The 115,343-nt window shown below is 67.8% G+C and carries 64 protein-coding genes and 1 pseudogene (1 of these 65 running past the window's edge); 29 read left to right on the top strand and 36 right to left on the bottom strand.

Annotated features, from left to right (window positions below; translation table 11 throughout):
• Both ABLE92_RS14640 and ABLE92_RS14645 read left to right on the top strand, forming a co-directional pair.
• Positions 1-469: HNH endonuclease (locus tag ABLE92_RS14640; RefSeq protein WP_348805520.1), on the top strand; the 469-nt coding region annotated here is incomplete at its 5' end.
• A gap of 207 nt (positions 470-676) precedes the next feature.
• Positions 677-1,591 (top strand): annotated as a pseudogene (locus ABLE92_RS14645) (esterase/lipase family protein); the annotation flags it as partial.
• Positions 1,592-1,855: 264 nt separating this feature from the next.
• Here ABLE92_RS14645 and istB read toward each other — a convergent pair.
• The 8 genes from istB to rplN form a co-directional block, all read right to left on the bottom strand.
• A complete protein-coding gene (gene istB / locus ABLE92_RS14650; RefSeq protein WP_348805641.1) occupies positions 1,856-2,623 on the bottom strand; it encodes an IS21-like element helper ATPase IstB in 768 nt (255 codons plus the stop codon).
• Positions 2,620-4,146 (bottom strand): IS21 family transposase, encoded by a 1,527-nt coding sequence (gene istA, locus ABLE92_RS14655; RefSeq protein WP_348805521.1) that lies wholly within the window; start codon positions 4,144-4,146, stop codon positions 2,620-2,622. The genes istB and istA overlap by 4 nt, the downstream gene beginning before the upstream one ends.
• A gap of 433 nt (positions 4,147-4,579) precedes the next feature.
• On the bottom strand, positions 4,580-6,679 hold the full coding sequence (locus tag ABLE92_RS14660; protein WP_348805522.1) for a protein kinase domain-containing protein: 2,100 nt from the start codon (positions 6,677-6,679) through the stop codon (positions 4,580-4,582).
• Between the two features lie 40 nt (positions 6,680-6,719).
• On the bottom strand, positions 6,720-8,897 hold the full coding sequence (locus ABLE92_RS14665; protein ID WP_348805523.1) for a protein kinase domain-containing protein: 2,178 nt from the start codon (positions 8,895-8,897) through the stop codon (positions 6,720-6,722).
• Between the two features lie 391 nt (positions 8,898-9,288).
• A complete protein-coding gene (locus tag ABLE92_RS14670) occupies positions 9,289-9,474 on the bottom strand; it encodes a type Z 30S ribosomal protein S14 (RefSeq protein ID WP_006370432.1) in 186 nt (61 codons plus the stop codon).
• A 1-nt stretch (position 9,475) separates the two neighbouring features.
• Positions 9,476-10,054: a 50S ribosomal protein L5 gene (gene rplE, locus ABLE92_RS14675; protein WP_348805524.1), complete on the bottom strand. Its 579-nt coding sequence runs from the start codon at positions 10,052-10,054 to the stop codon at positions 9,476-9,478.
• A 2-nt stretch (positions 10,055-10,056) separates the two neighbouring features.
• Complete coding sequence (gene rplX / locus ABLE92_RS14680; RefSeq protein WP_348805525.1) at positions 10,057-10,374, bottom strand: 50S ribosomal protein L24; 318 nt, start codon at positions 10,372-10,374, stop codon at positions 10,057-10,059.
• A 1-nt stretch (position 10,375) separates the two neighbouring features.
• The gene (gene rplN, locus ABLE92_RS14685) at positions 10,376-10,744 is read right to left on the bottom strand and encodes a 50S ribosomal protein L14 (RefSeq protein ID WP_348805526.1); all 369 of its coding nucleotides are present in this window, start codon (positions 10,742-10,744) and stop codon (positions 10,376-10,378) included.
• 369 nt (positions 10,745-11,113) lie between these two features.
• On the opposite strand from rplN, the gene ABLE92_RS14690 reads away from it, so the two are divergent.
• From ABLE92_RS14690 to ABLE92_RS14715, 6 genes are all read left to right on the top strand, one after another.
• Positions 11,114-24,880, top strand: a complete 13,767-nt coding sequence (locus tag ABLE92_RS14690) for a non-ribosomal peptide synthetase (protein WP_348805527.1) — start codon at positions 11,114-11,116, stop codon at positions 24,878-24,880.
• A complete protein-coding gene (locus ABLE92_RS14695; RefSeq protein WP_348805528.1) occupies positions 24,877-25,128 on the top strand; it encodes an MbtH family protein in 252 nt (83 codons plus the stop codon). Before ABLE92_RS14690 ends, ABLE92_RS14695 begins: the two co-directional genes overlap by 4 nt.
• Positions 25,125-26,189, top strand: coding sequence for an ABC transporter ATP-binding protein (locus ABLE92_RS14700; protein WP_348805529.1), 1,065 nt, complete (start codon positions 25,125-25,127; stop codon positions 26,187-26,189). The genes ABLE92_RS14695 and ABLE92_RS14700 overlap by 4 nt, the downstream gene beginning before the upstream one ends.
• Positions 26,179-26,961 carry an ABC transporter permease gene (locus ABLE92_RS14705; RefSeq protein ID WP_348805530.1) on the top strand — a complete coding sequence of 261 codons (783 nt, stop codon included), beginning with the start codon at positions 26,179-26,181 and terminating at the stop codon, positions 26,959-26,961. Before ABLE92_RS14700 ends, ABLE92_RS14705 begins: the two co-directional genes overlap by 11 nt.
• An 89-nt stretch (positions 26,962-27,050) precedes the next feature.
• Positions 27,051-27,593, top strand: coding sequence for an ECF RNA polymerase sigma factor SigK (sigK, locus tag ABLE92_RS14710; RefSeq protein ID WP_348805643.1), 543 nt, complete (start codon positions 27,051-27,053; stop codon positions 27,591-27,593).
• Positions 27,586-28,467 carry an anti-sigma factor gene (locus ABLE92_RS14715; protein ID WP_348805531.1) on the top strand — a complete coding sequence of 294 codons (882 nt, stop codon included), beginning with the start codon at positions 27,586-27,588 and terminating at the stop codon, positions 28,465-28,467. The genes sigK and ABLE92_RS14715 overlap by 8 nt, the downstream gene beginning before the upstream one ends.
• A gap of 36 nt (positions 28,468-28,503) precedes the next feature.
• On the opposite strand, the gene ABLE92_RS26170 is transcribed toward ABLE92_RS14715, so the two are convergent.
• The 4 genes from ABLE92_RS26170 to ABLE92_RS14735 all read right to left on the bottom strand — a co-directional run bounded on the left by ABLE92_RS26170 (position 28,504) and on the right by ABLE92_RS14735 (position 32,147).
• The gene (locus ABLE92_RS26170) at positions 28,504-29,028 is read right to left on the bottom strand and encodes a response regulator transcription factor (RefSeq protein ID WP_496560809.1); all 525 of its coding nucleotides are present in this window, start codon (positions 29,026-29,028) and stop codon (positions 28,504-28,506) included.
• 169 nt (positions 29,029-29,197) lie between these two features.
• Positions 29,198-30,298 carry a DUF8320 family protein gene (locus ABLE92_RS14725; protein ID WP_348805532.1) on the bottom strand — a complete coding sequence of 367 codons (1,101 nt, stop codon included), beginning with the start codon at positions 30,296-30,298 and terminating at the stop codon, positions 29,198-29,200.
• Positions 30,295-31,440, bottom strand: a complete 1,146-nt coding sequence (locus ABLE92_RS14730; RefSeq protein ID WP_348805533.1) for a sensor histidine kinase — start codon at positions 31,438-31,440, stop codon at positions 30,295-30,297. The genes ABLE92_RS14725 and ABLE92_RS14730 overlap by 4 nt, the downstream gene beginning before the upstream one ends.
• A gap of 38 nt (positions 31,441-31,478) precedes the next feature.
• A complete protein-coding gene (locus ABLE92_RS14735) occupies positions 31,479-32,147 on the bottom strand; it encodes a LuxR C-terminal-related transcriptional regulator (protein WP_348805534.1) in 669 nt (222 codons plus the stop codon).
• Between the two features lie 195 nt (positions 32,148-32,342).
• Between ABLE92_RS14735 and ABLE92_RS14740 the strand changes: the two genes are divergently transcribed.
• The gene (locus ABLE92_RS14740; RefSeq protein ID WP_348805535.1) at positions 32,343-33,098 is read left to right on the top strand and encodes an acetoacetate decarboxylase family protein; all 756 of its coding nucleotides are present in this window, start codon (positions 32,343-32,345) and stop codon (positions 33,096-33,098) included.
• Between the two features lie 71 nt (positions 33,099-33,169).
• Positions 33,170-34,186 (top strand): pirin family protein, encoded by a 1,017-nt coding sequence (locus ABLE92_RS14745; protein ID WP_348805536.1) that lies wholly within the window; start codon positions 33,170-33,172, stop codon positions 34,184-34,186.
• A 9-nt stretch (positions 34,187-34,195) separates the two neighbouring features.
• On the opposite strand, the gene ABLE92_RS14750 is transcribed toward ABLE92_RS14745, so the two are convergent.
• Positions 34,196-34,840, bottom strand: coding sequence for a CE1759 family FMN reductase (locus tag ABLE92_RS14750; protein WP_348805537.1), 645 nt, complete (start codon positions 34,838-34,840; stop codon positions 34,196-34,198).
• The gene (locus tag ABLE92_RS14755) at positions 34,837-35,949 is read right to left on the bottom strand and encodes an LLM class flavin-dependent oxidoreductase (RefSeq protein WP_348805538.1); all 1,113 of its coding nucleotides are present in this window, start codon (positions 35,947-35,949) and stop codon (positions 34,837-34,839) included. Before ABLE92_RS14755 ends, ABLE92_RS14750 begins: the two co-directional genes overlap by 4 nt.
• Before the next feature lie 164 nt (positions 35,950-36,113).
• Between ABLE92_RS14755 and ABLE92_RS14760 the strand changes: the two genes are divergently transcribed.
• Together ABLE92_RS14760 and ABLE92_RS14765 are read left to right on the top strand one after the other, a co-directional pair.
• The gene (locus ABLE92_RS14760; protein ID WP_348805539.1) at positions 36,114-36,623 is read left to right on the top strand and encodes an MTB12 C-terminal domain-containing protein; all 510 of its coding nucleotides are present in this window, start codon (positions 36,114-36,116) and stop codon (positions 36,621-36,623) included.
• Between the two features lie 125 nt (positions 36,624-36,748).
• Positions 36,749-37,297, top strand: a complete 549-nt coding sequence (locus tag ABLE92_RS14765) for a DUF4190 domain-containing protein (protein WP_348805540.1) — start codon at positions 36,749-36,751, stop codon at positions 37,295-37,297.
• Between the two features lie 13 nt (positions 37,298-37,310).
• Here ABLE92_RS14765 and ABLE92_RS14770 read toward each other — a convergent pair whose 3' ends face one another.
• The 4 genes from ABLE92_RS14770 to ABLE92_RS14785 all read right to left on the bottom strand — a co-directional run bounded on the left by ABLE92_RS14770 (position 37,311) and on the right by ABLE92_RS14785 (position 81,052).
• Positions 37,311-37,646 carry a hypothetical protein gene (locus tag ABLE92_RS14770; RefSeq protein ID WP_348805541.1) on the bottom strand — a complete coding sequence of 112 codons (336 nt, stop codon included), beginning with the start codon at positions 37,644-37,646 and terminating at the stop codon, positions 37,311-37,313.
• 207 nt (positions 37,647-37,853) lie between these two features.
• Entirely contained in the window at positions 37,854-38,087 is a 234-nt protein-coding gene (locus ABLE92_RS14775; protein ID WP_348805542.1) for an MbtH family protein, read from the bottom strand.
• A 142-nt stretch (positions 38,088-38,229) separates the two neighbouring features.
• Entirely contained in the window at positions 38,230-72,906 is a 34,677-nt protein-coding gene (locus tag ABLE92_RS14780; protein ID WP_348805543.1) for a non-ribosomal peptide synthase/polyketide synthase, read from the bottom strand.
• A 91-nt stretch (positions 72,907-72,997) separates the two neighbouring features.
• Positions 72,998-81,052, bottom strand: a complete 8,055-nt coding sequence (locus ABLE92_RS14785; RefSeq protein ID WP_348805544.1) for a non-ribosomal peptide synthetase — start codon at positions 81,050-81,052, stop codon at positions 72,998-73,000.
• 518 nt (positions 81,053-81,570) lie between these two features.
• Between ABLE92_RS14785 and ABLE92_RS14790 the strand changes: the two genes are divergently transcribed.
• Genes ABLE92_RS14790 through ABLE92_RS14800 form a run of 3 tightly spaced genes read left to right on the top strand, consistent with a single transcriptional unit; the run spans position 81,571 to position 84,727 of the window.
• Positions 81,571-83,076: an ATP-binding cassette domain-containing protein gene (locus ABLE92_RS14790; protein WP_348805545.1), complete on the top strand. Its 1,506-nt coding sequence runs from the start codon at positions 81,571-81,573 to the stop codon at positions 83,074-83,076.
• 14 nt (positions 83,077-83,090) lie between these two features.
• A complete protein-coding gene (locus ABLE92_RS14795) occupies positions 83,091-83,885 on the top strand; it encodes an ABC transporter permease (RefSeq protein WP_348805546.1) in 795 nt (264 codons plus the stop codon).
• Complete coding sequence (locus tag ABLE92_RS14800; protein ID WP_348805547.1) at positions 83,882-84,727, top strand: ABC transporter permease; 846 nt, start codon at positions 83,882-83,884, stop codon at positions 84,725-84,727. Before ABLE92_RS14795 ends, ABLE92_RS14800 begins: the two co-directional genes overlap by 4 nt.
• 26 nt (positions 84,728-84,753) lie before the next feature.
• Here the strand turns inward: ABLE92_RS14800 and ABLE92_RS14805 are convergent, their stop codons facing one another.
• Entirely contained in the window at positions 84,754-85,632 is an 879-nt protein-coding gene (locus tag ABLE92_RS14805; protein ID WP_348805548.1) for a glycosyltransferase family 2 protein, read from the bottom strand.
• A gap of 492 nt (positions 85,633-86,124) precedes the next feature.
• On the opposite strand from ABLE92_RS14805, the gene ABLE92_RS14810 reads away from it, so the two are divergent.
• Complete coding sequence (locus ABLE92_RS14810) at positions 86,125-86,481, top strand: GNAT family N-acetyltransferase (RefSeq protein WP_348805549.1); 357 nt, start codon at positions 86,125-86,127, stop codon at positions 86,479-86,481.
• A gap of 247 nt (positions 86,482-86,728) precedes the next feature.
• Positions 86,729-88,135 carry a protein kinase domain-containing protein gene (locus ABLE92_RS14815; protein ID WP_348805550.1) on the top strand — a complete coding sequence of 469 codons (1,407 nt, stop codon included), beginning with the start codon at positions 86,729-86,731 and terminating at the stop codon, positions 88,133-88,135.
• Between the two features lie 16 nt (positions 88,136-88,151).
• Here ABLE92_RS14815 and ABLE92_RS14820 read toward each other — a convergent pair whose 3' ends face one another.
• From ABLE92_RS14820 to rpsJ, 13 genes are all read right to left on the bottom strand, one after another.
• Positions 88,152-89,291: an ABC transporter permease gene (locus tag ABLE92_RS14820; RefSeq protein ID WP_348805551.1), complete on the bottom strand. Its 1,140-nt coding sequence runs from the start codon at positions 89,289-89,291 to the stop codon at positions 88,152-88,154.
• 266 nt (positions 89,292-89,557) lie between these two features.
• The gene (locus ABLE92_RS14825; RefSeq protein ID WP_348805552.1) at positions 89,558-89,737 is read right to left on the bottom strand and encodes a hypothetical protein; all 180 of its coding nucleotides are present in this window, start codon (positions 89,735-89,737) and stop codon (positions 89,558-89,560) included.
• A 241-nt stretch (positions 89,738-89,978) separates the two neighbouring features.
• Positions 89,979-90,269 carry a 30S ribosomal protein S17 gene (gene rpsQ, locus ABLE92_RS14830; protein WP_348805553.1) on the bottom strand — a complete coding sequence of 97 codons (291 nt, stop codon included), beginning with the start codon at positions 90,267-90,269 and terminating at the stop codon, positions 89,979-89,981.
• A complete protein-coding gene (gene rpmC, locus ABLE92_RS14835) occupies positions 90,266-90,499 on the bottom strand; it encodes a 50S ribosomal protein L29 (RefSeq protein ID WP_094600886.1) in 234 nt (77 codons plus the stop codon). The genes rpsQ and rpmC overlap by 4 nt, the downstream gene beginning before the upstream one ends.
• Positions 90,499-90,915, bottom strand: a complete 417-nt coding sequence (gene rplP, locus ABLE92_RS14840) for a 50S ribosomal protein L16 (RefSeq protein WP_348805554.1) — start codon at positions 90,913-90,915, stop codon at positions 90,499-90,501. Before rplP ends, rpmC begins: the two co-directional genes overlap by 1 nt.
• A gap of 3 nt (positions 90,916-90,918) precedes the next feature.
• Positions 90,919-91,725 (bottom strand): 30S ribosomal protein S3, encoded by an 807-nt coding sequence (gene rpsC, locus ABLE92_RS14845; RefSeq protein ID WP_348805555.1) that lies wholly within the window; start codon positions 91,723-91,725, stop codon positions 90,919-90,921.
• Positions 91,726-91,727: 2 nt separating this feature from the next.
• The gene (gene rplV, locus ABLE92_RS14850) at positions 91,728-92,138 is read right to left on the bottom strand and encodes a 50S ribosomal protein L22 (RefSeq protein WP_348805556.1); all 411 of its coding nucleotides are present in this window, start codon (positions 92,136-92,138) and stop codon (positions 91,728-91,730) included.
• A complete protein-coding gene (gene rpsS / locus ABLE92_RS14855) occupies positions 92,138-92,419 on the bottom strand; it encodes a 30S ribosomal protein S19 (protein WP_348805557.1) in 282 nt (93 codons plus the stop codon). Before rpsS ends, rplV begins: the two co-directional genes overlap by 1 nt.
• A 21-nt stretch (positions 92,420-92,440) precedes the next feature.
• Positions 92,441-93,277 (bottom strand): 50S ribosomal protein L2, encoded by an 837-nt coding sequence (gene rplB / locus ABLE92_RS14860; protein WP_348805558.1) that lies wholly within the window; start codon positions 93,275-93,277, stop codon positions 92,441-92,443.
• 30 nt (positions 93,278-93,307) lie between these two features.
• Positions 93,308-93,613: a 50S ribosomal protein L23 gene (rplW, locus tag ABLE92_RS14865; protein WP_348805559.1), complete on the bottom strand. Its 306-nt coding sequence runs from the start codon at positions 93,611-93,613 to the stop codon at positions 93,308-93,310.
• Between the two features lie 2 nt (positions 93,614-93,615).
• Positions 93,616-94,278 (bottom strand): 50S ribosomal protein L4, encoded by a 663-nt coding sequence (gene rplD / locus ABLE92_RS14870; protein WP_348805560.1) that lies wholly within the window; start codon positions 94,276-94,278, stop codon positions 93,616-93,618.
• Positions 94,275-94,931 (bottom strand): 50S ribosomal protein L3, encoded by a 657-nt coding sequence (gene rplC / locus ABLE92_RS14875; RefSeq protein ID WP_348805561.1) that lies wholly within the window; start codon positions 94,929-94,931, stop codon positions 94,275-94,277. Before rplC ends, rplD begins: the two co-directional genes overlap by 4 nt.
• 19 nt (positions 94,932-94,950) lie before the next feature.
• Positions 94,951-95,256: a 30S ribosomal protein S10 gene (rpsJ, locus tag ABLE92_RS14880; protein ID WP_003938093.1), complete on the bottom strand. Its 306-nt coding sequence runs from the start codon at positions 95,254-95,256 to the stop codon at positions 94,951-94,953.
• Positions 95,257-95,792: 536 nt separating this feature from the next.
• On the opposite strand from rpsJ, the gene ABLE92_RS14885 reads away from it, so the two are divergent.
• From ABLE92_RS14885 to ABLE92_RS14895, 3 genes are read left to right on the top strand one after another with little or no spacing between them, the layout of a single operon-like run.
• Positions 95,793-96,578: a succinate dehydrogenase cytochrome b subunit gene (locus tag ABLE92_RS14885; RefSeq protein ID WP_348805562.1), complete on the top strand. Its 786-nt coding sequence runs from the start codon at positions 95,793-95,795 to the stop codon at positions 96,576-96,578.
• A 1-nt stretch (position 96,579) separates the two neighbouring features.
• Positions 96,580-98,550 carry a fumarate reductase/succinate dehydrogenase flavoprotein subunit gene (locus ABLE92_RS14890; protein WP_348805563.1) on the top strand — a complete coding sequence of 657 codons (1,971 nt, stop codon included), beginning with the start codon at positions 96,580-96,582 and terminating at the stop codon, positions 98,548-98,550.
• Between the two features lie 10 nt (positions 98,551-98,560).
• Positions 98,561-99,310 carry a succinate dehydrogenase/fumarate reductase iron-sulfur subunit gene (locus ABLE92_RS14895; RefSeq protein ID WP_348805564.1) on the top strand — a complete coding sequence of 250 codons (750 nt, stop codon included), beginning with the start codon at positions 98,561-98,563 and terminating at the stop codon, positions 99,308-99,310.
• A 37-nt stretch (positions 99,311-99,347) separates the two neighbouring features.
• Here ABLE92_RS14895 and ABLE92_RS14900 read toward each other — a convergent pair whose 3' ends face one another.
• Together ABLE92_RS14900 and ABLE92_RS14905 are read right to left on the bottom strand one after the other, a co-directional pair.
• Complete coding sequence (locus tag ABLE92_RS14900; RefSeq protein ID WP_348805565.1) at positions 99,348-100,856, bottom strand: anion permease; 1,509 nt, start codon at positions 100,854-100,856, stop codon at positions 99,348-99,350.
• Positions 100,857-100,883: 27 nt separating this feature from the next.
• On the bottom strand, positions 100,884-101,162 hold the full coding sequence (locus ABLE92_RS14905; protein WP_348805566.1) for a hypothetical protein: 279 nt from the start codon (positions 101,160-101,162) through the stop codon (positions 100,884-100,886).
• A 226-nt stretch (positions 101,163-101,388) separates the two neighbouring features.
• On the opposite strand from ABLE92_RS14905, the gene ABLE92_RS14910 reads away from it, so the two are divergent.
• From ABLE92_RS14910 to ABLE92_RS14945, 8 genes are all read left to right on the top strand, one after another.
• Positions 101,389-101,874: a hotdog fold domain-containing protein gene (locus ABLE92_RS14910; RefSeq protein WP_348805567.1), complete on the top strand. Its 486-nt coding sequence runs from the start codon at positions 101,389-101,391 to the stop codon at positions 101,872-101,874.
• Positions 101,875-101,976: 102 nt separating this feature from the next.
• Positions 101,977-103,779 carry an N-acetylglutaminylglutamine amidotransferase gene (locus ABLE92_RS14915; RefSeq protein ID WP_348805569.1) on the top strand — a complete coding sequence of 601 codons (1,803 nt, stop codon included), beginning with the start codon at positions 101,977-101,979 and terminating at the stop codon, positions 103,777-103,779.
• Positions 103,776-105,962 carry an alpha/beta hydrolase family protein gene (locus ABLE92_RS14920; protein ID WP_348805570.1) on the top strand — a complete coding sequence of 729 codons (2,187 nt, stop codon included), beginning with the start codon at positions 103,776-103,778 and terminating at the stop codon, positions 105,960-105,962. Before ABLE92_RS14915 ends, ABLE92_RS14920 begins: the two co-directional genes overlap by 4 nt.
• Positions 105,959-106,648 (top strand): GntR family transcriptional regulator, encoded by a 690-nt coding sequence (locus tag ABLE92_RS14925; protein WP_348805571.1) that lies wholly within the window; start codon positions 105,959-105,961, stop codon positions 106,646-106,648. The genes ABLE92_RS14920 and ABLE92_RS14925 overlap by 4 nt, the downstream gene beginning before the upstream one ends.
• Positions 106,649-107,037: 389 nt before the next feature.
• The gene (locus ABLE92_RS14930; RefSeq protein WP_348805572.1) at positions 107,038-108,663 is read left to right on the top strand and encodes an NCS1 family nucleobase:cation symporter-1; all 1,626 of its coding nucleotides are present in this window, start codon (positions 107,038-107,040) and stop codon (positions 108,661-108,663) included.
• Positions 108,664-108,674: 11 nt separating this feature from the next.
• Positions 108,675-109,415, top strand: a complete 741-nt coding sequence (locus tag ABLE92_RS14935; RefSeq protein ID WP_348805573.1) for an aspartate/glutamate racemase family protein — start codon at positions 108,675-108,677, stop codon at positions 109,413-109,415.
• Positions 109,416-109,454: 39 nt separating this feature from the next.
• Positions 109,455-110,036: a sigma-70 family RNA polymerase sigma factor gene (locus ABLE92_RS14940; RefSeq protein WP_348805574.1), complete on the top strand. Its 582-nt coding sequence runs from the start codon at positions 109,455-109,457 to the stop codon at positions 110,034-110,036.
• A gap of 189 nt (positions 110,037-110,225) precedes the next feature.
• Complete coding sequence (locus ABLE92_RS14945; protein WP_496560810.1) at positions 110,226-112,499, top strand: heavy metal translocating P-type ATPase; 2,274 nt, start codon at positions 110,226-110,228, stop codon at positions 112,497-112,499.
• A gap of 56 nt (positions 112,500-112,555) precedes the next feature.
• Here ABLE92_RS14945 and ABLE92_RS26175 read toward each other — a convergent pair whose 3' ends face one another.
• Positions 112,556-112,975, bottom strand: a complete 420-nt coding sequence (locus ABLE92_RS26175; RefSeq protein ID WP_425476211.1) for a zf-HC2 domain-containing protein — start codon at positions 112,973-112,975, stop codon at positions 112,556-112,558.
• 35 nt (positions 112,976-113,010) lie between these two features.
• Entirely contained in the window at positions 113,011-115,026 is a 2,016-nt protein-coding gene (locus ABLE92_RS14955) for a cytochrome c oxidase assembly protein (protein WP_425476210.1), read from the bottom strand.
• 210 nt (positions 115,027-115,236) lie between these two features.
• On the opposite strand from ABLE92_RS14955, the gene ABLE92_RS14960 reads away from it, so the two are divergent.
• Positions 115,237-115,343 carry the 5' portion of a DsbA family protein gene (locus ABLE92_RS14960; RefSeq protein WP_348805575.1) on the top strand. 646 nt of this gene lie beyond the right edge of the window, so 107 of the gene's 753 nt are visible here — the first part of the coding sequence; it begins with the start codon at positions 115,237-115,239; its stop codon lies beyond the right edge, outside the window.

Consider the following 115,343-nt stretch of genomic DNA (forward strand, 5'->3'; position numbering starts at 1 on the left):
CCGACGCGGCGTCGTCGCCCTCTGGGGCCGCAAACGCCGCTCACCCAATGCCGCGATGATGCGCATCATCCTCGACCGCGACCACACCTGCCGCTACCCCGGCTGCGGACGCACCCGCCACCTGCACGCCCACCACGTCACCTGGTGGTCCCGCGGCGGCGACACCCACCCCGACAACCTCATCCTGCTCTGCTCCACCCACCATCGCGCCCTCCACCAAGGAGCGTTCTCCATCACCACCCACGCCCTGCAACACTTCACCTTCCACCGCACCGACGGCACCGAAATACTCACCGCCCCAACACAACACACACCCAACGGCTGGCAACCCGCACCCATCCCCCACGACGCCGTGGTACCCATCAACCCCGGAAAACTCGACCTCGGCTACACCACCGAAGTCCTCTACACCATCTGGGACCACCGCCACCGAGAACAACGCACCACCGAACTCGCCCACGCCGCCTAGCCGACAATCCCCAGCGTTCCGCGGAACGCTGAAGACTGCCGGCAACCGACCCGCGGCCGGTACTCAAAGCCCGGTCGCGCGTGACCGATCAACCGGCGAATCGGAGGTTCGTTGCACTCGCAGGGACGTGATAACTTACGTCGACATCTGCGATGCACAGCACTGGCTCGCCTGCATCGTGAAGCACATCACCACGAGGGAGTGGCGATGCCGTCACGTACGCAGACGTCACCGCGGACGATTACCGGACCGCGCCGACACTGGACGCGCCGAGTTCTATCCGGTATCGGGGCCGTGGCCACCGGCGTTTGCCTCACTCTCACACTGGCGGGTCCGGCGACCGCAACGACCCAACAGGATCTGCTCAACGCCATCGACGACGGGAGCAGGCCCGCTGCGGCCGCGACCGAGACATTTCTTCTCAACGGGGAAAGCAGTTGGCGCACGCCGACCGGTTCTGGTCCCGAGCAGACCTCATTTTTGCCCGCCTTCGCCTACGGCCTGACCAACCCCGATGTGGCGCCGCCCGGTTCGAACGATTGGTCATGCAAGCCCAAGGCCGGTCAGGAACCCGTCGTGCTCGTGCATGGCACCTGGGAGAATGCCGTCAACAACTGGGCGATGATCTCGCCGGCACTCAAGCGCGCAGGATTCTGCGTGTACGCACTCAACTACGGTATTCAGCCGCTGACGCAGGGCGGCGGCCTCGGAGCGGTGGTGCCCGGCGTCTACGCCACCGGCGACATCGTGAAATCCGGGAAACAAATCGGCATCTTCGTCGACAAGGTTCTGGCGTCCTCCGGCGCCACCAAGGTCAATATGGTCGGTCATTCCCAAGGCGGCATCTCCCTGCGCCAGTACATCCGATTCAACGGCGGCGAGAACAAGGTCGCCAACGTCGTCACCCTCGGTGCCACGAACAACGGCACCACCCTCGACGGCATCGCCACCCTGGGCCGGACCATCAACAATCTGGGTATCGACGTCTTGGGACCGATCACTTTGGGCGTGGGTGTGGCGGGTATTCAGCAGGTGTACGACTCACCGTTCATCAACAACCTGAACAGCGGCGGCGTCTACGCCATCGGCGACATCAAGTACACCATCGTGGGTACGCGCTACGACGAGGTGACCACCCCGTACACCTCGACGTTCTTTCCACCCGGGACAAAGAACACCCGCAACATCACGTTGCAGGACGGGTGCCCGCAGGACACGTCCGATCACCTCGCGCTGAGCTATTCACCGCGCGCGACGTCAATCGTGTGTCAAGGGACATCGGGAAGTGCCCACAGGCGGACGTGGGAACTGCCCGTAGGCGGTCACGGGGGGGTGCCCGGTGGCGGACATGAATGTGCCCACCGTTGGTCCGCCACCGGGGGTGTGTCAGTTCAGGGCGGTGACCCCCTTCCCGGCGAGTGCTTGGGCCAGGCGCACGGAGTCGCCGGTGGTCTGGCAGAGGTGGGCGTGGTGCAGCAGCCGGTCCACGGTGGCAGTGGCCAGTGTTTTGGGCATGAGTTCGTCGAAACCGGATGGGTGCAGGTTGGAGGACACGGCCACCGATTTGCGTTCGTAGGCGGCTTCTACGACCCGGTAGAGCCCTTCTGCGGCGTCAGCACCTACTGGCAGCAGGCCGACGTCGTCGATGACGACGAGTTCGGCGCGCACGATCTTGGCGATGGCCTTGCCCAGGGTGTCATCGGCGCGGTGCGCGCGGACCAGGGTGCCGAGTTGCTCGAGGCTGAACCACGCAACGGGCATGCCGGCCTCGATCGCTTTCTGGCCGAGGGCTTCGAGGAAGAATGTTTTGCCGGTGCCGGCGGGTCCGCACACCACGAGGTTCTCGCGTCGCTGCACCCATTCGAGGGTTTGCAGGGCGTGCTGGGTGGGTACGGGGATCGAGGAGGCGGTTTCGTCCCACACGTCGAAGGTTTTGCCGGTCGGGAAGTTCGCCGATTTGCGGCGTGAGGCCAACATCGATCGGGCGCGGCCTGCGGATTCTTCGGCGAGCAATGCTTTGACGACTTCGGCGGGGTCCCAGCGTTGTGCCCGTGCGGTTGCCAGCACGTCACCGGCGATCGCGCGGGCATGGGGCAGCCGCAGTTGCCGCATCAACGTTTCGACTTCTGCAGGCAACATCGTTGTTGTGGTCATCGTGTTTCCTCCTCGCCGAGATAGGCGTCGTCGATAGTGTTGTTGCCCAACATGTTCCAGACTTTGGTTCCTTGTGCCAGCGAGGTGTTCTCCGAGGCCTGGTGCCGCGTGTGGTCGAGGTCTTTGGCGGCCAGGATGGAGTCGAGATCACCGGTGGCGAATCGGCCGTGTACCGCGGCATGGCCCAACGCCCAGTCCACATCCGAGGTGGTGTGCAGGGCGGCCAGCGACACGGCATGGCGCATCTTCTCCCGCATGCGTTCGGTGCCGACGGCGGCGGCTTCTTTCAACCACAATCCGGCGCCCTCGCCGATCGCCAGGAACGCGTGGTCGTCGGTGTTGCGTGCCCGAATCCGATAGTCACCCGGGATTTTCGGTTCATGGTCGGGGAAGTGGGCGTCATCGATCGCCGGGGTACCGCGGCTGGTACGGCGGTGTCGGGCCACCTCGGTCGGGCCGCCGTCATCGAGCGCGCACACGATCACCTCATCGGTGGCGGGGTGATGACGCACCCACACCGATTGACCCAACAGTGTTGCCGGAACAGAGTATTGACAGTGTTCGAACGAGATCATCGGCGTGTTGCGGGGGACCTGGCGAGTCACCCCCAACCCGGTGGTGTGCGGCAGATCGGGGATCGGATGCAGTCGGGTGCGTTCGGCGGCGAGCATCTCGATCGGACGTCGTCCGGTGGTGCGGTGCTCCCGGTCGTTGATCTCACCCATGAACTGCTCACACGCGGCCACGACATCGCCGAAGGTCTCGTAGGCGTCGAGCAGATTGGTGTCGGTCGGCACGATATCGGCCTTGGCCAGTTTCACCGCGTTCTCCACCCCGCCCTTGGTGGCCGGGTCGGCCGGCTCGCAGGTGAGCACTGTGACGCCGTAGTAGCGGCCAAAACTGACCGCCTGCCGGTTGCGGATCGGTACCCCGGCGATATGGCCAGTGGTGACCGTTTTCTCGTTGTCGGTCAACACATACGACGGGGCGCCACCGAGAATGCGGAACACCCGATCCAGACCGGCGAACACGCTCGGCGCGGTCCGGTCGTGCAGCGCGATCACCACCCGGTAGCGGCACCACGCCAGCCACGCCACCAGTAACACCACCTTGCGGCCATCAACAACCGGCCCGTCGCCGAAGTCGTACTGCACCCACAGGCCGGGTTCGGTCACCCACGGCCGGTGCACTCGCGTATTACCCACGCGCCATTGCGCTTTCATTTCCGCGACCGCACGCCGTGTGGTACGTTCATTCCCTGTATAGCCAAGGGCCACAAGCTTTTCGTGTGCCTTGTCGGCGCGGATCTTTCCTTTCGTATCCACCACCCACCCCTCGATATGAGGCAGGTAGTCGTCGATCAATCGGGCGCGGCGCACCACCGGCGCCAGCCCGGCGGCACGGTCGTCAACCGCCCGTTTCACCGTGTGATGGCTGCAGCCGCACAACTCGGCCGCAGCCCGATACGACCCCGTCAGGTCGTAGGCATTGAGTATGTCCATGAGTTCTCCGTCAGACTTCAAGATGGGTCTCTCCCGTGAGTGAGTTCGATACGACTAGGCATCGCTATCGAAGCCACGGGAGAGGCCCGCACAGCGCAGACGCGCCGCCGGATGAGACAGGTGTGGGCAAAATCGTGTCCGCCGACGGGCACTTTCCTGACCGCCGATGGGCAGTCCTTATTGGCCGTCAGCGGGCACTTTCGTGACCGCCCATGGGCAGTTTTTCATGTCCGCTGACAATCGTGCTGCGCGCATTTGGCGCGAATGTCCCGCTGGTGTGTACACCCAACCTGTGGCTGGTGGGGTAGCCGCACAATTCCAGCGACACGGCGCGGCAGTGAATGTCGACGACGGCGAGACCTGTTGGCACGCAGCCCAACGCAGTGGCGTCTCAAGGCGCTGAGCAGACCCGCCCAGCGTTCCGCGGAACGCTGAACGTGAACGCGACAGGCGCTCAGATGCCGTTGACCCGAACCGGAGTCGCGCGGATGTCCGTACCACCGTCGCCGAGTTGACCCTTGCTGCCGTCTCCCCAGCAGTACACGCCGCCATTGGCGACGGCGCACGCGTGCAGCGTGCCGACGGCGACCGCACTTGCGTCCGAGATCCCGGAGGGAGCCGCGGTCAGTTCGCCGTCGGCGAGTGTCGTCGAACCGCTGCCCAGCTGGCCCGAGTTGCCATCGCCCCAACACCGCAGTCCGTTCGAAGCGATTGCGCAGGAGGAGTATCCGCCGGATGCAAGGACCGTCACGCCGGTGAGTCCGAACTCAGGCTTGGCCAGCGGGTTGGACCAATCGGCCCCGATCACGTACGGACCCTGCCATCGTCCCCAGCACTCCAGAGGCCCCGACTGCGAACCGGCGCAGAAGCCGTTGTGGACGCTGCCCAGTTCCGATACATCGCCGAGCCCGGCCACCGGAACGGGCTGCAGCCGATTTACTGTCGTACCGTCACCGACGTTGCCTTCCTTGTTGTAGCCCCAACACGACACCCGGTCGCCCACGAGAGCGCACGTCGTCGCATACGCCAACGCAACGCTGCGTACTCCAGTCAGACCCGGCACCTTCGTCGGAGTGCCGCGGCTGGTGGTGGAGCCGTCGCCGAGTTGCCCGGCTTTGTTCTCTCCCCAGCAGTACAGTTCACCGTCGGCGACAGCGCAGATGCCGTCATTCTGCATCGACACCGCGGTCACCCCGGCCAGCCCGTCCACCTTGGTGGGGATGGATGTATGCGGCCGATTGTCTTCTGAGCCAGACATTTCCGCGCTGACGTCGACACCCCAACAGAACAGGTTCCCCTCGGACACCGCGCACACGCTGTCGTTGATCGCCGAGATCACCGACACCTTCGATATCCCGGCGACCTGCACCGGTGTCGGCGACGTCGTCCTCGCAGCAGTACCCAGGACGCCGCCTTCGCTGGCTCCCCAGCAGTACACATCTCCGTCGCGCACCGCACAGCTGAACGACGTCCCGGCAGCCACCTGTGACACACCGTTCTGCACGGCAGCCGCAACCGGTCCCGGACCGGACGACGAGTCGCGGTTCTGCACCACCGCAATCACCGCGCCGACAAGCACGGCGACCAAGGCCACCGCGCCCACTGCCACCGCCAGTCGTGTGATGCGACGACGAGGCCGACCGGGCACCGGGTGCGACGGTCCGATCTGGGTCGGGTCATAGTGGTGGGCCACGTGCGGGAAAGCGGGTGTGGGTCGGGTCGCGCCGGCGTGGTGCGCCACCGACATCGCCTGTGCGAGTGCAGCAACGAATTCACGGCAGGACGCATACCGCTGTGTCGGGATCTTCGCCAGTGCACGTTGAAAGACCGGATCGAGCACAGCGAGATCCGGACGTAGCGCACTCACCGAGGGTGTCGCGTGGAAGTGGCCCATCATCACCATCGACGGGCTGTCGCCCGGGAACGGTACGCTGCCGGTCATCAAGAGGAATAGCGTGCAGGCGAGACTATATTGGTCCGATGCCGGGGACGCCTCGACGCCGTCGAGTACCTCGGGTGCCGAGTACGAGATCGTCCCGATGAATGCTCCGGTTCCGGTCATCCCGGTGGCGGCGGACAGCTTCGCGACGCCGAAATCGAGGACGGTGACGCGCTCGAGTTCGCCACGTGTTCCACGGCCCACCTGAATGTTCGCCGGCTTGATGTCGCGGTGCACGACGCCACGGGAGTGGGCGTAGTCGAGAGCATCGGCAACCCGCATCGCCACGTCGACGACCTCTCGGTCCGGCAGCCGAACACCGGACAAGTCCGACCCGGCGAGGTATTCCATCGAGAACCACGGTGCGTCGTCCTCCACCCCGTACCGGTACAGCCGGATGATCGACGGATGATCCAGTGCCGCAGTGGTTTGCGCCTCGCGGGCGAAGCGCGCCGCGAACTGCGGGTCCGCACTGACCGCACTCCCGATCACCTTGAGGGCTTCTTGCCGCCGGAGTTGCGGATTCTCGACGAGGTAGACCTCACCCATGCCACCGCGACCCAACCGCCGAATCACCTGATAGCCCGCGAAGTTCGAGCCGGGAGTCAATGACATGAAGATGTCCTCCTCAATAGGAAGTCGACGGTCCGTGCGCTCACGGGAAGACCACTTGGGTGGGCGCACTCCGGCTGGCGCCTCGGGTTCCATCCCCCAGTTCGCCGTAATCGTTGTCGCCCCAACAGCTGACGCCATCGGCCACGCCCACACACACCGTTTCGTTGCCGACACTCACGTCCGAGAGGGCGGTCAACCCAGGGACTGCGGTCGGCACCAGCCGATCGGTGAAGGTTCCATCGCCGATCTGGCCCTTGTCATTGGAGCCCCAACACGACACCTGGCCACCGCTAACCGCGCAGGTGTTGGCGTATCCGGCGCTGACCGCGGCAACATCGGTCAGGTTCAGCACTGACCGAGGCGAGTTGGTGCCTGCCGCAGTGCCACCGTCGCCCAGTTGCCCGTTGTCGCCGTCTCCCCAGCACCACAGGCGATCGCCGTCGGTCGCGCAGGCATGCCACGTCCCCACCGAGACCTGGGTGATACCGCTCAGGCCGGACACACGCGCGGGACTCGGTGAATCCCCGGAGTGGCCGACGCCCAATTGTCCGTATTCGTTATCACCCCAGCAGAAGAGCGACCCACCGGCCACGGCGCACGTGCTCCCCCATCCGGCCGAGATCGCATCGACGCTCTCGAGCCCGCGAACCTCCGACACGGGCGCGACGTCGGCGGTGCTGCCGTCCCCGAGTTGACCATTCTTGTTCTCACCCCAGCAGTAGGCCTGCTCGTCGACGAGTGCGCACGCATGCCATTTTCCCACCGTTAGTCCAGTGGCCTCGCCGAGCAGCGGCACCTGAACCGGCGTGCGGCGGTCGGGGCCACCACCATCGCCCATCGCGCCGTCTTCCCCGCCGCCCCAACAGAAGACCTTTCCACCCGCCAACGCGCAGCTGAAGGACCAACCCACGCCGACCGCGGTCACATCGGTCAGTCCGGCCACCCGGACTGGCTTGGTGCGCGCAATGGTCGTCCCGTCGCCGACCTCTCCTTTGTCATTTCCACCCCAGCAGAATGCGGAACCGTCCCGGACCGAGCAGGTGTGCTGCTGCGCGGTGGCGACGGTGCCGAGTCTGATCGGCACGACCTGCGCAGCGGCACGTTCGGTGCCATCTCCAGGTTGGTCCGTTCCGGTACTCCTGTTCAGAACGACGGCCGTGCCGACGACGACGATGAGGAGGGCGAACACGACGGCTCCGACGACGATGAGTCGCCGTCGCACTCCCTGCTTGTGACGGCCGACGGGATCGACCGAGCTAAAGGCCGCTCGAGTGGTCGTCGCGCGTACGGCCTCGGGTGGGTATCCGGTCGGTGATGTACCGGCGATCGTGGCCGTCCCGGGCGGACGACTACCCGGAGTTGGTGGTCGGACCGTCGACTGCGTCGGCCGCCCGGGTGCAGCACCGGCCAGCGCTGGATCGACGAGAGCGCGGGCGAAGCTCCGACAGTCCGGGAACCGCAGGCCGGGATCCTTGGACAGGGCACGGGCGAAGACCGGATCGAGCGCACGCAGGGCCGGACGGCGAGTGCCGATCGGCGGAGCGGGTCGCGACAGGTGGGCAACCATCAGGACCGACGGGACGCGGGCCTCGAAAGGTGGTGTCCCCGTGAGCAGTTCGTAGGCGGTGCACGCCAGGCTGTACTGGTCTGAGGCCGGCAGCAGCCCGCGGCCGTCGATGACCTCGGGCGCGGAGTAGGTGAGCGTGCCGATGAAGGCACCGGTACTGGTCAATCCGGTCTCGGTGGTGAGTTTGGCGATGCCGAAGTCGAGGACCGTGACCCGGTCCACCCGGCCGTCGGCGCCACGGCCGAGATGGATGTTGGCCGGCTTGACGTCGCGGTGAATCACGTTGTTCCGGTGCGCATGGTCGAGCGCGTCGGCCACGCGGGCGATCACCCCCAGCGTCTCGTCGACGGTGGGGCGGTCCTCGGTGAGATCGTGACCGTTCAGGACCGGCATGGTGAACCAGGGCAGTCCGTCCTCGATGCCGTGGTGATTCACCGCCACGATGCCGGAATGACTCAGTGCCCCGGCGACTCGCGCCTCTCGGGTGAACCGCTGCTGGAACTGGTGGTCATCGTCGGCGATGGAGATGATCTTGAGCGCCTCAGGCCGATCGAGTGCGAGGTTGGTGACCAGGTACACCGCACCCATCCCGCCTTGCCCGAGCAGACGCTCGATCCGATATCCGGCGAATGTCGAACCGGGACTCAGCATGTCGGACGTCCTTCGGCGTGGTACACGGCTGGGTTCCGTCGTGTCAGGACGCCGCGGTAGCGATCGATGAGAGTTTGAATTGTATGGTCCGGCGCCGCCCATGGCCTGGACCCGCGACGGTCATCGCCGAACATTCCTCCGGACGAGGGACACTCGAGCGATCAGCACGGGTGACCACCGATGCCGCCTCTACCAATCGAGACGAAACTTCCTCCCCCACCTTCGGGTTCCTCCCCCAGCACTTTCCCGAGAACGAAATGACAAGTGGGGGAGGAACATTCTTCCCCCACTTTCAGCAGCTCCCGAGAGCACGCAAGACCCCGCCTCCACGTGGGAGACGGGGTCTTGGGTTCAGTTGTGCTGTGCTGCCGGTGAGATCACCGGCAGGAAGTCACCAGCTCGACTTCTGCACACCCGGCAGCTCGCCGGCGTGTGCCATTTCGCGCAGGCACACGCGGCACAGGCCGAACTTGCGGTACACCGAGTGCGGGCGACCGCACTTGTTGCAGCGGGTGTAGGCGCGCACGGCGAACTTCGGCTTCTTGTTGGCCTTGTTGATCAGAGCCTTCTTGGCCATCTTAGTTGTCCTTCGCGTTGTTGTCCTTGAACGGGAAGCCCAGGTGGCGCAGCAGTGCGCGGCCTTCCTCGTCGTTGGTGGCCGAGGTGACGACGGTGATGTCCATGCCGCGCGGCCGGTCGATGTTGTCGATGTTGATCTCGTGGAACATCGACTGCTCGTTGAGACCGAAGGTGTAGTTGCCGTTGCCGTCGAACTGGCGGTCGCTCAGACCACGGAAGTCGCGGATACGGGGAAGTGCGATCGACACGAGACGGTCGAGGAACTCCCACATGCGGTCGCCGCGCAGCGTGACGCGCGCGCCGATCGGCATGCCCTCACGCAGCTTGAACTGCGCGATGGACTTACGAGCACGACGGATCTCCGGCTTCTGGCCGGTGATCAGGGCGAGGTCGGCGACCGCGCCGTTGATCAGCTTGGCGTCGCGGGCGGCGTCACCGACACCCATGTTGACGACGACCTTGACGACGCCCGGGATCTGCATCACGTTGGCGTAGTCGAACTCGCTGTTCAGTGCGTCCTTGATCTCGGCGCGGTAGCGCTGCTTGAGCCGAGGCTGGACCTTCTCAGTTGTGGTCATGATCAGATGTCCTTCCCGGTCTTGCGCGAGATCCGGACCTTCTTGCCGGTTTCCTCGTCGACGCGGTATCCGACGCGGGTCGGGTTGCCGTCGGAGTCCACGACCATCACGTTGGACACGTGGATGGGGGCCTCCTGGGTCACGATGCCGCCGGACGATGCGCCACGCTCGCCGGCCGAGGCCGCGGTGTGCTTCTTGATGCGGTTGACGCCCTCGACCAGAACACGCTCGTCCTTCGGGAAGGCCTGGATGACCTTACCCTTGGCGCCCTTGTCCTTGCCCGAGATGACGATCACGGTGTCACCCTTGTGCACCTTCATGTCAGATCACCTCCGGTGCCAGCGACACGATTTTCATGAACTTCTTCTCACGCAGCTCGCGGCCGACCGGGCCGAAGATGCGGGTTCCACGGGGATCGCTCTCACCCTTGAGGATGACGGCAGCGTTCTCGTCGAAACGGATGTAGCTTCCGTCCTGGCGACGGCGCTCCTTGGTGGTGCGCACGATGACGGCCTTGACGACCTCACCCTTTTTGACGTTGCCGCCGGGGATGGCGTCCTTGACGGTGGCGACGATGACGTCACCGATGCTGGCGTAGCGCCGCGACGAACCGCCGAGCACACGGATGCACAAGATCTCCTTGGCACCGGTGTTGTCGGCGACCCGCAGGCGAGACTCCTGCTGAATCACTCGATTCTCTCCTTGACCTGGATGGTTATGTCCGCCGGATTTCCGACCCGACGCACACGGTCTGTCACCACCGGACACACGCCTGCCTGGGCTTTTCCGCTTGCGCGGGACCTCCCAGTGGGTTCGTGAGCCGATTCGCGGCACATGCGTGCTGCGGGCAACCCGTCAAGTGTAGGTGAAACCGCAGGTGGGAACCAAATCCGTGCCTGCGACAAAACTTTTTCGCCGTCTCACCCATCTGCGCCCATCCCCCGGACGAAGCACCGCGCGAGTCACCACCGGGCACGGCTGCAGCACGTCGGCCGAGCCCGGGCCCGTCCACCAGAGACTCCCGTCCACAGACTCCCGTCCACGTCAGGAGGCTCCCCTGTGAGTATCGACGACTTGATCACCGACACGATCGAGACTGCCGAGACCATCCCGATGACCGCGGCCCAGCGCGGCATCTACTACGCACAGCAGCTCGATCCCGACGTCCCCATGTCGGTGGCCGCATACGCCGAGTTCCGCGACGCGGTCGACGGCGAGGTGATGCGCCGCGCGGTCGCGGCGACGGCCGCCGAGACCGAGTCGGGCCTGCTGAGGCTCGTCGACACCGAGGACGGCGAGCCGCTGGTGCACGTCGATCGGGATCGCGTGATCCCACTCGGACGGCGTGACTTCTCGACCGAACCCGATCCGCGGGCGGCGGCCCTGGCCTGGATCGACGACCATCGCTCCCGGTCGACCGATCTCATGACCGACTCCCTGCTGGAGACGTATCTGCTGACGCTCGGACCCCGACACCACATCTGGTACTGCTGGGGCCACCACCTGGCGTTCGACGGCTACGCCGCGATGTACATGATGCTGCGCGTCGCCGCCCACTACACCGCACTGTCGGGCGATGTCCCGGTCGCTCCGGCGACCACCGCCTCGATGTCACAGGTCGCCGAGATCGATCGCACCTGGCGTGACTCCGACCGGTACGCCGCGGCCCGCGAGCACTGGGCCGCCGTCCTGCACGACCCGTCCGGCGAGCCCGCCGAGATCACCTCCCTGACCTCCCATACCGCGGCCGCGGCGCGAGTGGCCACCGTCCATCCGGCAGAGCTGACCGAGCCCCTCGTTGCTGCGATCCGCTCTGCCGGCACGGCTCACGGGGTGCGTCCCGCCTCCGTCATCAGCGCCGCGGCCGCTCTCTATCTCGCCCTGCTCAACGACCGCGATGAGGCGATGTTCTCGCTGCCGGTCGCCTGCCGTGACGCCGACATCCTGCGCACCTCGGCGGGTCTGACCTCCAATGTGGTGCCGATCCGGGTATCGCTGCACGGCGACGGCGGACCCCGTTCGGTGGCGGAGTTGATGGGCGCCACCAACACCGAGATCAAGCACGCCCTGCGGCATCAGCGATTCCGCCACGAGGAGATCACCGGCGATGTCCTCGGCAACACCGGCGGGCGACGCGGTTTCTTCGGCCCGATGGTCAACGTGATGCTGTTCTTCGAGCACATCGACTTCGGTTCGCTGCGTGGCGAATTGAACGTCCTGTCGACCGGGCCGGTCGAGGACGCTTCGATCAACGTCTACGACGGCTTCACCGGCGGCATGCGCCTGGATCTCGAGGCGAACCCGAACCTGTACTCCAAGGCCGAGATCGCCACGCATCATCGGCGATTCATCGACTTTCTCGAGCGTTTCGTGCGCGCCGATCCGCAATGCCCGGTCACCGCCATCGCGCTGCCGGGCGTCGACGAACGCTCCGCGATCACCGCGGCGTCGACGGGTGAGTATCTCGATCTCGGCGAGCAGACCGTCCTCGACCTCGTCGACGACGCCGCCGCGCGGTTCCCCGACCACCCGGCGCTCATCGATGCGACGACCGGCACCACCCTGACCTACGCGCAGTTCACCGAGCGTGCCGACGCCGCGGCCGCCGGCCTCGCCGCCCATGGAATCGGACCGGAATCGGTTGTCGCGGTGGCCCTTGCGCGCGGAATCGACCAACTCGTCGCGCTGCACGCCACCATCCGGGCCGGGGCGGCGTTCCTGCCGGTCAATCCCGACGAACCAGCCGAGCGACTCGCCCACATCCTCGACACCGCGCGGCCGACCACGGCCATCGTCGGGAACGCGGCACCACTTCGGTCCGTCGGCGATCTGTCCACCACAACCCTCGACGACCTCACCACGACCGCACCCGCGGCGGTGACCCGTCCCCGCCCCGATCAGCCGGCCTATGTCCTGTTCACCTCCGGTTCCACCGGAAAGCCCAAGGGTGTCATCGTCTCTCATCGCGCGCTGGTCAACCGCTTGCGCTGGACGCAACACTCCTACCCGCTGGGCGCCGACGACCGGGTGCTGCAGAAGACACCGGCCACCTTCGACGTGTCGGTCTGGGAGTTCTTCTGGCCGTTGATCACCGGCGCCACCCTGGTGCTGCCGACCCCCGACGGCCATCGCGATCCGTGGTATCTGCAGCAGGTCATCGACGATGCACAGATCACCACGACGCACTTCGTTCCGTCGATGCTCGCGGCATTCGCCGAGGCCCTCGGTTCGGCCGGCAATGAGAGGACCGACGACGAGAGCCTGTCGAGCCTGCGCCGGATCATCACCAGTGGCGAAGCGCTCACCCCTGCGACCGTCGCGGCCACCGCCCGCCTGTCCGGCGCGCCGATCCACAACCTCTACGGCCCTACCGAGGCCGCCATCGACGTCACCCACCACGACTTCTGTTCACCCGACGCCGATATCATCCCCATCGGCACACCGGTGTGGAACACCACCGTCGCGGTCCTCGATCGGCGCCTGAACCCGCAACCGGCGGGGGCGATCGGCGAGCTGTACCTCGGCGGTGTGCAACTCGCCCGCGGGTACGCGGCCCGCCCGGATCTGACCGCGTCGCGGTTCGTCGCCGGCCCGGACGGCGCACGCCTGTACCGCACCGGTGATCTGGTGCGGCGCCGCGCCGACGGATCGCTGGAGTACCTCGGACGCAGCGACTCCCAGATCAAGATCCGGGGCCAGCGCGTCGAACTCGGTGAGATCGAGGCGGCGCTCGCCCGGATCGACGGGGTCACCTCGTCCGGTGCCGTGCTCCGCGACGACGTCGTCGACGGTGAACCGTCGATCGTCGGATACGTCAGTGGCAGTACCGAACTGCATGATCAGGACCTGCGGTCGATGCTGCGCGACCGGTTGCCCGACCACATGATCCCGACGGCGATCGTCGTGCTGGACACGTTACCGGTGAACGCCAACGGCAAACTCGACCGTCGCGCACTCCCCGCACCGGAGATCACCACCGACGAACTCACCGCACGGTTCGTCGCCCCCACCGGGCCGGCCGAGCAACTCGTCGCCGACACCGTCGTCGCCGTGCTCGGCCGCGACTCGGTGTCCATGTCGCACAACTTCTTCGACCTGGGCGGTAACTCGCTGTCGGCGACCCGCGTCTCGGCACGGCTGTCCCGTATCACCGGTCACCGCATCGGCATTCGTGACATCTTCGACGCCGGCGACCTCGCTGCGATCGCCGCCCACGTCACCGAGGCCGGAGGCGCTCGCCGCGACGAGGAAACGCAGACCCATGGCCCGGTACCGCTGTCCCCCGCCCAGCATCGCCTGTGGCTGGCCAGCAAACTGGCCTCCGGTGCCACCGCGAGCTACCACATCCCGTTCACCGTCCGCCTCGTCGGCGATCTCGACGTGCCCGCCCTGCACGCCGCGCTGGGCGACGTGATCGCCCGGCATGAACCGTTGCACAGCACCGTCCGCGAGGAGGCCGGTACGGCCTACATCGAGGTGCGCGATCCGGCCGAGGTCGCCACACCCCTGTCGGTCGCCGACGCCGCAGAGGAGAGCTCCGACATCGAGTTCGCCGGGCTGCCTTTCGATCTGGAGAACGAGATCCCGATCCGGGCCCGCCTGCTGCGGATCGCCGACGGTGATCACCGGCTCACCGTGGTGGTCCACCACATCGCCGCCGACGGATGGTCACTGGGCCCGCTGGCCGACGACCTGGCCACCGCCTACCGCAGCCGCTGCGCCGGGAACGCGCCGCACTGGACACCCCTGCCGGTGACCTACTCCCAGATCAGCGCCGCCCGCCACGCCGCCCTGGACTCCGCGGACGGTGCCGCCGATCTGCGCTTCTGGACCGACGCCCTCGACGGCGCGCCGGCCGAGACCGAACTCCCCGTCGATCGACCCCGCCCCCGGTCGGCCACCCTGCGTGGCACGACGACGACCGCCACCCTGCCGGCGGCCACCCATGCGGCTCTGTGCCGTGTCGCCGACGACGGTGGCGCGAGCGTGTTCATGACGCTGCACGCGATCGTCGCGACCCTGCTGCGCACCGTGTCCACCCAATCCGACCTGATCGTCGGCACTCCCGTGTCGGGTCGTGGCGACGCCGACGTGGACGGTCTGATCGGCATGTTCGTCAACACCCTCCCGTTGCGCACCACCGTCGACAAGCACATGACCTTCGACTCGCTGCTCACCGCCGTCCGCGAGGTCGACCTCGACGCCTTCGACCACGCCGCCCTGCCGTTCGACCGGATGGTGTCGGAGTGCAACCCGGCCCGCACGACCGGCGTCCATCCGTTCTTCGCGGTGTCGATCGCACTCGAGGATCCGATGGTCGGCGCCCGCGACACCGGTGGAGCGGTCGATCTGGACTTCGCCGGCCTGTCGGCGACCGCATCGCGCGTCGACACCGGACTGGCCAAGTTCGACCTCGCGTTCACCTTCACCGAACATCGGGACGCCGCCGGCGCACCGGCCGGCATCTCTGCCGAACTCGGTTATGCCACCGCCCTTTTCGACGATTCGACGGCACAGTTGCTGCTCTCGCGGTTGCGTCGCATCACCGATGCCGTGATCGACGCACCGGCCACCCCGATCGGCGACATCATGGTGCTCGATCCCACCGAACGCCTGGGACTGGTCCCGGCGGTCGGCGACGCCGCCCGCCCGGTCGAACACCTCACCACCCTGCTGGCCGACGCGGTGCGCGCCGAACCGGATCGGATCGCGGTCAGCGACGCCGACACCGCGCTGACCTACCGCGAGCTCGATCAGCGCGCCAATGCGCTGGCCCGGGAACTGCTGCAGCGCGGCGCCGGACCGGAACGCTTTGTCGCAGTAGCACTGTCGCGCGGCGTCAACTGGATCACCGCGGTGTGGGCGGTCGCCCGCACCGGTGCTGCGTGGGTGCCCGTCGATCCCTCGTATCCCGCGGCGCGGATCTCCTTCATGCTCACCGACTCTGATGCGATCCTGCTGGTCACCGATGCGGCCGCGCGGTCTGCCGTCGCCGAGGCGGCCGGGACCCGGCCGATCCTCACCGTCGACGACACGCGCGAGACCGCGGCATCCGCGACCGGTCCGGTGGGCGATCACGAACTCACCGCGCCACTGTCGGTGGATCAGCCCGCCTACCTGATCTACACCTCCGGAACCACCGGCACACCCAAGGGTGTCGTGGTCAACCACCGTGGGCTCGCCGACTTTGCCGCACACCAGGTTTCCCACTTCGGACTCAGTCCGCAGGCGCGGACCCTGCACCTGGCCTCCCCGAGCTTCGACGCCTCCGTCCTGGAGATGGTGATGGCCATCTCGGCGGCCGCCACCATGCACATCGCACCCCCCGGCACCGTCGGTGGGCGTGAGCTCGCCGAGCTGATGAACGAGCGCGGCATCACCCACGCCTTCCTCACCCCCTCACTGCTCACCACCATGTCCCCCGACGACGTCCCGGGTCTGCGTGCCCTGGTGATCGGCGGCGAACATCCCAACCCTGAAGCGGTGCAGGACTGGTCGCGCGGACCGGCACTGTTCAACGCCTACGGCCCCACCGAGACCACGGTGGTCGCCACCGTCTCGTCGGAGATCCTGCCCAACAGTCCGCTCACCATCGGCCGGCCGATCCGCGGTATCGAGGCCATGGTCCTCGACGAACGGCTGTGCCCCGTCGCGCCGGGCACCGTCGGTGAGCTCTACATCGCCGGCGATCACCTCGCACGTGGCTATCACGGCATCCGGCCCCTCACCTCGAAGCGGTTCATCGCCAACCCGTATGGGTCCCCCGGTGACCGGATGTATCGCACCGGCGACCTCGTGCGCTGGACCGGCGACCACGAACTCGAGTTCCGGGGTCGCGCCGATTCGCAGGCCAAGGTCCGCGGACATCGCATCGAACTCGGCGAGATCGACGCCGCGCTGAGCGCCGACCCCGCGGTCACCGCCGCGGTGACCGTGGTCGACGGGGAGAACGAACACGCCCGTCTCACCTCCCACGTGACCCTCGCCGACGACGTCACCGACACCTCGGCAACCCTGCGGACGTTGCGGACGCAACTGTCCGACCGGCTGCCGTCGCATATGGTTCCCGCGAACATCGTTGCGGTGAGCCGAATCCCGACGACACCGATGGGTAAGATCGATCGCCGCGCGCTCTCCGATCCGGCGGTCATCGGCGAACTGACCCTGGGCACCGCCGGTGCCGAGGCCACCGACGAGCCACCGGCCACCGACACCGAACGTGCCGTCGCCGGCCTCATCGCCGATCGACTGGGTCTCGACCCGGCCACCGTCGGCCGGGACGCCGACTTCTTCGCACTCGGCGGCAACTCGTTGCTGGCCACCCAGATCGTCGGCACCCTCGAGCACCTCGGGGGTCGGCGTATCGACGTCCGCGACGTCTTCGACCATCCCACCGTCACCGGCCTGGCACGCCTGGCCGGTGATGATGGCAGCGACACCGGTGGCGCAACCCCCGGCACCATGGCCGCCATGGACACCGTCGACACCGACGACGTTCCGTTGACCATCCCCGTCGGGCTCGACACCCCGGTGGTCCCGGGTCCCGCACAGCAGCAACTGTGGTTCCTCAACCGGCTGGCCGCCGACGCCGCCGACTCCTCGGACAACCCGGCGTCGTACTCGATCGCATTCGCACTCGATCTCGTCGGCCCGCTGGATGTGGCCTCGCTGGAGGGTGCGGTGCGCTGGGCGGTGGATCGGCACGAACCGCTGCGCACCATCTACCCCGAGAACGACGGACGACCCGAGATGGTCGTGGTGTCGGTGGACGAGGCGGCACCTGCGCTGACGCCGGAACCCGTGGAGGCGCCCCGCTGGCACCACGAGGCCACCGAACTGGCGCGCCGGCCGTTCGATCTGACCCGCCAGAGCCCGTTCCGCACTGCACTGCACCGGATCTCAGGAGATCCCGACCATCACAAACTCACCGTCGTGGTGCATCACATCGCCGCCGACGGTTGGTCCATGGCGCCTCTCGCGAAGGACATCGCGAGCGCCTACGGGCGGCTGCGCGACGGTCGATCACCGTCGCCGGCGCCCCTGCCGGTCAGCTACCGCGACCATCTGCGGTGGCAGGCCGAGCGTCTCGGCGTCGATGCGGGCGTGGCACTCTCCGCGCACCGCATCGACGACCGGGACAGCCGACTGGCGCAACTGTCGGACTGGTGGCGCGACACCCTCGCCGACCTCGACCACACGCCGACCCTCCGTCCCGATGTCATCCGGTCCGATGCCGCCGAGGCGAACGCCGGCGACTCCACCGGCGCCGTCCTCCGGGTGCCGTTCGACCGCACCCTGCGGAGCCGCCTGCAGCGACTGGGCGACGGTCACATCACCGAATTCACGGTGCTGCACGCGCTTCTGGCCGCCACCCTGCACCGGCATGACGCCCGGACCGAGGTCCACCTCGACGGCGCGGTCTCCGACATCGTCATCGGCACCCCGGTCTCCGGACGCAATGATCCGCGGCTGGCCGCGACGGTCGGCATGTTCGTCAACTCCGTGGTGCTGCGCACCCCGGTCGACGGCCGGTCCGGATTCCGCGAACTGCTCAACGACGTCCGCACCCGCGACCTCGCGGCACTCGCCCACTCCGACATGCCCTTCGAACACCTGGTGGGGTTGCTCAATCCGCCCCGCACCGCACGTCACCCACTGTTCTCCATCGCGTTGGCCGCCGACGCCACCGCGGCCGACGGTGCCGCCGCACTGCCGGTGCCCACCCTCGATGGCATCACGGTGACCCCGGAGGCACTCGACACCGGTGCGGCGCGGTTTGACCTGGAGATCCGGGCCCGCGGCGACGAACTCGAGATCACTTACGCGACCGCCGTCTTCGGCGCCGCCCGGGTACGGGCGTTCGCCGACGACCTGGTGACGATGGCACGGGCGAGCGTCGAGAACGCCGATCGGGCCATCGACGAAGTCGATCTCGTCACCACAGACGAAGTCGATCTCGTCACCACAGACGAAGTCGCCGCACTCGCCCCCGCCCCCCGCCACCTCGCCGACCTGCTCGACGAGACCGCCGCCGCCCACCCCGATGAGGTCGCGGTGATCGACGGGGAACGCGCACTCAACTACCGCGAGTTGGCCTCTCGTGCCCAGGTCTGGGCGGGTCACCTATCCGACCTCGGTATCGGCGAGGAGGATGTGGTCGCGGTGGCCCTGCCGCGTTCCCTCGAATCGGTACTGGCCACCTGGGCCATCACCCTCGCCGGTGCCGTCGTCCTGCCCATCGACGTCCGCCATCCGGCGGACCGGATCGCGCACATGCTCGCCGACTCCGGCGCACTGGCCGGCATCACCGCCGGTGATCGCATCCCGGCCCTCCCACACCTCGTGTGGTGGGTCGACACCGACGCACTGAACTCGTGGCCGGTCGACTCCATCACCGTGCCACCTCGCGACCGACGCCACCCGGACTCGCTGGCCTATGTCATCTACACCTCCGGGTCCACCGGAGAACCCAAGGGCGTCAGTGTGTCCCACGCCGGTATCGCCGCCTTCGCCGATGCGCAGCGCCGGCGTCACGGCGTGCGCCCGGGGCATCGCACCCTGCACTTCGCCTCCCCGGCCTTCGACGCCTCGATGCTGGAGTTCCTGCTCGCATTCACCACCGGCGCGACGATGGTGATCACCCCCACCGACATCGTGGGTGGGGACGAACTCGTCGAGTTCATCGCGGCCACCGAGGTCACCCACGCCTTCGTCACGCCCGCCGCCCTGGCCACCGCCGAGTACCGGGAGTTGCCGGCGCTGGACACGCTCGCGGTCGGCGGCGAAACCGTTCCGGCCGAACTGGTGTCGCGGTGGTCGGCCGATCTCCGGTTGCTCAACTGCTACGGCCCGACGGAGACCACCATCGTCGCCACCATGTCGCAGCCGCTGTTGGTCGACGACGAGATCACCATCGGCGCACCGATTCCCGGATGTCGTGCGCTCGTGCTCGACCACCGTCTGCGCCCGGTACCCGATCACGTGCCCGGCGAGTTGTATCTCGCCTCGCCCGGCGTCGCCCGCGGCTATCTGTCTCGGCCCGCTCTGACCGCTTCTCGTTTCGTCGCGGCCCCCGGTGCGGTCGGTGGCGTCATGTACCGGACCGGTGACGTGGTACACCGCCGAGCGGACGGCGCGCTGATCTTCCACGGGCGCGGCGACAATCAGGTCAAGGTGCGGGGTTTCCGCATCGAACTCGACGAGGTGTCCGCCGCGCTCGGCGCCCACCCGGAGGTCGACTTCGCCGCCGCCGCCGTCTCCGGCACCGGAGCGCAGGCCACCGTCGTCGGCTACGTCCGGCTACGCGGCGAGAATGCGCCCACCGCCGAACAACTCCGCGGATTCGTGAGTCGTCGGCTGCCCACGCCGATGGTGCCGTCGGCGGTCGTCATGCTCGACGACGTCCCGCTGACACCGAACGGGAAACTCGACCGCACCGCGCTTCCCACCGCGGCGCAGGCCGTGATCGAAGAGGCCCCGCAACCGCCGCGGGCCCGAACGGCCACCGAACTGGTGGCCACCACTCTGGCCGGGGTTCTCGACCTCACAGCGTCGAGCGTCACCGACGACGCCGACTTCTTCGACCTCGGTGGTACCTCGCTGCAGGCGACCACCGTGATCAGCCGACTCAACCGGGCACACAGCGGTACCCCGCTGCGCGTGCGTGACCTCTTCGACCATCCGACGGTGAGCGGATTGGCCGCACTCGTCGGTCCGGTGGCGGGTACCACCGACGCCCTCGCATCCGACGCCCCGGTGCCGGCGACCGCACCACGGCCGCAACAGGTTCCGGCGGCACCGGTGCAACGAGGACTGTGGACACTGGCCCGCTCCCAGCCCGGGTCGGCGGAGTATCTGATCCCGCTGGCCATCCGCCTCGACGGCGATCTCGACGTGGCGATTCTGCGCGGCTGCCTCGTCGACCTCGTCACCCGGCATGTCACCCTGCGGACCGTGTTCCCTGCGGTCGCCGGACGGCCGATCGGCGTGGTCCTCGACGACGCCGAACAGGTGATCGGCGAACTGCGACCCGAGTGGGTCGACGACCTGGCGGCCGCAGCGCTCGAACGGGCCACCACGCCACTGGATCCCACCGCGACCGCACCAATCCGGGCACACCTGCTCACCACCGCCGGCACCGACACCGACGACCCCGCCGAACAGGTGCTGCTGCTGGTGATGCATCACATCGCCGTCGACGGTGCGTCACTGCCGATCATCGCCGCCGACCTGGCACAGGCCTACACCGAACGCCTGGCCGGACGCACCGAGCCGTGGCCGCAGGCCGCGTCGGACTACCGCGACTACGCCCTGCGCGCCGCCACCGTCGCCGACACCGAGGTGTCGTATTGGACCGCGCGACTGGCGGATTCGCCTCCCGAGACCACGGTGACCCCGAGCCTCGGCGACGCCGGCCCCGACGAGATCACCGGCAATTCCGGTGACGTCCGCATCGCGATCGACGACGTGCTGCGCGGCAACATCCTCGACTGGGCACGGCACCACGACACGACACCGTTCACCGTGCTGCACACGGCACTGGCGATCCTGCTGCATCGACTCGGCGCCGGCGACGACCTCGTGATCGGTACGCCGGTCGCCAACCGCGCCGGACCGGCCGACGGCGGGACACCGCTCGACTGTGAACCGATGGTCGGCATGTTCGTCAACACCCTCGCGCTGCGCACCGAACTCGGCGCGGCCGAGACCGTCACCGATGTCCTCGCGCGGACCCGCGACGACGACCTCGACGCGCTCGATCACAGCGGCGCACCCTTCGGTGATGTGGTCGATGCCCTCAACCCGCAACGCACCCCCGGCCGTCATCCCCTGTTCCAGGTGGCATTGTCGGTCCACGACTTCGGCGAGGGACTCACCGGGGCACGGATTCCGTTGTCGGAGAACCTGACCGCGTCGGTGATGGATGCCGGTGTGGCGGCGGCGAAGTTCGACCTGCAGTTCACCGCGACCGGACTGCGTCGGGCCCGCACCGAGGACCCCGAACACGCGCCGGCGTCACTGGAGGTCACCTTCGACCCGTCCCGATACCGGGCCGCCGACGCCGAGACCCTCGCGATCCGCCTGCTGCGGGTCGTCCGGGCGATGATCACCGACCCGGATCGCCCGGTCGGCGACATCCGGATCACCGATCCGCTCGAGGTCGCCGAGGTCAGCCCGCAGCGCGGGCCGGACGCCCAGTCCCCGATGACCCTCGGGGAGTTGTTCGACGACGCCGTGAGCCGCAATCCCGAAGGCCTCGCCGCGCTCGCCGAAACCCCGGACGGAGACCCCGATTTCATCACCTACGCCACCCTCGACGCCCGGGCCAACCGGCTCGCGCGGGTGCTGCTCGGCCGGGGCATCGGGGATCGGGACACCGGTCACGAGAACACCGGTCATCAGGACGCCGAATCGGTGGTCGCGATGGCGATCCCCCGCTCCATCGATGCACTGGTGGCCATCTGGGCGATCGTGCGGTCCGGGGCGGCCTATGTGCCGATCGATCCCACCTATCCGGCCGATCGGATCGCGCACATGCTCGCCGATTCCGGCGCGCAACTGGTCGTGACGACCACCGCGGTCGCCGATCGACTCGACACCGCGGTGCCCACGGTGATCCTCGACGCACCCTCGACACGCTCGCGGCTCGGCCACTCCTCACCGCGTGCGATCAGCGACACCGAACGAATCCCGGTGCGCCGCAACGACGCCCTCGCCTACGTCATCTACACCTCCGGCTCCACCGGACGCCCCAAGGGTGTGCTGGTACCGCACTCGGGCCTGCGTGCCGTGCACGACGAGCTGCGCACACAGATGAGTCCCGACAGCAGTTCCCGCGTCCTGCATTTCGCGTCGCCGAGCTTCGATGCGTCGGTGCTGGAGTTCCTGCTGGCCGCCGCCGGGGCGTCGGCGCTGGCGATCGTGCCGCCCGATGTCTTCGGTGGGACGGCGCTGTCCGACTTCATCTCCCGCCATCGGGTCACCCACGCGTTCATCACCCCCGCGGCGGTCGCGAGTATGGATCCCGCCGAGGTACCGAGGCTGACGCAGTTGGCGATCGGCGGCGAGGCCTACGGAACGGAACTTGTCCGGCAGTGGGCGCCGGGACGCACACTGCGCAACGTCTACGGTCCCACCGAGACCACGATCATCACCACCGGCAGCCAACCCCTGGACGCCACCACCGATCTGACCATCGGCACACCCAACAACGGTGTGGGTGCGTTGGTGCTGGACGCGCGGTTGCATCCGGTCCCGGCGGGCGTCACCGGTGAGCTCTACCTCCTCGGCGATCAGGTGACGCGCGGCTATCACCGTCGGCCCGGCCTGACCTCCGGCCGATTCGTCGCCGCACCGATGGTCACCGGGCCGCAGAGCGCGGGCGCCCGGATGTATCGCACCGGCGATCTGGTGCGACGTGACGACACCGGACGCCTCCGGTACGTTGCGCGTGCCGACAACCAGGTCCAGGTGCGCGGTTTCCGTATCGAGCTCGGCGAGATCGACGACGCCCTCAGCGAATGCGCCGCAGTCGATTTCGCGGTGACGACGGTGCGCGACGACGGCCATGGCGCCACGCTCGTGGCCTATGTGAAGGCGGCGCCGAACGCGACGATCGACACCGAGCGCCTCGCCCGGCACCTCGCTCGCCGCCTTCCGCGGCACATGATCCCGGCCGCCATCACCGTCCTCGACGAGATCCCGCTGACCCCGGTGGGCAAACTCGATCGGTCCGCGCTGCCCGACCCCGGTCGTGGCGCGCGCTCCGGCCGGGCCCCGCGGGCGGGCACCGAGGCCCTGATCGCCGCGGTCTTCGCCGACGTCCTGGGCCTGAGCTCCGAGGAGGTGCACGCCGACGACGGCTTCTTCGATCTCGGCGGAAACTCGTTGTCGGCCACCGAGGTCGCCGCGACGCTGTCCACCCGGACCGGCTCGGACCTACGCGTCAACGACCTGTTCGCCAATCCGACCCCGGCCGCGCTCGCCGACGTGATCGACGACGTCGCCGGCCCGGCGGCCCACAAGGCCGGCGCGCTGGCCACCGTGCTCCCACTGCGGCGCACACCGCACCCCACCGGTGCGGCCCCCCTGTTCGTCGTGCACCCGGCGATCGGGCTGTCCTGGAGCTTCGGTTCGCTGCTCCCCCACGTGCCCACCGACCGCGAGGTCTACGGTCTGCAGCATCCCGGACTGTCGGGCGCAGGGGCACCACGGGCACTGGACGATCCGGGGAGTCTGGACGAGCTGGCCGCCCACTACGTCGAGCAGATCCGGCGCATCCAGCCCCACGGCCCCTATCACCTGTTGGGGTGGTCGCTCGGCGGCCTGATCGCGCAGGAGATGGCGGTGGCACTGACCGACGCCGGAGAATCGCTGGGCCAGTTGATGATCCTCGATTCGTTCGTCGTCGCCGAGCGCCCCGACCTGGACACCACCCCCGACATCGGTGCGCTGATGGCCGAGTTCGGGATCACCGTTCCCGGCGACCACACCGACCCGACGCCGCGGCAGGCGTGGGAAACCCTGAGGGCAACGGGCGGCCCGTTGGCCTCGCTGGACTTCGACGAGTTCAGCCGGGTGCACGAGACATTCGTGTCGGCTTCCCGGCTCGCCGAGGACTGGCATCCCCGTCCGTATGACGGCGACGCGGTCTTCGTGACCGCGACACGCGACGCACCACCCGGACCGTCGGCGCTGCACGGCTGGCGCGACACCCTGCGGGGGCCGGTCACCGAGATTTCTCTGGACTGCACCCACGCACGAATGTTGCTCGGCGAGAACGTCACCGGGTTCACCCCCGCGATCCGCGAGAAAGGACGACCATGACCAATCCCTTCGATGACACCAGCGGCACCTTCGCGGTGCTGGTCAATCACGAGAACCAGCATTCGCTCTGGCCCGACTTCGCGCCCGTACCCCGCGGCTGGCGGCAGGTGTTCGGGCCCGCAGGCCACGACGAATGCCTGGACTATGTCGAACACAACTGGCGCGACATGCGCCCGGCAAGCCTGATCGCCGCCATGGAGGCGGCGGAGACCCAGCGAAAGGACCCCACGTGGGACGCCACCGAATGACCGCATCCGAAGCCGCGGCCACCGCCGCAGCTGCGGCCGCCGATTCGACTACCAATGCCCTCGAACTGCGGGGCGTGACAAAGACATTCGGCTCCGGATCGTTCGGTTCCCGGCAGTCGGTGCGCGCACTGGACGGTCTCGACCTGCAGGTCGGGTCCGGGACCGTGCACGCCCTGCTCGGACCCAACGGGGCGGGCAAGACCACGACGGTGCGCGCCGTGGCGACGTTGATGCGTCCCGACGAGGGCAGCGTCACGGTGTGCGGGATCGACGCGCTCGCCGACCCCGACGCCGTGCGTGCCGTGATCGGGGTGTCCGGCCAGTACGCCGCCGTCGATCCCACCCTGACCGGCTTCGAGAATCTCCGGTTGGTGGCGCAACTCTATGGTCATCCGCGCCGGGAGGCGCGTGACCGCGCCCGGGCCATGATCGAGCAACTGGACCTGTCGGCCGCCGCCGACCGCCCGATGCGCACCTACTCCGGCGGCATGCGCCGGCGCCTCGATCTGGCCGGCGCACTGATCAACGACCCGCAACTGATCATCCTCGACGAACCGACCACCGGCCTCGATCCTCGTGGCCGGCGCCAGATCTGGGAGGTGATCGCCGAGCAGGTGGCCACCGGCACCACGGTGCTGCTGACCACGCAGTACCTCGAGGAGGCCGACGAACTCGCCGACGAGATCACCGTGATCGACCACGGCCGGATCTGCGCGCAGGGTTCGGCGTCCGAACTCAAGGAGACCGCGGCGAGTGCGATCCTCACCGTCGAGGTGGCGCCGCGACACGTGCGCGGCGCGGCCGGCGCCACCGAGATCGACGGCACCACCGAGATCATCGCGACCACCCTGGCCGAAATCGGCTTGGGGATGCCCGAACGCGTCGACGAGACACACTGGTCGGTTCCGGTGGCCGACGGCACCCGCAGCGCCGTGTCCGCGGTCCAGGTGTGCAACGAGGTCGGAGTCGAGATCGTCGACGCCGTCGTGGCCACCCCCACCCTCGACGACGTGTTCCTCCGCCTCACCGCCGATCGAAAGGAGCTCAGCAATGTTCGCTGACACCGCTGTCCTGGTCGAGCGAAACCTGCTCACCGTCAAGCGAATCCCCACTCTGCTGCTCAGTGCCACCGTGCAGCCGCTGATGTTCGTGGTGCTGTTCGCCTACGTCTTCGGCGCCACCCTCGGCGGAGCGCCCTACCGCGAGTTCCTGATGGCCGGTATCTTCGCCCAGACCGTGGTGTTCAACGCAGCCTTCACCACCGTCGGCCTCGCCGGTGACATGTCCGCGGGCATCGTCGACCGGCTGCGCTCGCTGCCCATGTCGCGGATCGGGGTCATCGCCGCTCGGGTGGGATCGGACATGCTGCTCGGAGCGCTCGGCGTCGCCGTGATGGTCGCGAGCGGACTGGCCATCGGCTGGCGGATCCGCGGCAGCGTCGGCGACGCGGTGATCGCGTTCGCGGTGATCGCGCTGTTCGCGTTGGCGATGGCCTGGGTGGGTGCGGTCAGCGGCCTGGCGGCGCCCAATGTGGAAGTGGCACAGAGCATCGGATTCCTGTGGATGTTCCCGGTGACCTTCCTCTCGAGCGCCTTCATCTCCGCGCAGAGCCTGCCCGGCCCGCTGCGGACGATCGCCGAGTGGAATCCGGTGACCGCGGTGGCCACGATGGCCCGCGACAAGTTCGGCAACACCGCACCACCGGACTTCCCGCCGCCCACCGGCTGGGTGGCCGATCACGCGATGGCGTATTCGATCGGTGCGAGCGTGGTGATCCTCGCGATCTGTGTGCCGGTGTCGCTGCTGCTGTATCGACGATCGACGAGTCGGTGACGCCCGCCCGATCGGTTTCGGGGGCGCCGCCGCCTCGACGTGGTTACGGTGGACCGGTGACCCCGGGTACCGATGACGCCGAACTGTCGATGCGGGATCTGCTCGCCGCGACGGCCTCCGGGGATCGGGAAGCCTTCACCCACCTCTATGACCTGACCAATCCGCGGATCTACGGGCTGGTGTTGCGGGTGATCCGCGACGCCAACTACGCCGAGGAGGTGGTGCAGGAGGCGTATCTGCAGTACTGGCAGCAGGCCCCCACCTACCGGCCCGACCGCGGGTCGGTGATCACCTGGATGATGACGATCGCGCACCGCCGGGCCATCGATCGGGTCCGCTCCGAGGAGTTGCAACGCCGACGGAGTACCGAGGCGGGTGTGGCGCAGGCGACGGTGTCCGAGCCCCTGCCACTCGAGGTCGTCGTCGACCGCGAGGAAACCCGCACGCTGCGCACCTGCCTCGACGATCTGACCGCCCTGCAGCGCTCCAGCATCGAGATGTCGTATTTCAACGGGATGACCTATCCCGAGGTGGCGAGAGAGACCGACACCCCGTTGCCCACCATCAAATCGCGGATCCGTGACGGACTGCGACGACTGCGCGATTGCGTACGAGGACATGGTCATGGCTGACACCGACTGGCTCGACGATCACGTCGAACTCTTCGCCATCTCGGCGTTGCGTCCCGACGAGAACGCACGATTCGACACCGAATACGCCGGCCTGACACCGCTCGAGCGCACCATCTACGACGGCCGGATCACCGAAATCCACACCACCATGGCCGATTTCGCCAGCAGCTACGCCCTCGCCGCGCCACCGGCGCTGCGTGCGGCGGTGCTGGCCCACGTCTTCGATGCCGACACCGCCGCCGATTCCGACACCGCCGCCGATTCCGACACCGAGTCCGCCACCACCGATTCGGCGGCCCCCGGCACTCCCGGGTCGGCGCCGGAACGCCCGGCCTCGACCGGGGCCACCGACACCGAGACGACCGGGATCGCGGAGGTGACCGACCTCGACGCGCGTCGCGCCCGGCGGCGCCGGATCGCCGTGGGTCTGTCCGCCGCGGCCGTCGCCGTCGTCGTCGCCCTGGGTGCCGGGGTGCTCATCGGGCGGCAACTCGCGCCGTCACCGGCGCCGGAGGTGAGTGCCGATCAGGATGTCCTCGACGTGCTGCAGGCACCCGACGCGACGCTGACCGTGACCCGGCTCTCCGGTGACAACGGGTCGATGTCGGTGGTGGCCTCACGCAGCCGCAACCAGGCGGTGGCCGTGCTGCGGGATCGGAGTACGCCGCTGCCCGACGATCGGACCTACCAGTTGTGGCTGGTCGGCGGGCAGAACGCGGCGCCGGTGTCGGCCGGGCTGGTACCGGGAACGGGTTCGGCGGCTCCCGCGCTCATCGACCGGATCGACACCGCCGACGTGGTGGCGGTGACGATCGAACCGCGCGGCGGGTCGGCGGCGCCGAGCCCACCCATCCTGGCGCAGGTGCAGCTCTGAGGTCGGCGGTCGCGACCGGTCGCGACCGCCTCGAACTCACCAGTCCTCGAGTTGGGTGATCCCGTCCTGAAGTGCGCGGGCCAGCAGATGCGTCTTGGTCGGCGCGGGGCGTCCCACGCCGGAGTACTTCGCGCGGATGCGGGCCAGGTGCGTGCTGACCGTCGACGCCGCGATGAACAGGTGTTCGGCCGCTTCCTCTTTGGACTCGGCCCGCAGCCAGGCCAGCAGCACCTCGACCTCGCGGGGCGACAGGGACGGCCGACGCACAGACGGGGTCTCGACGACCGGGGTGGCGGGTGCCGGGCGCATCGGAGCGCCCGGACCGACCGGCCGGGGATGCGTGGGACGGTAGTCGGCGATGCGCGTCACCGGCGCGGGCGGGCGGTGTCCGGGTCGGACCTGTCCCGGTGCGACCCGTCCGGGCGGAACCGGTGCGGGCTGACCCGCCGCGGGGCGGCCCGGACCGAATCGGCCGGGGACCTGCCGCGCCGGCGCGGGCTGCGCACTCGCGGTCGCGGTGCGGGTCGTCGGTGCGGGGAAATCAGAATGCGCGGTCGTCACCGTGGTTCCTCACTTGTCGGGTGGCCGCGGCGGTCACGAGGTGTGGTGCCGAGCGCACATCATTCAGGTCGTCACAGCAGATCTTAAGGCTCCGCTCAGATACCGAATAGTCCCAACTTGGGGGACGATCCTTCCGTTTGCAAGCACTTTCCCCCTTTTCGGGGACCTCTCAGATCTGCGGATCGCGCTGACCAGGAAGTTTCTCCACGGCACCGTCGTCGACCACCGCGCCGAAGTCGACGCGATGCTGTCCGTCCGCCGTCCGGACGACAATCGTGCCCACCGGATCGCGGCCGACCGGATGAACCCGCGCGGTGATCGAGGTCCCGGCCACGGCGTCGGCCAGCAGGGCGATCAATCGGGCGTGCATCTCCGCGAGCACCGGGTCACGTGACGATTCGGCCGGGACACCCGGCTGGGCGGATGCCGGGCCGGCATCGTCGAGCAGGGTCACCGTGGCGCCACGTTCCCGCGCCGCCCACACCGCGTCGACCACCGCGGGTGTGTCGAGGGCGCGGGCGCGGATACCGTCGCGCAACCGGGCCTCGACGAGGCGGCACCGGAATCGTTGCGCGGGCGTCAGCGTCGCCCCGGTGGCGATCGTCTCGAGCAACTGCCTGGCCTGTTCGTCGAGCCGCGCGAACTGACCGTCGCGCTCGGCCGTCGCCGCCGCCACCGACGCCGCCGCACTCGCCTCGCGCACGGTCTGCGCCCGCAACGCATAGATCTCGCGTGCCGCCGGACGAATGATCGCGGCGAACAGCGTGGCCATCAACAGCACGGCGACACTGCCGATCTGGGCACCCAACCACGGTGTCGCCTCGGGCCACGCCGCTCCCACCGAACCGAGCACCGATGCACCGAACGCGCACCAGGCGGCCACGACGCGCCCCCGCACACACATGAAGGCGCAGGTCGCCGAGACACAGCCGCCGACGGTCCCGAACGCGACGGCCCGCGGCGGGTCGCACGCCACCGTGGCGAGCGCTGGGGCCACCGCCACCATCGTCGCGGTGATGGCCGTCGCGGTGTGACCCATCGGGTCGCCGGGCGCGAGGATCAGCGCCCCGACCCCGGTGAGCACGAGCAACAGGACCACGAGGAACAGCGGCCAGGACCGCACCCCGCCGGCGCCGAATCCGGCGGTGACCATGCATGCACCGACGAACCACGCGATCACCGCGTACACCCAGCGCGACTGCAGCCCGATGATCGTCGACGCGTCGTTGCGTGGGCGTTGCCGGAGCAGAACGCGCACTGCGGCTTTCATGACCGCCGCCACCACAGCTGGACCGTGGTGCCCGCGCCCGCCTCACTGCGGATACGGGACCCGCCGCCGGGGATCGAGTCCATCCGCAGTCGGATGCTCACCTCGATCCCGAGCCGTTCCGGGGGCACCGCGCCGATGTCGAACCCCCGTCCGTCGTCGATGACGGCCGCCTGCAGCGAATCCGGACCGAGCTCGATGACGACCACACATTCGGCGTCCGGGCCGGCGTGGCGGGATGCGTTGCGCACGGCCTCGGCGATCGCCTCCCCGACCGCCGCGATCACCTCGGCCGGATAGTCGGACGGTCCCCGGTCGGTGTCGGCACCCCCGATCCTGGTGAGGTGCACACCGACGTCCTCGGACACCGAGGACACGCTCACCCGCAGACGGGCCGCGGCCTCGTCGCGGGTCACCGGACGGTGCGGACCGACCGCCGCCAGCGAGTCGAGTTCGGACAGCGCGAACCGGGCCTGACCGGCCAGTCGTCCGTCGGCGTCGCCGGACTCCGCCGCCAGCAGGGTGGCGATCACGTGGTCGTGCACCAGCGCGTCGAACCGGGCCCGCTCGACGTCACGCGCGGTGGCGGCGGCGGTCGCCGAGGTGACCCGCAGTGCGGTGGCGCGGGTCTGGTCGAGGGTTTGGCCGGTGCGCCGGATCATGGCGGCGGCGAACAGGAAGATCGAACTGTAGGCGACACCCCAGATGACCTCGGTGATCGTCGAGGCGCCCAACGCACCATGACGGCCGAGATTGGTGACGATCGTCGAGGCACAGATGCAGATCACCAGATGGATCACGCCGACCCACAGCGGGCGGACGAGCACGATGGCCAGACTGGGCAGTCCGCCGAAACTCATCAGCCAGGTCACCCGGTCCGCGCCGCTGGCCACCCCGTTCCAGGCGATCAACCACAGCGCGCAGGCACCGACGTAGCCCACCGAGGTGAGCACCGAGAGTGCGACGAGGACTCGTGGCCTGACCTCGGAAACGAAGCTGTAGGCGAAGATCGTGATGCCGGGGAGAAACGCGGCGACGGCGGCCACCGGGGTGAACCAGGCCGCGACGAACGTCGACGTCGGCGCGAACTCGACGGCGGAGACCAGCAGGTAGGCGAGGAATCCGCCGCCCACGAACCGGGCCATGAGTCGTTGAATGCGGGCTTCCCGGGGCCCCATCGCGGTCATGGGTCGGGCGGGTCGTCGCCGCGGCGCGGCATCGGCAGCCACCCGTCCTCGATGGCCCGTTTGTACAGGTCGATCTTGGTGCGGGTGGGGCGACCGGCGTCGGCATATTTCTGCCGGATCCGCTTGAGGTACTCGTTGACGGTCTCCGCGCTCACCCCGAGCGCGGCACCGACGCCGGCCGAGGTCTCACCCGAGGCGTACAACGCCAGCACCCGCTGCAGTTGCGGGCTGAGGTCGACCGCGGCGAGTTCGGGGTCGCCGTCGATCGCGGCGGCCCACTCGGTGGTGAGCACGGCCCGGCCCTGCCCGGCCGCACGCAGCGCCTCCCGGATCTCGTCCTCGGACGCCGATTTCAGGACCACGCCCAGGGCGCCGGCCCGGGCGGCCGACCGGAGCAACGCCGGATGCTCACCGGAGGTGTAGACCACCGCACCGATGCCCGCGTCGCGCAGCCGGTTGACGTTCTCCCGCGGGGTGGTGCCGTCGTCGAGACGCAGATCGAGCAGCACCAGATCGAGTTCGACGTCGGCGGCCAGCAGTTCGTCGACGGTGGCGGCGGCCCGCACGAGTTCGATGTCGGGTTCGGGCTCGAGGACACGTTCGATCCCCCAGATCGGGGATCGGTGATCGTCGACCATGCCGACCCGAAGAGTTCCGCCGGGCATTGTGACCCCCTTCCCGATCCCTGCGCTGCGTGACGTGTCGTATCACGAGAATCGGACATCGGCCCTCAGGCGTGGGTGTCCACCGCGGGTTTTTCATCCGAACGGGCGTACGCCGGGACGCCGAAAAAGGGGACACCGGGGCGGTCCGTCCGGCAAAATAGAACACGTTCTAGAAACCATACGGCGGGAGTTCGCATGTCCACCCCTACCCGGCATCAGGTCCTCGGCGAGACGGTCACGATGCCCGTCGAGATCCGGACCGCACGCTGTTTCGTCGGCGGATTCTCCGCCGACGTCACCGCCATGCAGCGGGCCATCGACGGTTCGGGCCCCGGAGATCGCCGACTCACCCCGCTGCGGATCCGCCGCGATCGCGGGATGTGCATGCTGGTGTTCGTCGAATACATCGACGGCGACCTCGGACCGTACAACGAGTTCGGGGTGTGTTTCCTGGTGAGCGATCCCGCCGCGCCCGCCCCGTCGCCCGTCGCCGCGCTGCGCTCGCTGTTCGCCGGGGACGCCCGGGCCCTCATCCATCACCTCCCCGTCGACGGCGACTTCACCCTGGCCGCCGGACGCGGCATCTGGGGTTTCCCCAAGACCCTCGCGGACTTCGACGTCGACCACGACTCGGCGACCCGCCACGGCCGCGTCAGCGCCGACGGGGCCCTGATCGCCGACCTCACCGTCAAACCGGGCCTGCCGATGCCGGGCTCGTCGGTGGAGGCGACCCTGCACGCCTACTCCCAGCTCGACGGCGTGCTGCGCAGCACGCCGTGGCGGCTGCGGTCGATCACCGGAACCCGCACCCGGGTCGGCGGCGCGCTCCTCGAGCTCGGCGATCATCCGATCGCCGACGAGCTGCGCACACTGAAGCTGTCCCGGCACGCACTGATGTCGACCTCGGTCCGCAGCCTCGCGATGACCTTCGACGACGCCGAGACCGTGTGACCCGACGGCGCTGTCCGGTGAGTACGTAGACTGGCTCGCAGTCCACCAGCCCCAGTCCAAGGCGGTAGCCCGTGAGCAACATGGAAACCCAGCCGGCGGAAGTCGAATGCCGGACCATCGGTGACGACGCCCGATCCCCGTCCGGTGCGCTGCGGGTGGAGGTGCTCACCGCCCGCGACGTCCCGCTCGGCGGCCCACGGGCGATGACCGTGCATCGCACCCTGCCCCAGCGTGACCGATCACTGATCGGCGCCTGGTGTTTCGCCGATCATTACGGGCCCGACGATGTCTCGAGCACCGGCGGGATGAACGTCCCACCGCACCCGCACACCGGATTGCAAACCGCGAGTTGGCTTTTCACCGGGGAGATCGAGCATCGCGACACCATGGGCAATCATGCGATGGTGCGGCCGGGCGAGCTGAACCTGATGACCGCCGGTCACGGGATCGCACACACCGAGGTCAGCACCCCCGACACCACGGTGCTGCACGGCGTGCAGTTGTGGATCGCGCTACCGGACGAGGCCCGGGACACCACAAGGGATTTCGCGCACTACGAACCACCGCTGGTGACCGTCGGCGAGGTCAGCGCGCTGGTCTTCCTGGGCGAGGTGATGGGTAGCAGTTCACCGGTGCGCACCTTCACCCCATTGCTCGGTGCCGAACTGCACATCCCACCGGGGGCACGGATCACCCTCGACGTGCGCCACGACTTCGAGCACGGCGTCCTCGTCGACTCCGGCGTCGTCGAGATCGCCGACTCGACCGCAGAACCGTTGCGGCGCACCGAACTCGGTTACATCGGCCTCGGCGCCGAGGCGATCACACTGGTCAATGTCGGCAATGAGACCGCCCGCATCGTGCTGCTCGGCGGCGAACCGCTCGACGAGGACATCATCATGTGGTGGAACTTCATCGGCCGCACCCACGACGACATCGTGGCGTTCCGCGAGCAGTGGATGGAACACTCCGAACGCTTCGGCCAGGTGCGGGGTTACGTCGGCGACGTCCAACATCTGCCCGCCCCGGCGCTGCCCGGAACACGGTTGCGCGCCCGGGAGAACACTCCCGGGCGCGCACGTGAGTGACCGATCCGCTCAGACCCCGTTGAGAAGTCGCGCGAAGTTCGCGATGCCCGACGCCTCGGCGGTGGTCGCCGCCGGAGATGCCTCGGTGCCGGTGGGCGCCGACCTCGTGGGCCGATCGCCGGTACCCAGCAGTGCCGCGAGTTCGCGGGCCGCACGATCGATCCGGTCGCCCAGTGTCGCGGTGTCACCGGACCCTCCGGCCCAATCCTGCGCTGCCGCATAGACTCCCGTCGGAATGACCACCATCCGCAGGTAACCGAACAGCGGACGCAGGGCGTGGTCGAGCACCATCGAATGCCGCGGACTGCCGCCGGTGGCCGCGATGAGTACCGGTTTTCCGTTCATCGCGTCGACGTCGACGAGGTCGAAGAAGGTCTTGAACAGACCGGAATACGACGCGTTGAACACCGGTGTGGCCACGATCAGGGCGTCGGCGTCCTGAACCGATGCGATGGCGTCGCGCGCGGCGCCGGTGGCGAAGCCTGCGGCCATCGACCGGCCCAGGTCGACCGCGAGATCGCGAAGGTCGATGATCTGCACATCGACCCGATCGTCGCCGAGCACCGCGGTGGTGGCGGCGGCGAGCCGGTCGACGAGCATCCTCGTCGACGACGGCTCGCTCAGGCCGGCGTTCACCGCGACCAGGCGGATCATGCGTTCACCGTCGTATCCTGTTCCGCTGCAACATCAGCGGCGTCTCGCGCGGCCACCAGCGATGCGTGGGTGGGCGCGTCGGGAACCTCGGCCGGCCGCCCCTCGGCGAAGCCCTTGCGCAGTTCCGGCAGCACCGCGCCGAGTTCGTCGAGCTGCTCGAGCACCGTCTTGAGCGGCAGACCGGCGTGGTCGACGAGGAACAGCTGACGCTGATAGTCGCCGAAGGTCTCGCGGAAGGACAGTGTGCGATCCACGAATTCGGCCGGGCTGCCCACGGTGAGCGGGGTTTCGCGGCTGAAATCCTCCAGCGACGGGCCGTGTCCGTAGACCGGCGCGTTGTCGAAGTAGGGCCGGAACTCGTTGATCGCGTCCTGAGAGTTCTTGCGGATGAAGAACTGTCCGCCGAGACCGACGATCGCCTGGTCGGCCTTGCCGTGTCCGTAGTGCTCGTAGCGCTCGCGGTAGAAGTTGATCAATCGCTGGAAGTGGTCCTTGGGCCAGAAGATGTTGTTGGCGAAGAAACCGTCACCGTAATAGGCGGCCTGCTCGGCGATCTCCGGGCTGCGGATCGATCCGTGCCACACGAAGGGCGCGACGTCGTCGAGGGGACGCGGCGTCGAGGTGAACGATTGCAGCGGCGTGCGGAACTTGCCCTCCCAGTCGACGACGTCCTCGGTCCAGAGCCGATGCAGCAGGTGATAGTTCTCGATCGCGAGGGGAATGCCCTGACGGATGTCCTGGCCGAACCACGGGTACACCGGGCCGGTGTTGCCGCGGCCGAGCATCAGGTCGACGCGGCCGTCGGCGAGATGTTGGAGCATCGCGAAGTCCTCGGCGATCTTCACCGGATCGTTCGTGGTGATCAGCGTGGTCGCGGTCGACAGGTTCAACGTCGAGGTCTGCGCGGCGATGTAGGCCAGCGTGGTGGTCGGCGAGGACGAGAAGAACGGCGGGTTGTGGTGCTCGCCGAGCGCGAACACGTCGAGGCCGATGTCCTGCGCCTTCTTGGCGATCTCGACGATGGCCTTGATGCGCTCGTGTTCGGTGGGCGCGATACCGGTGGTGGGGTCGACGGTGATGTCGCTGACGCTGAAGAGTCCGAACTGCATGTCCTACCTCCTGGAATGGTGGCGAATCGAGCTTCACCCAGACTAACCGGACCATGGTCCGGATAATTCCGAGGCTTTTCCCTCGGTGTGCCGAAGGTCCGTAGGCGCCTCCACCTCGGTGGGTTAGTGTGTGCTTACCCGATCCTCGAATGGGAGTTACCGACATGAACCTTCGGAAGTCCGTCGCCGCGGCCGTCCTGGCCGGCGCCGCCGTCTTCACCGTCGCCGCGTGCTCGAGCGACGACAGTTCATCATCCGCGACGTCGACCGCTGCGAGCAGCGTCGCGGAATCCACCACCGAATCCGCCGCGCCCGCGCCGGCCGATCTCGACGCCGCGCAGGCCCAGGTGATCCTGCGCAAGGCGCTCGATCCCAACACCTCCAGCGACGACCTCGACGCCGTGGTGGACGTGTCGAGCCCGGTGACCAAGCCGGCCCTGCAGGCCTACACCAAGGGCGCCTCCGCCGCCGGCTACGGACCCGAGGTCTACACCGTGAAGTCGGTGTCGGCCGACGGCACCGACAAGGCCGCGGCCACCGTCTCGGTCGCCAGCCCGCACGCTCCGCAGCCGGTCGACATCACCCTGGCGTTCGTCAAGGTCGACGGCACCTGGAAGCTGGCCGGCTCCGCGGTCACCCAGCTCACCTCGATGATGGGCCAGCACGGCGGCTGATCGCCGGCGCACCTCGGCAACACCTGCGCCGCACCGGAGACCTTCCGGCGCGGCGCAGGTGTTTTTTCGTCGGTAGCATGGCCGCCATCAAACCCAGCAGTCCAGCAACACCGACAGGAGCGGCCGTGCGCACCGATCAGCCCACGCATCCGATCGCGCCGACCGCGACGGATCGGCACGTCCGGTGGCCGCAGCACAATGACGATGTCGCACCGATCGTGGAAGCCGCACCGATTGTGGAGGCCGCACCGGTACCAGTGATCGAGCCCGTCGCGCCGATCACCCGATTTCCGCTGCGCAGTCCGCGCGACGAGGGACCGCTACCGGCCGTGGGGGAGTATTGGACAGCCGAGTACTGGACGGCCGACGACTGGGCATCCACCCACATCCGGGGCGGCCATGAAGAGGTGCGCTATCCGCACACATCGGGGTGGGCCAATGCCGCACTGATCGGCGGCCTGGTGTCGGTACCGCTCGTGCTACTGCTGGGCATCGGCGGCGTCCTCGGTGTGCTCGCCGTCATCCTCGGGGTCGTCGGGGTGCGGCAGATCCGGCGAGACCCTCTGGCCCGCGGGACGGGACGTGCGATCACCGGGATCGTGGTCGGTACCGGCAGCGCGGTGATCGGGATACCGATCCTGGCACTGGTCCTGACCATCGGCGCCCTGCTCTGAGGGACGGCCCGGATCAACCGACCGCGCGCAGATCCTGACCGGTCGCGGCGATATGACGGCTGAGCCACTGGACCACCTGATCGAGCGCACGCCCCTGGGCATCCGCGTCGGTGATCTCGGCGAGCGCCGGAATGGAATGCAGGATCGCGGCATAGAAGGCCGACTCCATCGACATCCCGTGCCGCCGCATCACGTCGGAGTACGTCTCGATCGCGCGGTCGAGATCGCCGTAGGTGACCATCTGCCCGGCGTAACGCACCGCCGGGAGCGACGGCGTCACCTGGGCACGCGCCCGCACGTCATTCATCACGTCATACATACGCTGCTCCCCACCGTGTGCGAGTTCCATGTCGACCAACCTCCCCGTCAATCGACGGCCACCTGCCAGCCAAGAATCCACCGGCTCACAACCAAGTGATAACCGGACGGGCCACATTGTGAGGAAGTACACACCCAATCGTGGCAATCCGTCCAGTAATCACGGTATAGCCGATGCCCCTGTAATCCAATGTGATCACTGGGGCTGATGTGAAATGGTGACCGCTATGTGACCCGATCAGCTGCCGTCGCGGGCCGCCTGATCGGCCTCCATCGCGTCGATCAGACTCTGCGGGCGCAGATCCGTCCAGTTCTGCTCGACGTATTCCAGGCACGCCGCCCGGCTGTCCTCACCGAACACCTTGGTCCAGCCGGCCGGGATGTCGGCGAACGTGGGCCACAGCGAATGCTGGTTCTCGTCGTTCACCAGCACGAAGAAACGGCCGTTCTCGTCGTCAAAAGGATTGGTCATCGCCGGATGCCCTCTCTGGTTTCTTGTCGAATCGGCGGTCGCCGAATCGGTGATCCGCCATTTGTGTCGTGTCGTCAAGCCGCGATCACTACAGGCTAGTGGGCCGGTGGCGCCGCGATCCACACCCGCCCCGCCGAACGGGCTACATGTCGTCCTCGGCGTCGTCGAGGGCGACCGACAGGCGCGGACCGATCACCGCGAGGGCCGAGGCGCCGGCCATGCCCAGGTGAGCGGTGTCGACGTCGACGTTGGTGACCTCGGCCGCCAGTGGTCGCCAACTGTCGGAGATCATCGCCGGTTCCGCCTTGTCGGCGGTCGCGGTGAAGACCGTGAGGTCACCACCGAATACTCGCGGTCGATGCTCGGCCATGACGGCCTCCGACAGCCGGAAACTGTCCATGATCCGGTCGATCTGGTCGTCGCCGACCAGACCCGACGCGCCCAGTTGCTCGCGTATCAGCGCGGCGATGTCGTCGGAGCGCACGTCACGGTCCCCGGATCCCTCGGTCGGCGCGGGGTCGAGATCGAACAGCACCCGCCAGGCGCCGAGAAGGTCGGCCGCATCCGGGGCGTTGGACGCCATGTCGTCGGTGATCTGCGAACTGACCATCGCGTCCATCAATGCCACCACACCGACCTCGGCCCCCTCGGCTTCCAGGATGACCGCCATCTCGTGTGCGATCACCCCACCGAGGGACCACCCCAGGAGGTGATAAGGACCCTCGCCACGAATCGACCGGATCTCCTCGACGTATCGTCGCGCCATCTCGGTGATCGACGATGCCGCGGTCTCGCCGGCCACGACATGCGGGTCCTGCACCCCGTAGATGGGACGTCCGGGCAGATGGGTCGCGAGTCCGCCGTAGAGCCACGCCAATCCGCCCGCCGGGTGAATACAGAACAGCGGTGCTCCCCGCCCCTCGGCGCGCAACCCGATGACGATGTCAGCCGATGCCGATTCCATCTGCGGGCCTGCGGCCAGCCGTTGGGCCAGGCCCCGCACGGTCGGATCGGCGAACAACCACGCCAGTTCGATGTCGCGGCCGGTCACTTCCCGAAGGGCCGCGATCACGCGGACCGCCGACAGCGAATTGCCACCCAGGTCGAAGAACGATTCCGTCGCGCCGACCCGATCCGTGCCGAGTACCGACGCGACGGTCTGGGCCACCAGCGTCTCGGTCTCACCCGACGGCGCCACGTACTCGGCCGCCTCGAACACCGGCGACGGCAGTCGGCTGCGATCGATCTTGCCCGCGGTGCTGAGCGGCATGGTGTCGACCACCATCCACGTCGACGGGCACATGTACTTCGGCAATCGGTGTGCCACAAACTCTTTGACGGCATTCAGATCCACCGATGCGAGACCGGCCCGGGGATCGCCACCACTGACGTAGCCGACGAGGCGCTGATCGCCCCGGAGGTCGACGACCGTCGCCGCGGCGTGCACGACCCCCGGCGCGGCGGCCAGCGCGGCCTCGATCTCCCCGAGCTCGATCCGCTGTCCGCGCAGCTTCACCTGGAAGTCGCCGCGACCGAGGTACTCCAACTCCCCGGCGCGGTTCCAGCGAACCAGGTCACCGGTGCGGTAGAGGCGTTCGCCGGGGTTGCCGAACGGGTGTGCGCCGAACGGGTTCGCGACAAATCGGTCGGCGGTCAGATCCGCGCGCGCGGCGTATCCGCGGGCGATCTGCACGCCACCCAGATAGAGTTCCCCGACCACGCCGACGGGCACCGGACGCAGGCGCCGGTCGAGCACGTAGGTGGTGGTGTTCCAGATCGGCACTCCGATCGGGACCGCCTTGTCGCTCGCGCGCACCTCGTGGTGGGTCACATCGACCGCCGCCTCTGTCGGGCCGTACAGGTTGTGCACGGCGGCGTTCGGCAGCGTGCTCAGCGCCGACCGGGACACCGACGATCCCAACGCCTCACCGGAGGTGAACACCTGCCGTAGCGACGTCAACCCGGCCATCGCCTCGGCGCCGACGACATCGACGAACGCCGAGAGCATCGACGGAACGAAGTGCACCGTGGACACCGCCTGTTCGGACATCACAGCGACCAGATACCGCGGATCCCGGTGGCCGTCGGGACGGGCGATGACCAGACGGGCACCGACCATCAACGGCCAGAACAACTCCCACACCGAGACGTCGAAGGTCACCGGCGTCTTCTGCAGCACCACATCGTCACCGGTCAACGGGAACCTCGACTGCATCCATTCGAGTCGATTGACGATCGCGTGATGCGAGACCGTCACTCCCTTGGGGCGTCCGGTGGATCCCGACGTGAACAAGGTGTAGGCCGCCGAGTCCGGGCGCAAGGTCTGCGGTCGGTCGGCGTCGGAGATCGGCGATGCCGGGCCCTGCGGAACGGGGCCCGTGCACTCGATCGGATACACCTCGACGCCCGCGGTCGCTACAGAGTCTGCGCAGGTTTCGGCCGCCACGATCACCAGTTCGACGTCGGCGGTCTCGAGCATGTAGCGGACGCGTTCGACCGGTGCGTCGGTGTCGACCGGCACATAGTGACCACCGGCGGCAACCACCGCATGCACCGCCACCAGAAGCTCGACAGAACGCGGAATCGCCACGCCGACAGCCGTTTCGGCGCCCACTCCCCGATCGATCAACGCTCGCGCCAGCGCGGTCACCCGGGTACCGAACTCCCCGTAGGTCATCTCGGTCTCGCCGAACACCAGCGCCACCGCGTCGGGCGTGGCCGCGATCTGCCGGTCGACACGATCGGTCAGTGTCACCGGCTCGACCTCGACCCGTGCGCCCACCGACGCCGCCACGACCTGGTCGATCTCGCCGTCGATGTAGATCGGTATGTCACCGATCGCCGCCTGCGGATCGCGGGTCAGGGTGTCGATCATCGCGACCAGGCGCCGGGCGAAGGTCACCACGGTCGATTCGTCGAACAGGTCGGTGGCGTAGATGAGGGAACCTCGCCACGGCGAATCTGCTTCGGCCACACTCACTCCGACCGTCAGATCCAGCTTCGCCGGATACTCGATCGGCGGTAGCGGCGTCACCCGCAGGTCGGCGACCTCATCGGCGGGCAGGTCGCCGCCCGCGAGTTCGGGCATCGCGGCTTGTTCGAAGGTCAACATGATCTGCGTCAACGGCGCAAACGCCTGCGAGCGAGTGGGATTGAGCTCGTCGACGATCGACTCGAACGGGACCTCGGAATGCGAGAACGCTTCCAGATCAACAGCTCTCACCTGTGCGACGAGGTCGGCGAACGACAACTGTTGCTCGACCCGGGTACGCAGCACCAACGTGTTGACGAACATGCCGACGAGGTCGTCGAATTCGGGCCGGCCCCGCCCGGCAACCGGTGTGCCGATCGCGATGTCGTCGGTGTCCGACAGCCGCGCCACGAGGGCCGCCAACCCCGCATGCACGACCATGAACGGTGTGACCCCGAACGTCCGCGCCACCTCGGTGATCCGTCGAGCGGTGTCGGCGGGGATCTCGAAGTCGACGTTGTCGCCGATGTGGGAGGCCACCGCGGGGCGAATGCGATCGGCGGGCAGCGCCACCACGTCGGGGAGGCCGGCGAGCTGATCCGCCCAGTACCGGAGTTGGCGGTGCAGGAGCGACGTGGGATCGTCTGCCGCACCGAACATCTCGCGTTGCCACACGGCGACGTCGGCGAACTGCAGCGGCAGCGGTTGCCAGTCCGGCCGACGTCCTGCGTGTCGTGCGTCGTAGGCGACGATCAGATCGCGCACCAGCGGCGCCATCGACTCGCCGTCGGCGGCGATGTGATGCACGACGACCGACAGCAGGTGGCGCGGCTCGTCGCCCGATGGTGACTCGTCGAGCAATCGCACCCGCACCGGCAGATCGGTGGTCACGTCGAACCCGTCGGTGGCCGAGGCGACGACGGAATCGAGATCACCGACCACCGCCCAATCGAGATCGTCGGCGGCGGTCCGCGCATCGATGATCTGCTGTGCCGGGTCGCCGGATGTCGCCGGATAGATGGTGCGCAGGACCTCGTGCCGGGTGATCACGTCGTCGAGCGCCGCGCGCAGGGCCTCGACGTCCAGATCACCCGTCAGCCGCAGGACCGTCGGGATGTTGTACGCCGACGAGGCGGGATCGAGTTGGTTGATGAACCACATCCGCTGCTGCGCCAGTGACAAGGGCACACGATCGGGCCGCCGCCCGACGACGATCGGGGCCGACGGACGTGTTCGCGTGTGATCGAGATGGCCGGCGAGCGACTCCACCGTCGGGTGGTCGAACAGCGTCCGCACACCGACGCGGTCGCCGACGAGGTCGCCGAGCCGGCCGACCACCCGCGTCGCCGACAACGAGTTGCCACCCATGTCGAAGAAGGACTCGATCACCGACACCTCGGCGATCCCGAGGACCTCGCCGAACACCGCGGCGATCGCCTTCTCGGCCGGAGTCCTCGGCGCGACGGTCTCGGTCGCGGTGAACTCGGGCTCCGGCAGGGCCCGACGATCGAGCTTGCCGATGGGACCCAGCGGCATCCGGTCCAGGATCGTCAGACTCGCCGGCACCATGTAGGCGGGTAGCAGCCGGCCGAGATCGGCCAGGATCGTCCGCCGGTCGGGCCGGGCCCCCTCGGCGGGGACCACGTAGGCGGCCAGCGCCGTTCCGGCCGGGCGTTCGACGGCGGTGACCACGGCCGCGGCCACCCCGTCGACGCGCCGCAGCGCCGATTCGATCTCACCCATCTCGATGCGCAGTCCGCGCACCTTGACCTGGAAGTCCGATCGACCGAGATACTCGATGGTGTCGTCGGAGCGCCAGCGCACCAGATCACCGGTGCGGTACATCCGCGATCCGGGCGCGTCGTAGGGATCGGCGACGAATCGCTCGGCGGTCAGCCCACCGTGGTGTGCGTAGCCCCGGGCCAGTGCCGGCCCGGCGAGATACAGTTCGCCGGCGACTCCGGTGGGCACCGGCCGCAACCACTGATCGAGGATGAGGGTGTGCACGCCGGGCAGGGCGTCGCCGATGGTGATCGGTTGACCGCGCATCGCAGCGGAGGTCACCGCGATGATCGTCGTCTCCGTCGGACCGTAGACGTTGTAGAGGGCCCGTGAGGAGTCCGCGGCCGTCCATCGTGCGATCTCGCTCGCCGGGACGGCTTCACCACCCAATAGCAGGTCGGCCAGAGCTCCGTCACCGAAGGTCGGCATCGACGCGGCAACGCTGGGCACCAGGAATGCGTGTGTCACATCGTGTTCGCGGATGAATCGGGCCAGTTCCGGTCCACCGTAGGTGTCGGCCGGCGCCACGACCATCGTGCCGCCCTCGACGTAGGCACCGAGGACCTCCATCATCGAGGCGTCGAACGCCGGGGAACTGACCCCCAGCCACCGGCTCGACGAGTTCGACCGATGCTCGTCACGCAGCCCGGTGGCGACGTTGCGCAGACCGCTGTGGGTGACCATCACGCCCTTGGGCCGTCCGGTCGATCCCGAGGTGAAGATCATGTACGCCGCGTTGTCCGGCCGGATCCCGTGGCCCCGTTCGAGGTCGGAGATCGGTGCGGTGGACCATTGCGCGACAACGGATTCGAGGAACGAATGGTCGACGCCCAGCCATTCCGCGCCGTCGGGCATCTCCGACCGGGCGGATGCGTCGACCAATCCGAGGCGCGCGCCGCTGTCCTCGACCACCATGCGCACACGATCGCTGGGGTACTTGGGGTCGACGGGGGTGAAGACGGCTCCGGTCTTGACCACCGCCCAGAGCACCACCTGCGCCAGATCGGAGCGCGGAAATGCCGCCAGCACAGCCTCTTCCGGCCCGACGCCATGCGAGAGCAACAGCCGCGCGAGCGCATTGCTCTGCTCGTCGAGTTCCCGATACCGCAGCGTGCGATCTCCCCAGATCACCGCGGTGGATTCCGGATGTGCCGCCGCCGACCGCTGCAGCATCTCGGGCAGCGTGAGGGTGTCCTCGGGTTCGGGTCCGCGTCGGGTGAGCCGGCCCGCGGCGGCCCGCGCATCGAGCAGACCGACGGTGCGCAGTAGGCGTCCGGGTTCTGCCGCCATCGTCTCGAGCAGATGCACCAGTGCCGAGGAGAATGCCGACACGGTCGCCTCGTCGAAGACATCCGGCAGGTACTTGAGTGACAGCGTGAGCCCGTCCGGCGTCGGGGAGGTGGCCAGATTCAGTGGGTAGTGCGTGGCATCACGACCGGATGCCGCGCTCACCGTGAGCCCGCCGTCGGCGGTCAGTTCGGCCGCGGCGGAGGTGTCCACCGGGTAGGACTCGTAGACGGTGAGGGTGTCGAAGAGGACGCTCTCCCCCACCGTGGCCGCGATGTCGGCCAAGCCGAGGTGATGATGGTCGAGAACGGCGGTCTTGGACCGGTGCAGTTCGGCGAGTACACCACCGATCGTCATGTCCGAGTCCACCGTCGCCACGACCGGGATGGTGTTGATGAACAGCCCGACGATGGCGGCTGCACCGTCGAGGTCGGCGGGCCGCCCGGAGACGGTCTCACCGAAGACCACGGTCGATTGACCGGTCATCCGCGACAACAGGATCGCCCACGCGCCCTGCACCACGGTCGACATCGTCACGCCGTGCGTCCGGGACAGTTCGGCGAGCGCCGCGGTGGTCGAGCCGTCCAATTCGACGACCAGATCCTGCGGCAGTGGTCGCTGCGATGCCGTCTCGGTCACCGGCGCCACCAGGGTGGGACCGTCGATTGACCGTAGGCATTCCCGCCAGGCGGCAAGCCCGGCATCGGGGTCGGTCCGGCCCAGCCAGCGCAGGAAGGCATCATAGTCGGGCACGTCCCCACGCTCGGCCGTCATGGAGGTGCCGGTCGGATCCGTGTCGGCGCCGGTCAGATACATCGTCAGCAGATCGGTGATCAGCAGGGGGCCCGACCACCCGTCCAACAGGATGTGGTGGTTGGTGATGATGAGGCTGTGTCGCCGATCGCCCTCGATGACGAGGGTGAACCGGATCAGCCCGGGCCGCGACATGTCGAACCGCCGCAGGCGCAGTTCGTCGGCGAGCGCGGCGCGGCGCTCGTCCCGCTCCTGCTCGGCAACCTCCCGGAGGTCGACTGTGGAGAACTCCGCGGCGACCACCGGGGGCACCACGGCCACCACGGTGCCCGCCGAGGTGCGCCGGTACCCCGATCGCAGGATCGCGTGACGCGCCATCACCGCATCGGCCGCCGCCCGCATCCGGTCCGGGTCCACCGCGCCGCGCAGACCGATGGTCGCCTGGGTGATGTACACGTCCGGCAGGTGATCGGCCGCGGCCAGTTCGGCCTGGAAGTACAGACCGTTCTGCAGCGGCGAGAGGGGCCAGATCTGCGCCTCCGGGTGCACCGCATCGATCTCGTCGACATCGATCTGGGTCACACCGGGGGCGAGAACATCCGATGGGGTACGGCCCGGTCGGGCGCCGGCGTCGAGGTGATCGACGATCGCGCCCAGCGCTGCGGTCCACCGCTGCGCGATCCCGGCCACCTCCGACTCCGCGAGAACCGCTGCGGGGAAGGAGAAATCGGCGTGCAGGGTGCGGCGACCATCGATCACCGCGACGGCGGCGTTGACCGACAACGACGCCGGCGCCACCAATGCCCCCGACACCGACGCCGGGAGCTCATATCGCTCAGGCGCAGGGGTGAACGGGGTGGGCGTCGACTCCTGCGCTACCTCGCCACCGGCACCACCGGTACCGACGTTGCCGAGGTAGTTGAAGCCGACGGCCGGCAGCGGTCGCGACCGCAGGGGCGAGGACGGATCGAGGTAGCGCGCGGGCCCGAAGGACAGCCCGCCGTCCGGCATGGCGCGGCGGATCTCCTTGACCGTCTTGACCATTGACAGAAGGGTGTCCGGGTCGTCGATCGCGACGTCGGCGACCTCGACGGTCAGCGGCGCGATGGAGGTGAACCACCCCACCGTTCGTGCCAGGTCGGCTCCGGGTGCGAGTTCCTCCTCGCGGCCGTGTCCCTCGAGCAGCACCGAGATCCGGTCGCCGCCGAGTTGACCGAGAGCGGCCGTCAGCGCGCCCAGCAGGACATCGTCGACGGAGGTGGCGAAAGCCGTTGCGACACGGGTCAGGAGCGCCTCGGTGAGCGACTCGTCCAGATCGACGGCGTGGCTGCACACTGTGGACAGCCGGTCGCGCTCACCGTCGAACGGGCGTCCGATACCGGCCCCGTCGATCGGCAGTTGTCGTTCCCAGAATCGGTGATCCCCGGCGGCGAGCTCACCGAGTACGGCGGCCCAGCGTCGATATGAGGTGCCGACCGGTCGCAGCTCGATGGGTGCGGCGGCCGCGCGCTGCGCCCACGCGGTGGCGAGATCGGTGATGATGGCCTGCCACGACACGGCGTCGACGGCGAGGTGATGCACCACAGCGATGAGCCGTCCCGGCGCATCATGTTCGGGCGCAAAATGTTTTGCCGGAACCACCGCGACGAACTGTGTCATCACACCCGACGACGGGTCGAGACGCGTCAGCGCCTGCGCATGTGCCGTGGTGATCGCCTCGGTGAACTCCGCCGAACCGGGCGCGCCGGCCGCCTCGACGGTGTGGACGCAGCGGGTCGCATCGAACGGGGTGCCGGCGATCAGTTCGGGTGTGCCGGTGTCGTCGACGCGCATGGTCGCCGAGAGCATCGCATGGTGCTCGACGACGGCTGTGATCACCTCGGTCAGGTCACCGGCGTCGATCGTCGTGGGCAGCACCAGCACCGCCGACTGTGAGAAATCATCGAGATCGCCTGGCGTGGTGGCATGTTCGAGCAACCAGTGCGCCATCGGCGGCGTCTGGACAGGCCCCACCGCGCCGCCGGTCAGCTCGGCCAGGGACTCGCCCCGATCGGCCCGCGCGACCGCGGCCAGGCCGCGGACCGTGCGGTGGACGAAGATCTCCCGCGGCGACACCGACAGCCCCGCCGCACGCAGCAGCGAGGACAGCTGGATCGACATGATGCTGTCGCCACCGAGTTCGAAGAACGATTGCGTGACCGACACCCGCTTCTGTCCGAGCACCATGGCGAAGACGTCGGCGATGACCTGTTCGGTCGGGGTCGACGGAGCGTGGTGACCCTCGTCGTCGGACAGCGTCGGCTGCGGGAGCGCGGCCCGGTCGAGTTTTCCGGTCGGGGTGAGCGGGATGGCGTCGAGGGCGACGATCGCCGAGGGCACCATGTACTCGGCGAGACCTCCCGCCACCCGCTCGCGTAGCGCGGCGACGTCGAGATCGGCACTCGCGCCGACGACGTAGGCCACCAGCCGCATGTTGCCCCGCGGCCCCGGCACACCCAGGGTGAAGGCTTGCGCCACAGCGGGATCGGCAACCAGCGCGGCGTCGATCTCGCCGAGCTCCACACGCTGCCCGTTGACCTTGACCTGGAAATCCGAACGTCCGACGTAGTCGAGTTCGGCACCCGGGGTCCAGCGCACGAGGTCGCCGGTCCGGTACATCCGCGTACCGGGCCGCCCGAACGGTGCGGCGACGAACCGCTCCGCGGTGAGCGCAGAACGACCCAGATACCCGCGCGCCAGGCCGTCGGCCATCAGGTAGAGCTCGCCGACCACGCCGACCGGCACCGGATTCAGCCGGTTGTCGAGTACGACGGCGGAGAATCCGTGCACCGGCCGGCCGATGGTGACCGGCCGATCGACCCCCATCGTTGCGACAGTGGCCCACACCGTGGTCTCCGACGGGCCGTACAGATTGGACATCGCCACTCTCGGGGCCCAGCGATCCACCAGTTCGGGCGGGCAGGCCTCGCCGGCGGTGGTCAGGTGCCGCAGCGTCGGCAACCGATCCGGATCGAGCGTCGCGAGCACCGACGGCGTGATCACCATGTCGGTCACCGCGCCGGCCCGGATGACCTGCGTCAGGTCGTCTCCGCCGTAGACCTCTGCGGGTGAGACCACCAAGGTGCCGCCGAGACCGATCGCCCAGATCATCTCGAAGAACGCCGCATCGAAGCTCGGCGATGCCACGTGGAGCACGCGTAGGTCCTCGGCGGACCCGCCCAGGCCACTGAGGGCTCGTTGTTCGGCGACCAGGTCGGCCACGCCGCGGTGTGACACCGCAACGGCCTTGGGGCGGCCGGTCGACCCGGAGGTGTAGATCAAATAGGCCAGCGAGTCGAGCGTCACCGGTCCACGCCGCTCGGCGGCGTCGATGGCCGCGGCCGGGTGCATGGCCGTTCGCGCCCGGGTGCCCTGCTCGTCGGGGCCCTGCTCGTCGGTGCCCTGCTCGTCGGTGCCCCGCTCGTCGAGGACCACCCATTCGGTGGAGGATACGTCGTCGAAGGCGGCTCGGTCGGCGGCCCGGGTCACACCGACGCCAACCCCCGAGTCGGTGAGCATGTGCGCGATCCGCTCGGCCGGGTGACGCGGGTCCACCGGCAGGTACGCCCCGCCCGCCTTGAGTACCGACCAAACCGCGACGACGGACTCCATTGACCGTGAGATCCCGACGGCGACAGGAACCTCCGGACCCACACCGCGGGCGATCAACTCACGCGCCAGCCGATTGGTCCGCTCCTCGAACTCGCGGTGGGAGATCACCTCGTCGCCTTCGATGACGGCCGGACGATCGGCGTCGAGATCGCGGGCGTCGAGCATCTCGATGAGGGTCGCGGCCGTCACGTCGGGATATCGCCGGGACGTCGCCGGCACCAGCCGGTTCCGGGTGTCCGGGTCGACGATGTCGATGTCTCCGACGAGCCGATCCGGGTCGGCCACCATCGCTGCGACGACCGCCCGCAGCACCCCGATGAACCGCTCGACCGTTGAGGTGTCGAACAGGGTTGTGGCGTACTGGATCTCACCGCGCAACTCGGCCGTCTCGGCGCCGTCGGCGAGCGCCGATTCGACGAAGGAGAACGACATGTCGAATTTGGTCGCCGGGGCGGCCGATTCCTCGAATGCGATGCCCAGCGCGCCGAGTGACTCCTGAGCGGTGTCGCCGATGTCGGCGCCGACGAGGTAGTTGAAACCCACCTGGAACAGCGGTGCGTGGGCGGTCGAACGCCGCGGCGCCAACGCCTCGACGACCTGATCGAACGGCACATCGGCATGGGCGAAGGCGTCGAGATCTCGATCACGAACACGTGTCAGCAGGTCGCGCACCCGTTCGGCCGGATCGAGGACGGTGCGCAGGACCACCGTGTTGACGAACATGCCGACCATCTCGTCGAGCGCGGCATCACCACGGCCGGCCACCGCTGTGCCGAGCGCCACGTCGTCGGTGGCGCACAGCCGCGACAATGCGGCCGCCACCGCGGCATGCACCACCATGAAGCGGGTGCCGCCGACCTCCTGTGCGAGATTCGCGATCGACCCGAGCATCTCCGCATCGAAGGTGAAGTCGACGGTCCCCGCCGTCGGATCGAAGACCACCGGACGTCGACGGTCCGCCGGAAGCGCGAGCACCTCGGGGAGATCGGCGAGTTCGTCGCGCCAATGATCGAGTTGTGCCGACAGACGTGACGTCGGATCGTCGATCGATCCCAGAATCCGCCGCTGCCACAACGCGAAGTCGGCGTACTGCACATCGAGCCGAACCCACCGCGGCGTGCGCCCCGCCGCCCGGGCCTCATACGCGGTGATCAGATCTCGCGCGAGGATCGGCGCCGACTCGGCGTCGGATGCGATGTGGTGGGTCACCAGCACGAGGAGGTGTTCGTCGGGGGTGCGGTGCGCGACGCGAACCCGGATCGGTAGGTCGGCGGTGACGTCGAACCCCTCGGTCGCGGCGGCACGCACCGCGTCGACGTCGGCGCCGGCCGCCCAGTCGAGCCGATCCATTGCCTCGCCGACCCCGAGCACACGCTGATACGGCGTTGCGCTGTCGTCGTCTGCCGGGTCGTTGCCCGCCGCCGGGAAGACGGTGCGCAGGATCTCGTGACGGTCCAGCACATCGCCGACGGCGGCGCGCAGTGCGTCGGTGTCGAGGGCGCCGGTCACCCACAGGCCGACCGGGACGTTGTAGGCGGGCGAGGTGGTGTCGAACTGATTGATGAACCACATCCGCTGCTGTGCAAAGGACAGCGGGATGCGCTCGGGTCGCGGCCCGACGACGAGTGGTTCACGATCGTCGACGCCACGACCAGCGACCGCCCGCACCAACCGCCGCACGGTGGGCGCGTCGAAGAGGTCGCGCGCCGCGACGGTGGTGGAGAGCCGATCACTCACCCGGGCAACCACTTTGGTGGCCGACAGCGAATTGCCGCCGAGATCGAAGAAGGAGTCGGTGACCGACACCTCGGCCATCCCGAGCACCTCGCCGAAGATCGCCGCGACCGCGGCCTCGGTGTCGTCGGCCGGGGGCACGTACTCCCCCGCCTCGACGACCGGTTCGGGCAGCGCCGCCTTGTCGAGTTTGCCCACCGGCGTGAGCGGCAGCGCATCGAGGACAGCGATCGACGACGGCACCATGTGGGCGGGCACCCGATCGGCGAGGAACGCCCGCAGCTCGGCGATGTCGATCCGCTCGGTGTCGCCGACCACGTAGGCGGCCAGCGACGTCGCGACCGAACCGCCGACACCGACCACCACGGCCGAGTCCACCGCCTGGTGTGAGGTGAGCGCACTCTCGATCTCGCCGAGTTCGATGCGCAGTCCGCGCAGCTTGACCTGGTCGTCGCTGCGGCCCGAGTACTCGAGCACCTGGTGTCCCGAGCCGTCGGTGCGCCGGCGGACGACATCTCCGGTGCGATACATCCGATCGCCGGGGATGCCATAGGGATTGGCGACGAAACGCGCGGCGGTGAGCGCCGGATGGTGAAGGTATCCGCGGGAGATCGCGTGGCCGACGACGTACAGTTCGCCGGGCACGCCCGGGGGGACCGGCTTGAGGCGGCCGTCGAGCACCAGCAGTCCGACACCGTTGATCGGCCCGCCGAGGTAGACCGGCGTACCCATCTGCATCGGTTCACTGATGGTCACACCGATGGTCGTCTCGGTCGGACCGTACAGGTTCTGGATTCGGCGCATCGCCGACCAGTCGTCCTTGAGTCCCTGTGGCACGGCCTCGCCACCGGCATAGACCACACGCAGCGCCGGTAATGCGCTCGACTGCAGGGTCGACAGCACGGTCGGTGTCAGGAAGGTGTGGGTGACCGCCTGACGCATCATGTGGTCCTGCAGTTCCGGCCCGCCGACCGCGCCGCTCGGACGGTAGATCAGCACTCCACCACTGATGGTGGCCAGCAGATACTCCAGGACGGAGGCATCGAAACTCGGCGACGCGAATCCGAGGACGCGTGCGTACTCGTCGGCGCTGGATCGCCGTCGTTCCTCGGCGGCGAAGTTGGCCAGTCCGGTGTGGGTGACCGACACGCCCTTGGGTCGTCCGGTCGAGCCCGAGGTGAAGATGACGTAGGCGGTGTTGTGCACCCGATCGGGCAGACGACGTTCGGCGTCGGTGAGGGGTTCACCGTCCATCGCCTCGATCTCCGCGGCGATCGCCGGATCGTCGAGCCGCAACCAGCCCGTGGCGGTGGCGGGGAGGTCACCGGCCTCGCTCACCGTCAATCCCAGGACCGCACCGGAATCCTCGACCATCGCCGTCACGCGCTCGGCCGGGTAATCCGGGTCGATGGGGACGTAGGCGCCGCCGGTCTTGGCCACCGCCCAGATGGCGGTCAGCAGCCGGGCGGATCGGCCGATGGCGAGCGCGACCAGCGACTCGGTGCCGATCCGATGTCCGATCAGCCAGCGCGCCAACCGGTTCGAGCGTTCGTCGAGCTGTGCGTAGGTGAGCATCTCGCCGTCGGCATCGATCACTGCCTGCCGGGACCCGAAGTTCGCGGCAGCATCGGCGAACAGTTCACGCAGCAACCGTGGCGCCACCGTGGGACCACTCACCGCGATGGGTTCGGTCGCGATGCCCTCGAGCGGATCCACCACCTGGTATCCGCCTGCTCCGACGGCCACGTCTGCGGCGGCCGGCTCCGCCGCCGCCGAACGATCACGCGTGGCCAGCGGCAGATCTCCCACCGCCATACCGGGATCGGCCACGACGGCCGTCAGGATGTCGACCAGGTGGTCACCGAATTGCACGACGGTGGCGTGATCGAACAGGTCGGTGGCATAGAGCAACGAGACGGTCCATGCCTGCGGTGTCGGGGCCTGCGGTGTCGGGGCCTGCGGTGTCGGGGCGATGCCGACGGTGAGGTCGACTCGGGCGGGCACGGTCTCGGCGGACAACGGTGACACCGTCAGGCCGGCGACTTGTCCCCCGATATCCGAGCCACCAAGATCAGAACCGCCGAAATCAGGCAGCGACGCCTGGTCGAAGGTGAGCCACACCTGCGTGAACGGCGCGAAGGCGTCCGACCTCCTTGGCCGCACCGCGTCGACGACGGCCTCAAACGGCACATCGGAGTGGGACAACGCCTCGACGTCGACGGCTTTCGCCTCCGCGAGCAGGTCGGCAAAGGCGCCGCCCTGATCGACGGTGGTGCGCAAAACCAGGGTGTTGACGAACATCCCGACCAGCGGATCGAGGACCCGTTGCCCTCGCCCGGCGACCGGCGTGCCGACGGCGATGTCGTCGACGGCGGTCAGGCGCGAGATCATCGCGGCCAGTGCCGCGTGTACCAGCATGAACGGGGTGACACCGAATTCTTGTGCGCGGCTGCCGATCTGCCGCACGACCTCGGCCGGGATCTCGACCTCGGCACGATCGCCGCGACCACTGGCCACCGGTGGACGTGGCCGGTCGGTGGGCAGTTCCACCAGGTCCGGCACACCCGCGAGACTGCGCTGCCAGTACGCGAGCTGACGCCCGAAGACCGAGTCGGGATCGTCGGCGTCGCCGAGTACGTCATGTTGCCAGAGAGCGAAGTCCGCGAACTGGACCCCCAGCGGAGCCAGTTCCGGTTCCCGCTCTTGCGCCTCGGCCGCGTAGGCGGAGGTCAGGTCGGTCACGAAGGGACTCATCGATTCACCGTCGAAGGCCATGTGATGGGCCACCACCGCGAGCACATGCTCGTCGGAGGCCTGCTCCCACAGGCGGATTCGGATCGGCCACTGTGTGGTCACGTCGAATCCGGTTTCTGCCGCCTCGGCGATCCCGGACTCGGAGTCGACGACATCCCAGTCCAATCGGGCGGCCACCGACGATGCCCGGGCAATCTTCTGATACGGCTCACCATCGACGGCAGGGAACGTCGTGTGCAGCACCTCGTGCCGCGCCACCACATGCAGCACCGCCGCGTGCAGCGCGTCGACGTCGAGGTCACCACTCAGACGAAGCACCATCGGGATGTTGTAGGCGGCCGACGACGGATCGATTCGGTTGACGTACCACATGCGCCGCTGCGCGAAAGACAACGGGATACGTTGCGGCCGTGGGATCACCGGCACCACCGGGGCGATCCGACTCGTGCCGGATGCGAGCGCGGCGGTCAGTTCACGCACCGACGGGAAATCGAACACGCTTCGCACCGATACCTCGACCGACAAGGCCTCACCGACGCGCGCGGCAAGGCGGGTCGCCGACAGGGAGTTCCCGCCGAGATCGAAGAACGACTCGGTGACACCGAGGTGGTCGATGCCGAGCACCTCCGCGAAGATCTGCAGCACTGCGGCTTCGTCATCGGTCCCGGGTTCGATGAGCTCTGCGTCGCTCTCCATCACCGGTGCCGGCAACGCCCGTCGGTCGAGTTTGCCGTTGGATGTCAACGGAATCGACTCGACGACGGTGATCACGTCCGGAACCATGTACTGGGGCACGAACTCCGCGACCGCCGTGCGTACCGCCTTCGGGTCGAGCGTCCGTGCGCGGTCATCCGACTGCTCGCCGCCCACGACGTAGCCCACCAGGGTGACGTCGGACCCGCTGCCGCGTCGGGTGTCCGCCGCTGCCGCGACGACTCCCGGTACACGGCGTAGTGCCGCCTCCACCTCACCGAGTTCGATGCGGAAACCGCGCAACTGGATCTGTGAGTCGGCGCGGCCGATGTATTCGATGTCATCGCCGACGCGTCGACCCAGATCGCCGGTGCGATACAGCCGGGTTCCGGCGACGTCGCCCGCCCCGGCCGGGGCGGCCACGAATCTCGTCGCCGTGAGCGCCGCACGTCGATGATAGCCCTGCGCGAGTTGTGTTCCCGCGACGTAGATTTCGCCCACCACGCCGGGCGGAACGGGGTGCAGACGTTCGTCCAGAATGGCGATACCCAAGGCACTCAGGGCACGCCCGACGACGCTGGGACCACCGTGGCCCACCATCGACGCGTCCAGCTCGGCGAAGGTGACGTGCACCGTCGTCTCGGTGATCCCGTACATGTTGACCAAGGTCGGCCGGTCATCGGGATCCGTCGAGTACCAGCGGTGAACCTGGTCGAAGCTCAGCTCCTCCCCGCCGAAGACGATGTAACGCAACGGGAGATCGGCGTTCGCACGTTCACGGGCGGTGATGAACTGATAGAAGGCCGAGGGCGTCTGATTGAGGACGGTCACCCCCTCGTCGCGCACCAGGCGGAGGAATTCGTCGGGGTCACGGGCAAGATCACGATCGACGATGACCAGACGTCCGCCGGTGAGCAACGGCCCCCACAGTTCCCACACCGAGAAGTCGAATGCGTAGGAGTGGAACATCGTCCACACATCGGCCTCGGTGAACTCGAACAGTTCGGCGGCGCCATCCATGAGTGCGACGACCTGCCGATGCCCGATGACGACGCCCTTGGGTCGACCTGTCGAGCCCGAGGTGTAGATCATGTATGCGGCGTCGCCGGGGCGCACCGTGACATCGCGGAGGCGGGTGCCGCCATGGGCGGGCAGGTCGTCGATATCCAATCGAGCGGCATCGGTGGCCGGAAGTGACTCCCGCGTCGTCGAATCCACCACGATGCAGGCCGGCGACGCATCGTCGATGATGTGCCGCAGCCGATCGTCGGGATTGCTCACGTCGATCGGGACATAGGCGGCGCCGGTCTTGAGAATCGCGATGATCGCCACCGGAAGCACCGTCGAGCGACGTACCGCCAAGCCCACGAACGAGCCCGGTGTCACCCCGGCATCCAGCAGGGAGGCGGCCAGCCTGGACGACTGCCGATCGAGTTCGGCGTAGGTCAGGCTCTGCCCACCGGCGGTGACGGCGATGCGATCCGGATGACGTACGACAACCTCATCGAGGAGATCGAGTACCGTGGCCGCGGCGTTCGGATTCTGCCGCCCGGGTCGGGGCAACGCCGCGAGGAGCTGCTGCTCCGCACGCGAGGTGATCACGACGTCGCCGACGGCAATGGTCGGGTCGTCGGTGACGGCCTCCAGGATGCGGATCAGACGGTCGACGACGGCGACGATCGTCGACCTGTCGAAGAGATCGGTCGCGTACCGCACACTCGCCTGCCACGGGGACAGATCCCGACCCCGGACGATCTCGAACGTCATGTCCATCTGCGACGGGCGATCCGGTGTCGGCAACGGTTCGATGCTCAGGTCGGTCGACTCGACGATTCCCGGGGTGTCGTCGAGGACGTTGAGCATCACCTGCGCGAGCGGCGCGAACGCCTGGGTACGCACCGGGGCGAGTTTCTCTACCAGATACTCGAATGGTAGGTCGCTGTGCGCGAATGCGTCGAGGTCGGTATCGCGGACGGAGTCCAAGAGCGCGCCGAAGTCCGCCGCCGAGTCGACGTGGGTGCGCAACACCACGGTGTTGACGAACATGCCGACGAGGTCATCGAGCTCCGGACTGCCGCGCCCGGCCACCGGTGACGCGACCACGATGTCGTGGCCGGCCGACAGGCGTGACAGCAACACCGCCAAGGCCGCGTGCACCACCATGAATGTCGTTGCGCCACGGTGATCGGCCAGCGAGACGATTCGACCGACGAGATCGGGATCGAGTTCGAAGTCGACGGTTTCGGTGCGCAGGGTGGCGACCTCGGGCCGGACCCGGTCGGTCGGCAGGGCGATGACATCAGGCAGCGCGGCCAGGGTCTCACGCCAATGGCCCAGTTGTCTGCCGACGACCGAATCGGGTTCGTCGACCTCGCCCAGCACGGCCCGCTGCCAGATCGCGACGTCGGCGAATTGCACTGCGAGCGTTGGCAGTTCGGGTTCGGCACCGGACCGACGAGCTCGATAGGCGGCCACCAGGTCGGTGACGAACGGTCGGATGGACTCTCCGTCGCCGGCGATGTGGTGCCACACGATGAGCAGCACGTGCCGATCGTCCGCTTCGCGCATGACGCGCACGCGCAGCGGAGTCTCGACGGTGACGTCGAAACCGCGGCCGGCCACCGCCGACAACTCGTCGAGATCTGTCACCTGCGCCCAATCAAGCTGCGCGACAGCGTTGTCGGTACTCCAGATCTTCTGGACCGGCTCCTCGTCGACGACGGGGTAGGTGGTGCGCAGGACCTCATGCCTGCTCACCACGTCGGCCACCGCCGAATGCAGGGCATCGACGTCAAGGGCACCGCGCAGGCGCAGCGCCGCCACGATGTTGTACGCCGACGAGTCGGGGTCGAAGCGATTGATGAACCACATGCGGCGCTGCGCGTAGGACAACGGAATGCGCCCAGGGCGCGGTGCCGCGGTGATCGGCGGCAGGACGGAACCGGCTCCGATGTCCAGGTGACGCGCCAGGTCACGGACACTCGGCGAGTCGAAAACCGTCCGCAGCGAGATGTCGGCCGACAGCGCCCTCGACAGGCGTGAGACCAGGCGGGTGGCCGACAGCGAGTTCCCGCCGAGTTCGAAGAAGCCCGCGGTGACCGACACCTGCTCGAGGCCGAGGACGTCGGCGACGATCTCGGCGATGACCGCCTCGACGGGCGACGCGGGTTCGACGATCCCGCTGTCGGCGACCTGTGGTCGGGGCAGTGCGCGACGGTCGATCTTGCCCGAGGAACTCAACGGCATCGGATCGAGCACCATCCAGGCGGTCGGTCGCATGTACGCCGGCAGCCGATCCTCGACCGCCTCCCGGACATCATCCAGATCGATTGTGCCCGAGAGGTAACCGACCAACTGCTGACCACCGGGTCCATCGATCACCGACGCCGCTGCGTGGACGACACCGGGAACGGCGACGAGAACGGCCTCGATCTCGCCCAGTTCGATGCGCTGCCCGCGCAGCTTCACCTGGAAATCGGTACGCCCCAGATACTCGAGGCGGCCCGTGGAGTCCCATCGCACGAGATCACCGGTGCGGTAGAGCCGCGATCCCGCACCACCAAAGGGATTGGCGACGAAGCGATCCGCGGACAGGTCACTGCGGCCCGCGTAGCCGCGCGCGAGCTGGACGCCGCCGAGATACAACTCACCGGCGATGCCGACGGGCACCGGACGCAGACGCCGATCGAGCACGTGGGTGGTCGTGTTCGCGATGGGCACCCCGATCGGCACCACGGTATCCGAGGGCACGACCTCGTGATGCGTGACGTCGACGGCCGCCTCGGTGGGACCGTAGAGATTGTGCAGGCGTGCGGTGGGCAGCGCGGTCAGCGTCTCCTGCGCCACGGCCGCCGGTAGCGCCTCACCGGAGGTGAAGACCTGCCGGACCGCGGTAAGCGCGTGGCGGTCGTCCTCGCCGAGCACGTCGAGGAAGGTGGCGAGCATGGACGGGACGAAGTGCACCGTGGTGACCGCGTGGCGGGCCATCAGCTCCGCGAGATACCGCGGGTCGCGATGTCCGTCCGGCCTGGCGATCACCAGGGTCGCGCCGGACATCAACGGCCAGAACAACTCCCACACCGACACATCGAATGTTGCCGGTGTCTTCTGCACCACCACGTCCGAAGACCCGAGCGCGAACTCGGACTGCATCCACTCGAGACGATTCACGATCGCCGCGTGCGAGACCGTGACTCCCTTGGGTGCTCCGGTCGAGCCGGAGGTGAACAGCGTGTAGGCGGCCGACTCGGGAATCGCCGTTGCCGTTGCCGCCGGCGTCGGTGCGCCGCTCCGGGGAACAGGTCCGGAAGCGTCCACGGCCACCACCGGAATGCCGTGCACGTCTGGTGTTTCCAGTACCACAGTCACCGCCGAGGGCACGTCGGGTCCGGTGAGAATGACACGCACCCCGGCCGTGGAGATCATGTACTGAAGGCGACTCGTCGGTGCGTCGATGTCCAGCGGCACGTAGTGTCCGCCCGCGCGCACGATCGCGTGGATCGCGATCAGCAATTCCGGCGAACGCTCGATGGCCACGGCGACCGCGACGTCGGTCGTGACACCCGTCGCCGCCAGATCGCGCGCCAACGCCTCGACGCGGTCACCGAATTCGCGGTAGGTCATCTCGGCCTGCCCGAAGATCAGAGCCGTCGCATCCGGTGTCGCCCGGACGCTGTCGTCCACGAGGTCCGGCAGGGATCGGGTCGAGGGCGTCGACGTCGCCCCGCGTGACCATGCGAGCACACGATCGACCGAATCCGCCTCGAGCAGAACGAGATCACCGATACGGGCGTCGGGGGTCGCAATGATCTGGCCGAGCAGGGTCACGAATGCATCCCGGTACACCTCGATGTGGTCGGCCGAGATCTCGCCGGGCAGGAACGTGAACGACAGTGTGAGGTCGTCGCCCACCGGCGACGCGCCCAATGCCACGGGGTAGTGCGTGGCGTCGGCCATCTCGACGGCGTTCACCCGCATCCCGGCGGCATCATCGGCGGTTGCCAGTGCCTGCGCCGCGTCGACCGGGTAGGACTCGTAGACGGTCAGGGTGTCGAACAGCGCAGCGAAACCCGAGCGCGTGGTCAACTCGCCGAGCCCGACATGCTGATGGTCGAGCACCGTGAGCTTGCCCTCGTGCAGGCGGCGAAGAGCCTCGGAGATCACCTGTTCGTCGGCCACATCCACGACCACCGGCACGGTGTTGATGAACAGGCCGACGGTGCGATCGACGCCGTCGAGTACCGACGGCCGGCCCGATACGGTCTCACCGAAGGAGACGATCGTCTCGCCGGTGATGCGCGACAGCAGCAGCGCCCAGGCGAACTGGATGATCTCGGCGTTGGTCACCTCGGCCGATCGGGCGAGCCGGGTGAGGGCCGCGGTGGTTTCGGCGCCGAGCGTCACCGTGGATTTCTGCGGCGCCGCCTCGGCGGTGATCGGTCGTCCGGACCCGATGAGGGTGGGCCTCTCGAGCGGCGCCAGCAGCGTGTCCCACGCCTGGAGTCCAGCGGTGATGTCCTGTGCTGCAAGCCATTCCAGATACCGGTCGTACTCGACGACGGGCCGCTCACCAGCGTCGGTGACCGTCGAGCCGGTGCGGTAGGCCGAAATCAGATCGGCGAGTATCAGGGGCGCCGACCATCCGTCGATGATGATGTGATGGTTGGTCAGGACCAGGGTGTGGCGATCACCGGGCATGCGCACCAGCAGGAACCGCAGCAGGGGGCCGCGCGCGAGATCGAACGGCCGGGAGTTCTCCGCACGGCGCATCTCGTCGAGGCGGTCGGCGGCCGCGACGTCGGTCAGGTCCGACAGATCCTCGATCCTCGTCGGTGTGTCCACCGAGGGAGCCACCACCGCGACCGGATGCCCGACGTCGGTCCGCACGAACCCCGAGCGCAGTGCGGCGTGCCGCCGGGTGAGCGCGTCGACGGCCTCGCCCAGGCGCGCCGCATCGACATCTCCGTCGATCCCCACGGTCGACTGCATGACGTAGACGTCCACGTCGCCGCGAGCGGCGGCGAGTTCGGACTCGAAGAGCAGGCCCTTCTGCAGTGGCGAGAGCGCCCAGATCTGCGCACCCGGGTGCTCGGCGCAGAGCCGATCGAGTTCCGATTGCGTCAGGTCGGCACCGGGGATGTCCGACGGCGACGGTCCCACCTCGTCGACGCGTGCGACCAACGCGACCATCTCCGCCAGGGCTTCGGTGAAATACTGCGCAACCGAACCCATCTCGTCATCCGAGAGTGCGTCCGGCTGATGGCGCCAGTCGACCTCCAGGATCCGTCCGGACGACGAGGGGACGGTGGAGACGGTGACGTCGAGCACCCCGGGCGCCACCATGTCTCCCCGAATGGTGCCGGCGAGCCGGTGACGCTGCGGCACCGGTGCAAACGCGACCGTCTCGGTCTGATGCCCCTGTGATCCGTCGGCGTCGAGCGGCGCGCCGCTGACATTGCCGAGATAGTTGAGCGTGATCTCGGGCAGCGGGCGGTCGGCGATCGGGGATCCCGGCATGAGGTATCGGTGGACGCCGAAGCCGATTCCGTGATCGGGTAGGGCGGCGAGTGTCTCCTTCACACCCTTGACGATCGCGATCAGCTCACCATCGGTGGCCGGAGCCGCCACCCCGAAGGTGACCGGCGCGATGCCGGTGAACCATCCGACGGTCAGGGTCAGATCGGCGCCCGCGGCGATGTGCTCTTCGCGGCCGTGTCCCTCGAGCAGCACCGTGACGTCGGTGGGGGCCGCTCCCCGTCCGTCGTCGTCGACGCTCGTCTCACCTCGCGCGCGGAGCCGGGCGAGGGCGATTCCCAACGCCGCGAGCAGCACATCGTGCACCCCGGCACGGAATGCCGCGGCCACCTCGACCAGTACCCGCTCGGCGGTCTCCGCCGGAATCTGCCGGTGCAGAGACCCGAATGCCTTGTCGCGATGCCGGACCGGGTCGAGTTCGCCGACCGGCGATGTCCGCCCGGCCGGCAGCATGCGATCCCAGAGGTCGGCCTCGTGTGCGCGCGAACCCACGAGATCGGTGATGGCCGCCGCCCAGCGGCGCATCGAGGTTCCCTCGGCGGGAAGGCCGATTGCGTCGCCTCGTGCGCGCTGTGCACCTGCACTTGCCAGGTCGGCGATGATGGTCTGCCACGACACCGCATCCACCGCCAGGTGGTGAACAACGATCACCAGCCGACCGCCCTCACCCGATTCCGGTAGCAGCGCAACGCATCTCACCATCGCCCCCGCGGCCGGATCGAGTCGCAGTGCGGCGTCGGCGTGCGCGCTCACGACGTCGTCGGTCCCGGGCGAGACCGGTGTCGGGCGCACCTCGACGGCGGCCGAAGCCTCGAACGGTCCTCCCGCCACCAGCACGGGTTCTTCTCCGTCGGTCTCGGCGAGACGCGCCGACAACATCGGATGTGCGGCGACGACGGCGCCCACCACGTCGCCGATGAGTGCTGCGTCGGCACCCGCGGGCAGGGTCACCACCATGGCCTGGCTGAAGTCGGCGTAGTCCTCGGCGGAATCGGCTCGTTCCAGCATCCACCGGGCGACGGGGAGCAGCGGCATCTCCCCGATCCCACCACCGGGCAACTCGAGCAGGATGTCATCGCCACCAGCGGTGGCCAATGCCGCCAGCCCGCGAACCGTCTTGCGCTCGAAGATGTCTCGCGGACGGATTCCGAGCCCCGCCGCACGCAGCATCGCCGAGAGCTGAATCGACATGATCGAATCCCCGCCGAGCGCGAAGAACGAATCGTTCACCCCGATCCCGGGCAGTCCGAGGATGCCCGAGGTCATCTCGGCGATCAGTGTTTCGGTGGCATTCGTCGGCGCGTCCGGAGCGCCGGAGACCCCGATGACCGGCTCGGGCAGTGCCTTTCGGTCGATCTTGCCCGACACCGTGAGAGGCATCGTGTCGAGCACCGTCCAGGAATCCGGTCGCATGTACTCGGGCAGCCGGTCGCGGGAGAGCTCCTCGAGGAGCTCGACCCGCACCTGTGGTCCGCCGGCCACGTAGGCGGCCAGGATGCGACCGCCACCCGGAGTGGTCACCACCGCGGCGGCCACATGGGTGACGCCGGGTGCGGCGGCCACCACCGACTCGATCTCGCCGAGTTCGATGCGCTGTCCGCGCAGCTTCACCTGGAAGTCGGTGCGCCCCAGATACTCGATCTCACCGGTGGCGTTCCACCGGACCAGATCGCCGGTGCGATACAGGCGCCCGCCCGCCGGACCGAACGGATCGGCGACGAAGCGATCCGCACTCAGATCGGGACGACCGGCGTACCCACGTGCCACCTGGACCCCGCCGAGATACAGCTCACCGGCCACACCCGCCGGTACCGGGCGCAGACGCTGGTCGAGGACGTAGGTTGCGGTGTTCCAGACCGCCGTACCGATCGGGATCACCTCGTCGGTGAGTGCCACCTGATGATGGGTGACGTCGACGGCCGCCTCGGTCGGACCGTACAGGTTGTGCAGCGCAACACCATCCGGCAATCCGGTCAACGCAGCCGTGGCGGTGGCGGCGGTCAGCGCCTCACCAGAGGTGAACAATGAACGCACACTGCGCAGGTCGCCCAGACCGTCTGAGCCGAGCACGTCGCAGAACACCGCCAGCATCGACGGCACGAAGTGCAGTGCCGAGACCCTCTCGGCGGCGATCGTTTCCGCCAGATACTGCGGATCGCGATGCCCGTCGGGGCGGGCGATCACCAGGCGTGCGCCCGTCATCAGCGGCCAGAACAGTTCCCACACCGAGACATCGAAGGTGACCGGGGTCTTCTGCAGCACGACGTCGTCGCCGGTCAAGCCGAAGCGTGATTGCATCCACAGCAGGCGGTTGACGATGGCGCCGTGCGACACCGTCACACCCTTGGGCCGTCCGGTGGAGCCGGAGGTGAACAACGTATACGCCGCCGAGTCCGCGGTGAGAGACCCCCGGCGTTCACTCGGATCGAAGGGTTGCACCTGCGCCGGACGGTGCGCATCGACCTCGACGGTCGCCACGCCGGGAATCTGCGACGGCCACAGCGTATCTCGACCCGCGACCAGCATCAGCCCGGCACCTGCCGTCTCGAGCATGTAGGCCACCCGCTCGACCGGGGCGTCGGGGTCCACCGGCACATAGTGCCCACCCGCGACGACGACCGCGTGGATCGCCACCAGCATCTCGATAGAGCGTGGGATCGCCACCGCCACAGCGGTATCCGGACCAACACCCAGCGTCACCAGACGACGCGCCAACGAGGACACCAGCGCGCCGAACTCACCCCGCGATACCCGACGATCCTCGAAGACCAGGGCCGCTGTATCCGGTGCGTCACCCAGCGCGGCGAGCACCAGATCACCCAGCGCCTCCGGGTTCGCGCCGATCTCGACCGTCTCGCCGTGTGACCAGCCGAGCACGTCGTCGATCTCGGCGAAGATGGGCGCATCACCGACCGCGACGGTCGGATCGGCGGTGACGGTGTCCAGTAGTGCGATCAACCGGGCGATGAACGTCTCGATCCCCGGTTCGTCGAACAGGTCGGTGGCGTAGGTCAGCGCGCCGGCCCAGCCGCGATCGGATTGCCGGATCTCCAGACTCAGATCCACCTGTGCCGGGTGGTCGCCGGTCTCGGCCGGTTCCACTGTCAATCCCGGAAGCGACGCCGTGCCCGCGGTGTCGTCGACGACGTTCAGCATCACCTGGGCCAGTGGCGCAAACGCTTGCGAGCGTGACGGATTGAGGCGCTCGACGAGCAACTCGAAGGGAACGTCGGAGTTGTCGAAGGCCGCCAGATCGGTGGTGCGGACCTCGGCGAGCAGGTCGGTGAACGACGCCGACGGGTCGACCGCGGTGCGCAGCACCAGGGTGTTGACGAACATACCGATGAGCTCGGCGACCTCGGGGCGGCCGCGGCCGGCGATCGGTGTCGCGATCGCGATGTCGTCGGTGGCCGACAGTCGTGACAGCAGCACCGCCAGGGCGGCGTGGACGACCATGAACGGGGTGACGTCGGCGCCGCGTGCCACCTCGGCGATCCGCGCCACGGTGGTGTCCGGGAACGCGAAGGCGGTGGTGCGGCCACGCATCGACGCGACCGGCGGTCGTGGATGATCGGTGGGGATCTCCAGCAGATCCGGAAGATCGGCCAGCGCAGTGCGCCAGTGGTCGAGTTGCCGGCCCAGCACCGACGTCGGATCCGATGCGTCCCCGAGGACCGCACGCTGCCAGATCGCGACATCGGCGAACTGCACCGGCAGCGGGAGCAGACCCGGTTCGCCGCCCGTCAGGCGACTTGTGTAGGCGGACACCAGATCTCGCACGAGCGGTCGAACCGACTCATTGTCCGCGGCGATGTGATGGACGACCACCACCAGGACGTGGCGCGTATCCGACTCGGCGTGCACCCGAATCCGGATCGGCCACTGGTGGCTGACGTCGAATCCGTCACCGGCCGCCTCGACGATGCCTGCGTGATCGGGGCTCACCGCCCAGTCGAGTCGATCGGCGATGAGTTCGGCACTCTCGATGACCTGTACCGGATTGCCGTCACGCCGCGGATAGACGGTGCGCAGGATCTCGTGTCGTCTCACCACGTCACCGAACGCGGCGCGCAGTGCCTCGACGTCGAGATCGCCGGTCAGGCGGAGACCGGACACGATGTTGTAGGCCGCAGAACTCGGGTCGTACTGATTGATGAACCACATCCGGCGTTGCGCGAAGGACAGCGGAAGCGGATCGGGACGGGTCACCGCCACCAGCGGCACCACCGCCGAATCGCCCTCGGTGACAACGGTTTGTGCGATCTCGCGCACCGACGGGGCATCGAACACCATGCGCACCGACACGTCGGCACCCAGCGCGTCGCCGAGTCGTGCCGCCAGCCGGGTCGCCGACAGGGAGTTGCCGCCGAGGTCGAAGAAGGAGTCGACCACACTGACCCGTTCCACACCCAGCACGTCGGCGAACACGTCGGCGACCGCGGATTCCCGATCGGTGGTCGGGGCGACATACTCCGATGACTCGAACGTCGGCTGCGGCAGCGCTTTTCGATCGAGCTTGCCGGCCGTGTTCAGCGGCACCGAGTCCAGCTGCACCCATAGCCCGGGCCGCATGTACTCCGGCAGATCCACCGATACCGCCGACTTCACCGCGTCGAGATCCAGGGTCTGTCCCGGCCGGGCCGCGACATACCCGACGAGATGTTCACCACCGGCCGACGACACCACGGTTGCGGCCGCGTGGACCACGCCCGGAGCGCTTGCGAGGGCGGCCTCGATCTCACCCAGCTCGATCCGTTGGCCGCGCAACTTGACCTGAAAGTCGGTGCGGCCCAGATACTCCAGATCGCCCGCCGGGTTGCGGCGCACCAGATCGCCGGTCCGGTAGAGCCGGGTACCCGGCGCGCCGAACGGGTCGGCCACAAAACGTTCCGAGGTGAGGTCGGCCCGCGAGGCGTAACCGCGCGCCAACTGGACTCCGCCGAGGTACAACTCGCCCACCACGCCGTCGGGGACGATCCGCAGCAGATCATCGAGAACATGGGACGTGGAATTCCACATGGGCTTGCCGATCGGGACGTTGAGCACCCGGTCGGCGTCGAGAACGCGCTGATAGGTGATCTCGACCGCGGCCTCGGTGGGTCCGTACAGGTTGTAGAGATCGGCATCGGGAATCGATTCGAGGGTCTGCGCGGCAACCGCGGGTGGCAGTGCCTCGCCGGTGGTTCCGATGAAACGCAGTCCGGTCAGCGCCGCCAACCGTTGCGGGCCCGCGAGATCGAGGAAGACCGACAGCATCGACGGCACGAAGTGCACCATCGTCGCCTGCTCGGCGGCGATGGTCTCGGCCACATACACCGGGTCGAGGTGCCCGTCGGCCCGCAGGACCACGATCTTCGAGCCCACCAGGAACGGCGCGAAGATCTCCGGCACCGAGCAGTCAAAGGTGTACGGAGTCTTGAGGACGACCAGGTCGGTGGCGTCGATGGGCATCTGATCCAGACCCCACCACAGCCGATTGAGCACCGCGGAGTGACTCAATGTCACACCCTTGGGGCGCCCGGTGGAGCCCGAGGTGAAGATCGTATAGGCGGCGCCCTCGGGGCGCAGAGGTCCGCGCCGATCGGCGTCGACGACGGGCCGGGTGTCACCGACCACCGCCCCGGAGGTGTCGACGGCCAGGATGGCGGCTCCACAACCGCTGACCGCGGTCGGCGTCGGCCCCGGACCGACCAGCACGAGCTCGGCACCCGCGGTCTCGACCATGTACCGGGCCCGATCGATCGGGGCCGCGGTGTCGATGGGCACGTACTGACCGCCGGCGGTGACGATGGCGTGAATGGCGACCACCATCTCCACCGACCGTGGAATACACACTCCGACAGCGGAGTCCGGACCCACACCGCGTCCGATCAGCTCGCGGGCGAGCGCCGAGACCCGGTCGGACAGTTCGCCATGGCTGACCACTCGGCCCTCGTGGATCATCGCGGTGGCCCGGGGCGAACGCGCCATCCCCGCCCCGAGCGCCTCGGGCAGCGTCTGCGGCGCCAGTACGACGGTTTCGCCGGCGGCGCGGGAGATGACGGCGGCGTGCTGCTCGGCGGAGAGCAACTCGACGTCGGCGACCGCCCCCTGTGGGTCCTCGGTCATCCGGCGCAACACCCGGACCAGGTACTCCCCGATCAGTTCGACCGACGAGCGATCGAACAGATCTGTGGCATAGACGATCTGTGCGCGCCAGCTGCCGTCGGGGGTGGCCGTGCCGACCGAGAACGTCAGATCGACCTTGGCCCAGTCGACACCGGGGTCGACCGTCTCGAGGTGAAGGCCCCCCAGCACGGCCGACACGTCGGCTCCGGGCTCACCGGCCAGCCCGAAATCGTGTTGATCGAACGACAGCATCACCTGAGCCAGCGGCGCGAATGCCTCGGACCGAACCGGATCGAGCCGCTCGACCAGATACTCGAACGGCACGTCGGCATGGGCGAACGCATCGAGATCGATGGTGCGCACGCGGTCGAGGAACTCCGCATACGTCTGTCCCGGCTCCTGCCGGGTGCGCAGGAGCAGGGTGTTGACGAACATCCCGACGAGGTCGTCGAGCACCTCACGGCCACGCCCGGCCACCGGGATGGCGACCGCGACGTCGTCGGTGTTGGCCAGCCTCGACAACATCAACGCCAGCGCGGCGTGGGTGATCATGAACTCGGTGACGCCCGCCGTCCGTGCCAGTTGCCGCACACCGTCGGCGACGTCGGCGGGCACGGTGAAGTCGACTGCGGCGCCGGCCATCGACGCCACCGGCGGCCGCGGCCGGTCGGTGGGGAGTTCGAGCACTTCCGGCGAATCGGCCAGCTGGGACTCCCAGTACGCGAGTTGCCGCCCGAGTACCGATGAGTCGTCGTCGACGTTGCCGAGCACCTCATGCTGCCAGATCGCGAAGTCGGCGAACTGTACCGGCAATGGCGAGAATTCCGGGTGACCACCGCGACGGCGCGCGGCATATGCCACCGCCAGGTCGGCCACCAGCGGGCCGAGGGACTCGCCGTCGCCGGCGATGTGGTGGATGACCACGAGCAACAGATGACGCTGCGGCGCCTCACGCAGCAATCGCACCCGGATGGGCAGATCGGCCGTCACGTCGAATCCGGCGACCGCGGCCGCGGTGATGTCGTCCGGGCCGTCGACAACCTGCCAGTCCAGTCGATCGATCGCCTCGCCGACCGGGCGGATGTCCTGATGAGGACGACCATCCACGGAGCCGAACACCGTACGCAGCACCTCGTGACGCGCGATGACATCGCCGATCGCGGCGTGCAATGCCGCGACGTCGAGGTCACCGGTCAGCCGCAGCGCGGCGGGCAGATTGTAGGCGGCCGAGCCTGCGTCGAAACGGTTGATGAACCACATGCGTTGTTGCGCAAAGGACAGCGGAACCGGTGCGGTTCGTGGGCGGACGACGATCGGAGCAAGCGACCCGGTTCCGGGTCGGAGGTTCGCGGCGAGTTCGCGCACCGACGGCGCCTCGAACACGGTGCGCACCGAGACATCGGCATCCAGCGCTTCGCCGACGCGGGCAGCCAGGCGCGTCGCCGACAGCGAGTTGCCTCCCAGGTCGAAAAACGATGCCACGACGCTGATCTCGGAGACGCCGAGCACGTCGGCGAACGCTCCCGCCACCCGGATCTCGGTGTCATCGGCCGCCGGGACAAAGACCTCGGACTTACCGAAATCCGGTTCCGGCAGGGCTTTCCGGTCCACCTTGCCGGTCGGATTCAACGGGATGCGATCGAGAGGCACCACCACCTCGGGCACCATATAGGACGGCAGACGGGCGGCGGTCGCGCTGATGACGTCGGCCGGGGAGATCACGGCGCCGTCGGCAGCGGTGACGTAGGCCGCCAACCGTGTGCCCGCGGCGGATTCGACACCGACGACCACCGCCGAGCCGATCTCGGCGAGGTCCGCCACGGCGGCCTCGACATCGCCCAGTTCGATTCGCAGACCACGGATCTTGACCTGGAAGTCCGACCGGCCGACGTACTCCAGTTCCATGGCCGAGGTCCACCGCACCAGATCACCGGTCCGGTACAGACGTTGCCCGGGTGCGCCGTGGGGATGTGCCACGAAGCGCTCCGCGGTCTTGCCGGGCTGACCGACATAGCCTCGTGCAAGCGGTGGACCGGCGAGGTACAACTCGCCGACGACCCCGATCGGCACCGGTCGCATCCGCTCGTCGAGGACGACCGTGGTGATCCCGTCGACCGGTGCACCGATGGTCACCGGTTCACCCGGGCGCAGCGCGGCAGTGGAGGTGGCGATGATGGTGGTCTCCGACGGGCCATAGAGGTTGTACATCTCTCGGCGACCGTCGGGGCTCACCCACCGTGTCACCTCGGCGGCCGGAAGTGCTTCGCCCGCGGTCATCAAGACCGGCAGTGCCCCGGCGGACAGATCCGGGACCGTGGCGAGCACGCTCGGGACCAGCACCGCGTGGGTGACGTCGTGATCGGTGATCAGAGCCCCGAGTTCAGCGCCTCCGTAGACCTCCGGCGGCGAGATGACCAGGGTGGCGGCATTACCGTAGGCCAGCAGGAATTCAAACACCGACGCGTCGAAGCCGGGGGAACTCACCGCGAGCATCCGCGACGCCGGGGTCAACCCGTACCGGTGCGCCGCCAGGACGGCCACGTTGGCCACCGCGCGCTGGGTGACCGCCACGCCCTTGGGACGACCGGTGGAACCGGAGGTGAAGATGAGATAGGCGGCCGAATCCGGGGTGAGGACGCCTCGACGTTCGGTATCGGTGATCGGCGAGTCACTGCGGTCGGCCGGCCGGTCGTCGAGATCGCTTGGGAGGACGATCCATTCGGGCCCGGTCGGCACCACCGACGCATGCTGCTCGCCGACGACACCGATGCGTGCGCGACTGTCATCGACGATCGCCGCGATCCGCTCGGCGGGATATTGCGGGTCGACGGGGCAGAAGACGGCGCCGGTCTTGGCGACGGCCCACACCACCACCTGCCCGACCAGGCCGCGAGCCAGCACCGACACGACCACCTGTTCCGGTCCGGCTCCGGCCGCGATCAATCGGCGCGCCAGGGCGTTGGACGCCTCGTCGAGCTCGCGGTAGGTCAGTGAGCGGTCACCGCAGACCGCGGCGGTCCGCTGACCCGCACGAGCCGCCGAGGCGAACAACTGCGCCAGCGTGGACGGGGACGCGGCGGACGGACCGGCGACCACCATCGCGTCACGGTGGGCGGGCTCGAGGACATCGAAATCGCGGAGCAACCGATCGGAGGCATCGACGGCCTGGCGCGCGACGTGCTCGAAGTACTCGACCAGCCGCGCGATCGTGACCGGCTCGAACAGATCGGCAGCGAAATCTATCGTGCCGGAGAGGAAGTCGCCGCCACCGGAATCACCGGCCAGACCCTCCACATAGGTGATGTTGAGGTCGTAGTCGGTGAGCGCGCGGGTCTGCTCCACGAATTCTGCTGCCACACCGGGCAATTCGAACCTGTTGGCCGCGGCATCCTGCAACGCGAGGGCCACCTGGAACAAGGGTGCATGTGACTGTGTTCGCGGCGCCTGCACGGCATCGACGACGAGTTCGAAGGGTACGTCCGCATTCGACATGGCCGCGAGGTCGCGGTCGCGGACCATTGCCAGCAGTTCGTCGAAACCGCTGTCGACGTCGAATTCGGTTCGCAGCACCAGCGTGTTGACGAACATGCCGACCAGATCGTCGAGTGCCCGTTCGCCTCGACCGGCATACGGCGTTCCCACACTGATGTCGGTGGCACCGGTGACCCGGTTGAGGACCACCAGCCACAGTGCGTGGAGCACCATGAACAACGAGACCTCGTGGCGGCGGGCGAGATCCTCGAGTTCGGCGGCCATGCCGGCGCCGATCGTGAACGGGTGACGTTCGGAGCGTTTGCTCTGCACGCGCGGCCGCACATGATCTAGTGGCAGGTCGATGAGTTCGGGTGCGCCACTGAGTGTGTCACGCCAGAAGGCCAGTTGCTGACCCGCGACGGAGTCGGGGTCGAGGGGGTCACCGAGGACCGAACGCTGCCACAGTGTGTAGTCCACATACTGCACGGCGAGCTTGTCGAACTCCGGTGCCGAGCCGCTACGGCGGGCGTGGTAGGCGGCCATCACGTCACGGGCCAACGGGGCGATGGACGCACCGTCGGCGATCACGTGGTGGGCGACGAAGACCAGCGTGTAGTCGGTGTCGGACAGTTGCAACAGCCGGATACGCAGGGGCGGGGCGGCGTGGAGGTCGAACGGCGCGCGAACCAGCGCGTCGACCGTGGCGTTGACCTCGTCCATCGCGACCGTAAGCGCCGGATGCACCTCGACGTCGAGCGCGACATCGTCTGCGTCACAGACGACTTGGACCGGGACGCCATCGGTTGCCGGGAAACGTGTGCGCAGCGCCTCGTGGCGGGTGATGACATCGTCGATGGCCTCGGCGAGATGGGCGGTGGAGACCGCACCGGAGAACGTCATCACCAGCGGGATGTTGTAGACGGCACTGTCGGGTTCGAGTTCGGCGAGGAACCACAGACGTTGCTGGGCATAGGACAACGGGATCGCGCCGTCTCGTTCGACCGCGGACAACTCGGGCCGGTCGATGTGACCGCGTCCGACGATGCGCTCGGCCAGTGCCCGGACGGTGCGGCATTCGAAGATGTCGCGCACGCCCACCCGCAGTTCGAGGACCTCGGTCGACCGCGCGGCGATCTGGGCGGCGACAAGCGAATTGCCGCCCAGGTTGAACACCGATTCGGTCGCACCGACCCGATCGACCCCGAGGAGTTCGGCGAAGACCTTGGCGAGGCGATGTTCGAGGCCGCCTTCGGGCTCGACGAAGTCGGCTGCTGCCGTGTGCATCGTCGGCATCGGCAACGCGGCGCGATCGAGTTTGCCGTTGACGTTGAGCGGCAACTGCTCGAGCACCATGATCACGTCGGGGACCATGTAGTCCGGGACGGCGGCGGCCACCGCCGCGCGCACCTCGTCGACGTCGAAAGATGTTCCGTCCGCGGCAGCACCGGTGACGTAGCCGACGAGGTGATCGAGATGATTCTCGCGTTGCCTGACCGCCGCGGCGGCCGCGTGCACACCCGGCGCCGACATCAGTGCCGCCTCGACCTCCCCGAGTTCGATACGGAAGCCACGCAACTTGACCTGGGCATCACTGCGCCCGAGGTATTCCAGCCCGTCGCCGCGGATGATCGCCACGTCTCCGGTGCGATACATCCGCTGACCCGCGACGAACGGATTCGCCACGAAGCGGGTGGCATTGAGCTCCGAGCGCCCGAGATAGCCCCTGGTGACCTGCGGCCCGGCGAGGTAGAGCTCACCGGTCACGCCGTCGGGTACCGGCGCCAGCCTCCGGTCGAGAACATATGTGGTCAATCCGGGTAGTGCGCCACCGATGTCGGAGGCGGCCGTGCCGGCAACGAAGTCGGGCGTCAGATCCCGCCGGGTCGCGTACACGGTCACCTCGGTCGGGCCGTACATGTTGTTCAGCGCCGGCCCGATGGTGCCGTCGATCTCGAGTCGCTCGTCGTACCAGCGTCGCACCTGTTCGAAGTCGAGTGCTTCGCCCATCAGTACGAGATAGCGCAGGGTGCCGGCGAGTCGGCCGAGCGCCGGCGGCCGTAACGCCGCCGACAGCTGATAGAACGCCGAGGGCGTCATGTTGACGAAGGTGATCTGTTCCCGGTTGACGACGTCGACGAAATCGCCGGGCGATCGGGTGGTGAAGAAGTCCAGCACCACCAGCCGGCCACCGAAGCAGAACGCTGCCCAGATCTCGGCCACCGACACGTCGAAGGCGTAGGACTGGAACATCGCCCAGACGTCGGATTCGGAGAGGTCATACATCGCGTCGAGGGCATCCATCAGGTGGATCACGCCCTCGTGCGGAACGACAACACCTTTCGGCTTGCCGGTCGAACCCGAGGTGTACATCACATAGGCGGGGTGGCGCGGATCGATCGTGGCGGGAATCGCGTCGTGGCCGTCGTCGGTGGCCACCTCCTCGACTGTCCGCAGGTCCACGTCGAGGTGATCTCGCCACTGCGCACGCGTGTCGGTGTCGGTGATGACGAGGACCGGTCGCGCGTCGGCGACGATGGTGTGCAGTCGGTCCACCGGATGCGATCGGTCCAGCGGCAGGTACGCCGCCCCGGATTTGAGCACGCCGAGCAGGGCCACGATGAGGCTCGCGTCGCGGTCGAGTGCCACCCCCACGAGTCGCTCGGGACCCGCTCCGGCGGCGACCAGGCCCGCGGCGATGCGATCGGAGAGCCGGTCGAGTTCGCGATAGGTCAGCGTGGTGCCGGCGAGATCGGTCAGCGCGACGGCCTCGGCACACCGATGCGCGGACGCCCGGAAAACCCCGGGCAGCGTTGCGAAGTCAGATGTCCCGGCCACCGCGAGGGCGGCCGAACGCACCTCGGCGACCGCGTTGCGGGTCTTGGTCGCGATCTCCTCGGGAGTGAGCCCGGGCGCCGCGATCAGGCCGGTGACGGTACCGGTGACAGCGGCCTCGGTGTCGAGTCCCTGCGCGGCGAAAATGCCTGCGGTGACCGATATCTGCGCGTCGAGCCGGCCGAACGGGATGGGGCCGGCGGCACCGGTGAAAGCAACAGCGTTCGGGTCGTTGGCAGCGGCCATCGACACCAGGTCGGATGTCGCAGGATCGATACCCCATGGGCGATTAATTGGTGTTCCTCCTGGTGTTGAGCGTCTCGATCGGTGCGAAGCGTCACTGGTGCCGACCGCGCGACGCGGCGCCGTCGACCGCGAGTCCGGCGTTGGTACGCAACATCCCGAGGACCTCGTCGAGACCTTCCGGTCCATCGCCTGCGAGCGTCGGAACGCTGCTCATCAGTGCCATGACCAGAGCCGAGTCGGCATTCGCGTCGGGGAGGACGGCCGCCATCGCCGCCGCCGATGCCGACAGCGCTCCGAAGGAGACGGCCGAACCCTTCCAGGTGACCGCCGGGGCGTCGCCGTCGATGTCTGCCGCGGCTGCCAGCATGTCGCTCAGTGTGCGATTGTCGCCTCGCTCGTCGTCTTCCGCGACGAGCTCCGCCGTCGTGTGGATCACGATGTCGCCGACGATACAGTCGGCGTCGGTGGCCACCGCCTCGAGAACCCGGAGGAACCGAAGCGCCAGAGTCTCCACCGTACTCGCATCGAACAGGTCACTGGCGTAATGGAATTGGCCACGCATCGGATCACCGACCCGCTCGGACGGCGACCCACCCGGGTACAGCGTGAGTTGCAGATCCACCTTCGCCGTGACCAGTTCCTCGGGGATGTGGCCGACTCTGAGGCCCTCGAGTTCGATCGCCGGGAACTCCAGATTCTGAAATGCGAACATCACCTGGTAAATCGGATGGTGCGCGGTCGGCGGCGAATCGAGTATGGCCGAGGCGATCGTCTCGAACGACACGTCGGCGTTGGCCATGTCGGCGAGATCCTCACGGCGTACCCGCTCGAGCAGATCGGCGAACTGCTCGTCGGCGTCGACGTGGGTCCGTAGCGCCAGGGTGTTGACGAACATGCCCACGACGTCGTCCAGTGCTCGATCGTCGCGCCCCGCATAGGGCGTTCCGATCACCACGTCGGTATCGCCGGACAAGCGACTCAGGAGGGTCGCGAATGCCGCATGCGCCACCATGAACAGTGTGCTGTTATGTGCCCGAGCAACTTTCGTGAGCTCCGCGACCAGGTCCGCGTCGATCTCGAACTCATGCACGCCACCGGAATCCGTCGGCGTCTTGGCGCGGGGGCGGTCGGTGGCCAACGAGATGCTCGCCGGCGCGCCGGACAGGCGTGCAGTCCAATAATCCAGCTGGGTCTGGGCCTCGGTCCGGTCGTCGGCGTTGACGCGCTGCAACTTCTCGAGCTGCCACAGCGTGAAGTCGGCGTATTGGACCTCCAGCGGAGCCCACTGCGGGGCATGGCCGCGGTGGCGCGCGGCATACGCGCTCATCAGGTCGCGCGCCATCGGAGCCATCGACGAGCCGTCGCCGCAGATGTGGTGCACGACGAAGACCAGGATGTGATCGGTCGGCGAAACCTCCAGGACCGCCATACGTACCGGCGCCTGGGTGGCGACGTCAAACCCTTCCCCGGTCACTCCGGCGATGGCCGCCTCGACGTCCCCGAGCACGACCGCGGTCCGGTAGTCCAGCTGTTCGATCACCGTGTCGGCGGGAATGATCACCTGGGTCGGTTCACCGCCGATCATCGGATAGGTGGTGCGCAGCGACTCGTGGCGCATCACCAGGTCCACCGCGGCGGCCTTCATGGCGTCGTGGTCGAGTTCGCCCTCGGCGCGCAACGCCAGTGCGACGTTGTAGGCCGACGATTCCGGATTGGCCTGATTGAGCAGCCACATACCGCGCTGCACCGTCGACACCGGGACCAACTCGGCGCGTGCGCGCGGACGCAGACGTGGAACCGTCTCACCACCGGAGGCTCCCGCGAGGTGTTCGGCGAGCTCGCTGACGCTGGCCGCCTCGAACAGCTCGCGGACCGAAACAGAGCGCCCGAGAACCTCACTGAGCTGCGCGGTGACCCTGACCGCCGACAGTGAGGTGCCCCCGATCCCGAAGAAGTCGTCGCGGGCACCGACCCGGTCGCGCCCGGTCACCTCGGCGAACACGCCGGCGATGACGGTTTCGAGTTGGGTGCGCGGGGCCAGATACTCGTCGGAGGATGCCAGATCCACCGACGGCAGTGCCTTGCGGTCGATCTTTCCGACCGGCGTCAGCGGGAATTCGTCGATCAACACCACCGTGTGCGGCACCATGTGCCGAGGCAGTTGCTCAGAAGCGAACCGCAACAACGTATCCGGGCTGACGGCCGAACCCGGCGCCACGGTCGCGTAGGTCACCAGCAACGTCTCGCCACCGGGGGTCGGGGCGCCAAGACTCAAGGCGGTGACCACCTCGGGGTGGGTCTCGAGAACGGCGTCGACCTCACCGGGTTCGATACGCAGGCCGCGGATCTTGATCTGGAAGTCATTGCGGCCGTGGTAGACGATGCGACCGTCGGCCCTGCGTGTCACCCGGTCGCCGGTCCGATACATCCGCCCGGGTCCAAAGGGGTTGGCCACGAACCGAACCGACGTGAGGCCGGTCTGATGCAGATATCCCAGGCCGACCTGGACGCCCGTCAGGTACAACTCGCCCGCCACCCCCGGCGGGGTGGGTCGCAGTGCCGAATCGAGCACGAACGCCCCGACTCCCGGCCACGCGCGGCCGATGGTGACCTGATCGTCACGCGCCATCGGTCCGTCGACGGTGACAATGACGGTGGTCTCGGTGGGACCGTAGGCGTTGAAGAACCTGCGCTCACTCCATCGACGGAGCAACTCGACGGTGCACGCCTCGCCGGCCGCCATCACCGTCCGCAGAGTGGGCACATCGGAGGGATCGACGGTCGAGAGCACCGAGGGGGTCATCATCGCGTGCGTCACCTGCCCCTCGGCGATCACCGAGGTCAATGCGGCTCCGGCGTAGTCGTCGGCGCCGGCGACCACCAGCTCGGCTCCCGCACACAGGGCCAGCAGCAACTCCAGGATGGAGACGTCGAAACTCGGTGAGGCGACGTGGAGCACCTTGCTGTGTGCGTCGACCCCGAACCGCTGGGCCGAACTGACCGCCATATTGGCCACCTGGCGATTGCTGATCGCGGTGGCCTTGGGCTTGCCGGTCGATCCCGAGGTGAAGATCAGATACGCCAGGTGGTCGAGCGTGACCGGCGAACGCAGTTCATCCTCGCCCACCGGGGCCCCGCTGTGACCGGCCATCTGCATCTCGAGGTCCGCGTCGTCGAGTGCGAGCCACTCGATACCGGGATGGGCCGTCGCGGCGTGACCCGCGCCGGTCAGTCCGATGCGTGAACCGACCGCGGCGATCATGGTCTCGCGACGTTCGGTGGGGTACGTCGGGTCGACGAGCACGAAGGCGGCGCCGGACTTGACGACGGCGATGGTCGCGATGACCGAAAGGGTGGATCGCGCGATCTCGATCGCGACCACGTCACCAGCACCGATCCCCAACCGGATGAGTTCTCGGGCAATCTGATTGGTGCGGGCTTCGAAGACCTTACGCGTCACCGTGCAGTCTCCGGACAGGGCGATCGGCGACTGCCCACCACCGGCGACGGCATCGGCGAGCAACGCCCGGAAGGTGCGCGGCGTCGCGGGATCGGTCACCGCAGCGAGTTCGTCGACGGTGGGCTGATCGAGCAGGTCGATGCCACCGATCGGCGCATCGGGACGAGACACCATGGCCGAGAGCACCCGGTTGAACTGATCGGCAACGGACGCGATCGTCGTCTCGTCGAACAGTTCTGTGGCGTAACCGAACTCGACCTGGATCCCGGTTTTCCCGGAACGTTCGACCCGCGTGAAGGCGACGTGCAGGTCGTACTTGGCCGCGGGAACACGCGCATCGAGCAACCGCGCCCCGAAATCACCCTCGACCGCGCCGAGACGGTCATGATTCCACGTCACCATCACCTGGAACAGCGGGGAATGGGCCAGTGAACGATCCGGTGCGAGTGCTTCCACCACCTGCTCGAAGGGCACATGCGCATGTGCCAGTGCCCGTGCGTTCGCCTGCCTGCCGGCCGTCACCACGTCATCGGCGGTGTCATAGGGGCGGACCCGGGTGCGGAGAACGACGGTGTTGACGAACATCCCGACGAGATCGGCAAGGGCGGGATCCTCGCGACCGGCGACCGCGGTGCCCACCGCGACGTCCTCGCCGCCCCACAAGCGGGACAACAGGATCGCGAGTGCGCCGTGCAGCACATGAAAGGATGTGGATCGATTACGCGCGGCGAGCCTCGCGACCGCCTCGGTCAGATCGCCGTCGATCTGACGGTCCAGGTAGGCGCCGGCGCCGGTGGGATGTGCCGGACGCGGACGATCGGTAGGCAAGTCCACCATCTCGTCGAGACCGGAGAGTTCACCGGCCCAGAAGTCCAGTTCCCTGGCCGCGAGCGAATCGGGCTCCTGCGGATCTCCGAGCAGTTCTCGTTGCCACAGCGTGTGATCGGCGTACTGCAGCGGCAGCGGCGAGAACGCCTGCTCCGCACCGTGGGCCCGGTAACTCGTCAGCAGATCACGGACCAACGGCGTCAACGACAGGCCGTCCCCGCAGATGTGGTGCAGCACAATGACGATCACCAGTTCATCGGGCGTTCGCAACAGCGAGAAACGTACCGGGACCTCGGACACGAGGTCGAAGCCACGCGATGACACCTCGCTGATCGCGGCGTCGAGATCATCGGCGGCGACCGACCGCACCGGGTCGATGATCGTGTCGATGACCTCGGCGGCGTCGAGGATCTCCTGGGTGGGCTCACCCATCACCGAGGGATAGCGCGTTCGCAGGGGTTCGTGGCGCCGCACCACCGCACCGAAGGCCGCGACGAGCGCGTCGGCGTCGTGCTCGATGCCCATCGACACCGCGCCGGCCATGTTGTAGGTGGCGGCGGCCGGGTCCATCCGATTGAGGAACCACAGCCGCGACTGCGCGGGCGAGAGCGGCAGGACATCCGGGCGCTCCGAGCGGATCGACAACGGCGGCAATGCACTTGCCTGACTGTCGGTCACCCGGCGAGCGAGTTCGGCAAAATCCTCACTACCGAACAACTCGGTCAGCGGCAGCGACGTGTCGAAGGTGTCACGGATGCGGGCCGCCAGCCGGGCAGCATCGAGCGAGTCGCCGCCGATCGCGAAGAAATTGTCCAGCACACCGACCGCGGACACGTCGAGCACCTCGGCGACAAGATCGACCAGGCGTGCCTCCGTGTCGGTGCGTGGCGCGACGAACCGAGTCCGACTTGCGGCAACCGGAACGGGAAGGGCCCGACGATCCAGTTTTCCGTTGGCGGTCAGTGGAAGTTCGTCGATGATCATCACGACGTCGGGAACCATGTAACCGGGAACCTTCTCGCGCACCGCTTTTCGGATCGCGATCGAGTCGAGGTCATCGTTGTCGACGCTGACGTAGGCGACGAGTTTCATTCCGCCGCTGCCGCCATCGACGACCGACGCCGCCGCAGCCCGCACGCCGTCGACCGCGCGCACCGCGGTCTCCACCTCACCGAGTTCGACCCGGAAACCGCGAAGTTGGATCTGGCTGTCGGCACGACCCTGATATTCGACATCATCGGCGAGTCGACGCCCCAGGTCACCGGTGCGGTACAGCCGAGCACCGGAGCCCGCCGGGTCTGCGATGAATCTGGTTGCGGTGAGCCCGGGTCGATTGCGATAGCCCTGCGCCAGCTGGGCGCCGGTCACGTAGATCTCACCCACGGCACCCACCGGCACCGGGCGGAGCCGGCGGTCGAGGACACTCAACGCCAGCGACGACAGCGGACGGCCGATGAGGCTCGCACTGCGTCCGCGGACCAACTCGGAGTCCAGCGGGCGATAGGTGACGTGCACGGCCGTCTCGGTGATGCCGTACATGTTGACCAGCGCGATGTCGCCACCGAAGGCGTCATACCAGCGGGCCACCTCGTCAAAACGAAGCTCCTCACCACCGAAGACGATGTAGCGCAGGCACAACGGGGTCTGTGTGCGGCGGCGCGCATCGGCCAGGACGTAGAAGGCCGACGGGGTCAGCGACGCCACGGTCACCTGTTCTCGCCGGAGCAGATCGAGGAAGTCCTCGGGTTCACGCGCGACCGCCCGATCGACGATCACCGTGCGTCCGCCGGTCAGCAACGGGCCGAAGAGCTCCCACACCGAGAAATCGAAGGCGTAGGAGTGGAAGACGGTCCACACGTCGTCGTCGCCGAAGTCGAAATCCTCGGCCGCCGCGTCGAGCAACGAGACCAGGTTGCGGTGCGTGACCATCACGCCCTTGGGGCGGCCCGTTGAACCCGATGTATAGATCACATACGCGCCGGTGTCACTGTGCCGCGGCCCCTGCGGAGCCGGCCCCTGCGGGTCCTCCTCGACGAGTTGGGATACCGACACCGAGGGCACATCGGCGAGCCATGCCACGCCGGCCTCGGAACCGATGTCTCCGGTGACGACCTCGTCGGCGATCACACAGACCGGATCGGCGTCGGCGGTGATGTAGGCGAGTCGATCCACCGGATTTGTCGTGTCGAGCGGCAGATATGCGGCACCCACCTTGAGGACACCGACGATCGCGACCACGAGGTCGCAGTCGCGTCGGGCGGCGATTCCGACCAGGTCTCCGGTACCGACCTCGCGTGTGGCCAGGGCACGCGCCACCGCATCCGAACGCTCGGCCAGCCGGCCGTAGGTGAGGGTGCGGCCGTCGGCATCGGTGACCGCACCGTGGTCACCACGGCGTTCGGCCACCTCGGCGAACAGGTCGACCACCGTGCGGTGGGCCCGAGGCGTCGGAACCGTCGGCCGCGGCAGAGCGGAGAGCATCCTGCGGTCCGCGTCGGTGAGCATGTCGATGTCGATGACCGGGCGGTCGATGGCCTCCGGTGCCAGAAACCCGGCGAGGAAGTCGACGAAACGGGCATGGAGCTCATCCAGTTCGTCCTGCGTGTACAGACCGGGGTTGCCGTGCAGATCGATGACCAGCGGCGCTCCCGGACTCCCCTGGTACAGGTTGAGCAGCATGTCCTCGAGAATTCCCGAGGTCAGGATGTGGTACTCCACCTGCGCTCCGACGATCTCGATGGGCTTGTCGAAGAACATCATGTTGACGATCGGCCCGAACGACGAGGACGCCGAGTCCAGCAGACCGGCATCACGGCGGATATCCTCGACCCGGTAGCGCTGGTGACGAAGTGCTCCGGTGAGCTCGACGTGCACCTTCTCGATCAGCTCGCGCACACTGCCGGCGGTGACCTCGGAGGTCCGCACCGGCAGCAGGTTGGCCAGCATGCCGCCGGCCCTCTTGATCTTGGCGGTGGCCCGGCCGGTGACCGGGAGCGTCAGCACCACGTCATCGGAGCCGGTCATTCGGGACAGGAATGCGCTGAAGGCGGCCGTCAGCATGACTGCCGCCGACACTCCGAGTTCCGATCCGACCGATTCCAATCGGCGCTGCCGGTCGGCGGCGAGGGTGGCCGAGGCGACCAGGTTGTCGGGGGTCAACGGCGCGGTTGCCCCGCGGTGGGAGAGCGTGACGCGCTCGGGCAGGTCGGCCACCCGCGATCGCCAGTGTGCGGCGTCGGTCTCGCGTCGGGTGGTGGCGCCGTACGCGTGGTCGTCGGCGACAACCTCGGCCATCGTGGCGAGCGGCTTCTCGATCACCTCGGTGCCCGACACCGCCGCGTTGTAGCGTTCCACGCTCATGCGGATCAGGGTCAGCGCAGAGTAGCCATCGATCACGATGTGGTGCCCACGCATGTACCAGAGCGTGCGATCGTCGTCGATCCGCAGCAACCGGCTGACCACCAGCGGGTCACCGAGCAGGTCAACCGGCTTCTGGTACTCGGCACGCATCCACTCATGAGCCGACACCAACGGATCGGCGACATCACGCAGATCGACCGTATCGACCTGATGGTCCATGTCGCGATCGACGATCTGCCCGACCGCGTCCGCGCTCTCAGAGATCCGGATACACGGCGACTCCATCACCTTGCCGGCCTCGATCAGGCACTCGGACAGCAGATCGTGATCGAGTCCGCCGCCCGGGTGACGGATGTCGAGATACTGCGCAATGTTGACCGAGTAGCCCGGCGACAACCGCTCGGCGAACCACATCCCCCGCTGGGCTGCGGTCAGCTCGAGAACCGAGTCGGCCCTGGCAGAGTCGTCGACCAGCGTCAACGCATCCTCCTTCGTCACTGCGCGATCCCCAACGAACACGAGCTGGAATATCCCATTGAGAATGCACCGATGAGATTGATCTGTATTCCAAATGAAAGCACATCAACCTCATTTCATCTGTTTACCGGACGCACACGAAACCGGCCATATCGAGTCAGTCTCGTGACCTTCGAACGGCAATCATGCGACTTCTTCGAGTGACACACGGGCGTGGACGGGTGCATCACACATGTTTTTCGATTTCGCGGTACCGTCCGTTACATGACAGCCTCGGAGATCCGTTGGTTCCGGATGCCCACTGTGTAACGTTGAGGCGGGCGAAATCGGTCTCATGGAGGAAGGGTGGAGCTTCCGACCACCACCGTAACGCGTATTCGACCACTCGAGGTGAACTACCCCGGAAACCGCCGCTTATCGGACATTTTCGGAGATTCTCCCCGGCAATCCCGCTGGTGTTCCCTCCGGTGCGGCGGAGGTGCGTATGTTCAGGAAGTGAGCGCGCGACCACTGTGACCAGCTTGGCCCGAAGGAGTCCGATGCCCGACCTGCCCGATGGCCCGGGACCCTCCCGCAGGCGTGTGGCCGGACAGCAGGAGGTGCTGCGCGTCAACGGCACCCGTGTCAGTGGCACCCACGGTGAACGCCCGATCCATGGATCGAGGGAGATCGGGAACAACGGCACGCAACGTCCGACGCCCGACACCACCCCGCCACGGGGGCGGCACTCCCGTCCCGACGGCACCGGATCGAGTTGGCTGATCCGGGCCACCGCCCAAGCCGCGCCCCCGCGACCCCGATTGGCTCCCGCGCCGAGACCCGGGCCACCGGCGACACCGCGGCCACAGCCGGTTCCTCCGCGGCCATCGGGAACGCAGGCGCAGCCGGAACGCGGGTTCACGCCGCACCCACATGCCCACCCTGCACCCCGGCCCGATCTTCGTGTCGATCGCGATCTGCCCGAATCCGGCACGCTCGACGATGTTGGTGTCGCGCTCACCACGGGACCGGCCCCGTCGGTGGCCGCACCGTCGCACGCCATCGTGGTCAACGGTTTGCGCAAGCAGTTCAAGGACATGGTGGCCGTCGAGAATGTCAGTTTCGCGGTCCCGGCGGGCTCGATCGTGGCCCTGCTCGGCCCCAACGGAGCGGGTAAGACGACCACGGTCAACATGCTCTGCACGCTGCTCGCACCGGATGGTGGTACCGCCACCGTCGCCGGCCACGACGTGGTGACCGAGGCCGCCGCCGTGCGCCGCTCGATCATGCTGACCGGGCAGTTCGCCGCCCTCGACGAGGCCCTCACCGGCGAGGAGAACCTGGTCCTGTTCGGCAGGCTGCTGGGCCTGACCAAGGCCGAGGCAAAGCAGCGGGCCACCGAACTTCTCGACCAGTTCGGCCTGCGGGCCGCCGCCGGCCGTCGCGTCAGCGAGTACTCCGGCGGCATGCGACGCCGTATCGACATCGCCTGCGGCCTGGTCACCATGCCCAAGGTCGTGTTCTTGGACGAGCCCACCACCGGACTCGACCCGCGTAGCCGGCAAGAGGTGTGGGGACTGGTCGACGGACTGCGGCAGCGCGGCGTCACCACCCTGTTGACCACGCAGTACCTTGAGGAAGCCGACGCACTCAGCGATCGGATCGTCGTCATCGATCGCGGTCGCGTGATCGCCGAGGGCACCTCCGACGAGCTGAAGGCGCAGACCGGCGCGTCCTATTGCCAGGTCACGCCGGTCCATGTCCAGGATCTGCCGCGGCTACGCGATCTGCTGGCCGATCTCATCGGTGGCAACCGGGGCCACCGCCCACGACTTCCCCTGATCGACAGCGATGACACGGGCGGTTTCGCGGTGCTCTCCGACACCACCGGGGAAGACCTTTCCGTTGCCGTTCCCGCACCCGACGGCGCCGACACCCTTGTCGAGGTCGTCCGGCGTACGAGCGGCGCCGGCATCGCGCTTGCCGACATCGCTCTCCGTCGCCCGTCGCTCGACGAGGTGTTCCTGTCGCTCACCGCACCCTCGCGCGGCCGGGAGGATCAGTGACCGCGGAGACATCGGTGCCCTCGCCAACCGTGGTCGCCGGCCCGGCACGCATCAGCGTTGCCGGCCAGTGGTGGGCACTGACGGTACGCGGCGTGTTCGGGATGGTCCGCACCGGCGAGGTGCTCTTCGCACTGATCTCCCCGGTGTTCCTCGCCGTCTGCTTCTACCTGCCACTGCGGTCCATCATGGATTCGGCGCCCGGAATGGACTACGCGCAGTTCCTGATGCCCATCATCATGCTGCAATCGGTGGGCTTCATGGCATCGGCGGCGGCCATGCGCTCATCCCTCGATGGCGCCAAGGGCATCAGCACACGCTTTCGCACTCTGCCGATGCCGACGGCGATCCCGATGCTGGCCCGTCTCGGCACCAATGCCGTGCTGCTCGTGATCTCCCTGGTCTGCGCCACCATCGCCTGCGCCGTGATCGGCTGGCGGCCCGATGGGGGTGTACTGGGCACGTTGGGCCTGTATACGGTCGCTTTTGTGGTGGGCGTCATCGTCGCCCTCATCGCCGATGCGATCGGCCTGATCGCCAGCACCCCGGAATCGACAAGTCAGGCTCTCACCCTCCCCATCCTGATCCTCGGCATGCTGTCGACCGGATTCGTGCCCGAATCGCAGTTTCCCGAGTGGATACAACCGTTCGTCCGCAACCAACCGATCTCCCAGTTCGCCACGGCGATGCGCACGCTCAACGAGGGCACCGCGTCCGCGGAGACGTTGCTGCCGACGCTCTGGTGGTCGCTCGGCCTGCTGGTTCTGGCGTGCGCACTCATGTTCGTCGGCCTGCGGAAGGCCAATCGATGACCGCCACCGATGCCCATGTGAGCGCTGCGGCCCCGTCACCGGTCTCCGGGGCGGCAGACTCCGAACGATCACTCACGGCGTGGGCGGTCCAAAGTCTCGTGCTCACTCATCGACAGCTGTCGGTCCTGATCCGAGACCGCGCGACGGTGGTGCAGATCCTGTTCGTCCCGGCCCTGACCATGGTGATGTTCAAGGTCGTTCTCGGCGACACCATCGGCAGCGCCACCGGCCAGAACAGTGCCTTCGGCACGGTGCCGTTGGTCATCCTGGTGAGTGCGATGTTCGGCTCACTCGCCAGCGGGGTTCGCCTGAACCAGGAGCGTGGTACCGGTCTGCTCGGTCGGCTGTATGTGCTCCCGATCCACCGCGCCGCCGATCTCACCTCGCGTCTGCTGTGCGAGGCGGTCCGGATCCTGCTGACCACCTTCCTGTTACTGATCGCAGGGCTGGGCATCGGGTTTCGCTTCACCCAGGGACCTGTGGCCGTGCTCGGCATTCTCGCCGTCTCACTGATGTTCGGCATGGCCTACTCGATGATGGTGCTGGCCATCGCGGTCAATGTCCGCCCGAGTGCGCCACTCGTGCCGATGCTGTCGCTGCTCTCAAGCGTGCTGATGTTCTTCAACTCCGGATTCAGTCCCGTCGACGCCTATCCGACCTGGTTGCAGCCCATCGTCGCGCACCAGCCGATGACCCCGGCCATCGAGGTCATGCGATCGTTCGCCTCCGGCGGTCCGATCACATCGGACTTCCTCACCGTGGTCGCCTGGACGGTCGCCGCACTGGCGATCTGCACGTATCCGGCGTTGCGCGGTTACCGCAAGGCCGCAACCTCACGCTGAGCCCGTACCGGACACGCGCGTGATCGCTACTCGTCCCGACCTTCGGTGATCAGTGATCGTTCCCGGGCCAGCGGCGTGACCAGCCGATACGGACGCCAGTTCTGCTTCTGTTCGTCCCACGGCCGGAACAGCAGCCACAGGAAGGACGTGAAGACAACCCGGAAGGGGAACTCGATGATCATCATCGCCAGCATCCGACGATCGCGCCGTGCCGACGCCGTGCGCACGCCGCCCAGCATGTACTTGCGATTCGCCCATGGCGAGTGGCGCACCTGGCGCAGCGATGTCCTCACGTTCACCGCAGGGTGGAAGAACACGCGCATGCCTCGCGCCCGCATCTCGAGGCTCAGATCGGCGTCGTCCCAGATATCCGGTCGGTAGGAGAGCCCGTCACGGAGTTGCGGCCAACACCGTGCCCGGATGGCACAGTTGAACCCCACCATCGACGGCACGTAACCACCTTCGCGCATCAGTGTCCCGCGCAGCATCAGCCGCTCGTACCACTGCGTTGCCCGTCCGCCTCCCCAGTACGACGCCGGGCCGGTGACCCCGTCGACCCGAACGCCACCGCGGGCGTCGTCGGAACCGAGCACCTCGACGATCCCCTCCGCCCATGTGGGCCCCACCAAGGTGTCGCCGTCGGTTCGCGCGATGATCTCACCCGTCGCCGCGTCGTAGCCGGTACGTCGGGCGTAGGCAACACCGGGGCGTGGCTCGCCGATGAGTCGCACCTGCGGGAATCTGGCGCGATAGCCCTCGACGATCTGTCGGGTCTGATCCGAGGACGCGTTGTCGACCACGATGATCTCGTCCACGGGACGGGTCTGCTCGAGAAGGTGATCGAGGCATGCACCGATCGTCGCCTCCTCGTTGTAGGCGGGCACGACGACCGTCAGCGTTGCCATACCGAGAACGGTATCGCTGCGCGCGTGTTGGTGGCATGTCGTGGCGGTGCCCGGCCGGACGCTACTGCGACCGATGATCCGGAAGCACCGACAATCTCAGACGGAATCGCTCAGCGCCGACAATGAATGCATCAACCGCAATTCCGGATTCCATCTCACCCCCACCATCCTTCGGATTCCCTGAAAGGAACCTGAGGGTTTTCTGTGCCGCCGAGTCATGGAAATCCGTCCCATATCCCGCCCCGTCGGCGAAAATACCCTCCACCGCATTTCTTGATCAAACGATCGACAAAGCAATAGCGGATTCCATTCCCTGATCGATTGATCAGTTTCATATGCTAAAGATCAATTTCTATTTAAGAAATTGGTCGATCGATCCGCCCCGCCCATCACAACAACTGTCATTGTTGGATCAAGTGATCAAAAATGGACCGCCGCGTCGCGGAATCAACGGACAAAACCAGATGACGCCGATCGCCTACCCTCGAGCACATGCCCCTCGACAAAACCGGCGCCGACGCCACCGTCACCCACGTCCCCGACCACGACCGTTACCAGATCGCCGTCGACGGACAGGTCGCAGGCTTCACGGTGTATCGCGAACGCGAGCACGACGGCGCCCTCGAGCGCATCTTCTTCCACACCGAGGTCGCCGAGGAGTTCGGTGGCCGAGGCCTGGCGACCATCCTGATCACCGCGGCGCTGGCCGATACCCGGGCGCAGGACAAGGTCATCGTGGGTGTCTGCCCCCTGGTCGCCGCCTTCTTGAAGAAGAATCACGAGTTCGATGACGTCACGCGCCCGGTCACCCCGGACACCCTGGCCTGGCTCCAGACTCAGATCAACTGATCAAATCGGGTCCAAAGTCCCTGTCGTCGGACTCACCGGTGACTTACAGTGGGTCTGTGGGCGGGGGTGGACGACCGCTCACCGCGACGGTTGGGAAGACCCGCCGGCCACCTCTCCGGGCGTGGCACCGCAACCGATCACCGGCCCGTCCGACGCTCGCGTCGGACGGGCCGAGTCGCGTTTCGGGCCGGCCTGCACGGATGTCGGGTTCGTCCGGACTGTCGGTCGACCTCGCTAGACTGGCGCCGTGGCTTTGGTCGTGGGACAGGAATTCGCCGGGTACCGGGTCGTCCGGAAGCTGGGTGCGGGCGGCATGGGTGAGGTGTACCTCGTGCAGCATCCGCGACTACCGCGCAGCGACGCGCTGAAGGTTCTCCCGGCGGACCTCTCGGCCGACGAGTCGTTCCGCCGCCGCTTCACCCGCGAGGCCGATCTCGCGGCCTCGCTCGATCACCCCAACATCGTCGACGTCTACGATCGCGGCGAGTTCGACGGCCAGCTGTGGATCACCATGCGCTACATCGAGGGCACCGATGCCGCCGAACTGCTCGCCCCCCATCCGCGGGGCCTGGCCGTCGCCGATGTCGAGCAGATCACCGAGGCGGTGGCCGACGCCCTCGACCACGCCCACGCACGCAATCTGCTGCACCGCGACGTCAAACCCGCCAACATCCTGCTCAGCGATCCGTCGGGGCCGTCGCGACGACGCCGCGTCCTGCTCGCCGACTTCGGCATCGCCCGCCCGATCTTCGACAACACCCGGCTGACCGCCACCAACCTCACGGTCGGCTCGTTCGCCTACTCGTCTCCCGAACAACTCGCCGGCGACACCCTCGACGGCCGCGCCGATCAGTACTCCCTCGCCTGCACCACCTACCAACTCCTCAGTGGTGCAACACCTTTCGAGAGCAGCAGTGCACCGGCCCTGATCCGGTCGCAGTTGTCGACGCCACCTCCGCCGGTCACCGCCCGACGCCCCGACCTGCCGTCCCGCGTCGATCAGGTACTCGCACGTGCGATGGACAAGCAGCCCGACCGGCGTTACGCGTCGTGCTCGGACTTCGCCGCCGATCTACGTGCCGCGCTGGCGGCGAACGCGGCGCCGCCCACCGTGGCACCGCCCGCATACACGCCGCCTGCCCCGGCTCCGGGCGCGCAAGCCGCCCCGAATCTCGCCAAGAACCCCGGTTCGCAGTCCACATCGTCGGGCGCACACACCGGCTACGCGCCACCACAGCAGCCCGAACACTCCCCGCTGCCGCCGGTGTCGCCCGGTGTGACACCCGCGCCCTACTCGGCGACGCCGAATGTCGTTCCGCACCCGGCGGCGGCCCCCTATCCTCCCGGCTATCCGTCCGCGCCCGGCATCGCCGGATTCGCACCGGCCGATCCCAAGATCAAGAACTACGCCACCTGGGCGCTGGTGTGTGGTCTGGTGTCGTTTTTCGCGGTGTGCCTGATCGTCCCGGGATTCGTGACGGCCGGCCTCGCGATCTACCTGGGTCTCAAGAGCATCGGCATGTCCAATGCCCGACCGGACCTTCCGCCGTCGGCACGGTTTCGTGGGGTGGCGATCTCCGGCGTGGTACTCGGTGGCATCGGCCTGCTCTGGAACATCGCCATCGTGATCGCGGCCATCGCCGACACCGTGTGAGCCCAATTCCGCGTCATCACCCCCGTCCCGCCATCTCCCGCGACAACGCCCGACGGATCGGCGGATACTCCGCGCACACCACGGCGAGCACGCTCAGCAGCACCCACACCCCGACCGAACTGGCCAGCACGGCAGCCAAGGCGCCCCATTGCCCACCGGCCAGGTTGTCCGAGGCCGCGTCCTTGGCCCACAGACGCCAGTATATCATCAGGTTCACCGCGAGACCCACGACATAGGACACCGCGAATCCCTGCAGGTAGGCCTTCCAGGTGTCGTCCTTGATCCGCGCCGTCAGCGGTTCGGCGCGCAGCGGATACACCACCGACAGCACATTGCCGACGCCCAGCCAGATGAAGGTCATCGTCAGCAGCTGATCGAACATCGATCCCACCCCGGCGTCGTCGTCCACCCGGTACAGCACCCCGATGACGATCGAACCGACGATCAGCGTGACCGCCAGCATGGCGAGATTCTTACCGATCAGAATGCGCCACAACGGATCTCCGCCCTCGATCTCGTCGCGCACCCGGAGAGAGTCGACGCACAGCGCATTGGTGCAGACGCTGCTGCCGACGACCGCCGACAGCAGGAACAACGCCAACGCGCTGTAGGAGTCGTATTTCTCGCTGAGCCCGGTGACCCGATAGATCACCACGATCGCGATGGACACGCCCAGGGTGATCGCGAGGCGGATCAAGATCTTGTGCGGACGGTCGGCGAACACGTGACCGAGTTCGCCGATCGTCTGCCGCCGCACCTGCGACGACGCGTCACGCATTCCGCCGATCAGTTCACGACCCTCGTCCTCGTCGGTGTCGCCCGACCGAGTTGAGTGTGCCGCCACGAGTGCCGCCTGAGCCAGTGCGGCCTGCGCGACGGATACGGCGATCACGGTGTCCGCGGCGGCCGTGGGACCCGACGACGCGGCCGGCGGAGGCGTCTCGTCATCGAGGAGCCGACGGGCCCGCCCGGCCCAGTACCCGGATGCGCCGGCCGCTCCGACGCCGTTGGCGTCGGCCTTCGCGGCCGTGATCATCTCCTCGGCCGCCTCGGCCAGCGGCGCGATCGACCGCTCACCCCACTCGGATGCGGCGGCCAGCGCACGCAACCGATCCGCGGAGGCGGCCAGGGAACTCAACTCGGCGTCAGCGCTCACCGGACAAGTCAATCCCGTTGATCACGAACCGCAGGCGAGGCGGTTGCGTCCTCGGCGGATTCGGCACGATCTGATGCGGGGACGTCACAAATCCCTTGCGCGCGATCGGTCATGCGGCGCGGAGGAGCGCCACGTCGCGCATCGAAAGTCGAGTGCCGAGCAGCGCGAGCGCCGCCGGGAGCATCCGGAGGACGGTGAGCGCCGGCGCCGCATAGGCCGCCCTCAGCCGATGTCGCCGATCTCGATGACGGGAGGGACGATCGGGATCAGGGTGGCACCGAACACACGATGCCGCTCCCGACACCGAGCAGCGGTTCCTGCACGGCCTCACGCAGCGTGATGCCCTCGGCCCGCACCACGGACGTATCTACGTTGATCGGCAGAATGTGCCAGTGCGGGTTGCCCAGCGCGCAGCCCGCGACCACGAACTGCAGTGGCCCGGTCACATCGGGCCACGTCAACAGCCGCCCACACCAGTACCGGCAGGCACAGCACGGGCACGGTCGCATCCGTCATGCGCGGATCAAGGCACCGTTTGGTCGCCGACAGCGGATGGATCTCTGTCTGCGGTGAGCGCTGCGGCGATTGGAGCGTTCCGCGGAACCCTCGTCGCCGGCAACAAAGCGACCCGCGTCCGGACAATGCCGGAAGCGGGTCGCTTCGATATGAATCTCGTTGGGAGAAGCCTTACTTGGCCTTCTCCATCACCTCGACGAGACGCCAGTGCTTGGTCGCCGACAGCGGGCGGGTCTCCATGATCCGCACGCGGTCGCCGATGCCGGCATCGCCCTTCTCGTCGTGGGCCTTGACCTTCTTGGTGGTCCGGATGATCTTTCCGTACAGCGGATGCCGCGTACGATCTTCCAGCTCGACCACGATGGTCTTCTGCATCTTGTCGCTGACGACGTAACCGATGCGCTCCTTGCGGCGCGCCCGGGTCGTCTCGTTGGTTTCGGTCACCTTCTGGTCCTCACTCATGCGTCATCGCCTTCCGGTCCCGACGCCAGTCCCAGCTCGCGCTCACGCATCACCGTGTAGATGCGCGCGATCTCGCGACGCACGGTACGCAGGCGACGGTTGTTGTCGAGCTGACCGGTGGCCATCTGGAACCGAAGGTTGAAGAGCTCTTCCTTCGACTCTTTCAAGCGGTCGACCAGATCGGTGTCACTGAGGTCACGCAGCTCGGCTGCGGCAACTCCGAGTCCCATCAGAACTTCTCCTCTCTGGTCACGATTCGGGTCTTGATCGGCAGCTTGTGCTGCGCGCGGCGCAGTGCCTCGCGAGCGGTCTGCTCGTCCGGGTAGGTCATCTCGAACAGCACGCGACCCGGCTTGACCGGGGCGACCCACCATTCGGGCGAACCCTTACCCGAACCCATGCGGGTTTCGGCCGGCTTCTTGGTGAGCGGACGGTCCGGGAAGATGTTGATCCAGACCTTGCCGCCACGCTTGATGTGCCGGTTGATGGCGATACGAGCGGACTCGATCTGACGGTTGGTGATGTAGGCGCTCTCCATGGCCTGGATGCCGAAATCACCGAACGTCACCTTGGTGCCGCCCTTGGCCTGACCCTTCAGGCTCGGGTGGTGCTGCTTGCGGTGCTTGACCCGACGTGGGATCAACATTGCCTAGCCCTCCTGCTTCTCGGCGCCGGCACCGGCCGTTGCCTCCGCAGGTGCCTCGGCAGCGCGACCTGCGTCGGTGCTCGTGGCGGTGGTGCCCGAGGCACCGCTGCGGCGGGGACGACTGGGGCGGCGCGGACGACGGTCCTCGGCGGCCGGTGCGGCTGCGGACAGCTCGCGACGTCCACCGACGATGTCGCCCTTGTAGATCCACACCTTCACGCCGATCCGGCCGAAGGTGGTCTTGGCCTCGTGCAGGCCGTAGTCGATGTCGGCGCGCAGGGTGTGCAGCGGCACACGACCTTCGCGGTAGAACTCGCTACGGCTCATCTCTGCGCCGCCCAGGCGACCCGAGCACTGCACCCGGATGCCCTTGACGTTCGGCTGACGCATCGCCGACTGGATCGCCTTGCGCATCGCGCGGCGGAACGCCACACGGTTGCTCAGCTGCTCGGCGACACCCTGGGCCACCAGCTGGGCCTCGGACTCAGGGTTCTTCACCTCGAGGATGTTCAGCTGCACCTGCTTGCCGGTCAGCTTCTCCAGCTCGCCGCGGATGCGATCGGCCTCGGCGCCGCGGCGACCGATGACGATGCCCGGGCGGGCGGTGTGGATGTCGACGCGGACCCGGTCACGGGTGCGCTCGATCTCCACCTTGGCGATGCCGGCCCGCTCCAGCCCCTGCGAGAGGAGCTTGCGGATGGCGACATCCTCTTTCACGTAGTCCGCGTACTGCTTGTCGGCATACCAACGGCTGTTCCAGTCGGTGGTGATGCCCAGACGGAAGCCGTGCGGGTTGATTTTCTGGCCCACTACTAGGCTCCCTTCTTCTTCGGCTGACGCGAACGGCCGCGCGACGCTCCGGCCTTCTCCGGCAAGCTCTCCACGACCACGGTGATGTGGCTGGTGCGCTTGCGGATACGGAACGCACGACCCTGCGCACGCGGCTGGAACCGCTTCATCGTGGGGCCTTCGTCGGCGAACGCGGTGGCGACGACCAGGCTCCGGCGATCCAGATCCTGGTTGTTCTCCGCGTTGGCGACGGCGCTGGCGAGGACCTTGTACACCGGCTCGGAAGCCGACTGCGGGGCGAACCGCAGGATGTCGAGTGCCTCGTCGACGTTCTTGCCGCGGATCAGGTCGATCACGCGACGCGCTTTCATCGGCGTCACGCGAACGAACTTCGCGGTCGCCTGTGCCGTGGGGTTATCGGTCTGAGTGGTCATTACCGGCGCTTCGCTTTCCGGTCATCCTTGATGTGACCCTTGAAGGTGCGGGTGGGCGCGAACTCACCCAGCTTGTGCCCGACCATGTTGTCCGAGATGAACACCGGCACGTGCTTGCGACCGTCGTGGACGGCGAAGGTGTGACCGATGAAGTCCGGGATGATGGTCGAACGACGCGACCAGGTCTTGATGACCTGCTTGGTGCCCTTCTCGTTCTGAACATCGACCTTCTTCAGAAGGTGGTCGTCGACGAACGGGCCCTTCTTGAGGCTGCGTGGCATTCTTCTACCTCCTCCTGTTTCTTATCGCTTGTTCTTACCGGTGCGCCGGCGACGGACGATGAGCTTGTCGCTGGCCTTGTTCTTACGGGTACGGCCTTCCGGCTGACCCCACGGGCTGACCGGGTGGCGACCACCGGAGGTCTTGCCCTCGCCGCCACCGTGCGGGTGGTCGACCGGGTTCATCACGACACCGCGGACGGTCGGGCGCTTGCCCTTCCAGCGCATACGGCCGGCCTTGCCCCAGTTGATGTTGCTCTGCTCGGCATTGCCCACCTCGCCGACGGTGGCGCGGCAGCGCACGTCGACGCGACGGATCTCACCGGAGGGCATACGCAGGGTGGCGTAGGCGCCTTCCTTGCCGAGCAACTGGATCGAGGCACCGGCGCTGCGGGCCATCTTGGCGCCGCCACCCGGACGCAGCTCCACGGCGTGCACCTGGGTACCGGTCGGGATGTTGCGCAGCGGCAGGTTGTTGCCGGGCTTGATGTCGGCGGTCGGACCGCTCTCCACCACGTCGCCCTGGGACAGACCCTTGGGCGCGATGATGTAGCGCTTCTCGCCATCGACGTAGTGCAGCAACGCGATCCGCGCGGTGCGGTTGGGGTCGTACTCGATGTGTGCGACCTTGGCGTTGACGCCGTCCTTGTCGTTGCGACGGAAGTCGATCAGACGGTAGGCGCGCTTGTGACCGCCGCCCTTGTGACGGGTGGTGATGCGACCGTGCGCGTTACGGCCACCGCGGCCGTGCAGCGGACGCACCAGCGACTTCTCCGGGTGGTCGCGGGTGATCTCGGCGAAATCCGAGCCACTCGATCCGCGGCGACCCGGGGTCGTCGGCTTGTACTTACGAATAGCCATGTGAAAGTCCCTCTATTCCAAGAGTCCCGGTCAGCTGACCGAGCCTCCGAAGATCTCGATGGGCTTGCTGTCGGCCGTCAGCGTCACGAAGGCACGCTTGGTCGAGCGGCGCTGGCCGAAGCCGTAGCGGGTCCGCTTACGCTTGCCCTGCCGGTTCGCGGTGTTGACGCTGTCGACACTCACGTCGAAGATCGCCTCGATGGCGATCTTGATCTGCGTCTTGTTGGAGTCCGGGTGCACCAGGAAGGTGTACACGTTCTCCTCCATGAGCCCGTAGGACTTCTCCGAGATCACCGGCGCCAGGATGATGTCGCGCGGGTTGGCCTGGGTAGCCATGCTCACGCCTCCTCTGCGTTGGTCTTGGTGTTTGCGGCGATGAACGCGTTGAGCGTCTCCACGCTGAACACCACATCGTCGGCGTCGAGGACGTCGTAGGTGTTGAGCTGATCGGCGGCGATCGGCAGAACGTTGCCCAGGTTCGCCACGCTCTTCCACGCGGTCAGATCCTCGCGGCCCAGCACGACCAGGAACTTGCGACGGTCGGTCAGGCTCTCCAGGAACTGGCGGGCGGTCTTGGTCGAAGGGACCTGACCGGCAACCAGTTCGGTGATCACGTGGATGCGCTCGTTGCGAGCACGATCGCTCAGCGCGCCGCGCAGGGCGGCCGCCTTCATCTTCTTGGGGGTGCGCTGGCTGTAGTCACGCGGCTGCGGACCGTGCACGGTGCCACCGCCGGCGAACTGCGGTGCGCGGGTCGAACCCTGACGGGCGCGACCGGTGCCCTTCTGCCGGTACGGCTTGGCCCCACCACCGCGGACGTCGCCGCGGGTCTTGGTGGCGTGCGTGCCCTGACGCGCGGCGGCCTGCTGGGCCACCACGACCTGGTGCAGCAACGAGATGTTGGCCGGTGCGTCGAACAGCTCGGCGGGCAGGTCGACGGTGCCGTTGGTCGAACCGTCGGCCGCCTTGACGTCGAGCGTCAGCTTGGTTGCGGTGCTCACTTGGAACCACCCTTCACTGCATCGCGAACCACCACGACGCCGCCCTTGCGACCCGGGATCGCTCCCTTGATCAGCAGCAGGCCGGCCTCGGCGTCCACCTTGTGGACGGTGAGGTTCTGCGTGGTCACCTTGTCGTTACCCATGCGTCCGGCCATCCGCATGCCCTTGAACACGCGGCCCGGGGTGGCACAGCCACCGATCGAGCCCGGTGCGCGGTGCACGCGGTGAGCGCCGTGGCTGGCACCCAGACCGGAGAAGCCGTGACGCTTCATGGCGCCGGCGAAGCCCTTGCCCTTGGAGGTGCCGGTGACATCCACCAGCGCACCATCGGCGAAGATCTCGGCGGTCAGTTCCTGACCGATCTCGAGTTCGCTGACGTCGGCAACACGGATCTCGGCCAGGTGACGGCGCGGGGTGACCCCGGCCTTCGCATACTGACCGGCGACCGGCTTGTTGACCTTGCGGGGATCGATGGCGCCGTAGGCGAGCTGGACGGCGGTGTAGCCGTCACGGTCCGCGGTACGCAGCTGGGTGATGACGTTCGGGCCCGCCGCGATGACGGTGACCGGAACGACACGGTTGTTTTCGTCGAAGACCTGGGTCATGCCGAGCTTGGTGCCCAAAATGCCCTTGGTCGCAGATTGATTGCTCATGATTCTCTTCGCCCCCCGCCTACTGGATGTTGACGTCGACGCTGGCCGGCAGGTCGATGCGCATCAGCGCGTCGACCGTCTTCGGCGTCGGGTCGAGGATGTCGATGAGTCGCTTGTGGGTACGCATCTCGAAGTGTTCGCGGCTGTCCTTGTACTTGTGCGGCGAACGGATGACGCAGTACACGTTCTTCTCGGTGGGCAACGGCACCGGGCCGACGACACGTGCACCCGTACGGGTCACGGTCTCCACGATCTTGCGCGCCGAAGCGTCGATCGCCTCGTGGTCGTAGGCCTTGAGCCTGATGCGGATCTTCTGTCCCGCCACGCTGTGTCCTCTTCCGTCAGTTGTTCTCGACAGACAAACACCGCGTGCTCAGGCGGCGACACACATCGCCGATGGGCACAGAGATCCTCGCGTGAGAGTCGGGGATCGACGCTGTTCATCTGTCGTTGTACGTTGACTCGTCACTGGGACGAGCCTGGTTGCTCCGGCACCCGCGGTCGGGCGTGTCGTGGCCGTGAACCGAATTCGGAGCACGCGTTACACGCCCAGTCCCCGTTGTCCGGGCCTGGGAGTCATTCACCCGCCGGCACACCGAGGTGCAGAAGGCCGCAAGAAATCCCTGCGTCCGCCGTCAGGCAACCCGACAAGTATGCACCACATGCGGGTCGGGATTCAAATCCGGGTCTGAGCTCGGGCGATGGCTCCCCCCGCCGGACGGTCTCACGCGGGCGCGCGTGCAGGCGAGGCCGAGCGAAGCGGCGATTCGCCCGGCAACCCGGCACCGATCCACCTACCGTTGCTCGGTAGGGACCCGTCATCCGGCTCGCCGGCCCCCGAGCCGACTGGGAAGGCCTGACATGAGCACGCTCATCCCACCGCAGTCCGGCGCACCAGCCTCCGGCGCCGACGCGCCCGCGGTCTCCACCCCGCGTGCGGTCACCCCGATGCCGACCGCACCTCGGCCGCGGCCGTCGAACGTCACGCTCAAGGTGACGATGGCCCTGACCGGCACGGTCTTCGCGTTGTTCGTGCTGGTCCACATGATCGGCAACCTGAAGATCTATACAGGCGCGCAGCACTTCGACGACTACGCGCACTGGTTGCGCACCCTGCTCGAGCCGCTGCTCCCCTACGAGGGCGCGCTGTGGATCTTCCGTGCAGTGCTGCTGGTGTGCCTGATCGCACACGTGGGTGCGTCGTTCATGCTGATCGGACGCTCCCACAAGGCCAAGGGCCGATTCCGGCGAAAGGGTATGAGCTGGAAGCGGATTCCGGCGACGATCATGCCGTACACCGGGATCGTGCTGCTGGTCTTCATCGTCATCCACATCCTGGATCTGACGACGGGCACCACACCGGTCGCCTCCGACGGATACGAGGCCGCCACCCGTGACCGCTCCTACGCCTACAACAACGTCATCGACAGTTTCCACCGCTGGCCGATGGCGCTGTTCTACATCCTGGTGATGGTGCTCCTGGGACTGCATCTGCTGCACGGACTGTGGAGCGTGATCAACGACCTCGGCGGCACCGGAAAGCGGTTACGCCAGGTGTGGGCGGTGGTGGGCGCGCTGATCGCCGCGGCCGTCATGCTCGGCAACATCACGATCCCCCTGGCCGTCCTGACCGGAGTGGTGAACTGACATGACCCATGCCGCACCCGCACCCGCTCTTGACCTCGACGCGTTGCGCACCCTCGGCGGCGAGCTGAGTTCCGGCGCCCCCGACGGCGACCCGGCCACCGCCTGGCAGCGCCGAAGAGACGCCTACCGCGTCGTCGGTCCGCTGAACCGGCGCAAGTTCCGGGTGATCGTCGTCGGCACCGGACTGGCCGGTTCCGGCTGCGCCGCAGCATTGGGCGAACTCGGCTACCACGTCTCGTCGTTCACCTTCCACGACGCCCCGCGCCGCGCCCACAGCGTCGCCGCGCAGGGCGGCATCAACGCCGCCCGCGCCCGCAAGGTCGACAACGATTCGATCCACCGCTTCGTCGTCGACACCGTCAAGGGCGGCGACTTCCGCGGCCGCGAGGCCGACGCCTTCCGGCTCGCCGAGGAATCGGTGCGCGTCATCGATCACCTCAACGCCATCGGTGCGCCCTTCGCCCGCGAATACGGGGGCGCGCTGGCCACTCGCAGCTTCGGTGGCGTGCAGGTCTCTCGCACCTACTACACCCGCGGCCAGACCGGGCAGCAGTTGCAGGTGGCCGCATCACAGGCACTGCTGCGGCAGGTGGGCGCCGGATCGGTCACCCTGCACACCCGCCAGGAGATGCTCGACCTGATTGTCGTCGACGGCCGTGCCCAGGGCATCATCACCCGCGACCTGGTGACCGGCGAGATCGGCGCGGAAACCGCCCACGCGGTGGTCTTGGCCACCGGCGGCTACGGCACCGTCTATTTCCAGTCGACCCTCGCCCGCAACTGCAATGCGACGGCGTCGTGGCGCGCGCACCGCCGCGGCGCGCTGCTGGCCTCACCGTCGTTCATCCAGTTCCATCCCACGGCCCTGCCGGTCAGCGCCCCCTGGCAGACCAAGACCACTCTGATGAGTGAGTCGCTGCGCAACGACGGCCGGATCTGGGTGCCGAAGAAGCCCGGTGACGACCGCCCGCCGGGCGACATCCCCGACGCCGAACGCGACTACTACCTCGAACGCAAGTACCCGACCTACGGCAACCTCACCCCGCGTGATGTGGCCTCGCGCGCCGCGCGCGAGCAGATCGAATCCGGCCACGGCGTCGGCCCCCTGCACAACAGCGTCTACCTCGACTTCGCCGACGCCCTGGCACGACTGGGCAAACCGACGATCGCCGAACGCTACGGCAACCTGTTCACGATGTATCGCGACGCCACCGGCGAGGACCCCTACGAGGTGCCGATGCGGATCGCACCGGCGGCACACTTCACCATGGGCGGGCTGTGGTCGGACTTCGATCAGATGACGTCGATCCCCGGACTGTTCGTCGGCGGCGAGGTCGGCTGGGGTTACCACGGGGCCAACCGGCTCGGTGCCAACTCGTTGCTGTCGGCCTGCGTCGACGGGTGGTTCACCCTGCCGTACTCGGTCCCGAACTACCTCGCGCCGCTGCTGGGCGAGGAGCCTCTCGATCTCGGCCATGACGCGGTGCTCGAGACCGCCGAGGCGGTGCGCGACCGCATCTCCCGACTGATTGCCGTCGACGGGACCACCGGCCCGGACCGCTTTCACCGCCGACTCGGCGAGATCCTGTACCGCGGCTGCGGCGTCGCCCGCAGTGTCGACGGCCTGGTCACCGCGATCGGTGACATCCGCGCCCTGCGCGAGGAGTTCTGGTCCGACGTGCGGGTGGTCGGTTCGGGGCGGGCGTTCAATCAGGAGCTCGAACGCGCCGGGCGGGTCGCCGACTTCCTCGAACTCGCCGAGGTGATGTGCGTCGACGCCCTCGACCGCGCCGAATCCGCCGGCGCTCACTTCCGTGTCGATCACCAGACGCCCGGCGGTGAGGCGATGCGCGACGACGAGAACTTCTGCTTCGCCTCCGCGTGGGAGACCACCCCGGAGGGGGCACACATCCGTCATGCCGAACCGTTGTCGTTCAGCGCGGTTCCGCTCCAGACCCGCAATTACAAGTGAGGGCTCGCAGATGAAGATCACCATCGAGGCCTGGCGCCAGTCCGACGCGGATGCCCCGGGCACCTTCGAGACCTACACCCTCGACGACGCCACCCCGGAGATGTCACTGCTCGACGTCCTCGACCGGCTCAACGATCACCTCGTCGCCGACGGCCGGGAACCCATCGCCTTCGACTCCGACTGCCGGGAGGGTGTCTGCGGGTCGTGCGGGATGATGGTCAACGACCGCCCACACGGCCCGACCCCGAACACGCCGTCGTGCCGTCAGCATCTGCGGCATTTCGGTGACATCACCCACCTCAAGCTGGAACCGTTGCGCGCCAAGTCTTTTCCGGTCATCCGCGATCTGGTGGTGGATCGCTCGGCGCTGGACCGGGTGATCGAGGCCGGTGGCCACGTCGCCGTCAACGCCGGGCAGGCCACCGACGCCGATGACCACCTCGTCGATCACGACACCAGTGAGACCGCACTGGATTATGCGGCGTGCATCGGATGCGGCGCGTGTGTGGCGGCTTGCCCGAACGGCGCCGCGCATCTGTTCACCGGCGCCAAACTCCTGCACCTTGCCGCCCTCACCTACGGCAAACGCGAACGCGGCAGGCGGGCCCGGGCGATCACCGGCCAGATGGAGGCCGACTTCGGTCCGTGCTCCACCTACGGCGAATGCGCGACGGTGTGCCCGGCCGGTATCCCGCTCGACGCGGTGGCCGGCGTCAACCGTGAGGCTCTGCGTTTCTCGTTCCGGCACAAGGCCGACTGACCACTACCGCTGACCGCCACGGTGCTCGCCGAGTCCCTCACCACACGCCGATGAGTTTCATCCACGGCGCACCGACCGCGGTCCAGACGACGATGATCACGATCGACATCAGGAATCCGACACGGAACCATTCGGTGGTCTTGATGTAGCCCGATCCGTACATCACTCCCGCTGGCCCGGAGGAGTAGTGCGCGAGACCGCCGAACAGGTTGCCGATGAAGCCGAACACCAACGCCGCGAACAACGGTGGGGCGCCGGCGGTGATGGCCGCGCCGAGGAACACCGCATACATGGCCACGATCTGCGCGGTGTTGGAGGCGAACAGGTAGTGGACGTAGAAGTAGACGAGGGTGAGCACCGCGAAGGCCGCCAACCAGGGCAGCCCGCCGACGCTGTCGGCCACCTTGTCGCCGACCCAGTCGATCACCTTGAGCTTGCGTAGTTCGTCGGCCATGGCGACGAGCACACCGAAGAAGATCAGCGTCTGCCATGCCCCGGTGTCGGTCACCAGATTCTTCCAGGTGAGCACCCCGGTGACGAGCAGGATGGCGATGCCGACGAAGGCGGTCGTCGTCGCGTCCACGTCGAGCTGATCGCCGAGGCACCACAGCACGAGCAGGAGCACGAAGGTGGCGCCCATGATCCATTCGTGCACCGTCATCGCGCCCTGCTCACGCAGTTGCTTCCGCGCGAGCTCCGGGGCCTCCGGGGTCTTCGTCCGCGTCGGCGCGTAGATCTTGCTCATCACCCACGGCACCACGATCAGGCTCACCAGACCCGGGACGAGCGCGGCGAGTGCCCACTGCCCCCAGCTGATCTCGATGCCCTTGTCCTTGGCGGCGTCGACGGCGAGCGGGTTGCCGGCCATCGCGGTGACGAACATCGCCGAGGTGATCACGTTGACCTGCAGCGCGGTCAGCAGCAGGTAGGCGCCCAGCTTGCGCCGCGAGGCATCGGATTCGGGGGTCGAATCCTCCAGGATGGCCAGTGACCGGACGATCGGGTACACCACGCCGCCGGCTCGTGCGGTGTTCGACGGTGTCGCCGGCGCCAGGATGAGATCGGTGACCGCCATGCCGTAGGCCAGTCCGAGACTCGACCTGCCGATCGCCCGGACGAAGAGCAGCGCGATCCGCTTACCGAGGCCGGTGACAATGAATCCCTCGGCGATGAAGAACGACGCCACGATCAGCCAGATGGTGGTGTTGGAGAAGCCGGCGAGGGCGTCGGCGGCCGACATCGTCTTGGTGATCATCGCGACGGCCAATCCCACCAGCGCCACCGAACCGGTGGGCAACGGCTGCAGGATCAGGCCGAGGATGGTGGCGACGAAGATGCCCAGCATCCGCATGCCGCTCGCGTCGACGCCGTCGGGGGCGGGGATGAAGAAGATGATGAGTCCGACGATCACCGGGATCGACGCCGTGTACCAGATCGACGGAACACGACGGCGTCCCGGCGATCCCGACGTCTGGGAGCTCGGGGCCGGGGAGCTCTCCGGGGCCGACGAGCCCTCCGGAGCCGTGGGCGGCTCTGCGGGCGACATGGATCCATGGTCGCCCGCTCAAGCCGATCAGGGCAGCGGAATCCAGAATCCGAAGAACCAGAAACCGTGCGGGGTCGACTGGCGCGGCGCCGGCTGCGGGGTCTGCTGGCGGCGGGGCTGCTGCTGACGCTGAGGCTGTTGTTGTTGCGGCTGCTGCTGTTGCTGTTGCTGCGGCCGGCTCTGGTGGGTTCCCTGCTGCTGCGTCGGCGCGGCGTCGGCCAGGCCGGCGCCCGCGCCGACTCCGGTCACGATGGCTCCGGCGGCGAGAACCCCGGCGGCCGTGCGCTTGAGAGTGAGAGTCGACATATTCCTCAGATCCTTTCGAATGAGCGGCGGCAACGGGAGCACCGCTTCTAAGTGGTTACGCTACAAGCGATTTCGTGATGATTACATGGATGACCGCTGCGAAAACCCTGTGCGCGGGCGTACTGTTTGCCCGTTTTGCCGTCTTTGTCGATGGGCATCTACCAGCCGACGTACAGCCGCGACGCCGGGACCATCAGTCAACTGACCGGCCGGTAAGGTTGTCGCCATGGTCGACTCCACACCCGTCAGCGCCACGTACGCACTGCGTCGCCGCCTGCCCGACAACCTCCTCGGACACGTCTTGTTCTCGGTCGGGATGGTCGCCCGCGTCCCCTACTTCGGCACCGTGCTGCCCCTCGTCGACGACATGCGCCCGGGGTTCTGTCGCGTCATCGCGCCCAAATGGTTCGGCGTCCACAATCACATCGGCACCTTCCACGCGATCGCCGCCTGCAACCTCGCCGAGACCGCGATGGGCATGTTGATGGAGGCGACCCTGCCGACCAGCCACCGGTGGCTGCCCAAGGCGATGTCGACGCAGTATCTGGCGAAGGCCACCACCCGGTTGACGGCGGAGGCGACGTTGACCGCTCCGCTCGACGTCGAGTCCATCACCGAGGGCACCGAGGTGGTGGTGTCGATCCGCATCCTCGACACGCACGGCACCGAGGTCGTCCACGCCGACATCACGACGTGGGTGACACCGCGCTGACCAGCACCGACCCGCCCACCTCGACGTCTTGCACTGACGCACCGCGCCCGACCTCATAGGCTGGGACGATGACCTCGCAGCACCGACGGAAGGACTGATCACATGTGTGGAGTCTGCGGTGAGATCCGCTTCGACGGGTCGGTACCCGACGTCACCGCCGTGGAGGCCATGACCGGCGCGATGATCCGGCGTGGACCCGACGCCGCCGGCGTGTACCTGAAAGGCAATGTCGCGCTGGGCCATCGGCGCCTGAAGATCATCGACCTGTCCGAGCGTGGCAGCCAGCCGATGGTCGATCCGGAGCTCGGTCTGGCGATGGTGTTCAACGGCTGTATCTACAACTATCAGGAGCTGCGCACCGAACTCGAGGGCATGGGGTATCGCTTCTTCTCTCACGCCGACTCCGAGGTCATCCTCAAGGCGTTTCACGCGTGGGGATCGGAGTGCGTCGACCGCCTGATCGGCATGTTCGCCTTCGCGATCACCGACACCGACACCGGGACCACCACCCTGGCCCGCGACCGTCTCGGCATCAAACCGCTCTATCTGGCCGAGTCGCCGGGACGGTTGCGGTTCGCATCGTCGTTGCAGGCGTTGCTGCGTGCCGGTGACGTCGACACCTCCATCGACCGGATCGCGCTGCACCACTATTTCAGCTTCCACGCGGTCGTCCCGGCACCGCACACCATGTACAACGGCATCCGCAAACTGCCGCCGGCCACCGTGCGCATCATCACCCGCGACGGCCGCAGCACCGAACGCCGCTACTGGGAGCCGGCGTTCGAACCGCACCCCGATCGTCTCGACTGGGACGAGAAGCGATGGCAGCACGAGATCCTGGATTCGCTGCGGACCTCGGTGCGGCGCCGGATGGTCGCCGACGTGCCGGTCGGGGTGCTGCTGTCCGGCGGCGTCGACTCCTCGTTGGTGGTGGCTCTGCTGGCCGAACAGGGTCAGCACGACCTCGCTACCTTCAGCATCGGATTCGATTCCGCGGCAGGTGAATCCGGTGACGAGTACGCGTACTCCGATCTCATCGCCGACACCTTCGCGACCAATCATCACAAGATCCACATCGGCACCGACCGCCTGCTGCCGGCGGTGCCCGACACGATCGCCGCGATGAGCGAACCCATGGTCAGCCACGACTGTGTGGCCTTCTATCTGCTCTCCCAGGAGGTCAGCCGCTCGATCAAGGTGGTGCAGTCCGGGCAGGGTGCCGACGAGATCCTCGGCGGTTACTCCTGGTATCCGCCGCTGGCGGGTATCGCCCGCCCGGAGACCACCAAGGCCTACCGGGAGTACTTCTTCGACCGATCCCACGAGGACATCACCGCGATCCTGTCCGATGACTACCTCTTCGGCGACTCCGACTACGACCCGAGCTGGGAGTTCGCCTACGCGCATCAGTCCGCACCCGGCGCCAACACCGCCGTCGACGCCGCCCTGCGCCTGGACACCACGATCATGCTGGTCGACGACCCGGTCAAGCGCGTGGACACCATGACGATGGCCTGGGGCCTGGAGGCTCGCGTGCCATTCCTGGATCACGAGTTCGTCGAGCTCGCCGCCACCTGCCCGCCGGACCTGAAACTCGCTCATGGCGGCAAGGGCGTGCTCAAGGAGGCCAGCCGCGCACTGCTGCCGTCGGCGGTCATCGACCGCACCAAGGGGTACTTCCCGGTGCCCGGTATCCGGCATCTGGAGGGCCCGGTCTTCGATCTGGTGGCCGATGCGCTCAAGACCCGCTCGGCGGTGGACCGTGGACTGTATCGTCCGGCCGCGCTGGATCGACTCTTCGCCGATCCCAACGGGATTCGCACCACCCTCGACGGCAACGAACTGTGGCAGGTCGCCATGCTGGAGATGTGGCTGCAGTCGATGGAAGACATCACCGCGCCGTGACCGCGTCCGTTCCGGATCCGGCCGAGCCCTTCGGGATCGAGGCCGGTCCCACTGATCCCGCGCATTCGGTGCGTTTCGACGAGAACGGCTGGCACACCTATGCGCCGTCGGTGTCCCCGGACGGATCGGCGTTCGCCTACATCGTCGACGACGGCACTGGTTATCCCCGTGCCGCACAACGTATCCTGACCCCGGAGGGCGTCGGCGAGCTGCGCTGGGTGCGCGTCCCGGCCACCGGACCGGTCCGCAAACTCGTTCACTCCAGCGACGGCCAGTGGCTGGCCGTCGAGTTGGCGCCCGGCGGCGGTGAGCATCACCAGGTCTGGGTGGTCACCACCAACCCCGACGACGACACCGCCCACCGGGTGGCCGCCACCCGGTCCGACGGCGATCCGTATTCACCGGGCGGACGATCCTTCGGCACCGTGACCCTCGTCGGCTGGGACACCGACTGGGTGCTGATCACCGCCACCGACACCGACGGCACCGCCCATTCGCTGCGTATCCACCCGAGCACCGGCACCACGCAGACCCTCGACGTCCGCGTCGGTGGCGCGCTCATCGACTCGTGGAAGGGAGCGACACTGCTGCGCGTCGGACCACGTGGTTATCACGACATGCTGCTGCTTCGACGACGCGACAGAGCCGAAGCACAGCACCCCTCGGGAATGAATCCGGGCTCGGGAGAAGGCTTTTCGCCGACCGCATCGCCCCGCCTGCGGTCCGCGGCACGGGTGCAACTCGGTTACGGTGACGATCCCGAGGTCGAGATGACCACCCTGCTGCCCAACGACCCGGGCTCGGTGACCGATGACGGGTACATCCTCGATCAGGGTTTCAACCATCCGTCGCTGGTGTTCGTCCGACCGCCGCAGGACGTCGAACGCGACCTGGACTCGGTGCAGGCGGTGGTGCGCAGCGACTTCGACGCCAAGTTCCCGCGACTGCTCGGGGTGGAGGTCGGCCGCCACGGCACGCGGGTACGCGTGTTGGCGCAGCGCGTCGACGTCGGCCTCGACGGGTTCGCGGTCAGCCACGATCAGTCGACCATCGCCATGCTGTGGAATGTGGACGGCCGCAGCGAATTACAGATCATGACCCTGCCGGATCAGACGCTGCACGATCCGATCCCGCTACCCGGTGAGGTGGGCTCGCAGCTGTCCATCTCGGCGGCGGGCACCCTGATCGCCCTGACGGTGTCGAGCCCGCAACACTCGCCGCTGGTGCACCTCATCAACACCACGTCCCGGGAGGTGACCGCCGTCCGCGACGACGTCGTCGTCGGCACCGGCCCGTCACACGCACTGCGCCCGGAACTGCACACCTTTTCTGCCCGCGACGGAATGGAATTGTCCGGCTGGCTCTTTCGGCCACGCGTCGACGCCAGCGCCGATCCCGATGCCGGGCCGACCCCGTACCTGCTGTACTTCCACGGTGGTCCCGAGGCCCAGACCCGACCCGACTACCACTTCCTGTTCGGTCCCCTCGTCGATGCCGGGATCGGCGTGTTCGCGCCGAATGTCCGCGGCTCGTCGGGGTATGGGCGGCTGTTCTCGCATGCCGACGATCGCTACGGCCGGTACGCCGGCATCGACGACGCCGCCGACTGCGCACTGTACCTGTCCGACAACAATATTGCCGATCCCGATGCGCTTTACGTGTCGGGCCGATCCTACGGCGGCTATCTGACCATGGCGTGTGTGACGTTCCATCCGGAGCTCTTCGCAGCCGGGATCGCCATCTGCGGGATGAGTGATCTGGAGTCGTTCTTCCGCAACACCGAACCGTGGATCGCGGTGGCCGCCTACACCAAATACGGTCACCCCGAATCGGATCGGGAGCTGTTGCGGGACCTGTCGCCAATCCACCGCATCGACGAGGTACGCGCTCCCCTCCTGGTGATCCACGGCGCCCACGACACCAACGTGCCGGTCAGCGAATCCCAACAGATCGTGCACGAACTGCGTGCCCGTGGACTGACCGCCGAGCTGCTGATGTTCGGTGACGAGGGCCACGAGATCGTCATCCGCGACAATCAACAGCGGATGACCGACGCGATCGCCGATTGGGTGCGGCGGCATCCGTCGGCCCGGGAAGCCCACGCCGCGTCGGCCCAGAACGCACGCGCGGCCGGATTCGGCTGGGACGGCGCGGGTTCCGGATTCGGGCGAGGCATCTCATGAACCGCCGACGACCCAACCCGCTCGTCTCCCGGCTCGTCGAGGTCCGTTCCCGCAGTGACCATTCGACCATCGAGGAGGAACTGCGCAGCCTCATCCTGTCCGGCGGCGCACCACCCGGTACCGCGATCCCGCCCGGCGAGGTCGCCGACGCCTACCGGGTGAGCCCCATCCCGGTGCGCGAGGCACTGAAAACCCTTGTCGGCGAAGGCCTCGTGGTGCATCAGCGCAATGCCGGCTACCGGGTGAGCCAGTTGTCCACCGAGGAACTCAAGGAGATCTACTTCGTCCGTGGCGTCCTCGAGCAGGCCGCACTGGCGCAGTCGGTGGAGCGGGTGACCGATGCCGACGTCGCCGCGGCCCGCGAGAGCCACGAGCAGCTGCTGACCGCCACCAAGTGGGGCGACGGGAAGTCCTTTCACGACGTCTCACGGCGATTTCACGCGCACCTCACCGACCCGTGCGGGATGCCGCGACTCCTGTCGATGTTCGAATCGACCTGGAATCTCACCGAACCGTTCCAAGTCATGCGCAGCGTCAGCGCCTCGACACAGACCCTGCTCAACGCCGATCACGAGGCGATGCTCGTGGCATTCGCCGACCGTGACACCGCCGCGGTTCTCCAGGTCGCCCGCGTTCACCATTCCCGGCTCGAGGCGGCCATTCTGGAGACGGCCGACCGCCGGTAGATCGGCCCCGACTGACAGCGCTCTCGTCACCGTTGACAGCGCTCGGTTCTTCACTGACAGCGCTCGGTTCTTCACTGACAGCGCTCTGCCGAGCCTTGATTCGATTGCGCAACAGGCACTCCGGACTCCGGTTCCACCGCGCGACAGCGCCGTCAGTGCGAAAGTGAGCGCTGTCAACGTCGAGGTGAGCGCTGTCAACGGCAGGGAGAGCGCTGTCGGTGACGAGGAAAGCGCTGCCAACGCAGAACGCCGAGCGTCTCGGCGGAACAGTAAAGATTTGTTAAAGTGACCCAGCGGATCCCGGGCCAAAATATATCCACCGATTAATCGGTCGGTAACACGACGTTCCTAGCGTGTTCTTCATCGAAATCCTCGATTGGAGACCCCCCATGTCCACTGAGTCACCCCAGGCCTCGACGCATCACAGCGCCGCCGGCGAAAGTGTCATCAAACCCGAGTACGACCCGTCACTGACCAACGAAGACCTTGCGCCACTGAAGCAGCAGACGTGGACGTGGTACAACATCTTCGCCTTCTGGATGTCGGACGTGCACAGCGTCGGCGGATACGTCTTCGCCGGAAGCCTGTTCGCGCTCGGCATCGCCGCGTGGCAGGTGCTGGTGGCGCTGATCGTCGGCATCGTCGCGGTCAATCTGCTGTGCAACCTGGTCGCCCGACCATCGCAGCAGGCCGGCGTCCCCTACCCGGTCACCACGCGCATTTCCTTCGGTATCAAGGGCGCCAACATCCCGGCCATCATCCGCGGCGTGATCGCGGTGGTCTGGTACGGAATTCAGACATATCTGGCGTCGGTGGCCTTCGGCCTGCTCGCCATCAAGTTCTGGCCGTCACTCGAGCAGTACGCCGACCCGGACATCCACTCCTTCCTCGGCCTGGCGCCGCTGGGCTGGGCGGGCTTCATGCTGATGTGGGTGCTGCAGGCACTGGTGTTCTGGAACGGCATGGACACCATCCGCAAGTTCATCGACTTCTGCGGTCCCGCAGTGTATGTCGTGATGATCCTGCTGGCCGGATACCTGATCGTCGAGGCCGGCTGGTCCAATGTGCACTTCGATCTCTCCGAAGGTTCCGGCACCACCGGATGGGCCTCGGTCACCGCGATGATCAGCGCCTTCGCCCTGGTGGTCTCCTACTTCTCCGGCCCGATGCTCAACTTCGGTGACTTCTCGCGCTACGGCAAGACTTTCGGCGAGGTCAAGAAGGGCAACTTCTGGGGTCTGCCGGTCAACTTCCTGTTCTTCTCGCTGCTGGTGGTCTGCACCGTCTCGGCGGGCGCCACGGTCATCGGCCGCGACGCCGACGGCAAGATCGTCACCGACCCGGTGCACATCGTCGACCAGATCGACAACACCACCGCCGCCGTGCTGGGCGTGCTGACCTTCGCGATCGCCACCATCGGCATCAACATCGTCGCGAACTTCGTCTCCCCTGCCTTCGACTTCTCCAACGTCGCACCCACCAAGATCACCTGGCGGATGGGCGGCATGATCGCCGCGGTCGGCTCGGTGCTGATCACCCCGTGGAATCTGTTCAACAACGCCAGCGCGATCCACTACACGATGGACACCCTCGGCGCGGTGATCGGTCCGCTGTTCGGCATCCTCATCGCCGACTTCTACCTGATCAAGCGCAAGCAGATCGTGGTCGACGACCTGTTCTCCACCAAGCCCACCGGCACCTACTTCTACCGCAACGGCTGGAATCCGGTCGCGGTGGCATCGGTGATCGCGGCGTCGATCATCCCGATCTGTTTCGTGCTTTTCGGCACCGCCTACCAGGCCAGCTTCACCTGGTTCATGGGCGCCGCGGCGGGTCTGGTCTTCTACTACTTCGGCATGCGCTACGCACCGAAGTCGTTCATCTACGGCTCCGGCCTGACCGCGGCCACGACGACCGACATCTCGGTGGCCGCCGACGGCACGACCACCGTCGCCGAGACTCCCACTGTTGTCACCGCCGGCGACGCCGAGGGCGACGGAATGGCGAAGGTCTGAGCGTCTCCGCCATGAAGCTGGTTGTCATCAACCCGAACACCACCGCCGAGATGACCGCGGTGATCGCCGCGGCCGCACGCTCCGTCGCGCGCGCCGATGCACAGATCATCGCGGTCACCTCGGCGATGGGACCGGCGTCCATCGAAAGTCACTACGACGAGGCGCTTGCCGTGCCCGGAGTGCTCGACGCGATCGCCGCGCACCCCGACGCCGACGGTTACCTGCTGGCCTGCTTCGGCGATCCGGGACTCGACGCGGCCCGCGAACTCGCGGACGCGCCGGTCCTCGGTATCGCCGAGGCGGGCATGCACCTCGCCGCCCCACTGGGGCGCGGCTTCTCGGTGGTCACCACGCTCTCACGCACCATCGGCCGAGCCGAGGATCTCGTCGACCACTACGGTTTCTCGAAGCACTGCAACGGTATTCATGCCTGCGACATCCCGGTGCTGGAACTCGAATCCAACCCCGACACCGCCGACATACTCGCCAAGGCCTGCGCCGACGCCCTGCACTCCGACGGTTCCGACGCGATCCTGCTCGGCTGCGCCGGCATGGCCGATCTCGCGCGCCGTATGTCGACACAGATCGGCGCACCGGTCATCGACGGCGTCGCCGCGGGAGTGGGCATGCTCGCGGCGATGGCCGCGATGGGCCTGCGCACCGGGACCGCCAGCGGCGAGTTCGCCCCGCCGCTGCCGAAACGCTACGTCGGCACGCTCGAGGGTTTCGGGATCGCGCCCGATCCCACCTGAGCGTGTGGCCGCAGCCGCGGACCCGATAGGCTCACCGTCATGGAGCCCACCGCCGACACCGACCCGGCCGATCACGAGGCTGCGTTAACTCGTGCGGCGCTGCGGGCTGCCACCGGCGACCGGGCCGCGTTGACGGAGTTCATCGAGGCCACCCACACCGATGTGTGGCGGTTCATCGCCCACCTCGGCCATGCGAGCACCGCCGACGACCTGACCCAGGAGACCTTCCTGCGGGCCATGCGGTCACTGCCCCGCTTCCGCGCCGAGGCCAGCGCCAAGACCTGGCTGCTCTCGATCGCCCGCCGCGTCTGCGCCGACGAGGTCCGCCGCGCGCAGTCGCGACCCCGCGTCAACGCCGACGTCGACTGGGTCAGCGCCGCCGACGCCGCCCATGCGGGCCGGTCCTACGTGCGCTGGGAAGATCTCGTCGAGGTCAACATGCTGCTCGCGGACCTGCCGACCGAACGTCGGGAAGCCCTGGTGCTCACCCAGATCCTCGGACTGTCGTATCAGGAGGTCGCCGAGGTCACCGGCTGCCCGATCGGGACCGTACGTTCCCGCGTGGCCCGCGCCCGCGAATCCCTCGTCGCCGCGTCGTCGGCTCATCGCCGCAGCGTGTAGACCTCCCCGTCGAGTGGGCGCCCCATCTCGTCGAATGGGTAACCAATCAGTGACCCAGATCACCACAACCGCCGGGAACTCTGGGCTCGGCGCATCCGACCTATCCTGAGGACGAGTGCGTATGCGGCCGCCGACGTCATCAGCGTGACCAGCCCCTGATGACCCGGCGCCGGGAATCAAGAGGATCGTGTGACCACCGATGTGACGACCGTGACCGGCTCGGATACCGAATCCGTCGGCCCGCCCGAGCCCCAGCGACTCCAGCTCGATCTCACCGGCATGACGTGTGGGGCGTGTGCGGCCCGCGTGGAACGCAAACTCAACAAGGTCGACGGGGTGAAGGCGTCGGTCAACTACGCCACCCGGGTCGCCACCATCGATGCCGCACCGACGGTCACCACCGACGATCTGTGCGACGTCGTCAACAAGGCCGGCTACGGCGCGACGCCCCGCGATGACGTCCCGCGCGCCATCCCCGACACCGACGCCGCCGAGGCCCGCCGCCTCTTCCGCCGACTCGCCGTCGCGGTGGTGCTGTTCGTGCCGCTCGCCGACCTCTCGATCGTGTTCGCGGTGGTGCCGACGACCCGCTTCCCCGGCTGGCAGTGGCTGCTCATCGCGATGGCCGCACCCATCCTGACGTGGTGCGCGTGGCCGTTCTACAAGGTGGCCGCGAAGAATCTGCGCACCGGCGCGGCGACCATGGAGACGCTGGTGACGCTCGGTGTGCTCGCCGCCACCGGCTGGTCGTTGTACTCGATGTTCACCACCGACCCCGACGCCCGGGCGACCACCGGCGTGTGGGATGCCATCTGGAGTAGCGATTCGATCTACCTCGAGGTGGCCACCGGCGTCACCGTGCTGGTGCTGGCCGGACGGTATTTCGAGGCGCGGGCCCGGTCCCGGGCCGGCGGTGCGTTGCGCGCGCTGGCCGCGATCGGCGCCAAGGATGTCGCCGTCCTGCTGCCCGACGGCCGCGAGATGCGGATCCCGGCCGAGGAGCTGAAGGAACAGCAGCGTTTCGTCGTGCGTCCCGGGGAGACGGTCGGCACCGACGGCCTGGTCATCGAGGGCCACGCCGCCATCGACATGAGTGCGATGACCGGCGAATCCCGGCCCGTCGAGGTCACCGTCGACGAGCCGGTGATCGGCGGCACGACGGTCCTCAACGGACGGATCATCGTGGAGGCCGCGGCGGTCGGTGCGGATACCGCATTCGCAGGCATGATGCGCCTGGTCGAGGAGGCCCAGTCCGGTAAGGCCCGCGCACAACGGCTCGCCGACCGCATCGCCGGTGTCTTCGTCCCGATCGTCGTCGTGTTGTCGCTGGTCACGCTGGCCACCTGGCTGCTCCTCGGGCAGCCCGCCGACCGTGCGGTGTCCGCGGCGCTGGCGGTGCTGATCATCGCCTGCCCGTGCGCACTCGGCCTGGCCACCCCGATCGCGGTGATGGTCGCGACCGGCCGCGGCGCCCAGCTCGGCATCTTCCTCAAGGGCCACCAGACCCTGGACACTTCCCGGCTCATCGACACCGTCGTCTTCGACAAGACCGGCACCGTCACCGAGGGCGCACTGTCGGTGGAGTCGGTGACCGCCGTCGCCGACGCCGATGCCGACGAGGTGCTCGCCCTGGCCGCCGCCGTCGAATCCGCCTCCGAGCATGCCGTCGGCGCGGCGATCGCCGCGGCCGTCGCCGAGGCGGACCGCCGCCCGGTCAGCGACTTCCGCGCCGAACCCGGCCGCGGGGTATTCGGCATCGTCGACGGCCGGCGGGTGCGGGTCGGATCGCCGCGCTGGGCCACCGCGAACACCGTCGTCCCCGCCGACCTCGCGCGCGTCCGACGCGACGCCGAGGCGGCCGGCACCACCGTCGTCTACGTGGTCGTCGATGACGAGCCGGTCGCCGCGATCTGCGTCGCCGACACCGTCAAGGCGTCCGCCCCCACGGCCATCGCCGCGCTGCGTGCCGCCGGTCTCCGCACAATCCTGCTGACCGGAGACAATGCGGGTGCCGCCCGTGCCGTCGCCGACGCGGTGCAGGTCGACGACGTGATCGCCGAGGTCCTGCCCGACCAGAAGGTGGAAACGATCCGCCGTCTGCAGGACGAGGGTCATTCGGTGGCGATGGTCGGCGACGGCATCAACGACGGTCCGGCCCTGGCGACCGCGGATCTGAGCCTGGCCATCGGTGCAGGCACCGACGTCGCGATCGGCGCCGCCGACGTGATCCTGGTGCGCGATGACCTGCGTGCGGTGCCGGCGGCGCTGAGCCTCGCGGGAGCGACGCAGAAGACCATCCGCACCAACCTGGTGTGGGCGTTCGGCTACAACGTGGCCGCGATCCCGATCGCCGCGCTCGGAGTGCTCAACCCGCTGATCGCGGGGGCGGCGATGGCGTTGTCGTCGCTGTTCGTCGTCACCAACAGCCTGCGGCTGCAGCATTTCGGCGAGTCACGCCGCTGAGCTGACCCGCCGAGCTCACCCGCCGAGCCGAGCCGCCGGGCCGACCTGGTCCCGCGTCAGCGGCGTGCTCGCACCGTCAGCCCCACGGTGGCCACGACGGCAATCACGAACAGGGCGATCACGATCACGGAACCGTGCGTGAGAACAAGTGTCACCGCCAGCGCACCGGAGACGAATGCCCCGCCGCCCGCGGCGATCCACCATGCGCCCGAACGCGATTCGCGGTCCGACTCCGACGGTGCGGGCTGCTCGGCACGCGCGGCGAGCATCCGTTCGACCAGATCCGGCCCGGTGTCGGAACCCACCACCCGCAGCGGTTCGCGGATCTGCGGGAGCGCAATCGCGGCCAGCGCGGCGGCAAACTCCGTGCAGTCGGCGCATCCGGCGACGTGCTCGTCGACCCGCACCGACGGAACGGTCTCCCGTTCGCCGTCGGTACGCGCCGACAACGCCTCTCGCGCCACCTCACACCGCATGAATCGATTGTCCCGATCGGGTCAAGCCGGACCTCTCAGCGCCGCGACTTCGCGAGGTCTTCGAGCATCTTGTTGTAATCGTCGAGTTCGGTGTCCTCGTAGGTCTCCGCGTGCCGGTCGGCGCGGCGGGCGGCCCGCCGATCGGATTTGGCCCACTGCGAGACGATCGCGACGACGACGAGGACGACCGGCACCTCACTGGCACCCCAGGCGATCGCACCGCCGAGCCATTGGTCGTGCAACCGGTCGGTCACCCACGGCAGATCGAGCTGACTGTAGAACTTGTCGCCGACCACCGAGGTCATCGTCATCAGTGCGATACCGAAGAACGCGTGAAAGGGCATGACCGCGAACAACAATCCGATCCGTGCCAGGAACGGGATGCGACGCGGGCCCGGATCGATGCCGATGATCACCCAGTAGAAGAGGTAGCCGACGAAGATGAAGTGAATGGTCAATAGGACGTGGCCCCAGTGGTACCGCGCGAATGTCCCGAAGATCGCGGTGAAGTACACCGCGTACAGCGACAGCACGAACAACACCAGAGCGACCGCCGGATGCGACAGGAAGCGGGTGACCTTGGAGTGCAGCGCCCACAGCAACCATTCCCGCGGACCGGGTGGGCGGCGGGAACCGGCGGTCGGCAGGGCTCGCAAGGCGAGGGTGGCGGGTGCCCCGAGCACCAGCAGTACGGGCGCAAACATGTTCAGCGCCATGTGTTCTGCCATGTGGACGCTGAACATCGCCGATCCGTAGGCCCGGATACCCGAGCCGGTGACGATGATCACGCACAGGCAGCCGAGTATCCAGGAGATGGTGCGTCCGACGGGCCAGGCGTCGCCCCGTCGATACAACCGCCATGCTCCCAAGCCATAGAGGATCGCGGCGACGACGAATGCCGTCCCCATCACGAAGTCGAAGCGCCAGAAGGTGGCCAGTCGCCAGGCGTCGGGCGCGCCCGGCAGTTCGTAGCCGAGGAACACATCCCACGCGGTGAAGGTGTGTGCCAGCAGCCCGGGGGCGACGCGGGTGTCCATCACCGTCCAGCACGCGACGACGACGATCATCAGCACCGCGGCGAGGACCTGTGGACGCCAGATCCGGTCGGCACCCGATCCTCGCAGCGCGACGATGCTGCACACCAGCACCGCGGCCAGCGCGATGAGCATCACCATTGCGGCCAGACCGAACGCGGTGGAGAACAGGTAGCGCACCGGCAGCAGGAACGCCACCAGCCCGCTTCCGGCGAGCAGCGCGACGGTGTCGGCGATGGCCAGGATCCACGCGTGCCGGCGTTCCAGGATCGCCCGATCCGAGTCCGGTGTGACCACCGGCGCGGTCGCGAACGCGACGCGGTAGCCGATGCCGATAGCGGCGGCCAGGATGAAGAGGATGACCAGGCTGGTCGTGTAGTCGTGGTTGGGGCCCTGACCACCGTTGCCGGCCATCGGCAGGGCCGCCACCGCGATGCCGGTCGGGATCAGCAGCACCAGGTGCGCGATCCAGGACAGGAAGAACCGGATCGCGATTGCCACGATCGTTGCGAAGATCGCCACCACCAGCCAGGCCACCGCCTCCTCGCTGACCCCGATCGCGTCGAACAGCGTGCCCGAGGACAGCACCTTGCCCAGCGGCAATCCGTAGCCGTCGGCGGCCGCGACCCCCACCATCAGCCACGACAGCACCGCCCACACCGGCGCGGCCGACGAGACGAAGCGGTGGGCGCGGTAGACGGTCGCGTCGATGATGCCGTTGGAATCGGGCCGGGCTCCGGCGACGACGAAGGCCAACGCACCCAGACACAATGCGGCCAGCACCGTACCGAGGAAGTACCCGGCGACGTCGGCAATGGCGATCGGCATCCCGGGGTAGGGGTCGCCGCGCTCGATGTGGCGGGCCGACCCGCTCGCGGCCCCGTAGATGACGATGCCGACCAGCGCGATGCCGACCAGCGCCGCCAGCCATCGAGCCGTCCGGATGGTCGGTCGGGTCGGGGCGGTGGTGTCGTCGGTGCCCGGTACGTCGGGCGAGTGTGTGTCGGGAGCGGTCACAGAATGTAGGTCTCCTAGCAACGCTGCAGCGAGACAGCGTCGGAGTAAGTCTACGACGCTGCGTCGGTGTGACCGATTCGGCGCCGATCGGGCCGCTCAGTCGCGACTCAGGCGGGCCCAAGTACGCTGAACAGCGGCGTGGAGACCTCGCGGCGAGATTCCGGGGTGCTGCGGCCGTGCGAACCGTTGACTTGGAGTGTGAGGGAACCCGTGGCAGACAAACGTCGGAAGCCAGTCGTCGACCCACGAGCCGCCGAGCGTCGGCGCTCGCTGTTCATGCGGATCGGGGCCGTGGTGGCGATCATCGTCGTCGCGGC

It is taken from the genome of Gordonia oleivorans, from assembly GCF_040044975.1.
Lineage (GTDB): Bacteria > Actinomycetota > Actinomycetes > Mycobacteriales > Mycobacteriaceae > Gordonia > Gordonia oleivorans.

Bases quoted from the DNA above. Each gene is read 5' to 3' on its own strand.
- istB (WP_348805641.1), bottom strand. From the start codon at position 2,623: ATGACCACAACAACGATGTTGCCTGCAGAAGTCGAAACGTTGATGCGG.
- ABLE92_RS14660 (WP_348805522.1), bottom strand. From the start codon at position 6,679: ATGTCATTGACTCCCGGCTCGAACTTCGCGGGCTATCAGGTGATTCGG.
- ABLE92_RS14665 (WP_348805523.1), bottom strand. From the start codon at position 8,897: ATGCTGAGTCCCGGTTCGACATTCGCCGGATATCGGATCGAGCGTCTG.
- ABLE92_RS14670 (WP_006370432.1), bottom strand. From the start codon at position 9,474: ATGGCCAAGAAGGCTCTGATCAACAAGGCCAACAAGAAGCCGAAGTTC.
- rplE (WP_348805524.1), bottom strand. From the start codon at position 10,054: ATGACCACAACTGAGAAGGTCCAGCCTCGGCTCAAGCAGCGCTACCGC.
- rplX (WP_348805525.1), bottom strand. From the start codon at position 10,374: ATGAAGGTGCACAAGGGTGACACCGTGATCGTCATCTCGGGCAAGGAC.
- ABLE92_RS14695 (WP_348805528.1), top strand. From the start codon at position 24,877: ATGACCAATCCCTTCGATGACACCAGCGGCACCTTCGCGGTGCTGGTC.
- ABLE92_RS14700 (WP_348805529.1), top strand. From the start codon at position 25,125: ATGACCGCATCCGAAGCCGCGGCCACCGCCGCAGCTGCGGCCGCCGAT.
- ABLE92_RS14705 (WP_348805530.1), top strand. From the start codon at position 26,179: ATGTTCGCTGACACCGCTGTCCTGGTCGAGCGAAACCTGCTCACCGTC.
- sigK (WP_348805643.1), top strand. From the start codon at position 27,051: ATGCGGGATCTGCTCGCCGCGACGGCCTCCGGGGATCGGGAAGCCTTC.
- ABLE92_RS14715 (WP_348805531.1), top strand. From the start codon at position 27,586: ATGGCTGACACCGACTGGCTCGACGATCACGTCGAACTCTTCGCCATC.
- ABLE92_RS14725 (WP_348805532.1), bottom strand. From the start codon at position 30,298: ATGAAAGCCGCAGTGCGCGTTCTGCTCCGGCAACGCCCACGCAACGAC.
- ABLE92_RS14730 (WP_348805533.1), bottom strand. From the start codon at position 31,440: ATGGCCCGGTTCGTGGGCGGCGGATTCCTCGCCTACCTGCTGGTCTCC.
- ABLE92_RS14735 (WP_348805534.1), bottom strand. From the start codon at position 32,147: ATGCCCGGCGGAACTCTTCGGGTCGGCATGGTCGACGATCACCGATCC.
- ABLE92_RS14740 (WP_348805535.1), top strand. From the start codon at position 32,343: ATGTCCACCCCTACCCGGCATCAGGTCCTCGGCGAGACGGTCACGATG.
- ABLE92_RS14750 (WP_348805537.1), bottom strand. From the start codon at position 34,840: ATGATCCGCCTGGTCGCGGTGAACGCCGGCCTGAGCGAGCCGTCGTCG.
- ABLE92_RS14755 (WP_348805538.1), bottom strand. From the start codon at position 35,949: ATGCAGTTCGGACTCTTCAGCGTCAGCGACATCACCGTCGACCCCACC.
- ABLE92_RS14760 (WP_348805539.1), top strand. From the start codon at position 36,114: ATGAACCTTCGGAAGTCCGTCGCCGCGGCCGTCCTGGCCGGCGCCGCC.
- ABLE92_RS14770 (WP_348805541.1), bottom strand. From the start codon at position 37,646: ATGGAACTCGCACACGGTGGGGAGCAGCGTATGTATGACGTGATGAAT.
- ABLE92_RS14775 (WP_348805542.1), bottom strand. From the start codon at position 38,087: ATGACCAATCCTTTTGACGACGAGAACGGCCGTTTCTTCGTGCTGGTG.
- ABLE92_RS14780 (WP_348805543.1), bottom strand. From the start codon at position 72,906: ATGGCCGCTGCCAACGACCCGAACGCTGTTGCTTTCACCGGTGCCGCC.
- ABLE92_RS14790 (WP_348805545.1), top strand. From the start codon at position 81,571: ATGCCCGACCTGCCCGATGGCCCGGGACCCTCCCGCAGGCGTGTGGCC.
- ABLE92_RS14800 (WP_348805547.1), top strand. From the start codon at position 83,882: ATGACCGCCACCGATGCCCATGTGAGCGCTGCGGCCCCGTCACCGGTC.
- ABLE92_RS14805 (WP_348805548.1), bottom strand. From the start codon at position 85,632: ATGGCAACGCTGACGGTCGTCGTGCCCGCCTACAACGAGGAGGCGACG.
- ABLE92_RS14810 (WP_348805549.1), top strand. From the start codon at position 86,125: ATGCCCCTCGACAAAACCGGCGCCGACGCCACCGTCACCCACGTCCCC.
- rpsQ (WP_348805553.1), bottom strand. From the start codon at position 90,269: ATGAGTGAGGACCAGAAGGTGACCGAAACCAACGAGACGACCCGGGCG.
- rpmC (WP_094600886.1), bottom strand. From the start codon at position 90,499: ATGGGACTCGGAGTTGCCGCAGCCGAGCTGCGTGACCTCAGTGACACC.
- rplP (WP_348805554.1), bottom strand. From the start codon at position 90,915: ATGTTGATCCCACGTCGGGTCAAGCACCGCAAGCAGCACCACCCGAGC.
- rplV (WP_348805556.1), bottom strand. From the start codon at position 92,138: ATGACCACTCAGACCGATAACCCCACGGCACAGGCGACCGCGAAGTTC.
- rpsS (WP_348805557.1), bottom strand. From the start codon at position 92,419: ATGCCACGCAGCCTCAAGAAGGGCCCGTTCGTCGACGACCACCTTCTG.
- rplB (WP_348805558.1), bottom strand. From the start codon at position 93,277: ATGGCTATTCGTAAGTACAAGCCGACGACCCCGGGTCGCCGCGGATCG.
- rplW (WP_348805559.1), bottom strand. From the start codon at position 93,613: ATGGCTACCCAGGCCAACCCGCGCGACATCATCCTGGCGCCGGTGATC.
- rplC (WP_348805561.1), bottom strand. From the start codon at position 94,931: ATGAGCAATCAATCTGCGACCAAGGGCATTTTGGGCACCAAGCTCGGC.
- ABLE92_RS14885 (WP_348805562.1), top strand. From the start codon at position 95,793: ATGAGCACGCTCATCCCACCGCAGTCCGGCGCACCAGCCTCCGGCGCC.
- ABLE92_RS14890 (WP_348805563.1), top strand. From the start codon at position 96,580: ATGACCCATGCCGCACCCGCACCCGCTCTTGACCTCGACGCGTTGCGC.
- ABLE92_RS14895 (WP_348805564.1), top strand. From the start codon at position 98,561: ATGAAGATCACCATCGAGGCCTGGCGCCAGTCCGACGCGGATGCCCCG.
- ABLE92_RS14900 (WP_348805565.1), bottom strand. From the start codon at position 100,856: ATGTCGCCCGCAGAGCCGCCCACGGCTCCGGAGGGCTCGTCGGCCCCG.
- ABLE92_RS14905 (WP_348805566.1), bottom strand. From the start codon at position 101,162: ATGTCGACTCTCACTCTCAAGCGCACGGCCGCCGGGGTTCTCGCCGCC.
- ABLE92_RS14910 (WP_348805567.1), top strand. From the start codon at position 101,389: ATGGTCGACTCCACACCCGTCAGCGCCACGTACGCACTGCGTCGCCGC.
- ABLE92_RS14915 (WP_348805569.1), top strand. From the start codon at position 101,977: ATGTGTGGAGTCTGCGGTGAGATCCGCTTCGACGGGTCGGTACCCGAC.
- ABLE92_RS14925 (WP_348805571.1), top strand. From the start codon at position 105,959: ATGAACCGCCGACGACCCAACCCGCTCGTCTCCCGGCTCGTCGAGGTC.
- ABLE92_RS14930 (WP_348805572.1), top strand. From the start codon at position 107,038: ATGTCCACTGAGTCACCCCAGGCCTCGACGCATCACAGCGCCGCCGGC.
- ABLE92_RS14935 (WP_348805573.1), top strand. From the start codon at position 108,675: ATGAAGCTGGTTGTCATCAACCCGAACACCACCGCCGAGATGACCGCG.
- ABLE92_RS14940 (WP_348805574.1), top strand. From the start codon at position 109,455: ATGGAGCCCACCGCCGACACCGACCCGGCCGATCACGAGGCTGCGTTA.
- ABLE92_RS26175 (WP_425476211.1), bottom strand. From the start codon at position 112,975: ATGCGGTGTGAGGTGGCGCGAGAGGCGTTGTCGGCGCGTACCGACGGC.